Here is a 114479-nt window from a genome sequence, read left to right as displayed (position 1 = left end):
CAGGCCAGCACCACCAGCAGCGACAGCAGCAGGCCGATGGTCGCCGTGGATTGAATCCAGCTGGTATGGAAGCCGCGCTTGCCGGCCGGTGCGTGCTCGGCCACGTAGGTTGCGGCGCCGCCGTATTCGCCGCCCAGCGCCAGGCCCTGCAGCATGCGCAGTACGATCAGGATGATCGGCGCTGCGATGCCGATGCTGGCGTAGGTTGGCAGCAACCCGACACAGAAGGTCGCCACGCCCATCAGAATGATGGTGACCAAAAAGGTGTACTTGCGCCCGATCATGTCGCCCAACCGTCCAAACACCAGCGCACCGAAGGGCCGCACTACAAAGCCGGCCGCAAAGGCCATCAGGGCAAAGATGAATGCCGTGGTGTCGTTGACCCCGGCGAAGAACTGCTTGCTGATCACCGCCGCCAGGGCGCCGTAGAGGAAAAAGTCATACCACTCGAACACCGTCCCCAGGGACGAGGCGAAGATGACTTTCTTTGAGTCGTTGCTGGTGCTCGCGTCGACCGGCGAGCCCAGGGTTTGAGCATGTTCTGACATCGGGTAGCCCTCACAGTGATTATTTATTGTTGTTCCACTGTCGGCGCCAGGTTCGGCGCCGCTATTCAGATTGCATGAACCAGTTCTTTCTCCGGGGCGAGACTCCTTGTATTCGGCGAAAGGATCAGCTGCGCGGCCTTCTCCGCGATCATCAGCGTGGGTGAACAGGTATTGCCAGAGGTGATGCGCGGCATGATCGAAGCGTCGGCGATGCGCAAGCCGGGCACGCCGTGCACCCGCAGTTGGGCGTCGACCACTGCGTCTTTATCGTTGCCCATGCGGCAGGTGCCGACCGGGTGGAAGATCGTCGTTCCGATGCGTGCGGCGGCTTCGTGCAATTGCGCTTCGGTCTGCAGCGAATCGCCCGGCAGATACTCCACCGGTTTGAACTGGCTCAGGGCCGGTGCGGCGACGATGCGGCGCGTCAGGCGGATCGCATCGGCGGCCACGCGCAGGTCTTCCGGATGGCTGAGGTAGTTGGGGCGGATCAGCGGTGCGTCCGCCGGGTTGGCCGAGCGGATGTCGATACGGCCCCGGCTCTGCGGACGCAAGTCGCAGACCGAAGCGGTAAACGCCGGGAACCCGTGCAACGGTTCGCCGAAACGCTCCAGGGACAGCGGCTGCACGTGGTATTCCAGGTTGGCCGAGGTCTGTTCCGGACCCGAGCGCGCAAACGCACCCAGTTGACTGGGCGCCATCGACAGCGGGCCGCTGCGGTCGTAGAGGTAGCGCAGGCCCATGCCCATCTTGCCCCACAGGGTGCCGGCGATCTGGTTGAGGGTGCGGGCGTTTTCCAGTTTGTAGATCAGCCGCAGTTGCAGGTGGTCCTGGAGGTTGCCGCCGACGCCGGGCAGTTCATGCAGCACTTCGATGCCCAGTGGCTCCAGCACGTTGGCGGGACCGATCCCTGACCGTTGCAGGATGCCCGGCGAACCCACTGCACCGGCGCACAGCACAATCTCCTGGCGCGCTTTCCAGCTCACTTGTTGGCCCTGTTGACGCCCGACCACTTGGCAGGCACGGCCGTTTTCCAGGAGCACGCGGTCCACTTCCACTTCGGTCAGCACGGTGAGGTTGGGGCGCTGGCGTACCGGCTTGAGAAACGCCTTGGCCGCATTCCAGCGAACGCCAGCCTTCTGGTTGACCTGGAAGTAGCCGCAGCCTTCGTTATCGCCCTGGTTGAAATCGTTGATGTTGGCGATGCCGCTCTGCGCCGCCGCATCGCGGAATGCATCGAGGATCGGCCAGTGCAGACGCTGCTGCTCGACCCGCCATTCACCGCCGTCGCTGTGAAATTCCGAGCCGCCGGCAAAGTGGTTTTCGCTCTGCTTGAACAGCGGCAGCACGTCCTTCCACGCCCAACCTTCATTACCTGCGGCCGCCCAGCCGTCGTAGTCCTGGGCCTGGCCACGCATGTAGATCATGCCGTTGATGGAGGAGCAGCCGCCCAGCACCTTGCCCCGTGGATAACTCAGCGCACGGCCTTGCAGGCCTTCCTGGGCTTCGGTCTTGAAGCACCAGTCGGTGCGTGGGTTGCCGATGCAGAACAGGTAGCCGACGGGGATATGGATCCAGGGGTAATTGTCGCGGCCACCGGCTTCGAGCAGCAGCACGCGGTGGGCGGGGTTGGCGGACAGTCGATTGGCCAGCAGGCAGCCCGCTGGGCCGGCGCCTACGACGATATAATCGTATTCAGCAGTTGCAATGGGCATCTGAAGGTCTCGCTTGTTTTTCTTATTGGCCCCATCCTAGTTGTTAGTTTTCGTCTTAAAAATGTTAGTTTTTACCCAGCTGCTGTGCGTTTTTAAACAGCGTAGCCCAGGGATAGGCAATGGAGGCGTCATGTTCGACTGGAATGACCTGCGGTACTTTCTCGAGTTGCAGCGCAGCGGTCGCTTGCTCACCGCCGCGCAACGCCTGAAAACCACCCATGCCACTGTGGCCCGGCATATCGAGGCGATCGAGAAAAGTCTCGGCACCGCGCTATTCGTGCAGCATGCCCAGGGCTACGAACTGACCCCCGCCGGCGAGGCCCTGCTAAAACATGCCGAGGCCATGGAAAACGTCGCACTGCTGGCCGAAGACGAGCTGACTCATGCTGCCGCGCCCCTGGGCAAGATCCGCCTGGGTGTGGCCGAAGGCCTGGGCGTGATGTTCCTGGCCAGCCGCATGGGCGGGCTGTTCGAGCGCTACCCCGGGTTGGAAGTGGAGCTGGTGGCGGTGCCGCGCTTTGTCAGCATCCTCAACCGCGAAGCGGAAATCAGCATCCACCTCGAGCGGCCGAGCGTCGATCAACTGGTCACGCGCAAACTTACTGACTACCGCCTGGCCCTCTATGCCAGCCGCGCCTACCTGGCGCGCAACCCGCCGATTGAAAAGCGCGAAGACCTTGCGGCACACGCCTGGATCGATTATGTCGACGACCTGCTGTTCAGCCAGGAACTCAAATTCCTCAGCAGCTTCTGCCGCAACCCCAAGGTGGTGTTCCACAGCACCAGCGTGATCGCCCAGCATCAGGCGGCGCGCTCCGGTTTGGGGATTGCGGTATTACCGTGCTTCATGGCCGCCGGCGACCCGGACCTGGTGCCGTTGCTGCCGGGGGAGGGGATCCAGCGCAGCTACTGGATCAGCTCGCGCCGGGAATTGCACAAGTCAGTGCGGCTGCGGGTGTTGTGGGATTACGTGGTGGAGTTGTGCGCGCGTGAGCAAGGCTTGTTGCTGGGCGAAGCCAACTGAAGAAACCGGATCGATACCGTGGAGTCATTGAACCCCGTCAGGCACGCAACTCAAACTCGGCACTGCCCAGCCTTTCCCCATTCACCCACACATGCACCACATGCCGCCCAGGGTAATGCTTGCGGGTTGTCATGTCGCGAATGTGCTGTTCGCGCCGAATGTGCTGCTGTTCCCCGGCACCCAGGCTGAACGCCTTGAGTTTGAATACCTTGTTTGCACTGTGGCCGGCGCTTTTCACATAGTCGATGGCGTAGTCCACCACCAGCTTCTGTGGGGCTGTGGCGGTGGATTCCAGGGTGAAGGACAGATTGATCCGCTCTCCCAGGTTGATCACCGCCGGCGTCACTTGCAGATGGTGGATCTTCACGTCGGCTCTGGCCCCGGCCCCCATGATCGTCAGCGCACGCGTGTTCCCTTGCTTGATCAGGCTGCGCAGCGCGTGGCGGGCGATCCAGGCGGTGTGAGGGTTATCCAGATTCCAACCTTCGATCAGGCTGAGCACCCACTCCGGGTGGTCCTTGGTGATGTCGTTGAGGTGGTTGGCCACCGACTTGCGCACGTACAGGCTGGTGTCTGCCTTGAGGTTGTCGAGGATCGACGCACACAGTTCGGGGTTGGCCTGTACTTCGGCCAGGCGGAACGACCAGGGCAAGCGCGGCCGCGAACCTTCGCTGGCCAGGCGGCGCACGTGTTCGTTGGTATCCAGCGACCATTCGTGCATCACCGCCAACGTGCGCGGGAAGTCGTGCAGTAGAAAATGGCGGATCGCGAATTCGGCGGAGCCAAACGTCGTGAAGTACTTGAGCGCGGCCATTGAACGCTTGAAATCATCCCGCCCGTAGCTCGCCACGAAGTGCGGCAGGAACAGGCTGACAAACGAACTGTTCAGGCGCGGGGCCAGGGCGTAGAGCAGCTTCAGCGTTTGCGGGTAATCCAGCGGGATCACCGCATGCAGGCTCTCGCTGACCCGCGCCATGCGCTGCATCACCGACAATTCGGCCAGCCCGGCCTTGGCGTGCTTGAGGAACCCCTTGGCGTCGAACGCCGGGTACACCGCCGTCATCTCGCTGGCGATGTGTTGCAGGCGTTCGACGTTGAAGATTTCCTTGAGGGCCGGGGCGCTTTGGTCGGTCATCGATGATTCCGTGAGTGATATTAAAGAAACCAGCGATATTCCCGCGCATTGATCTCTTGCTGGAAGGCCAAGTGATCCTGACGCTTGTTTTCGCAGTACACGTCGACAAATTCGGCGCCCAGCTTATCGCGCAATACCGCGTGATGCTGCATGGCACGCACGGCGTCGAGCATTTCCAGGGGGAAGTCGCTGCCGCTGCTGCGGTCTTCATTCAGCGGGGCGATGGGTTCGCGCCTGGCTTCAAGACCGTGTTCCAGGCCGACTAGGATCGCCGCCAGCACCAGGTACGGGTTGGCGTCGGCACTGGCCAGGCGATGTTCGATACGCAGGTTGCGCGGGTCGGATTCGGGGATGCGCACGCACGCGTCGCGGTCTTCAAAGCCCCAGCTGGCGCGGGTGGCGGCGTTGACCGTACCGCCCAGGCGGCGGAAGGCATTGTGGTTGGGTGAGAAGATCGGCATGCAGTGCGGCAGCAATTCCAGGCAGCCGGCCACGGCATGACGCAGTGGTTGCTGCTGGTGTGCCGCCAGCAAATTGTTACCCGCGCCATCATAGAGGCTGACATGCACGTGCATGCCACTGCCGGGGAATTGCAGGTAGGGCTTGGCCATGAAGCTGGCGCGGTAGCCGTGTTTCAATGCCACGCCACGGGTACTGCGGCAGAACAGGGCGGCCCAGTCGGCAGCGCGCATCCCATCGTCGAGGTGGCCGAAGTTGATTTCGAACTGGCCGGGGCCGATCTCGGCGGTGATCACGGTGATATCGATGCCCTGGTCCTTGGCGGTTTGCGCCATGTCATCCAGTACTTCGCTGAAGCGCGACAGCCGTTCGATATGCAGGTTGGGCTGGTCGTCGGCATCATCGCTCAGCGGGTCGCGGGCAAATTGCGGCAGGCCGTTGTCGAGTTTCTTGTCGAACAGGTAGAACTCCAGTTCAAACGCCACCACCGGGTGAATGCCCTTGTGTTGCAGGCGTTCCAGCACCTTGGCCAGCACTTCGCGCGGTTCGAACTCGATGGGCGCCTCGGTGCCGTCCGAGGTGATCAGCATCTGGCCCAGCGGCTGCGACTCCCAGCTCACCGGCTTGAGCGTGCCCGGCACCAGGCGGCGGTTGGCATCCGGGTCGCCGTCGTTGAAGCAGTAGTCGCCAATCTTGAACAATCCGCCCTGAACCCCCAGCAACACGGCGTTCTGTGGCAGCTTCAACGGGCTGCCGGCGGCGACTTTCTCCAGCATCTCGATAGGGTAGCGCTTGCCGTAGAAGTGCCCGGGAATGTCCAGGGCGATCAGGTCGACATAACGCACGTCCGGATAGTTCTGGCGAAAGGTCCGTACTTCGGCCAGTAACGTGGTGGCATGGCTTTTCACGGGTGTTGCTCCTAGTTGTAAACCCACAACACGCGGGCGGGCAGATCGGTGAGGTTGGCGTAACGGCAGTGAGCGAAGCTGGCCAGGTGAAAGCTGTCGCCAGGACCGAGGGTGACTGAGCCGGCTTCACCTTCCACCCACAACGTCAACTCGCCCTCCAGCACAAACCCGGCTTGTTCGGCGCGGTCGCTCATGGTCTGTTCACCGCTGTTGGCACCGGGGGCCAGCAGGCTGTCGAGCATCGAGAAGGCGCCGTTCATGCTTGGCGAAACGAGGATGTCGGTGATGCCGTTGGCGTAATACACCGTGCGCCGCTCGTTCGGGCGGGTGATCCAGTCCACGGCCTTGGGTCTGGGCTGGCTGTAGAAGTACGTGGTAGGTACCCCGAGGGCGTGGCTGATGGCGGTCAAGTCGGCCACGGTCGGGCGTGACAGGCCGCGCTCGACCTGGGACAGGAAGCCCACCGAACGCTCGATTTTCTGTGCGAGTTGGGCGAGGGTGAGCTTCTTGTGCTTGCGCAGGTCATGGATCAGCGCGGCAAGGGTTGCAAGTTCTTCTTGAGGCGTCATGAAATTAATTTCAAATAATTTCATGAAAAATTACAGGAATTATTTCACGCAGACAAGCCGCTTTGTCTCCATCCACTCGCGGTGCTCAGGGTCGGAAGATGAAAGGTGATACCTGCGCCTGGCCGCTGCGTTGCACACCACCGATCAGCAGCTGCAGGTTGCCTGTGTTGCGTGCCTGGACAAGCATATCGCTCATCGGCGCCTGCTGTTTGCGCAGGTTGGCGGAAGTGGGAACCTCAGGGTTGTATTTGCGCGATGAAAGGACCCGGGCGTCCGTGTTGCGCAGCGTCATCCAATACACGGTCGGTTGGCCGGGTCGACGGAAGACCAGCTCGGTGTTGAACGCAGAGTCGAAGACTTCATAGTGACTGCCCACCAGCAGCTCTTTCATCAGCATCTTGGTGTTGGTGTTGGTAGTGCGTTCCAGCAGGTTGGCCATCAAGGTGGGTCGCAGGCCCTCGGTGTTGAACCGTATCAGTTCGAATTGATTGGAAACGTCCAATGACCATTCGAACGGGCTCAGTCCCCTGGACAACGTGGGCATCAGCGCCAGCGGGTCGCTCGCCAACACCGCGCTTTGCTCAGTCAGTGCCGCACCAACGCCCTTCGTCCAGGCCCTCCAGTCATGCACGTTCTTGATCAAGTGAGCGAAGCCATTCGCGTTCAACCCCAATGGGTTGGCCCGGTCGAACAGGCGCTGGCTCAGTTGCCCCAGCGTGTGCGGGGTGAAAAGAGGGAACATCTGGCTCATATGCCGGGTAAGGGGGCGGGGAAAGGGTACTTGGGGCACCACGAGCCAGTTATCCAGTTGGGCGTTGTATTCCACGACTCTGGGTTGTTCCAGGTTGGCATTCGCGAGGACATCTTCGAACTGCGCGAACGTCGAGTGCGGTCGGTTTGTCGGTGTAATGACGGTCTTGGCGCCTTGTACGGCGACGACGGTATCGCCGGGCAGAATCGCGTAGTAATGCTCGCCGATCTTGATGTAGTCCCGTAACGCCTGGCTGGGGGTGGCGTTGCTCCGCCGCCAGATGCCCGGGCGTCCCGGTACGGCGGTCATTGCCTGGTGTTCAAAGGCTTGCCCCCACTCCAGGAAGCGCTCGGCGGCCGGGCGTTGGGTGACCGTGGGCGGCGCGGGCGGCCGGTGCGGGCCGGGCGCGGGGTCGATTGTGCCGGCCGCGTGTGAGCCCGGCAGGTCTGTGCCTCTCAAACGTGCCCAGAAGCGCTCCTGGGAAATGCGCAGGTAGGTGAAGCTTGTATCGAGCTGGTCTGGCGCCAGCCTGAGGTGCAGCACCGTTTGCATTTGATGTTCCAGCACGCGGTTCACGGGAAAATCGAATGACTCGAATACCCGTCGGGCCTGCTGCTGATCCAAATGCGGGAAGAGGTCTATCAAGGCTCTTTCGGGCTGGGTCGGGTAAGAGTTTCCACCGCGCAAGCCCAGGTACGGAGAGCGTATTTCCCACACACCTTGTGCGGTGCGGTAAAGCGGGTCGCCTTTATAAGCGCTGGGCGCCCGCCGTGGGTCCCTCAGCCGCCAGACTTGCGCATCGTTATCCCGGCGGATCGAATACCAACGCTTGTTCTCCAGCAGAAAATGCCGGGGCGCCTCATAGGTGCCCGGCGTCACAGTGTCTTGCACGTAAATCTGCTGACCCGCCCAGCCCGCCAGGGGGGAGATGCCTTCCGGCTTCTTCCTTAATGCCAGCATTGGGTTGATCGCACGGCCGCGACCTATGGCAGTACCTGTGGGCGTGACGCGCGCAGCCCCCATGACGCCATCCAGCACGGCCCCGACCATCTCACCCAAGGCACGCACGACGTACCCAGCGGCGGCCGCACGGTCGCCGAGCTGTGCGGCTTCCACGGCATTGATGATCGACAGCAGACTTCTGGACAGACCGACAGGCAACATCACCTTCACCGGGAAAAACAGGGTCGCGAAGTCCAGGGCCGCGGTGAGGACGGTCGTCGCGCTCTCGAGATTGGTCTCCTGGGTGCTGGTCGACTGTGCATTCGCGTCATTGATCACCGCCGACGCTTCTGCCTGGTAGGCCTCTTCAAGAAAATGATCGGCGATGCGGCTCAAGGCGATCACTGTCTCGTTGGCGCCGCCTTTGAGCAGGCGCTGGATACGCGGGCGTGCGCTGAGTTCTACGCGGGCGGTCAAGTAGTCACGCCACGCCGCATGATTGATGAAGTCGCGGTGCATGGCCGATGCGTCGGCGTACTCGTGAAACAACCGCCCATTGGCGGCACCAGGGGTATACACCACTAGTGACGCGACACTCTGCGTCGCAGTGGAAAACACCAGGACGCCACGAACGCGTTCACCGCGCAGCTTCAGGCGGCTGACCATGATCCGGTGTTCTTCGACGGTAGGGCGCTTGTCGTCATCGACAGGCCCGGCGAGGGCGCTCATCACCCACTTGTAGCCGCGGTCCAGGCGGTCCGGCAGGAAGTCACCGGCGATTTTCGCTTCGATGGCGTCCACCCGCAGTTGCAGGGCCATGCACCGGACGTAACGATCTTGCTCGGCTTGCGCTTCGTCGGAACTGATCAGGCGCTTTTTCAGGAATTGCTCGTAGCTGTTGCCAATGTTGACGCTGCGCACCAGGTCTTTGATTTGCTGCATCGTCAAGGCGGAGTAAGGTTTCTGTTCGGTGTCCGTCAGCCGCGAAAAGTGGGTGAAGTTGAGATCCAGCCATTCGACGTTTTCAAGCGCCAACTCCGTCAGGCTGAGTGCGCGCTGCGTGTAGACCGGCGTGCCTGGCTCAGATGGATGCGGCTTGCCGCCGGGCACATAACTGCCGGTAGGCCGAAGCGCATAGGTTTTGGTGTGGATGATGAGGGTGTCGGGGTCGACCGCCAGGCTGTGGTCGTCGATAAGTCGCTGGCGCAGTTGTTCATTGCTGTAGGACAGCAATACGGAGGGATCACTGAATTGGGACAACGAAGGCAGCCCTTCCGACACGGTCAGGCCTTGTAATTCATCGGTGTAGTCCTTCACCGCATGCGCCCAGGTCTGCTGGTCGTCACGGCTTGCTTCCTTGAGAAACTGCTGGAGTTGGCGCCGCAGTTTCTTGGTGTGCCGGGCTATCAATACCCCACCGACGTCGAATGCGCGGGTGAAATCGGTCACCCTGTCGAGACTTGCCGGCAAGAGCCAGGCATCCAGCGTTGCGGCCTGACGCTGGTAGTGAGCGACCATCCAGGTGAAGTCCGCTTGCGTCCGTTCATGCAGTGAGTCCTGGCTATAGAGGAAGATCGATTCCAGCCGCTCGATGTAGCGAAATTGACCGCTGGCGATCTGTTGTTGATGAAACGCCAGGCCGCTCGCCCGGTCGTTTTCGCCCATCAGGCCCAGAATATCGGTGAACGCTTGGGGGTCGTTGAGTCGACGATGCAATTCGCGATCGAGGCTTGCCAGCGAATCGAAGGCTTCGAAGCCGCTGTTCGGCAGAAACAGCAAGACGCTGCCGACATTGGCCTGAGGTGTGATGTCACGCACCTGCGGTGGCGGCTCCTCACCCGCGCGGTGTACCTGGTCATCGTCCTGGTCACGGGCCGTGAGCACGAATGCGCCATACAGCGGGATATCCCGGGACAATTTGTCCTTGATCGCCAGCCCGTAGGCACAGGGACGATAGCCGTTCAAGGCACGACGGGATGCGGCATCCGGGTAGCCCATGACGCGCAGGAGCAGCAACTCGCTCGCTACATCGAGCACGCCATCAAGCTTCAACAGTTCCGCTTCGGCCCTCATTACGTCCAGGCGTTTCTCGGCCAGCCATTGCTTGCAGGTCCGCGTATCGTGGGGGCCGATGGGGGCATTCCAGAAGTGCTCCACATAGGTCTTGAAGCCCACGGCCAGGGTGCTGGTGAAGGTGTCGAGAAAACGGTCGAATGCTTGCGGGGTAAGACCCTGTACGGCACCGTCGTCACGGCCGTCGCTGGTCAGGTGGAAATGGGTCGGTTGCCCGGCATAGTGGGCGGCCTGTCGGGTGACCAGGCGTTCCACGACCGCATCCATGAGGGTGGGTAGTAACGGGGTGGATGCGTCCTGCCGTGCGGTGGTGGTCGTGTTTGCTCCATGAGCTGTGGGCGCGGGGTCGATCCTGAGGAATGTCTTGGTCAGGTCGAGGGGCGTGGCCAGTGTGTTGAACGATTGATTGAACGCGTCCTGCACAAAGCTGCGGAAGGTGGGTTGTCGTTGGAACTGCTCGTTGATTTGGGCATTCAGCGTCTGGATTTTTTCGGTCAGGCGCGTTTTCCGGCGGCTGTCGCGTGTGTGCAAAGTGGTGAGCATCGGGCTGGATAGGGCGTTGCTGTATCCCATGGCAATTACCTGCAAAGAAAGGTGAGCGGCCATGGTGGTGCTGGCGCGGGCACGCCGTGCGCTACTCAGGTAACACGTCAAGGCGGCACCTGGGAGGCGTCTGTCGCGGCGACGGAATGTTTGCGTGGCGCAGCGGTCCCAGCCTGGTAAGCCCCCATCATTGAAGGAGCACCCATGAAATCCAGATCCCTCGCTGCCTGCCTGCTGGTCGCCACCAGCCTGTCCACCGCCAGCTTTATCGTGCAGGCCGGTGACACCCCACAGGAAACCGTACAACCTTCGAACATCAATACCCGTGACTTGAAAGAAGGTGACCGTGCCCCGGATATCCTGATGCGCAAGGAGTCGGCCGTCAGCGACTGGAAAAAGCGCGGTCTCAAACAGCCTGAAGAAGACAGCCAGTGGGCGCGGGTAGGCGATAAGTTCGTGCTGCTCAAAACCACCAACGGCACCATTCTCGAGATCACCCCTGTCAAGAAATGACCTTGCATTTGTGCCCTGTTCCTGAGTTAAGGTAGCCGGCTGAAACGGCCGTGTTACCTTCAAGGAAAGAGAGCAGGATGCTTGCGACAATAAGAAACTACCCCCGCACTGTTAACCTGTTGCTGTCCGCCACATTGCTGCTCACGCTGGCCAAGGCAATCACGTTTCCCTACCTGGTGATCTACCTCACCCACCATTTTTCCCTCGACATCACCCAGGTTGGCCTGGTGATCGGCAGTTCGTTGATCGTCGGCTCGCTGCTCAGTGTGTATGGCGGTTTCCTGGTCGACCGTATCAACAGTTATCGGTTGTTGCTGACCTTCAGCGTGCTATTTGTGCTGGGCTTTGTCGGTACTGTTCTGGCCCAGAACATCTGGGCGTTCTACAGCTGCCTGATCCTGATCAACCTGGCTTATGCGGTGATCGATATCGCGGTCAAGGCCGGTTTTGCCAGCCTGTTGCCCGAAGACGCCCGCAGCGAAGTGTTTTCCATCAAGTACACCCTGACCAACATCGGTTATGCGGTTGGGCCCGCTTTCGGGGCGGTGCTGGCCAAGCTGGATATCAGCGTGCCGTTTATCCTTTCGGCGCTGTTGGGGGTAGGGTTTTTCCTGCTGTATTGGCGCTGGGGCGACCGTACCCTGGCCACCGTTGATGCCACGCAAAAGCCGGTGCCATTCCTTGCCGTCGGGCGAGTACTTTTAAGGGATCATCGTCTCGTGTGCTTCACTCTCGGCGGTGTACTCAGTGCCGTGGTGTTCGGCCAGTTCACCGCGTGGCTGTCGCAATACCTGGTGACCACCACCACCGCCGAATACACCTACACCGTGGTCAGCGCCGTGCTGACCACCAACGCGGTGTTGGTGATTGCCCTGCAATACCTGATCGGGCGGCGTATATCGCACCGTTACCTCGGCCAGTGGCTGGTCGCGGGCCTGGGCATGTTCATGCTGGGGATCATCGGGTTTGCGCTGTCCACCAGCGTACTGTGGTGGGTGCTGGCGATGGCGGTGTTCACCGTGGGGGAGATCATTGTGTTCCCGGCCGAGTACATGTTCATCGACCGGATCGCTCCGGACCACTTGCGCGGCATGTACTACGGGGCACAGAACCTGTCCAACCTGGGCGCCGCGCTGGGGCCGGTGTTGTGCGGGCTGGTGCTGGCCAGCCTGCCGGCCCATTACATGTTCTGGATGCTGGGAGCGTTTATCGTCGGGGGCGGGGTGTTCTACTTTATTGGGGCGTCGTTGAAGGCAAGTCATCCAGCGTGAGCTTGCCCATGGTGTTGCTCTGCAGTTCGTAACGCAGCTCTTCCACCATCTTTTCCACTTCTTGCGGGGTCTGCAGGCGGTTGGTGCTGATCCCGGTGACGACCAGGTCGACCCGGCCGGTTTCGGCGTCATAGACCTTGAGGGTCAGGGACGCATCCCGGCACAGGGTGAACTCGCACGTCAGCGGCGACAGGCCTTCTTCGATGCAGTTTCGCAGTTGAGAGAGGGTAAACATGCGGGTTCCTTCAGGCATTCAGTTTGATACCTTGAAGGTTATTGACTAGCCGTCGCCGCAATAAGGCGAATTCGCACTAGGTGCACTAGTGCATTTGCACTGTCACGGCTTGTTTTTGACCCGCAATTCCCCGGCGAACAGCCCGCGTTCACGGGCCCAGACGATGGCAGCGCTGCGGCTGTGCACCCCCAGTTTGGAGTACACCGTGGCCACATGATTACGCACGGTGTTGGGCGCCAGTTTCAGGCGCGAGGCGATCTCCTTGTCGGCCAGCCCCTCACAGATCAGGCCCAGTACATCGCGCTCGCGGGCGGTAAGGTCGGTAAAGGCCACGTTCGTTTGGCTGGCGCTGTTGACGCTCTTGGCGTTGGCCAGTTTTTCGATCAGCGTCTGGCTGAACCACGAGGCGTCCTGCATCACTTCCTCGATGGCCGCCACCAGCTCCAGCTCCGAGCGTTTGCGTTCGGTGATGTTCATCATCACCATCAGGTAGCAGGGCACGTCCTGGATGATCACGGTGTCGGCGGAGACCACGCAGTCGATCACCTCGTTGCCTTTCTTGCGCACCTTGAGGTCCTGGCCGTCGAGGTTGCCGGCTTTTTCCAGGCTGGCGAACAACTGTGCGGCAGCCTGGGGGCTGTCGATAAAGTCGATGTCCTCGATCGATTTGCCGATCAGCTCTTCACTGATGTAGCCGGTGATGCTCATGAAGGCTTCGTTGATATCCACCACCTGGCGGTTACCGGCGCTGCACACCAGGGTCGGCACCGGAGTCAGGCGGAAGGATTTGGCGAAGCGCTCCTCACTCTGACGCAGGGCAATTTCCGCTTTGCGCCGTGGCTCCAGGTCCATGAAGGAAAACAGCATGCAGTCCTCTTCGTTCATGTCCAATGGCTGGCCAGCAACGATTACCAGCTTGCTGCCGCCTCCGGGCAGCCGTAGCTCCGCCTGCATCTGCGGGATGGTCGCGCCTTCGCCCAGGCGCTGGATGGCCAGGTCCTTGCGTTCGGCCTGTTCCAGTACATCCAGTTCATACACCGATTTGCCGATGACCTGGTCGCGGTTGTAGCCGGTCATCTCCAGGAAACCCTGGTTGACCTTGATATAGCGCAGGTCGCTGAGGCGACAGATCACCGCCGGCGCCGGGTTGGCATTGAAGGTTTTTTCGAAGCGCTGCTCGGCGCTGGCCCACTCGGTGGCGTCGCTGAGTATCAGCACCAGCAGTTCCGGTTCACCGTGGGAGTCGGTGATCACCAGGCTGCGCAGGCGGTGCACCCAGGTTTTTTCTTCGTCGGCGGTGGGCGTGACTTCCACCACCACGTCGCTGAACTCATCGCCCGCCGCGGCCCGGGCCAGCGGGTAGTTGTCTGCCTGCACCGGGTGGTTGTTGCGGTAGCGCAGGGCAAAGCGTTCGGCGTATTGCTGCCCGTTGGCCCCCAGCCCCATCACGTCACCCACGCCATGCATGGTCAGCGCGGCCTCATTGGCCCACAGGATGGTCTGGTCGACCTCGGCCAGAATCACCCCGTCGGACAGGCCGGAGATGATCTGCTGCAACTGGCGGCGGTTGGTTTCCTTGGCAAGCACATCCTGGGTCATAGGTCTTCCTGAGAGTGGGCGCATGGAATTACGACACCTGGGGCTCAGGATAGTGCAGGTGCACCAGGCGCAGACCTGCGTAAAATGCCCGTTTCATACGTATCAGGCACAGGTGCATTTTGAGCGCAGGCAAAGCCGTCGGACTGTTGTTACTCACCTCACTGCTGACGGCGTGCGGCACCTCGCCGCCACGTACGCCAAATGATCTGTGCGGCATCTTCCGCGAAAAAGACGACTGGTACGACGCTGCCAAAGTCACGCAAAAACGCTGGGGCGTACCGATCCAGGTGCCGTTCGCGATCATGTATCAGGAGTCCGGCTTCCATCAGGACGCCTTGGCCCCGCGTAAATACCTGCTGTGGATCATTCCCTGGGGCCGCGTCTCCACCGCCGCCGGCTACGCCCAGGCCAAGGACGAGGTGTGGAACGACTACCGCAAGAGCACCGGCCGCAGCGGCGCCAGCCGCCAGGACTTCGACGACGCCATCGACTTTGTCGGCTGGTACATGGACAAGACCTACACCATCAACGGCGTCTACAAATACGACGCCTACGGCCAGTACCTGAACTACCACGAAGGCTGGGGCGGCTATCGCCAGCGCACCTACGCCGCCAAGGCCTGGCTGCCACCGGTAGCCAGCAAGGTACAGGCGCGGTCGCAGATGTATGCGGCGCAATATGCGCGGTGCAAGGATGACTTGGGGCGGGGGTTCTGGAGTCGGTTCTGGCATTGGTTTTAAGGGGCAGCCCTTTCAAGGTCTTAAGGTCACAGGCGGTAAGTACCCTGTGGCGAGCGGGCTTGCCCCGCGTTGGGTCGCGAAGCGACCCTGGAGGAAGGAATGCGGTGAATCAGGCACTCCTCGGCCGCTGGTTTTGGGGCCGCTTCGCAGCCCAACGCGGGGCAAGCCCGCTCGCCACAGTTGCAGTGACCGCCCTATTGGGAGGGTATCGTGAAGAGCACAGCGTGGGGATGAGCTACATCTGAATCAACCAACCCACCAAAGGCACTATCATCAGCGTACTCAACGCCATTGAGGTGACATTGCCAATGTACGGGTGAAAGTGTGCGGGCAAGCGACCTGCAATTGCACAGGCCAGTGGCGGCGCGATCAAAGCCCCGAGCAGTGCACTTGAACCGATGACGGTCCAACTGCCACCGTGGGTCAATACAGCCGCCGGGACCACTGAGACCAGTGGAACGTAGGTCGGATACCATCCGCGTTTCTTCCACTGTTTTCGCCAGATCGCGACACCCAGTGCCGATGTCAGCGCCTGGGCCGCTATCAGGGGCAACACCAGGCCTGATCCATACGCCGGGCTGATCGGGTTCAGCGCATAGGCTACCAGTACACCTGCCAGCAACCCGAGACTGGCAAGTTCGTTCCCGAAAAAAGGCGCTTCGGAAAAATCTGCGAGCACCCGACGCAGACTCCAGGCAATACCATAAGTGGGGGGCGGGGCGGGGGCCGGTTTGGCGAGGGCTATGTAATCAGAACTCACCAACGACGGCACTCGGCGACAAAGTACAAACGCAATGACGCTGCCGAGTGCCATGCCCACCACGTTGCCGATCACCACTGGAAGACCCAGTGGAACGCATACGAAGTTCACGATCAGCAGACAAAGGGGGGTCACCAGCAATGCGCCGAATACCGCACCGTTTACGGCAACTTTCCAGCCGCCGCCGAACATCAGCACCATGGCTGCCGGTAACGAGACGAATGCCGCAAACGTGGGTTGCCACGTTTGTGCGGTGACGCTCCAACCCCACAGAAGATTGCTCAACATCAGCCCCAGCAGTGAACTTGTCACCAACCAAGGCCATAGCCCTGTTCCGTAGGAAATAGAAAACCCTTGCCAGGCTTTACCGTGCTTGCTCGCCCACCATGCAAGGTAGGCGCCGCCCAACAAACCGAGCGATGCCAGTTCGTGCTTGTAGAAGGCTACTTCACTGATATCCCCGACTATCCACCGCAGCCAGGCAACGGGATGGGGCAGGCTTGTGATCATCTCGGTATAGCCCGGCCAGGACCACTGGTTGCTAAGTGCAACCCACAGCATCAATAGCACGCTGGCTAATCCCAACATCAGGACGGTTATATCGGCCATGGACCGGCGGGGCCTCGTTTCTGTAATGAGTGTTTTCATACAGAGCCCTCCGATCAGCGTGGAAGGGCAGGGTGGCGGGAGTAGCCAAGCATTTGATCGTAGAGATCATTGCGTCGATCACGCTGCAGGTCATTAAGGCTGTTCCAGATCGGAGCACTGCGGGCGCTGGTGATATCAATGTCGGCGAACAGGATTTCCTGGCGATTGGCTGAAGCTACCGGGCCTATAGGCCAGCCGTTGGTTCCGGCAATCAACGAGCATCCGAGGTAGCGCGCTTCCCGCTCTTCGCCAATGCGGCTGGCGGCAGCGATAAACACGTTATTGACGTGGGCGGCGGTCATCGTCAGGTACGACGCCATGCATTTGCCTGCCTCATCGAACAGGGGCGGAGGCGTCCACACCCAGTTGTTCAGGCTGCAAATGATATCGGCGCCCTGCTGGCTGAGAATACGTGGCACCTCCGGGAACCAGATATCCCAGCAAATCAGCAAGCCAATGCGGCCTATCGGCGTTTCAAATACTGGAAATCCGCTATCACCAGGCGTGAACCAGAGCTTTTCCAGGTTCCATAGATGTGCCTTGCGGTATTTGCCGATGAACCCATCGGGACCTAGCAGCACAGCCGTATTGAATAACTGCATACCGTCTATTTCGCACAGGCCCGCCACCAGGTACACCTGGTGCTTGCAGGCAAAATCTGCCCACGCCCGCACACTATCGCCGCCTGGTATCAGCTCTGCATGATCAAAGGCGTCCTGGCGGCTGCTGAAGAAATACCCGCAATTGGTAAGTTCGGGCAGTACGATCAGATTCGCTCCACCGTTTGCCGCCTCGGTCGCCAGTGCAAGACTTTGACGCAGGTTGTTGGTTCGGTTGTTCATGCCAACCTGAGGGTCCAGTTGGATGACGGCTACGCGGGCGGGGCTTGCTGGTTCGCTCATGGCGGTGACCTCTTATTGTTATGCAACCGGGAGTCGGTTGGGCGTTTATAAGAGGCGAACAAATGTTTAATTAAAAGTCAGGTGATTCCCGTTGCGTTGTAGTCTCTTTCTTTTACGGTTCAGCTTTGTAGAGTGGGTAGTCATGCATCGTAAAGTCGCCATTGAAATCGGCTTGGGTTTTACTGCAAATGTTTATCACGGTATCAATTGCTCCCCTGAAGCAAGGTTCCGTCCAACCCGCATCTACGGAGAAAGATTCACCGCAGAGATACAAACCTGAGGTGTGAGAAAAATCTCGATTGTATTTCAGTAGCTTCATGGCATCGTAATAAGTACCTGCACGATAAAGTTTTGCACAGCCAAGGGAGTTTTTATCATTCATCCACCGTTGAACCACCGCGTTATCGCGTCCGATATACGGTGATATTCTTTCCTTTATATTGGCAGATTTCAAAAGAATTCTGTCGAGGTCTTCGATGCACCGGTCAACCAGTTCTTTGTCAGTAAATATCGATAGTTTGGTAGCGTCGTCTTCCCATGTGTAGCTGAGAAGGATGCAATCGTAGGTATTGGTAGCGTTGTAGCGGTAAGTGTATACGTCATGAATCAAGCTATCTGTGACGATGGCTTGAGGGATTTTTTTATTTTGAGAGAGAAACGACTTTTTGAGAGGTGCGTACACCTTGCAGCTGGTTTCCCAGTGGGCTGACTTATAGGCTTCTATGACTTCAAATGGAAGCATTTCCTGGGTGAAGTTTTCAATTGATATGTGTGTTTCGATCAGCCACGAAGGCAGTGTCATTACCACAGAGTCGTAATCGATGAACTCTTTCTTTGCCTGTTCTTTTTGTGTGATGTTCCAGTCGAAATAGACCCGTATTTTCCCGTTCTTTAGTTTCTTGAGCTTTGTCACTGCACTGCTGGTCATGAAACCTGAATGACTTTTTATGAGGTGCTCGTATAGAGACTCATGTGTTTCTTGGGATTTGATGAAAAGGAGTGATTCGGCCAGTGAACCAAGGCCGATGTAGGTGGGTTTGTTGAATGCAAGGCCTCTTGAATCCAAGGTCTCTGGATGATTCAAGTAAGGCGATGCTATCGGTTTACCGTCCACGTCTACGCGCCCGTGGATTAATTGCAGATGACTGCTGAATCCAAATATCGCCGTGCGAAGTGGGTAAAGCGAGCATACGTCATAGAATGCCCCCCAACTGCCGTCACCAATGCCGATGGCGTAGAAAACAGCGGATTCCTGTGCGGTCATACCCAAACCACCGAAGTTTCCAGGGTCGCTGTGGTGCCAGCCATCAAGGCTTGGCATTTTTACCAATTCGCGGAAGGAAACACTTTCATATTTTTTGACGATTGAATTCCACATGTGCTCCCAGCCTTCACAACCGTAATGCTCGGAGACAATCAGCGTCATTCGCTCGGCGAAGGTTTTCCATTTTGCGAAAACACTAGCCAGTGTTTGACCGGGAGGCGGTGTTTTGCCATCAGTATTTTTCCAGATAAGCATTGTGGGTTCGGTGCTGTCATCTATGCTCCCTTCACGTAGAAATATACCCGTGGACCGGACTGCAGGGCTGCCTGGGTTGGGAAAGTCTGTATGGCGCAATTCGAAATCGTTGGCGTAATAGGCCATGAGTGAACGCCCATCTTTAGGCAGTTCGTTTGATTTATTGAAGAACGGCATTCTCATTGCGCCCATTTCGAAAGGTGGTCTTCCAACGGTATCGGTATTGTTATTTCCAAGGGCCGTAAGGTGCCTGCCGCCTATACGTTGTGACTTTTCAATTAACGTTATGTTTGTGAAACCACATCGGTAAAGTTCACGTGCAGTTGTCAGTCCAGTAATGCCAGCGCCAATGATGCAAATTTTATGATGTGGCTCAGTGGCTTGGGCAATGCCATTGAATTGTTCCACCAAGGTGCGGTAGTCAAAACATAAGTCTGGTGGGTTTGGAAAGCTGGCCGCCCATTTGCTCTTGCTGGAGCGCTTTTTTCGATGAGCGTGTTGGGCTGTATCTGCGGGGTAATTAAAGGTGGAACCGATGGTCATTCTGATATTTCCTGTTCAGAGTTAACGGACTCTGAAAGGATGGATGTGAGCGCTGCTGGCCAGAAATAGGTTGCAGTTGGGTTTTGATGAGGGAAGTTCGTATTTTTTTGTAGGGGCGGTGCAAAAAATTTAGAGTGGGAGAGCATGCTTCACCCTTAACGACAGAGTATTACGAGCGAGGCTGCATGCACTCCAGTGAACGAGAATGGGCAGTGACCGACGAAGACTAGCCACGTAATTTGAGCGGCGCAAGCGGTTGGGATTCTTTCGGAAACGTTCTGCGAGATAAAGGGAAATGTCACTGACTTGAGGTGTGTCATCTCTCCAATATTCCGTATGGCGCCATAAGATCAAGGCGCAAAAACTGACATTAGTTCTCTGGCGCAAAGGTTTCGTACATCGTCATCATTACGGCACGCAAGCTTGCTTGAGGGGTAGCGGGCTTTTTTCATTGGTGTGTCATGTGTGTACAAAAAACGCATTGCCATTTAGCGGTGTGTAATATGCACACCTAAAGGTGGGCGATGAGAAGTCGAGAGGTGATTGACCTGTTGGTTGCAGATGGTTGGGTGGCGGTGAAGGGGAGTCATCACCAGTTCAAACACCCTGTGAAGCGGGGAGAGTAACTGTCCCTCATCCCAAGTCGGAGATTGCAGTATTTTCAAGTCAGTGCGGTTTAATGCCTCTTTGCCGGAACACCTGTTGCAACGCATTGATGAGTGTGTGCAGAAGGACCATCGCTATGCATCGCGGTCAGGGTTCTTGGCGACTGCCGCACTGCGCGAGCTTTCAGCGTAAACCAACTCAAGCAAACACTATCTATCCAACGGATTCCCCATGAGCCCCGAAGAACTCCAAATCACCGACATCCGCCCCGGCACCGGTAAAGCCGTGGTCAAGGGCGCGCTGATCACCACCCAATACACCGGCACCCTGGAAGATGGCACGGTGTTCGATTCGTCCTGGGAACGCGGCAAGCCGTTCCAGTGTGTGATCGGCACCGGGCGTGTGATCAAGGGCTGGGACCAGGGCTTGATGGGCATGCAGGTCGGCGGTGTGCGGACCTTGTTCGTGCCGGCGCATCTGGCCTATGGCGAGCGGTCGATGGGCGCGCATATCAAGCCCAACAGTAACCTGCGTTTTGAGATTGAGTTGCTGGAAGTACTGACGCGGGATGATTGAGACCTCCTGGATAAACACTTCCTGAACCCTCCCTGAAGAATCTTCTTATTCACCATACGGAAACTTTCCTACGGTTTACTCTCCCATCATCGGGGCGTAAGCTTCGCGCGTTTTCATCAATAGCGGAGACCCTCAGTGGGTACTTGTTCGAGTGACAGTAGTCGGCCGGTATCAGTAACCGGCACAGGCTTGGCAAGGTAACGCGCATTTTTCCGATGCCGTTGTCTCGCCACTAAAAGCGAGAAGCGGCATCCCGGCAGCGGCCAGTCCTGGCACCTGCCCGAATCCCTCTCATCGACGCTGACCAGCACCCGGTTCACCTCGGGATGCTACGGACGCGCCTGTCCTTTGCGGCAGGCGGGCCAAAGTGGCTGTGCCTGTAAACAGGGCGCGGCGCACAGGGCAGTACCTGCACGACGGTTTTTTCCTCGCGCAGGAGTAACACCATGAACCTCACTCTGCTCAAAGAGTTCTTTGCCGGCTTCCTGCGGACCCGGCACATCGCCCGGCATTTCCGCCGCCTGGCGATGCTCGAAACCGTGACCGACGCCAGCGTCAGCCGCGAAGTGCCGCCGACCCTGGCGCAAACCCTGGTGGTCTCGGCCAACAGCAGTGCCGTGCAATTGCTCGGTACCCTGGGCAGTCACGCCGAGGGGTTGAATACCCAGGAAGCCGACGCCCTGCGCGTGCAATACGGCCTCAACGAAGTCGAGCATGAGCAGCCGCTGCCTTGGTGGGTGCACCTGTGGCACTGCTACAAGAACCCGTTCAACCTGCTGCTGACGTTGCTGGCGGTGATCTCGTGGCTGACCGAAGACATGAAGGCCGCCACGGTGATTTTCTCCATGGTGGTGCTGTCGACGCTGCTGCGTTTCTGGCAGGAGGCCAAGTCCAACAAGGCTGCCGATGCCCTCAAGGCGATGGTGAGCAACACCGCCACCGTGCTGCGTCGCGATGAAGCCAAGCGCATCGAACTGCCGATCAAGCAATTGGTGCCGGGCGACCTGATCGTGCTGTCCGCCGGTGACATGATCCCCGCCGATTGCCGCGTGCTCAGTGCCAAGGACCTGTTCGTCAGCCAAGCGGCGATGACCGGCGAATCGATGCCGGTGGAAAAGTTCGCCCAGCAGCAGGACGCCAAGACCCGCAACCCGCTGGACCTGGAGAACATCCTGTTCATGGGCACCAACGTGGTGTCCGGCGCGGCGACGGCGGTGATCCTGACCACCGGCAACAGCACCTATTTCGGGGCGCTGGCCCAACGTGTAACCGCCACCGACCGTGCAACCACCTCGTTCCAGCACGGCGTCAACAAGGTCAGCTGGTTGCTGATCCGCTTCATGTTCGTGATGGCGCCGCTGGTGCTGTTCATCAACGGCTTCACCAAGGGTGACTGGACCGAAGCGCTGTTGTTTGCGCTGTCGATTGCCGTGGGCCTGACCCCGGAAATGCTGCCGATGATCGTGACCTCCACCCTGGCCAAAGGCGCGGTGTTCCTGTCGCGCAAAAAAGTCATCGTCAAGCGCCTGGACGCGATCCAGAACTTCGGCGCCATGGACGTGCTGTGCACCGACAAGACCGGCACCCTGACCCAGGACAAGATCTTCCTGGCGCGCCATGTGGACGTGTGGGGCGAAGAGTCCGATGACGTGCTGGAAATGGCCTACCTCAACAGCTACTACCAGACCGGCCTGAAAAACCTGTTGGATGTAGCGGTGCTGGAGCACGTGGAGGTGCATCGCGAGTTGAAGGTCGGCACCGCGTTCCAGAAAATTGATGAGATCCCGTTCGACTTCAACCGCCGCCGCATGTCGGTGGTGGTCGCCGAACAGGGTCAACCGCACCTGCTGATCTGCAAGGGCGCCGTGGAGGAAATCCTCTCGGTGTGCAACAACGTGCGCCATGGTGAAACCAATGAGGCGCTGACTGAAGAGTTGCTGGCGCGCATTCGTCAGGTGACGGCAGCGTTCAACGAAGAAGGCCTGCGCGTGGTCGCCGTGGCCGCACAGCCGATGGCACCAGGGCGCGATACCTACAGCCTGGCGGATGAGAAAAACCTCACGCTGATCGGCTACGTTGCCTTCCTCGATCCACCGAAGGAAAGCACCGCGCCCGCGCTCAAGGCGCTGAAAGCCCACGGCGTCGCCGTGAAAGTGCTGACCGGTGACAACGAACTGGTCACCGCCAAGATCTGCCGCGAAGTGGGCCTGGAGCAACAAGGCCTGCTGATGGGCAACGACATCGAGGACATGACTGACGCCGAACTGGCCAAGGCCGTGGAAACCACCAATGTGTTCGCCAAGCTGACGCCAAGCCACAAGGAGCGCATCGTGCGCCTGCTCAAGGCCAATGGGCATGTGGTGGGCTTCATGGGGGATGGCATCAATGATGCGCCGGCACTGCGTACTGCCGACATCGGTATTTCGGTGGACAGTGCGGTGGACATCGCCAAGGAAGCAGCCGACATCATCCTGTTGGAAAAGAGCCTGATGATCCTGGAGGAGGGCGTGCTGGAAGGCCGGCGCACCTTCGCCAACATGCTCAAGTACATCAAGATGACCGCCAGTTCCAACTTCGGCAATGTGTTTTCGGTGCTGGTGGCCAGTGCGTTCATCCCGTTCCTGCCGATGCTGCCGATGCATTTGCTGGTGCAGAACCTGCTGTATGACATTTCGCAGATTGCGATCCCGTTCGATAACGTCGATGACGAGATGCTGAGCAAACCTCAACGCTGGCAACCGGGAGATGTCGGCCGTTTCATGCTGTTTTTCGGGCCGATCAGTTCAATCTTTGACATCACCACGTTCGCACTCATGTGGTATGTCTTCGATGCCAACACCCCCGACCACCAGACCCTGTTCCAGTCCGGCTGGTTCGTGGTGGGGCTGCTGACCCAGACGCTGATCGTGCACATGATTCGCACCCCGAAGATTCCGTTCCTGCAAAGCCGCGCGGCGATGCCGTTGATGGCGATGACCGGCGTGATCATGGCGGTGGGGATTTTCCTGCCGATGGGGCCACTGGCGCACTACTTCAAATTGCAGGCGCTGCCGTCGCTGTACTTCGTGTTCCTGCCGGTGATCCTGCTGGCATACATGGCGCTGACCCAGGCGGTGAAGGGGTACTACATCCGTAAGTTTGGCTGGCAATGAACAGGGAAGATTTCCTATGCAAGCAATCAACAACATCAACCTCGAATCCCTGGTCGACACCCTGGTCAGCCTCACCGCAGCCTTCATCCTGGGTGGCCTGATCGGTTTTGAGCGTCAGTACCGCCAGCGCACGGCGGGCCTGCGCACCAACGTGCTGGTGGCGGTGGGCGCGGCGATTTTTGTCGACATGGCCAGCCGGCTCGGCGGTGCGGAAGGTGCGGTGCGGGTGGTGGCCTATGTGGTGTCGGGCATCGGCTTTCTAGGTGCCGGCGTGATCATGCGCGAAGAAGGCAATGTGCGCGGGCTCAACACGGCGGCCACCCTCTGGGCGTCGGCGGCGGTGGGCGCTTGCGCGGGTGCCGACCTGGTCCTCGAAGCGCTGCTGGGCACGCTGTTTGTGCTGGCGGCCAACACCTTGCTGCGTCCCATCGTCAATAACATCAACCGTCAGCCACTGGACGTGGTGTCGGCGGAAGTCACCAACATCTTGTACGTGGTTGCCCGGCGTACCCAGCAAAAGGCCGTTCTGGCTTTGCTGGAGGCCGAGCTGGCGCGCTGTAACTACCCGGCCAGCGATGTGGATGTGCGGCCTTTTGGCACGGAAGAAGTGGAAATCGAAGCCACCCTGGCCGTGACCTCGGTAGACGGTGATGAGCTGGACGCCCTGGTGGCGCGAATCTCGATGTCGACCCTGGTGGTGCAAGCGTTCTGGAGCCCCAGTACCACCGAGTAGTCCCCGCCTGTCAGGCCTTGCCCCGCGCTCAGCTGGTCATGCTATGACTAGGAAAAGTCCTACAAGCATTGGAGACTATCCCTTCATTTGAGCGGACACGCCGTTGTTAAGGTTGCGCGCTTGCGTCTTCCCAGGAGGCAGGGCGCAGCTCTACGTGTTTAGCGTGTTCTATCAAAAGGAGGGGTCTGTACTGCCTGAAGTGTCATGCAGAGTAATCAGTACCGTTTGTCGGAACTGTTACTTTTCACAGGTAGATAGGTCCCGTGTGATATGTAAGCGTACTGATCCCTCGGGGAGTCTTATGAGCAAAGCTTTAATTGTGGACGATCACCCTTTTATCCGCGCCACCGTGAAGTACCTGTTGAAGCAGGAGGGCTTCGATACCATCTTTGAAGCGGGCAACGGCGCCGACGCCATGCAGATTGCTCGGGAGGAGCGCCCGGATCTGGTTATCCTCGATCTGGCAATGCCAAAGCTTGGTGGGCTGGAGGTGATCAGCCGGATAAAGGCGCTGGGACTGCCCTGCAAGATCCTGGTGCTCACGTCCTACCTGGCGGTATTTTTCTCAACTCGCTGCATGCGTGCCGGGGCCATGGGCTTTGTTGCCAAGACCGGTGAACTGGACGAATTGCAAAAGGCGATCAGGGCCATCAGGGCCGGTTACAGTTGCTTCCCGAGCACGGCCACCAGTTCAGTTCGCCGCGACGATTTGCAGACCACCGAACAGGAGTTGGTGGAGGCGCTGTCCGACCGCGAATTGACGGTACTGCAAAAACTGGCGCTGGGCCTGGGCAACAAGGAAATCGCCGAGGATATGCTGTTGAGCCACAAGACCATCAGCACCTACAAGACCCGCCTCAAAGAGAAGCTGCGCATGTCCTCGGTGGTGCACCTGTCCAAGTTTGCCCAGCGCAATCATCTGATCTGAAATGACCACCTCCCGGCTGGTGACATTCACGGCCATCCTGCTGATGGGGCTGTTGCCCTGTGCAGCGATGGCCCTGGACGAACCGCATGCCCTTCGACTGCTCGGCCATTCCACCCTGGAGCACCCAACAGTAGCGCTGGATGACAGCGACTGGCAGTGGTTGCGCGAGCGCCGCAGGTTGGTGATGGGCGTGTCGGCACCCGACTACGCACCGTTCGACCTGAGCAACGACAACGATTTTGAAGGCATCACGGCTGACTACACGTGGCTGATCAGCCTGATCTTGAATGTACCTATCGAGGTTCGGCGCTACGACACCCGTGATGAAGTGATCGAGGCGCTCAAGCTGGGCGAGGTGGATCTGGTGGGGTCGGCCAATGGTTATGAGGCGGCCGACAAGGCGTTGGTACTGTCGCGTTCCTACGCCAATGATCAACCGGTGCTGGTGACCCGCACGGGTGAAAGCCATTCCTTGAGCGCCGACCTGGCCGGCAAGCGCGTGGCGATGCTCTACCACTATATGCAACCCGAAGCTGTCCAGGCCTTTTACCCCCAGGCGCAACTGTTGTTGTACGGTTCGACTCATCAGGCTATCGGCGCCGTGGCTTTCGGCCAGGCGGATGTCTACCTGGGCGATGCCATCAGCGCCCGCTATCTGATCAACAAGAACCACCTTAATAACGTGCGCATGGCAGACTTTTCCGCGCTGGAGGTCAACCCGTTCGGGTTCGCGTTTACTGCCGACAACCAGCGTCTGTTGACGATCATCAATGCCGCGCTGGCTGTTATCCCGGCCAGCCAGCAGATGGAAATCCTGCGTCGCTGGAGTGCCGGCGGCAGTGGGTTCCTGGAGGCTGACCGATTACGCTTGAGTGACAGCGAGCAGCGTTGGCTGGAGAAGCATCCCCGGGTGAGAGTGGCAGTACTGGATAAGTTCGTGCCGCTGTCATTTTTCAATGAGCAAGGGCAGTTCATGGGGTTGAGTGAGGAGGTATTGTCGCGGATCAGCTTACGCACGGGCTTGAAGTTCGAAGTGGTGCAGGGCAGTTCGCTGCCTCGGCAAGTCGACGAGGTCAGCGCCGGCCAGATGGACATGCTGGCGGTGATTACGCCCAGTGTCGAGCGTTCCGAAAAGGTGCGCTTTACCCGGCCCTACCTGTCCAATCCCTATGTGCTGGTGGTGCGCGCCGGCGACGAGCGTCTGCTGACTCTGGAGGACATGCCTGGCAAACGCCTGGCGTTCATTGGCGGCAACAGCCTCGCCGCGCAGATCGCCCGGGACTATCCAGGGATCGAGTTTGTCGACGTCGAGAACCCGGAGCAGGCCATGGAATGGGTGGCCAAGGGGAGTGCCGACGCGACAGTCATTTCATTGATCAGCGCACGCTACATGATCACGCGCAACTATCGCGATCGGCTGCGTATCACCAGCACGGTGGGTACGGAACCGGCGCGGATTGCCTTCGGCGTCAACCGCAGCCAGTTGGAGTTGTATTCGATCCTCGAGAAGGCGTTGTTGAGCATTACGCCGGAAGAGATGGACGAACTGACCAATCATTGGCGCAGTGAAATCATTATTGAAGACAGCTACTGGGTCAGTCATCGCAACGTGATTATCCAGGGGTTTGGCCTGGCCGCGCTGTTGTTGCTGATCACCCTGGGCTGGGTGTTCTACCTGCGCAACCTGATTCACAAGCGTGCCCAGGCCGAACGCGCCTTGAGCGACCAGATGCGCTTTATGAGCGTTCTGATCGACGGCACGCCTCACCCGATTTATGTGCGCGACCGCCAGGGGCGCTTGATGGCGTGCAACAACGCGTACCTTGACGTGTTCGGCTTCAAGCTGGAGGACGTGATCGGCAAGACTGTTGTGGAGACCGATACGGGCAACCCGCCCCAGGCCCAGTCGTTCCATGCGGACTACCTGGACTTGATGGAGCGCGGTGAGCCACAGATTCATGACCGAGTGCTGAAGGTGCCCGGTGGCGGTGTGCTGACGATTTACCAGTGGATGCTGCCGTACCGTGATAGCAACGGCAACGTGGTGGGCATGATTGCCGGCTGGGTGGACGTGAGCGAGCGCCAGCGCCTGTTGGGTCAGTTGCGGGAGGCGAAGGAAGACGCGGACGCCGCCAACCGTGCCAAGACCACGTTCCTGGCGACGATGAGTCATGAGATCCGAACGCCGATGAACGCAGTGATCGGCATGATCGAACTGGCGCAGAAAAATGCTGAGCAGGGGCACGTCGATCGAGATGCGCTGGAAGTGGCATCGATGGCCTCGCGCAGTTTGCTGGAGTTGATCGGCGATATCCTGGACATTGCGCGAATCGAAACCGGTCACTTGTCCCTGACTCTGGAGCCGGCCAACCTGCACGAGCTGTTGGCCTCTGTGGCGCGGGTGTTCGAAGGGCTGGCGCGGGATAAAGGCCTGTCGCTGAACGTAGAGCTCGACCCGATGATCGACCGACTGGTACTGATCGATCCGTTGCGCTTCAAGCAAGTGGTGTCGAACCTGTTAGGCAATGCGATCAAATTTACCTACTCTGGCCAGATACGCCTGTGTGCCCAAGCCGCATCGGTGTTGGCCGGTGAGCATTTGAACCTGCGGCTCTGCGTGGAAGATGCGGGGATTGGCATCAGTGCCGAAGATCAGCAGCGTTTGTTCAACCCGTTTATCCAAGGCAGCAATAACGAGCAATCGGCACGCAGCGGCTCGGGCCTGGGGCTGGTGATCAGCCGTAACCTGTGCGAGATGATGGGCGGCCAACTGCACCTGAGCAGCGTGCTGGGCAAGGGGACGCGGGTGGATGTGACACTGGCACTGGCGTTGACCACGGCAGCACCGGTTGGCTCACCGGTCCCCTGTGTTCCTGCCACGCAGGCATTGCAGCTTCTGGTGGTCGATGATTATCCGGCCAACCGCTTGCTTCTGGCTCGACAGTTGACCTTCCTGGGGCATCAGATCGTTACAGCCGAGGATGGCGCCGAAGGCTTTGCACGTTGGCAAACCGGGCATTTTGATGGGGTGATCACCGACTGCAATATGCCTGTCATGGACGGCTACACGTTGGCGCGTGATATTCGTGCCCAGGAACGGCAACGTGGCCTTGTGCCCTGCCTTCTGCTGGGATTCACCGCCAATGCCCAGCCGGAGGAGGTCGAGCGCTGTCGACAGGCCGGTATGGACGGTTGCCTGTTCAAGCCGACGGGGCTTGACGATCTACGTGCGGCCTTGGCGTCGCGCACGGCCAGCGCTGTAACGGGAGAAGCCAAAGCGCAATTTGATTTGAGCTCGCTGGTGATGCTGACAGGCGACGACGCGGCCGTGCTCAACGAGTTGCTGGCACCCTTGCTCATTAGCCTTGCAGAGGACCTCCGAATGCTGTCGACCCTGCAGGACCGGGCCGATTTCGCCAAGTTGTATGACCTGGCCCATCGTGTCAAAGGCGGTGCGCGCATGGTCAAGGCCCAGGCGCTGATCACCTGTTGCGAGGCTTTGGAGGATGCGTGCGAAAGGCGCGACGGCGATGCGGTGGCGGTGGCGGTTGCGGCATTGAGCGTGGCTATCGATGGTTTGCATCATGACCTGAGCCAGTACTGCAAGCAGGCTTGACCGAAGCGGGCAACCGTTCGGCGAATTTGGGAGAACTCCTACATGGAACGGGAACAAGCCTGATTTTGTCGTCGGTATATGTCTGGAGAATGGGCCTCGCTCACTGACGAGCACTGCCTGCCCAGGGGTTCGCCATGCCAAACAAAGCACTGACCATCCTGATTGCCGATGAGCAACACCTGCAACGCCTGTACATCGAAAAAATGCTCAACCAGTTGGGTTATCACCGCATCGTACCGGTGCAGACCTTCGAAGAGGTCCAACTGCTCACCGTCATTCCGGCACAGCCTTTCGATGTGCTGATCATCAACGCGGGGCTGGCGATCCACACTTGCGGTCCTCAACCCCAGGTGCATCATGTGCTGGTCTATGACCACCTGGACCTGGGCCTGTCTGCCGACGCAACGCCGGCGGTGCTGGTACGCCTGCCCGGTGTGCCGGACAACGTCAATCTCGAACACTTCATGGACATCATCGACCCACCCGCAGCCGCTACGGGCCTGCGCGTACTGCCGTGGCTGCGGGAATTATCCCGCACGCCTGTGGCCGGGGTTTAGTCCCACTGGGGGGCGATACCCTTGGGGCTGGTGAGGCGATGGCCGCGTTCCAGCTCGGCCATCTGCGCCATGTCGGCAGGGCTCAAGGTCAGTTGCAGGGCCTTGAGGTTGCTTTCCAGGTTGGCGCGTTTGGTCGACGAAGGGATGACTGCATAACCCAGTTGCATCGCCCAGGCCAGTGTCACTTGCGCCGGGGTCGCCTGATGGCGCTCGGCGATTTGTCGGATCACCGGGTCCTTGAGCACTTCGCCGTAGGCCAGGGTCATGTAGGACGTGATCTGGATACCGTTGGCGGTGGCGAAGTCCACGACCTTGCGGTTTTGCAGGTAGGGGTGCAGCTCGATCTGGTTGGTGGCGATATTCTCCGAACCTACTGCCGCAATCGCTTGTTTCATCAGGTCGACGGTAAAGTTGGAAATGCCGATCCGGCGGGTCAGGCCCAGGCGCTTGGCCTCCAGCAACTGGCCCATGAATTCGGCGACAGGCACCTGGTCTTCCGGCGAGGGCCAGTGGATCAGGGTGAGGTCAAGGTAATCGGTTTTCAGTTTGCGCAGGCTCTCGCGCAGGCTGGGAATCAACTGGCCTTCGGCGAAGTTGGCGATCCAGATCTTGCTGGTGATGAACAGCTCATCGCGCGGGATGCCACTGTCGGCAATGGCCTGGCCAACATCGGCTTCGTTCTCATAGATTTGCGCGGTGTCGATGACGCGGTAGCCCAGCTCGAGGCCGGTGCTGACGGAATCGATCACCACCTGGCCTTGCAGACGGAAGGTGCCGAGGCCAAAGGCCGGAACGTTTTGCGTAGTGGACATCAGTAACTCCTGAAGGGGGGTGAACAATGGAGTCGAGTATCCGCCTGTCGTTCCTTCGGAAAAACCGTCGAATCCGAAAAGGACTCTTTACCGCAGATCACGAATTTACTGGGGGGGATGGGTGTCGCCGGGCTACCGAGACTGATGTAGAGTCGTGCTGCCGACTCAACCCAAGGAAATCGCCGCATGACCCAGGAATCCAGTTTCTCCCGGATGGACCCGGAAGTGCGCAAGGCCCATCTGGTCCAGGCCACGCTCACCTGTCTCAAGCGCGATGGTTTCCAGGGTGCGTCGATTCGCAAGATCAGTGCCGAGGCCGGGGTGTCGGTGGGGCTGATCAGCCATCACTATTCGGGCAAGGATGAGCTGGTGGCCGAGGCCTATCGCACCATCACCGACCAGGTCATGGGCCTGTTGCGCGCGACCATGGCCAAGGCGCCGCCGAACCCTCGGGAGCGCCTGTCGGCGTTGTTCCAGGGCTCGTTTTCCGCCGAACTGCTCGACCCGCACCTGCTGGACGCGTGGCTGGTGTTCTGGGGCGCGGTAAAGACCGCACCGGCGATCAACCTGGCGCACGAGCATTCCTACGGCGAGTACCGCACCATCATGCGCTCCGCCCTGACCGACATGGCCAGGGAGGAGGGCTGGAAGCACTTCGACGCCGACCTCGCCGCCATCGGCCTGAGCGCATTGCTCGATGGGTTGTGGCTGGAGTCGGGGCTCAACCCCGGTACGTTTACGCCCGAACAGGGCATCCAAATCTGCGAAGCCTGGGTGGATGGCCTGCAGGCTGGCGGTCGCCAGCGTTACCAGCTCAAACCCTGAGCCTTCTCCAGCCACCTGAACGCCAGGTTCAGGCAGGCCGTTTCCCTCCTGAAAAAATTTGCTGTTGGCTGATTGCCTTCTTGCTGAACACTTGTTTAGTATCGCCTCATGTCGCACCCCTCAGGTCAAATAAAACAATTCGAGGACGCCATGACTGCCGAATCGCCCGTGCTCACTCATGTAGAAGCTGGTGTTGCCTGGATCACCCTCAACCGTGGTCCGCAGCGCAACGCTCTGGACATCCCCACCCTCAAGCACCTGCATGCCTTGCTCGATGCCTTCAATACAGACGTCGCTGCGCGCGCGGTGGTATTGACCGGTAATGGGCGAAGCTTCTGCGCCGGTGCCGACCTGGCCGAGTGGGCGGATGCCGAAGCTCGCGGTGCCCTCGAAACCTACGGCTGGACCGAAACCGCCCACGCGCTGATGACGCGCCTGCACACTCTCGATAAACCCACGATTGCCGCGATCAACGGCACCGCCGTCGGTGCGGGCATGGACCTGACCTTATGCTGCGACCTGCGCATAGCGGCCCAATCGGCGCGCTTCAAGGCTGGTTACACCCGCATGGCCTACTCGCCGGACGCGGGCGCCAGTTGGCACTTGCCGCGCCTGATTGGCAGCGAACAGGCCAAGCGCCTGTTGTTTCTCGACGAGCTGTGGAGTGCCGAGCGTGCCTTGGCCGCGGGCCTGGTCGGTGAAGTCGTCGCCGATGACCAGCTCAATGCCTACACCACCGAACTCGCCACACGCCTGGCCAACGGCCCGACCTTCGCCTTCGCCCAGACCAAGACCCTGCTGCGTGAAGGTGCCGGGCGCAGCCTGCCCGAACAGTTGCAGGCCGAACGGGCGGCCGGCCTGTTGTGCGGGCGCAGTGCCGATGGCGCCGAGGCCTTGCGCGCGTCCGTGGAAAAACGCCTGCCGACTTTTTACGGCCAATAACACCACCACCTCCGAGCAGGTAGCGCCATGCATTTCCAACTCAGCCAAGAACAAGACATGTTGGTGGACGCGGTACGCAGTTTTGTAGCCAAGGAATTGTTGCCCCATGAGGCGGCGGTGGACCGTGCCGATGAGGTCTCTCCCGAGCTGGCCGCGCAGATCCGCGACAAGGCCATCGCTGCTGGCTTCTACGCTTTCAACATACCGGAGGCGGTGGGGGGCGGTGGCCTGGACTATCTGTCCCAGGCCCTGATCGAGCGGGAATTGTCCAAGGTGTCGTGGGCGCTGCATGTGTTTGTTGCGCGGCCGTCCAAGATCCTCATGGCGTGTACGGGAGCACAGATTGGCGACTACCTGCTGCCGTGTGTGCAGGGCAAGAAAATCGACTGTTTCGCCCTCACCGAACCCGGCGCCGGCTCCGACGCCAATGCCATCAAGACCCGCGCCGTACAACGTGGCGATGAGTTCGTGATCAACGGCAGCAAGCACTTTATCAGCCATGCCGGGCACGCCGATTTCGCCATCGTGTTTGCGGTCACCGACACCTATGAACACAACGGTCGACAGCGCAACGCCGTGACCGCGCTCCTGGTGGATCGCGGCACGCCCGGCATGACCATCCGCCGTGGCCCCAAGTGCGTGAGCAACCGGGGTTATCACACCTATGAACTGTTCTTCGACGACTGCCGCGTACCGGCTTCCAAGGTACTGGGCGAAGTGGGCAAGGGCTGGGACGTGGCCAACGCCTGGCTCACCGCCGGCCGTGTGATGGTGGCCGCCAACTGCGTCGGCCAGGCCCAGCGCGCGCTGGATGTGTCGCTGCAATGGGCGGCGGACCGCAAGCAGTTCGGCCAGCCCATCGGCACTTATCAAGGCGTGAGCTTCAAGCTGGCGGACATGGCCACACAGATCCGCGCAGCAGAACTGCTGACCCTGCACACCGCCTGGAAGATGGACCAGGGCAGCATGACCGATGGTGAGGCCGGCATGGCCAAGCTGTTTGCCAGTGAAACCCTGGGCAAGGTCGCCGACGAGGCGGTGCAGATTTTCGGCGGCATGGGCCTGATGGAGGAAGGGCCGGTGGAGCGCATCTGGCGCAACGCACGGATCGAGCGGATCTGGGAAGGCACCTCGGAAATCCAGCGCCATATCATCGCCCGTGAACTGTTGCGGCCGCTGTTGCGCTGATCGGCGCGGAGAACGCTTATGTCTCAGGCTATTCGCGACAACCTCAAGCGCCTGCTGGCGCCCCGGCACCTGGCATTCGTCGGCGGCCGCAGCATGGCCCGTGCGCTCAAGCGCTGCGCCGAAGGTGGTTTTAACGGGCCGATGTGGCTGGTCAACCCGCAGCATGACCGCCTCGACGGCATCCCTTGTGTACGCCGTGTGGCGGATTTACCGTGCGGGCCGGACGCGGTGTTTATCGCCACCAACCGCGAACTCACGTTGGCCTGCGTCGCCGAACTCGCGGCCATCGGCACGGGTGGCGCGATTTGCTACGCCTCAGGGTTTGCCGAGACCGGGGCCGACGGTGCCGTCCTGCAACAGCAGCTATTAAAGGCGGCGGGTGAGATGGCCTTGCTTGGCCCCAACTGCTACGGCCTGCTGGATTACCTGCACGGCGCAGCGCTGTGGCCGGTGGCCCATGGCGGCAAGGCGGTGGAGAAGGGCGTGGCGGTGCTGACCCAGAGCGGCAACTTCGCCTACAACCTGTCGATGAGCGACCGTTCGCTGCCGGTAGCCTACATGGCGTCGGTGGGTAACCAGGCGCAATTGGGTGTTGCCGAATTGATGGAGGTGCTGCTCGATGAACCGCGCGTCACCGCCATCGGCCTGCACCTGGAAGGGTTGAAAAATGTGCCGGGGTTTGCCCGTGCCGCCCACAAGGCCCTGGAAAAAGGCATTCCGATCATTGCGCTGAAAACCGGCGTGTCGCAGATCGGCGCCGAGCTGGCCTTGAGTCACACCAGTTCGCTGTCCGGCTCCGATGCGCTGTACGACAGCCTGTTTGCACGCTTGGGCGTGATTCGCGTGAGCGGGCCGGTGAGTTTTGTCGAAACCCTCAAAGCTGCGGCATGCGGCAACCTTCCTGCGGGTAACCGCCTGATCGCGCTGGCCTGTTCCGGGGGCGATGCGGGGCTGATTGCCGACTATGCCGAACGCAATCACCTGGCCTTGCCAACGCTCGACGCAGGCCAGCGCCGTGAACTGGCGCAGGTGCTGCCCAGCTACGCCAACCTGGTCAATCCGCTGGATTTCACCACGGCCATCTGGGGCAACCGTGCGGCCCTCGATGCCATGCTCGACACCGCCCTGCGCACCGAAGCCGATGCCGCCCTGTTGGTGCTGGATTACCCGGCCGAGTCCACGGGTGAGCGCAAGGAGTGTGACCTGCTGCTGGAGTTGTTCTGCAACGCGCTTGGCCGGCATGGCAAGACGGGGTTTGTCACCTCGGCCTTTCCCGAGTTGCTGCCGGCCCATGCCCGCGAGCGCCTGCATGCTCAAGGCATCGCAGCGCTGCAAGGCGTGGAAGACGCATTGGCGGCGTGGGGACGGATTGCCGGTTACCCGGGCAATCGCCGCGTGCTGCTGGAGCGCGGCGAATCGATCCTCGAACCGCTGTGCCCGAAGGCCCTGCAAGGCAGCGGCGAGGCCCTCGACGAATGGGCTTCCAAACAAGCCTTGCGCGCGTTCGGCCTGGCCACGCCAACCGGGGTATTGAGTACTCCGGCCAGGGCGATCAGCGATGCCGCGGTGGTTGGCTATCCCCTGGTGCTCAAAGCGGTCAGCGCGCAGTTGCCGCATAAAACCGAAGCCGGTGCAGTGGTGCTGAACCTGAAAAACGGTATGGCGCTGACCACTGCACTTGAGCAGATGCGCGAGCACATCGCCGCTTATGCGCCGGATGTCGCGTTCGATCAACTGCTGCTGGAGGCCATGGCTGCGCCGCCTTTGGCGGAGTTGATCGTGGGCATCAAGCGAGAAAACGAGTTTGGCCTGGCACTGGTCATCGGTACCGGTGGCATCCTGGTAGAGCTGCTCAAGGACAGTCGCAGCCTGCTGCTGCCCACCACCGACAGCGCCATTTGCAATGCTCTGCTCAGCCTGCGCAGCGCCCCGTTGCTGCAAGGTTATCGCGGCCGTGACGCGGCGGATATGCATGTATTGGTCGCGGCCATTCGGGCGGTGGCCGACTACGCCTGCGCCAACGCCGGGCAGTTGCTGGAGCTGGATGTGAACCCATTGTTGGTCAGTGCCCAGGGCGCTACGGCGGTCGATGCATTGATACGTCTAGGAGATGAGCATGCACGATAAGGTGATGACCGGCGGCCAGGCCCTGGTGCGGTTGCTGGCCCATTATGGGGTGGACACCGTGTTCGGCATTCCCGGTGTGCATACGCTGGAGCTGTATCGCGGCCTGCCCGGCAGCGGCATTCGCCATGTGCTTACGCGCCACGAGCAAGGCGCCGGTTTCATGGCCGACGGGTATGCGCGGGTCAGCGGCAAGCCAGGGGTGTGCTTTGTGATCACCGGGCCGGGAGTGACCAATGCCGCCACCGCGATCGGCCAGGCGTATGCCGACTCGATTCCGCTGCTGGTGATCTCCAGCGTCAACAGCACCGCCAGCCTTGGCAAGGGCTGGGGCAGCCTGCACGAGACCCAGGACCAGCGGGCCATCACCGCACCGATTACGGCGTTTTCGGCGGTCGCACTCAGTGCCGAGGATTTGCCCGAACTGATCGCCCGCGCCTATGCGGTGTTCGACAGCGAGCGGCCTCGGCCGGTGCATATCTCGGTGCCGCTGGATGTGTTGGCGGCACCGATCAAGCGCGACTGGAGCGATGACGTGGTGCGCCGCCCGGGTCGCGGCGTGCCGTCGGCTGACGTCTTGGGCCAGGCGGTGGCCAAGCTCGCAGCGGCCCAACGGCCCATGATTATCGCCGGGGGCGGTGCACTGGCGGCAGGCGAGGCGTTGCAGCGTTTGAGCACGCAGTTGGCCGCGCCGTTTTTCACCAGCGTGGCCGGCAAGGGGTTGCTGCCGATCGATCACCCGTTGAATGCCGGTTCCACCCTGTGCGTCGAGCCCGGCTGGCAACTGATCAGCGAGGCCGATGTGGTGCTGGCGGTGGGCACGGAAATGGCCGACACCGACTATTGGTGCGAGCGTCTGCCCCTCAACGGTGAGCTGCTGCGGGTGGATATCGACCCGCGCAAATTCAATGATTTCTACCCCAGTGCCGTGGCGCTGCGTGGCGATGCCAATCAGACGGTGCTGGCGTTGCTGGAGCGTTTGCCAACCGTGTCGGCTGACGCGGAAACGGCAGCCAAGCGTGTTGCGGCATTACACCAGGCCGTCGAGCGGGGACACGGCCCGTTGCAGTCCATCCACCGTGCCATTCTTGACCGCATCGAAGCCGAACTGCCCGCCAATGCATTCATCAGCAGCGACATGACCCAACTGGCCTACACCGGCAATTACGCCTATCGCAGTCGCGCCCCGCGCAGTTGGCTGCACCCCACCGGCTACGGCACCTTGGGTTACGGCCTGCCGGCGGCCATCGGTGCCAAGTTCGGCGCACCGCAGCGGCCAGGCCTGGTGCTGGTCGGTGACGGTGGTTTTCTCTACACCGCCCAGGAACTGGCCACCGCCGTGGAGGAATTGGACAGCCCGCTGGTGGTGCTGTTGTGGAACAACGACGCACTTGGCCAGATCCGCGACGACATGCTCAACCTCGACATCGAACCCGTCGGCGTGCTGCCGCGCAACCCCGACTTTGGGCTGTTCGCCCAGGCGTTCGGCTGCACCGTGAACCAGCCCCACAACCTGGATGAATTGCAGACGCACCTGCGCAACGCTTTCCAACGCAATGGCGTAACCCTGATCGAACTGAAACAGGCCTGCGCTGTTTGAGGAACTCACATGAAGGTTTTGATTGTTCACGCCCATCCCGAGCCACGGTCGTTCACAGCGGCACTGCGTGACCAGGCGCTCGTCACGCTGCAAGGCCGGGGACACACCGTCAAGGTCAGTGATTTGTACGCCATGCAGTGGAACCCGGTGGCGTCGGCGGCGGATTTTTCCATGCGGGAAAACCCCGATTACCTGGTGTATGCGCTGGAGCAACGCCTGGGAGTGAGGAAACAGTCGATAGCGGCGGATATTCAGGCTGAGTTGGACAAGCTGCTGTGGGCCGATCTGTTGGTCCTCAACTTTCCGATCTTCTGGTTCTCGGCGCCGGCCATACTCAAGGGCTGGATTGACCGGGTGCTGGTGTCGGGCGTGTGTTACGGCGGCAAGCGCTTTTACGATCAGGGTGGGTTGGCGGGGAAGCGGGCGCTGGTCACCGTGACCCTGGGCGGGCGCGAGCATATGTTCGGCGAGGGCGCGATTCATGGGCCGCTGGAGGATATGTTGCGCCCGATCCTGCGCGGCACGCTGGCGTATGTGGGCTATGAGGTGCTGGCGCCGTTTGTGGCGTGGCATGTGCCGTATATCAGTGCTGAGGCGCGGCAGGATTTCCTGGTGGAGTATGAGCAACGGCTGCAAGGGCTGGCGGATGAGCAGCCCTTGGTATTTCCGAAACTTGAGCAATTTGATGAGGCGCTGTACCCGCTGTAGCAGCGCCTTGGTCGTTCAGCCTTGTGCGCGCAAGCGCTCGGCGGCGCTACGCAACAACTGCTCGGTGGCATCCCAGCCCAGGCAGCCATCGGTCACCGACACGCCGTACTTCATCGATGTGCTCAACGGCTGGCAGCCTTCGAACAGGTGGCTTTCGAGCATCATGCCGATCAGCGACGTGTCGCCCTGCAAGCGCTGCTCCAGCACGTCGTTGAACACCGCCGGTTGACGCAGCGGGTCTTTGCCGCTGTTGGCATGGCTGCAATCGACCATGATCCGCGCCGCCACCTTGGACTTGGCCAGGTCGTGTTTCACCTGCGCCACGCTTTGCGCATCGTAGTTCGGCCCACGGTGGCCGCCGCGCAGCACCAGGTGGGTGTCGGGGTTGCCCGGGGTCTGGATGATCGCCGGGTGCCCCTGGCTGTCGACGCCGAAGTGACGGTGCGGGTGGGACGCCGAGCGCATCGCGTCGCAGGCAATCGCCACGCCGCCGTCGGTGCCGTTCTTGAAGCCCACGGGCATGCCCAGGCCGCTGGCCATTTCGCGGTGGATCTGCGATTCGGTGGTGCGTGCGCCAATCGCGACCCAACTGAGCAGGTCATCGAAGTAGCCGGCGGCCATCGGTTGCAGCAGCTCAGTGGCGACCGGCAGGCCCAGGCGCAGCATTTCGCGCATCAGTTCGCGGGACAGGCTGAGGCCGGCGGCCATATCGTCGCTGCCGTCCAGGTGCGGGTCGTAGGCCAGGCCTTTCCAGCCGATGGTGGTGCGCGGTTTTTCGACGTAGGCGCGGATCACCAGCAGCATCTGGTCGCTCACTTCGAGTGCGAGTTTCCTCAGGTTGCGTGCGTATTCCATGGCCGACTCCGGGTCGTGGATCGAGCACGGGCCGACGATCACCAGCAAACGTGAATCCTGGCCATTGAGGATGGCGCGCACGGCGTGGCGATGGGCGTGGACTTGTTCATTGAGGAACGGGCTGAGCGGCAGCTTGAGCTTTAAATCAAGCGCGCTGGGCAAGCGCTGGGTCAGGGCTTCATTGGCGCTGGTCAGGGCAGAAACGGGCAGAGCGGCGGTGGCAGAGTTCATATTCAAGGCTTCCTGGGCAAGCGGCGGGCTGTTCCCGCGCGCCTGGCCCTACTGGGGTGTTCGACAGTGGGCCGTACTGGCTGTGTGTGTTGGCTTGCCACCCATAGGTGACCGATCGGAGGCGGCAGGCTGTCCCGAGCGGAGCTGGCTAAATCGCCATGCAGTGGAAGTGTCGTAGCGGTAATAGGTGGCGTAGTTCATGTCGTGTGTCCTTTAAGTGTTCATCAAAAAATATTGGGGCCTGAAAAAACAAAACCCCCGGTCGGGGAGCCGACCGGGGGTTTGGATTTCTCTGGTAGGCGACCCCTTGAGTAGTGGGCGCCGATTTCAGGTATCAGGCGCGCCAGTGGCTAAACCAATACCCAAAATAAAAGCTGACCAGTGCGCTCGAACCGTTCACACGGGTAGCCGATACCGAGCGCGGGGCGCTGGCAACAGGGCAGACCTGAGGGGTGGTGAGTTGCAACATGGTGTGTCTCCAAATGATGGGGGGAGCTTACTAGAGGCACGCAGGTGGATTCAATCAGTAATTTCTATTGCGCGGGGGTACTGACCGCTATCGACCGCGATATGCTTGTCACACCTTGGATGATTGCCTGGACGCGACCATGACTGCCCTGACCCTTGCTGCTGCTCAATCTGTTTCCATCGCGGGCGACGTGCCGGCCAATATCGAACGGCACTTGGCCCTCATGCACGCGGCGGCCGAACATGGCGTGCACGTGCTGGTGTTTCCGGAACTGTCGTTGACCGGCTATGAGCCGTCACTGGCGGCCGCATTGGCGATTGCTCCCGAAGACGCGCTGCTGGCACCGCTGCGCGAAATGGCACGGGAGTGGGGCTTGACGGCGGTGGTCGGCATGCCGATTCGCCTGGCACCTGGGGCAGGTGTGCTGATCGGCGCGCTGGTGTTGGGGGCAGACGGTTCTCTTGCGGTGTACACCAAGCAGCATCTGCATCCAGGCGAAGAAGCGGTGTTTGCCCCAGGGCAGGGGGGAGCGGCGCTTGACATCGGCGATGAGCGGATTGCGCTGGCGGTGTGCGCGGATTTCTCCCGCGCCAGTCACCCGCGCCAGGCGGCCCAGATGGGCGCCACTGTCTATGCCGCCGGTGTGTTGATCAGCGAAGGCGGCTACGCAGCGGACAGCGCGTTGCTCCAGGGGTATGCGGCCGAGCATGGCCTGGTGGTGCTGGTAGCCAACCATGGCGGGCCATCGGGTGGCTATGTGTGTGCCGGTAGCAGCGCCATTTGGGCCGCAGATGGCCGTTTACTGGCTGCTGCGTCAGGCCTGGGTGATGCGCTGGTAATCGCCCGTCGTGATGGCGCCGTGTGGGCTGGCCAAGTGGTAGCGCTGTAAATGGCGTTTCACCTGCGCGCTGCGACGGACCAGGACTTGCCGTTCGCCCGAACCCTGACCTTTGAGGCCATGAGTCGCTATTACCTGCAATACGATCTGGTGTGGTCCAACGACGGCTTCGATGTGGCTTGGGCGGGCCGCGAAAACTGGCTGATCTGCAACGACGAGACCGTGTTGGGCTTTATCAGTTTGAGCCGCGACAGCCGCGCACTCTATATCCGTGAGCTGCATATGCTTGCGGCATGTCGTGGGCAGGGCGCGGGCAGTTGGGTCTTGGAGCAGATGGCGCTCAAGGCTCAGGCCCTGGGGTTGCTGCGTCTGACCGTGTTCAAGACCAATCCGGCCCGAAGGCTCTATCAGCGCATGGGGCTGAGTATCGTCGGTGAAGAAAACTGCTTCTGGCGCATGGAACGTCTCTGTCCATCAAGCTAAACCACGCACCCAATTCTAATAAGCGCATACTGGCTTCAGGAAATGACCTCCTGATCGTTTTTTTGAGCATCAGCCTCAGAATGGATGATCCCTTCTTTCATGCCCAAGAGGACCGCTACCTTATGGGCCTCTCCACGTCGTCCCTTTTTGCGCCCAGCGAGCACTTGATAGGTGGTTGCCGGATCAACGCCATGTTCACGGGCGAACGCTTGAACTGACTTTCCTTGATGTTCCAGCCAGGCCTTGGCTTGTGCGGCAGTACGGATTCCGGGCATAGTTCAAAACCGTTCAAGTTTGTTCAGCAAAGTGATGAGTGTGTCACCCCTTGGGGTGTCCCAACCAGGATCATACATCCAAATGAGTGGAATCGGTTCGCGTTTGAGGCAAGAAAGGGAGCGACTTGGCTTGTCGCAAAAAGTTTTTGGTGAAATAGGCGGCGTTGAAGCCAACGCACAAGGTAAATACGAAAGTGGAGGACGGGCGCCTAAAGCGGACTACCTGTCGCGTGTCGCCGAGAAAGGTGTGGATGTGCTGTACGTGTTGACCGGTACGCCTACCCCGATTCAACTGGACAACCTGAGCCAGGTTGAAGAAAAAGTATTGGGTGACTACCGTGCGATGTTCAAGGAAGACCAGGCTGCAATCCGTCGCTTGACGTCAAGCCTGGCCGAGCACTCCGTGTCACTGAATGGAAAAAGCAGACCGCAGCCCCAGGAATCCTGACCTGCTGCCCAACAAATAGAGCCGTCCACCGCAGGGTGGACGGCTGCTGTGTATTCAAACTCTATATATATGACGCTTGCAGCTAGGTCTGCGCCTTGGTTTTTTGCTAAGGTGTTCAGCAACCTATAAGACCATATCGCGAGGTGTCTGCTTGATTAGGGTGCTAGTAGTCGATGACCATGATCTCGTTCGTACAGGCATTACACGAATGCTGGCTGACATCGATGGCCTGCAAGTAGTCGGTCAGGCCGAGTCCGGGGAAGAGTCCCTGATCAAGGCCCGGGAGTTGAAACCCGATGTGGTACTGATGGACGTCAAGATGCCCGGTATCGGTGGTCTTGGCGCCACGACCAAATTGTTGCGCAGCCACCCGGACATCAAGGTCGTGGTGGTGACCGTGTGTGAAGAAGACCCGTTCTCGACGCGCCTGTTGCAGGCCGGCGCGGCCGGTTACCTGACCAAGGGTGCCGGTCTGGCCGAGATGGTGCAAGCCATTCGCCTGGTGTTTGCCGGGCAGCGTTACATCAGCCCGCAGATCGCCCAGCAACTGGCCATCAAATCTTTCCAGCCCACCAGCGACTCGCCGTTCGATGCGCTGTCGGAGCGGGAAATCCAGATCGCCCTGATGATCGTCGGCTGCCAGAAGGTGCAGACGATCTCCGACAAGTTGTGCCTGTCGCCCAAGACCGTCAACACCTACCGTTATCGCATTTTCGAGAAGCTCGCCATCAGCAGTGATGTTGAATTGACCCTGCTCGCGGTGCGCCACGGCATGGTGGACGCCAGCGCCTGACATGACCACACCGTTTGATCCCAGTGCCTTCCTCTCGACCTGCAGTGGCCGCCCCGGCGTGTACCGCATGTTCGACAGCGAGGCGCGCCTGCTGTATGTCGGCAAAGCCAAGAACCTGAAGAACCGCCTGGCGAGCTACTTTCGCAAGAGCGGTCTCGCGCCGAAAACCGCCGCGCTGGTGGCGCGCATCGCCCAGGTCGAAACCACCATCACCGCCAATGAAACCGAAGCACTGCTGCTTGAGCAGACGCTGATCAAGGAATGGCGGCCGCCTTACAACATTCTGCTGCGCGATGATAAGTCCTACCCCTACGTGTTTTTATCCGACGGCAACTTCCCACGCCTGAGCATTCACCGGGGCGCGAAGAAGCAGAAGGGCAAGTATTTCGGGCCCTATCCCAGCGCCGGCGCGATCCGCGAAAGCCTGAGCCTGCTGCAAAAGACCTTTTTTGTGCGCCAGTGCGAAGACAGCTTCTACAAGAACCGCACCCGGCCGTGCCTGCAATACCAGATCAAGCGCTGCAAGGCACCCTGTGTGGGCCTGGTGGAGCCGGCCGAGTACGCCGAGGATGTGCGTCACTCGGTGATGTTTCTCGAAGGGCGCAGCAATGCCCTCACCGACGAACTCTCCGGCGCCATGGAGCAGGCGGCCAGCACCCTGGATTTCGAAAAGGCCGCCGAACTGCGCGACCAGATCTCCCTGCTGCGCCGCGTGCAGGACCAGCAGAGCATGGAAGGCGGTACCGGTGACGTCGATGTGATCGCCGCCTTCGTCAACCCGGGCGGTGCCTGCGTGCACCTTATCAGCGTGCGGGGCGGGCGGGTGTTGGGCAGCAAGAACTTCTTCCCGCAGACCGGTATCGACGAAGACGTGGCTGAGGTCATGGCGGCCTTCCTGGGCCAGTACTACGTGAGCAGCCCGGAGCGCGATTTGCCATCGGAGCTGATCGTCAACGTGGTGCACGAAGACTTCCCCACGCTGATCGAGGCGATCCACGAATTGCGCGGCCGCGAGCTGGACATCAGCCATCGCGTACGCGGCACGCGAGCCCGTTGGCAGCAACTGGCCGTGACCAATGCCGAGCAGGCCCTGGGCGCACGCCTGGCCAATCGACAGCACGTCGCCGCACGCTTCGACGCCCTGGCCGAAGTCCTCAACCTGGACGAGCCGCCGCAACGCCTGGAGTGTTACGACATCAGCCACTCCAGTGGCGAAGCCACGGTGGCGTCCTGCGTAGTGTTCGGGCCGGAAGGGCCGATCAAAGCCGATTACCGTCGCTACAACATCGAAGGCGTCACCGCCGGCGATGACTATGCGGCCATGCACCAGGCCCTGACCCGGCGTTTCAGCAAGTTGAAGGACGGCGAGGGCAAACTGCCGGATATACTCCTGGTGGACGGTGGCAAGGGCCAGCTGTCCATGGCCCGCGACGTGCTCAACGAACTGGCGGTGCCCGACCTGATCCTGCTCGGCGTAGCCAAGGGCGCTACGCGCAAGGCCGGTTTCGAGACGTTGTACTTGAATGATGCCGCCCATGAGTTCACTTTGAAGGGCGACTCACCGGCGTTGCACCTGATCCAGCAGATCCGCGATGAGGCGCACCGTTTCGCCATTACCGGTCACCGCGCCCGACGCGGCAAAACCCGTCGAACCTCAACCCTGGAGGGGGTGGCGGGCGTCGGGCCGACACGGCGACGCGACTTGCTTAAACATTTTGGTGGCTTGCAGGAGCTATCCCGTGCCAGCATTGACGAAATAGCCAAAGCTCCCGGTATCAGTAAAAAGCTCGCTGAGTTGATTTATGCGAATCTGCACAGCGAATAGAATGCCTTTCCACCTCGTAGCCAGTTGTGCCGATGAATATCCCTAATCTGATCACCGTTCTACGCGTCCTGCTTATTCCTATTTTCATCCTGTTGTTTTATTTGCCGTACGAATGGAGCTATGCGGCCTCCAGCTCCGTCTTTGCCTTCGCGGCTGCCACCGACTGGCTCGACGGCTACCTGGCCCGTCGCCTGGAACAGAGCACGCCGTTCGGCGCGTTCCTCGACCCGGTAGCGGACAAACTCATGGTGGCCGTCGCCCTGGTCCTGCTGGTGCAGGAACACGGCAACCTGTGGCTGACCCTGCCGGCCGCCGTGATCATCGGTCGCGAAATCGTGGTGTCCGCACTGCGCGAATGGATGGCCGAAATCGGTGCCCGCGCCCATGTCGCTGTCTCCAACATGGGCAAATGGAAAACCGCCGCTCAGATGCTCGCGCTGGTGATCCTGCTGGCCAACCCGTCGGACTTCTCCTTTTGGGTGTTGACCGGCTACGCCCTGCTGCTCATCGCCGCCGGCCTGACCTTGTGGTCCATGCTCCAGTACCTGCGCGCTGCCTGGCCGCATCTGCGCACCACCGTTGAAAAGAAATAAAACATTTTCGAATCAAGGGGTTGACCGGTTCTGATAATTCTATAGAATGCGCATCACCAAGACGCGGGAATAGCTCAGTTGGTAGAGCACGACCTTGCCAAGGTCGGGGTCGCGAGTTCGAGTCTCGTTTCCCGCTCCAAACACAAAAAAAGCCACTCTAACGAGTGGCTTTTTTTTGCCTGCAATTTACTGGGTGGGCGCTTCGTCCTCTTTTTTCGTGACTTTGATTTTTATCGACGTGCACGGGCAAATGGACTCATTTGGTGCAGAGTTGTGTCCGCCATTCGGCCAGTCTCGATTGCCGATTGTTAGCACAGCTCAACGGTCAACGCCTGAAAGCATGCCTCTTGGCCACCGAGACCATCATCAGCGCCGGCAGCAACAACGCCAGCGCTACCCAGGGAATAGCGCTTGCCCCCCAGGTTTCCAAGAGAACGCCACCGATCACACCGCTGCCTGCAAACGCCAGGTTGAAGACGGTGACCAGCATCGATTGCGCAATGTCAGCGCCGTCTCCGGCAACTTCAGCCAAGGCGGTTTGCAGTAAGGTTGGCGCGCCACCGAAGCTCATCCCCCACAAGACCATGCTGATGTAGATCGCACTGGCGGGCAGGTCACCCAGCCCAAGGACAAACGACACCAGGGTGAATGCTGTCAGGCTGAGCAGTACCAGGCTACGAAGCCTGCCATGAATCAGCGTGCCGATCATCCATAGACCGAACAAGGCCGCAATACCGAATGCAAGGAGGCCCTGATCAACCTGATCGGCCAAGCCAACAGAAGCCAGGAACGCAGCAATATAGGTATAGAAGGTGTAATGGGCCAGGATCCAGACCATGACCACCGCCAGTACCGGCCGCACCCCCGGGGTTTGCAAGACCCTGCGCAGCGGCAGGCGTTGATCGGCGCGTTGTCCGGGGTAATCAGGCACTTTCAGATAGATCCAGGCCATCAGCAAAAGGCTGAGTCCTGAGAGCGTCCCGAACACGCATCGCCATCCCAGCAGTTTGCCGAGCCAGGCACCCAGCGGTACGCCCAGGGCAAGTGCCAGAGGGATGCCGAGCATGGCCAGCGCCATAGCGCGACCTTGCAGTGGTGGGGTGACCAACCGTCTGGCGTAGCCGGCCAGCAGGCTCCAGGCCAGACCGGTTGCAATACCCACCATGAAGCGAGCCGCCAGCGTCAATGCAAACCAGGGCGACAGGGCGGTCACCGCATTGCAGGCGCAAAACACCCCGACCGCCAGTAACAGCACCCCGCGCCGACGCCAACCCTGCAACGCGAGCGTCAAAGGAATAGCCGCCAACCCTGAGCCCAGTGCACACAGCGTCACCATCTGACCGGCCCATGCTTGCGACACACCAAATGCTTCGGCGATTTGCGGCAAAAGTCCTGCCGGCACCGTTTCGTTGGCGGTGGCGATAAAGCTACCCAATGTCAGCGCCAACAGGGCCGTCAGTGGGAGACCCTCGGTAGTGAGGTGTTCGATATTGCTCGATGTTGTGAAAGAGCCATTTTCAACCTGTGATTTGCCGGTCATGACTTGTGCTCAATGGGAGAGGAGGCATGAGTGTGATGAATTGCCTACGATTTGATAATTGGCTTAACATTTGATGAGCTATCAAATTTGAATTGAATATGGCCACTGACCGATTGGGTGATATGCGTTTGTTTGTCGAGGCGGCAGCACTCGGCAGCCTGTCTGCCGCAGGGCGCAAACTGGCGCTGTCGCCAGCCGCGGCCAGCGCGCGCCTTATCAAGCTTGAGGCGGCGCTGCGCACCAAATTGTTTGATCGCACAACGCGTCAGTTGCGCCTTACGGAAGAAGGTCGGTTTTACTTGCAGCAGTGCTGGGTCGCATTGCGGGCTATTGATGAGGCGGAAGCGGGGCTTCAAGCCAGTCAAACTGAGGTGCGTGGCAAGGTACGGATATCCGCGTCTGCCGATTTTGGCCGCAATCTTTTGAATGACTGGCTTGAGGCATTCAGTAAGTTGCACCCGGAACTGTCCGTTGCGCTGACGTTGTCGGATTCGGTGTCGAATCTGCTGCAGGACGATATTGATCTGGCAATCCGGTTTGGGCAGCCACATGAAAGCTCGATGATCGCCAGGCAGTTGGCGCCCAACTGGCGAGTACTGTGCGCTTCGCCTGACTATCTGGCGCGATACGGCGAACCGCAGACCCCTGCTGACCTGGTTAACCACAAGTTCATCGTGCTGGTGACTGGCGCAGGGCCCTTGAACACCTTTCACTTTGTGGTGGACGGTCAGGCATGGAACTACACCGTACCTATGAGCCAGGCATGGGAAACCAATGATGGCGCACTCGCGCGTGCATGGGCGTTGGCCGGGCATGGCATTGCACGCAAGACCATCTGGGATGCGGCAGCCGATATCTGTGCTGGACGACTGAACGTCCTGTTGCCTGACTTTTGTGTCCCAGAGGCCGGCGTCTACGCGGTGCTACATGGCAACCGTTACCGGGTTCCCCGCGTGCGTGTATTGCTGGACTTCCTTATCGAACAGTTCGATTGCGCAACCGATCAGTTGTTGTCAGGCCTTGAAATGCCTGATGCCAGGAGGCTGTAAGCCACGCGATCTTACGAGGAGGGATTGAGGGGGAGAACAGGGAGTTGATGTGCGGATAACTGATTGATGTACCACCGGGTGTCTACCCTTGCTTTTTGCTCTTGTTCCGAATTTTTGCACGGACTGCTTATTTTTCAAGGTGACCGGATTGTTTATAAAACTATTCCTTGGTGCCTCTTCACATGACGCACACAACAAGGCGCTAAATTAAATTCAGTTGAAGTTTTTCTTAGGCTGACTTCGCATTTTTTAACGCATGTTCAGCGAATGTTCAGAATGCCACGGCGAGTTGCCGGGTTGAATGAATACAGTGTGCGGCCTTTACAACTCTTCACTTTTCCAATCTGGAACGCCTGAAAAGCAAAGTGCTAGTCTGCGCTTTTTTCAGGGACGGCAAGGTCGCATGAATAAGCTAAAGGAAGTGGCTGTAAAAAAGCCCTGTTCATTTATTTTTGTGGTCGCGTTTATTGTATTGGCTGTCCTGCAATACAAGCCCGCCGTGCTCAATTACACCACGCGCTTTGTCGACTTTGCCCAATATATGCTTGCGCACGGCGTCACGCTGTTTCCAATCGCCGAAGATCTGCAGCCTTACCCCGATTACACGGTGATCAATACACTCCTGGTTTATCTGGTGTCCTTGCCGTTTGGCCGTGTCTCCATTCTGTCGATGGGCGTGCCTTTTTGCGTCGCTGCCGCGTTGATGTTGGTGTTCATTTATAAATTGGGGGCTTTGCATGAGAAGAAGTGGGGCGCCTACGGGGTGGTGTTTGCGCTGTTCACCTGGTCATTTCTGGACGGCGTGAACTCCCTGGCGCTGGATGTGTACCCGGCACTTTTTACGGTGGTGTGCTTTTACCTGGCCTACGCGGGCGAGGTGCACCAACAGCGTTATCGGTTGCCGCTGGTACTCGCGGGCCTGGCACTGGGCTTTGCGTTTCGTGGCCCGATCGGCCTGATCGGACCTGCCAGTGTCGTCGCCTCTTATTACCTGTTGAGCCGGCAGTGGCGCATGCTGGTGGTGTTCTCATTATTGGCGGGCCTGGTCCTGGCCACGGGTATCGCGGTGCTGACCTGGGCGGCCTATGTGCAGGGCGGCGTTGCTTTTCTGCAAGAGGTTTTGATCATGCAAGGACTCGGGCGGTTCGGCAGTGATCACGCGCCCCGTTATTACTTCTACTTTTCGGCAGGCTTGCTGACCTACGGTGTCACCGCCTTGATTGCAGTGAGTGTGATCATCAGGAAGGGCAAACACTTTTTCGACAGTACGCCTCATGCCGCCACGAACATGCTCCTGTACCTCACCGGCTGGCTCCTTGTGATCATTGTGCTGTTCACGATTCCAAGTTCGAAAAAGGCGCGTTACATACTGTCGATCACGCCAGCTATTTCGTTGTTGGCGGCCTATGTCTTCGTGGACCGCAGTGAAATGTTTGCAAACACCCGGAAAAAACTGCTTGGGTTCTGCCTGGAGTTGCCGCTGATAGGCCTCGTGATGCTGTTACTTGCCTATGGGTACAGTTTGTATGCGGTGACCCCGCTGCAGCCCAACTACCTCGGTGCCTGCCTGGGTCTGATTACGCTAGTCGCCGTGCGGCCCTGGTTGGAATCACGTTTTCACGGGCATCCCCATCGTGAGTTCGTCATCTTTTCTTTCGGGGCTGTCACCTTTCTCATACTGGATATGTTTTTCTTCAATTGCGTTACTTACCATCTGGAGTTGGCCCATGAGCCGACGCCTAAATTCCTGCCTTATTGGTTCTGGTGAACAGTGGGCATGCAAAACATCGGCAACCGCTCCAGCATCCACGTCAACAATTCCTGAGCGGGCGCCGCAAGCGGTCTTGAGGCCTTCACCAACAGCTTGGCCTCCACCCCCAGCAACAGCGGATGGTCGATCAGCACCGACGCCAGCTCGCCGTTTTCAATTTCTCGATAGGCCGCGAACTCCCCGGCCAGCGAGGCAAAGCCGCCAGTGGCAACCAGGCGCTTGAGTGCCGCCAGGGAGTTGCTGACCAGGGTCGGGCGTACTTCGATCTTCTCGGCGTATTCCAGCAGGGTGATGGCATGGCCAATACCAAATGTGGTCGGCGTCAGCACCAATGGGCATTCCAACACCTCCGTCACGGTCGCCATGGTGCCACGCACCGCCAGTGGATGGTCCGGGCGCACCAGCAACATCACCGGCTGCAGCGAGGCGGCGCGGTAGTCGATGTGTGGATGGGGCGGCGGGTTATAGGCCAGGCCGATATGCGCACGGTTTTCGGCGACTTCGTTGAGCACATCGTCCACCGGCAGGATGTCCAGGGTGACTTCAAGCCTGGGGTATTGCTTGCTGAAAGGCGCGAGCACGTTGTCGACCAGCGCATCCACATAGCCTTCGCTGATCACCACCCGCACATGGCCTTGCTGCAGGCCCTTGATGGCTTGCAACTGGTCTTCGAGTTTTTCCTGGTGCGAGCGATAGCCGCGCCAGAACTCCAGCAGATGCGCCGCCGCCTCGGTGGGCTGAACGCCACGGGCCTGGCGCTCGAACAGCTTGGCGCCCAATTCCTCTTCCAGCAGCTTGATCTGGCGGGTGATCACCGAGGGCGAGGTGTTGATGCTGTCCGCCGCCCCCCTGATCGAACCGTGCACCAGCACTTCGTGGAAGTAGCGAAGACGTTGTTGATTGATCTCACGCATGAAGGATGACCCGCTCCAGAAGTTGTGTTGCCTGCAGAGCAACGCTAAGTGAACTTAGTTGCTCTTGCTGCTTATCGTGGGCCGGCGCACCCTGAATTGGCAAGTACGCAGACCCACAAAAACAACTGGAGACTCGTATGCCAACCTCCCTGGCACCGGCAGAAAGTGCAGCCATTTCTGCCCTCTACCACAAGCTCAACTGGCGGCTGTTGCCGCTGTTGTTCATCGGCTATGTCTTTGCGTACCTGGACCGCATCAACGTGGGCTTTGCCAAGCTGCAGATGCAAAGCGACCTGGGCTTGTCCGATGCTGCCTACGGCGCCGGCGCGGGGATTTTCTTTATCGGCTACGTGCTGTTCGAACTGCCCAGCACCCTGATGCTGCCCCGCATCGGTGCGCGTAAAACCTTTAGCAGGATCCTTGTGCTGTGGGGCATTACCTCGGCGTGCATGTTGTTTGTACGGGACGTGCCGACGTTCTATGCGATGCGTTTTCTGCTCGGCGTATTCGAAGCCGGGTTCGCTCCCGGCATGATCTATTACCTGTCGCGTTGGTACGGCCCGAACCGCATGGCGCGGGCGATTGCCATTGTGTTTATCGCCGGTCCCATGGGCGGCATTCTGGGCGGACCCTTGTCGGCCTGGCTCATCACCACGCTTGCCGGTGTCAGCGGTCTGGCCGGCTGGCAATGGATGTTTTTGATTGAAGGCTTGCCCTGTGTATTGCTCGGCGTGCTCATGTACGTCGTGCTGTCCGACCGGCCCGCCGATGCGCCTTGGCTGAATGAGGCGGAAAAACAGCTGTTGGAAACCGAACTGGGCACGGCGAATGCCCGCAGCCATTCGTTCCGTGCGGTACTGCGCGACCCTAAGCTGTATGTCCTGGCCTCGGCATACTTCTGCATCATCTTCTCGATCTACGCCATGAGTTTCTGGCTGCCGGCGATCATCAAGACCCTGGGCCTGCAAGACACCCAGCAAGTGGGCTGGTATGCCGCCATGCCCTATGTCGGGGCGGCACTGGGCATGTACTGGATCGGGCGCCGCTCGGACCGCCTGGGCGAGCGCCGGCTGCACTGCGCCGTCCCGGCGGCCACCGGTGCGCTCCTGCTGATGCTCTATCCCCTGGCGGGCGGCCACCTGGTGGGGTCGATGATCGTGCTGACCCTGTCGATCAGCATGATGTTCATGGCCTACACCGTGTTGTGGGCGATGCCCTCCGAGCACATCAAGGGCGACGCGGCCGCAGGCGGCATTGCCTTGATCAACACCATCGGCCTGTCCGGTGGTTTCTGGGGCCCGGCCATGATCGGCTGGGCCAAAACCGCCACGGGCAGCTTGAACACGGGGGTCGTTGCCGTGGGCTGCGTGTTCCTGTGCGCGGCGTTCGTGATCATCGCGACCAAACCGCGAACGCGCACCGGCTCGGCGGGCATATACAGCGCGGGTCGAGTGGCCCGCCATCATTGAAAACCCTGAGGAACCCAAGATGCTTCTATACCTGTCGACCTGGGCCGAGATCGGCCACTTTCTCGAGCGCAGCCGCACCATCGTCATCCCCATCGGCTCCAACGAACAGCACGGGCCGACCGGGCTGCTCGGCACCGACTGGATGTGCCCCGAGATCATTGCGTGCCAGGCGCAAAAAAGCGCCGATATCCTGATCGCGCCGACCTTCAATATCGGCATGGCCCAGCACCATATCGGCTTCCCCGGCACGATCTCATTGCGGCCCTCGACGTTCATTGCCGCGATCAGCGATTGGGTGCATTCGCTGGCGGCCCATGGCTTTGAAAAGATCCTGTTTCTCAATGGCCATGGCGGCAACGTCGCGTCCATTGAAGCGGCGTTTTCCGAGCTGTATGCCGAAGCCAGCTTTGCCCGTCGCCCGGCGGGGTTCGCCCTGAAGTTATGCAACTGGTGGGACCTGGAAGGCGTGGGCGAACTGGCCAAGGCGCAGTTCCCCACCGGCCACGGCATCCATGCCACGCCGTCCGAGATCGCCGTGACCCAATGGGCCTACCCGGACTCGATCAAAACCGCCGACTACTCACCCCGGATCGCGCCGTGGGGGCCGATCCGCGAGGCCTTCGACTTCCGCGCCCGCCACGTCGACGGGCGCATGGGCTCGGACCCGGCGCAGGCCTCGCCGGAGAAAGGGCGAGACCTGGTGATGATGGCGGCACAGGGCTTGATTCGCGAAGTCGAGGCGTTCAGTTGCGAGCCAATAGCTCAATGAGCGATACCTGAGTCCTTGCCGGGCACCATGTCCCTGGCCTGCACCCACAACACCGCATCCTGCGACAGCGGCTTGCCCTTGTGGGTCTTGGTCGCGCCGATGTCGAGCGCGGCAATGCCCCACCAACCGGCGCGGGGCAGGCCCAGGGTCACGATGCCCTGGGCGTCCGCGTAGGTGCTCTGAGCGTTGAATGAAGCTTGCGGCGCGGTGACGTAGGCTGCCTGGCCGAAGCTATTCTGCTCGATATCGACGGCATGGTTGAGGTATTCGATTTCGACTTCGGCGAACGGCACCGGTTTTCCATCGGCCAGTACCACGGCGCGGAACACGCCACCCGTCCAGTTTGCGTAGGGTTTGCTCAGCGGCTGGATCTCCACCGGCAAGCCCTGCGGCTCGGCCCAGTCGCCGGGGACGCCGCCGACGTTGACGATCAGCTTGGTGAACTGTTGGATGTACAGGCCTTCCTCGGCTTCCAGGTAAGGTTCGGGTTCGAGGACGAAAATATGGTCGCCCAGCGAGCGCATCAACTCCCGCGGGATTGAAGCACGATAGGCCGTCGCCTGGTTGTCGCGGCTCTGCCACTGCACCGGCCGCAGGTATTGGCGCAGGTCGATGGTCTTGCTGCCGTGGGCGCTCACCTGGCTGAACGCCCGGGGCTTGTCCATCACCAGGGTGGGACCACCGGAAAAGGGGTGGGTGAACACCAGCGCAAACTCCAGCTTATCGCCGCGCTGTGGCGCCGTGTCTTCGACGTAGAGCATCTGGAAGTGGGCCTGGGCGGCACAGGCCACGCAGCCGAAAGTGGCGCCGGCGAGGGTTTGGAACAGTCGTCGTGTGAAGGTCATGGTCTGTTTCACCTGGAAATGTCGGCGGACTGGATCGTCGCGTCATGGTTGTCGCCACCCAGGAACAACACGGTGTAGTCGCCTGCGGGGGCCTGGAACGTATAGGTGTTGTCCGCGCCGATGCTGCCTTCGAGCAGCAGCTTGTTGCGGGCATCCTGGACACGGATTTTTCTCCCGACGGCGGAGCTGCCGTCGGTGTAGCCGGCCTCGCATTTCACCTGGTCATCGTGTTCGAGGTAGCAGTCGAACACCGGGCCATGGGCGAAGGCCGCCTGGCAGCACGACAGGGCTGCTGTCATCAGTATCAAACGGGTTGGACCCAAGGGTTTCATGAGCGCTCCACAGTCAAGGGTGTTGCAGGGGGGCGAAGGCCGCCAGCAGGGCGTCCAGGTTCGAACTCAGCAGGGCCTCGTAGCCGTTGCTTGCATCGGCGCCGGTGTCCAGGAGCACCAGGTGTGCGCCACCGTCTTCGATGGCCTTGGCGATCCTGGTGTCCGGCGCCCACTTGTGCACGACGACGCGAATGTCACGCTCGCGCAGGTAGCGGGTCAGCGCAGCACAGTCAGCGTCGCTCCAATCGATGTCCTGCCGCACGAACCAGCCGTCGACATAAATGCCGAACTCGCCGAACAGGTAGATGAATTCGTCGGCCAACGACAGCACGCGCAGGTCCGGCACCGCCAGCAGCCGGGCGCCGTAGTCGGCCTTCAGTCGGCGCAAGCGGCTGTCGAGTGCGGTGAGGTTGCGCTCTATGCGTGGCGCGTCTACGGGAGACAAGCGTTCCAGGTCGGCCGCGATCAGCGCCGACATGCGCATGGCGTTGACGGGGCCGAGCCAGGCATAGGGTGACAGGCCGTCGTCGGCCACTTGCGCGCCCGCCCAGGGCACGTCGTTTGGCGGCACGCGGGCCACGGCCACGCCGGGCTTGATGGCGTCCCAGGAATGTGACGCGTCGATCTCGACGATCCGCAGGTTGTGGCGACGGGCCGCAGCATACAAAGGATCGGCACGCCACAGGCTGCTCAAGGTGACCACCGCCGTCGCCTGCTCGAACACACTGGCGTCCAGGCGTGACAGCGCATTGGCCTGGCTTTGCAGGGACACCGCCGCATCGGGCGGCACACGCACCACCTCAAAGCGAGTGCCGTCGCCGAGTGCCGAGGTGAGTGCATACAGCGCCGGCAACGCCACCAGCACCTGGTCCGCCTGGGCCAGCAACGGGCTGCCCAGCAGTACCGCCAACAGCGCCAGTCTTGGGCGGCACGTAGCATTCAGCCATTTCATACGCTGGCCCCTCTGAACCGGGCCGTGGTCGCCCGAATGACGGTGGTGACGACGAACACCAGTGCCGCAACGATCACGATGGCGCCGCCCGTGGGCACGGGAATGTGGAACTGCATCGGCGCCAGGATGCCGACCACGCAGGAAAACGTCGCGATCAACACGGCGCGGGTTACCAGTGCCGGCAGTGAATGGCTGATGTTGCGGGCCGCCGCTGCCGGTATCAGCAACAGCGCTTCGACGAGCACGGCGCCGATGATTTTCAGGCAGGCCACTGTGACCAGGGTGACCAGCACCACGAACAGGTAGTCGACACTGCGCACCCGCACGCCGCGCGCATGGGCCAGGCTTGGGTTGAGGCTGGCCAGCAGCATGCCGTTGTACAGCGGCAGCCCGATCAGCGCGCAGATCGCGGTGACTACCAGCAACACGTTCATGTCGGTGTGGTCCACCGCCAGGATGGAGCCGAACAGCACGCTCTCCATCACATGGGTGTTGATCTTCGCCGACACGAACAGCAGCAGCGAGGCGCCCATTGCCAGCGAGATCGACAGGAACACGCCGATCAGCGTGTCATTGGCCAGCGTGGTGCGATGCTGGGTGTACTTGAGCGTCAGGGCGAACAGCAGGCAGAAGCCGAACATCGAAAAGTAAGGCGAGGTGTAGGACTCGCCGATCAGCACGCCAATGGCCACGCCGGTCATCGCTGCGTTGCCCACCGATTGGCTGAAGAACGCCATGCGCTTGATCATTACCATCGAGCCGAGCACGCCCAGCAGCGGCCCGATCAGCACCGCGCAGAGCAATGCGTTGATCACGAACTCGTACTCGAAGGGTTGCGGCAGCACGCCCGTCGCAGCGAGCGCCTGGAGGTGCTCGCGAATGAAGTCGTACAGCGCGTTCATCGCACGTTCTCCCATTGGGCGGGGCTGCCATGGAACGACACCCGTTGATTGATCACCGTGACCGATTGCGCAACGCGCCTCACTTGTTCCAGGTCGTGGTTGATCCACAGGATGGTGACGCCTCGGTCGTGCAGTTCGGCGACCAACGCCTCCACCAGGCGCACGCCGGGTTCATCGATGCCGGCGGTCGGCTCGTCGAGGATCAAGAGCCAAGGCACCGGGCTGATCGCCTGGGCCAGCAACACACGCTGGCGCTGGCCTCCGGACAGACTGCCGAAGGGCTTCGCGCCCATCGCCGCCACGCCGGTACGCGCGAGGGCCGCAGCCCTGAGTGCCTTGGCTGCGCGGCTGGAACCCAGGAAGGCCGGTCGGCGTTGGCCGAGCATGGCCATCACGTCGTTGACGGTCATCGGCACATTGCGGTCGAAGTCCAGCAGCTGCGGGACATAGCCCAGTGGCGTCGTGATCTCGCCCTCCAGCCGTACCGACCCCGAATGCGGCATCTGGCCCAGCAGTGTGCGCACCAGTGAAGTCTTGCCGCCGCCGTTGGGGCCGACCAGGCAATGCAGGGCGCCGGCCTCGACCCGGAAACTCACGGCATCGAGCACCCGGGTGCCGCCCAGTTGCAGGGACACGTTGTCAAACACGATGGCAGGTCCACGCATCACGGGGTGCTCCTGGCTGGCTGGGTGAACTCAATGGCCTGGGCCAGGGTTTCGAGGTTCTCGGCCATGGCCACCTCGAACTCGTCCGCGCTATAGGCGTTGCCGGTGATGTGCGACAGCGCGAAGACCTTCACGCCGGTGGCGGCTTCGATCGGCTTGGCCAGGTCGAGGGAGAAGTTCTTCTCGGCAAACAGTACGCGCACGTTGGCGCGCTTGATGGCCTCGATGGTGTTGGCCAACTGGCGTGCCGTCGGGGCCACGCCATGGCGTGGTTCAATCACCGCGCTGACGAACAGGCCGAACTCCTGCATCAGGTAGTCGTAGCCGGCATGGGTGGTCGCGCAACGGAACGCCGAGAGGTCCAGCGCGGCGAAGCGGGTCATGAAGCGCGCGCGCAACTCGCGGATCCGCGCGGCATACGCCAGGGCATTGTGGCGGTACGTCGCTGCGTTGTCCGGGTCCAGTTCGCCCAGCCGGCGGGCGATCTCGAACACCTGCTGGATCGCCGCGGTGGTGGACACGAACGTGTGTGGGTTGACCACCTTGACCCCGCTCTGGTCGCCCGCGATGGGAATCAGGGCCACCGATGCATTGGCCTGGATGATCGGCAACGTCGCCGTGCGCCCGGCGGCCTTTACGATCTGGAAAGCCCATTCATCGTGGCCGATGCCGTTGACCACCAGCACATCCAGGTTCATCGCCCGGGTGATGTCGTCGGGTTGCGGCTGGTAGTTGTGCGGGTTCGCCTCGGGCGGGATCAGCGCAATGACCTGCGCCCGGTCACCGACGATGTTCGCCACGAAACTGTAGTAGGGGTGGAGCGTGACGCCGATCCTGAGCGGTTTGCCCGAGGCGGTCGCGGTGCCTGCGAGTGCAACCACAGGCATCAGCATCAACAGCGCAAGGCATCTGCGCCACCGTGACGGGCGTTGGGTAGCGTTAGTCATGGCTGGGTTCCTTTGACACGTTCGACTTCGCTGGTGCCGTCGTATGGAATGACCTGTCGCCAGCCATCGCCGACCAGTGACTCGGGCTTGACGATGCCAGGGTAGGGCGCGTTCGGGTCGGGATGGACCCAGATCGTCGCTTGGTTGGCCCACATCACACCGGCGTGGGCGTGACCGATGACCAGCAGGTAGGCGCTCTGGCCCGTGGCGCGGCCGCCAGCGCCGTAGTACACCGTGGCACCCTGGCCCTGGGTGGCTTGCGACACCTGGTTGGCGCTCGGGTCCGCCGGTGCATGGGCGTCGCCGGAAAGCCCGTGGGCCTGGTGGGTACCCGGCAAAATCAACTGCCATTGCACCTCGCCATGGGTCTTCCAGAAACCATCGCGGTAGAAGGGCGGCAACAGCAGCTTTTGCGCATGCTCCAAGGTGATCCAGCCGCCCGTGTCGTTGTTGAACCAGATGATTTCCTCGCCGGCCGGCAACAGCGCGCTATGGATCGCCTGGTCGACTGCGCCCAGACCGTCGAAGGAGCGCACCTGCCAGCTCAAGGGGATGGGCGGGCCGGCTTTCTGCGGGCGCAGGGTCACATAGCCGGCCACGCCGGCGATCACGGCCAGGGTCGCCAACAGCAGCGCCAGCGACTCCCAGCGCCCGGAGCGCGGGCGCACCACCGTGATTGCATCGCTCAGGCTGGCCATCAGAGAAACGCAATCCAGCGGCCGAGGAAAATCACCCCTGCCCACAGCGCCAGTGAACTGAAACCCGCCACGCGTGCCTGGCTGGGCGGCGGTAGCGTGGTGTCCCATTCGCCGATGCGGCGAAAGGCGCCCAGGTGGAACACCCCCATGTTCAGCCCGGCCAGCACCAGCAGGCCCATCTTCCACAGGAACGCGGTGTTCTGCACATAGGTCGTGCCATTGGCGCAGAACATCAGCAGGCCGGTCATCACGCACACCACGAACGCGACCCAGGTGTAGGGCAGCAGATCCTGGATCAGCTTCAGCGCACTGCGCCGATGGGAGGCCACGCCCAGCAGGCGCAGGTCCACCACGGCGATGGTGCCGTAGACGATGGCGATGCCGATCACATGCACCGATTCAAGCAATGGGAAGACCGAGCCCGACTCACGGATGAACGCGGCGACGGGAGTGTCCTGGAGGGTTTGCAGCAGCGGTTGGATGTCCATGGCGAGTACCTCAAGGCTTGGGTTGAAAACGCTTAGATCGTGTAGGCGATCCAGCGACCGCAAATGATCACCGCGCACCACAGGCCGATCGACAGCCAGGCCAGTGCCTTGATGGGGCGCGTTTCGCGTTCATCGGGGGCTCGCAGCAGTGGGCGCCGCAGGAGTAACGTCAGGGTGAACGCCGTCACCACCAGGACCATCTTCAGCCAGAACGTGGTGTTGACGAGTACCCGGTCGGGCTCGGCGATGATCATGATCAGCCCGGTGAAGAGCAGGACCATGAGGGCGTTGCGCATCCACGGGTAGTAGCGGCGCACCACACCCCGCAAGGGCTCGTCCGTGGCGAGCACCCCGGCCAGGCGCAGGTCGCTGACCAGCGCCGAGCCGAACAGCACGGTGATGGCGATGATATGAATGCTCTGGACCGTGGGGATGACCCAGAGGACGTCACGGATGGCGGTGCTCAAGGGCGTCGCATAGAGCCAGGCAATGATGAGTGACGATGACATCGGCGTACCTTCCTCGTGGGGTTAGAAGTCTTGGGGCGTGGCGATCGGGCGCAGGCCCGCCGCATCGTCTGGAAGCAGGTAGCCTTCCTTGACCGACTGGGCCTTGGCCTCTTCGAATTTCTGGGCGTAGCGGTTGAAGTTTCCATAGCGCCGGCCAAGCACGTCCTTCGCATAAGGCACCTTGGTGTCGTAGATCAGCCCGCAGCCGGTCTCCTGGTCGGTGAGGTAAGTCGCGCTGGGCACCTGCACCCACGGCGGGCGCACGCCGCCCAGCAGGTTGCCGGTGGAGGGCGCGCGCGCAGCGGCTTTGCCGTCACGCACCACCCGGGACGCACGGGGCATGGGGGTGCCCTCGCGCACCCATTGATCCATGCGCTCGAACAGCGCCGACACCACCAGTTCCACCGGTTCGTCGTACAGCGTCTGGCAACGTGGGTCGTCGCCCTTGCCGACATCGGCGGCGAACCGTTCGGTATGCTGCGTGCCGAGGTCGGCCAGGCGCAGGTGGGGCATGCCGGTGACTTCGTAGTAGCGCACCTGCGGGCTGTCGGTGTCCGGCGGCAGGGGGATGCCTTCGAGCACGTCATGCATCAGTTCGGACTGGCTGTAGACGGTCACGAACGGCACGCCCTCGGGCATCCGGCGTGGCAGCCGGATCACGTCGCCACCGACTTCGCCATAGGCCATGCGGCCGGTCATGTAGGCATCGATCAGTGGTGTGTCGTCGGGCATGCGCCATTGCTGGTGGCGGCCCTGGTCGAGGTAGTCCATCCAGACCTGGGCGGTCACCGCCCAGCTGTTCACATACACGCGCTGTACGGCGAAGCCGGCCAGTGGACCTTGTGTCGCCGGGGTCTTGAGCAGCAACGCGAGTTGCGCGCCGATGCCCTGGGATTGCGGCACGAACGGGTCGGGCGCGTTGCCCCGGGTGAAACGTTGCGGGTCGTAATAGGTACCCAGCGGTGCGTACCGTGCGAAGTCGAAGCGGCGCATGAACTCGAAGTTCACGATCCGCCCGTACTGGGTAATCCCATCGGCCTCGGCCGCCGGGGTGTCCGCGATGAACTTCGGATCAACGGCCGGCTGGTTGAGGTTCAGGGTGTACCCGACAAACGCATAGCCGCGCCGCAGCAGGTAGTCACGGGTCAGGATCCAGCCGGCACCGCGCTCGCCGAACCAACTGAACGGCTCGATCACCACGGTGCCGTTGAACCGCGCCGGGTCCGTTGGCTTACGCACCAGGATGCGCGTGGTGTAAGGCGCCTCCAGCAGGGTTTGACCCGCTGCGGTAATGGCCGGGGCGACGCCTTGCAGGTAAAACTCTTCCTCGGTGTAGCCGTACCTGTCGAGGTCGCTGTATTCGGTGCCGGGACGCCTGGCCGACGACAGCGGCAACTGGCCCGACGGCGGGATGGCAATCGCCGTGGGCATGCGTGGCACTTCTGCCCACGCGTTTGCCGTGAGGGCCAGCGATAGCAGCATGCCGCCGAGGATTATCGAGCGTTCCATGCGGTCAACCTCACTCAAGGCTGAGGGACGCCTTGCCCTCGCTGTCGATCACGATCTGGTTGTTTTCGCAGACGTACTCCTGGATGGCGTAGCTGGAGCGTTTGTACTCGAAGGTGAAGCGATAGGGCGTGGCAAGCACCTGCGGGTCTTCGATCAGCACCTGGTCTTCCAGGCGGTCCGGCCCGCGCAGGCGGATGCGTTCGGTGATCTTCATGTCCGGGCCGTGGGGCACGTCATAGAACCGCACATCCGTACGCACCCGCTGGGTCTCCACCACCAGGGTGTCGCCTTCCCAGTGCCCACGGGAATGGCCCTGGTAGAGCGGGTCGAGCTTTTCCTTGGGCGGCATGGCCTGGTTCAAGCGGATGCGGCGGACCTGTTGCAGGTACTCGCCGAGCACGATCACGTCCTGGTCGTCGTGGATGATCTGGATCGGGAACAGCGCCGCCATCAGTGTCGGCATGCCCTCGGGCAGGCACCGCGAGCTGGTGGTGGCCAGCGGCGTCCCGGCTTCGTTGGCCGCCGCCTGTTTCTTCTTGAGTGCGGCGTATTCGGCGGCGTAGGGCGCCTTGAGGTCCATCGGCCCGCCCGGGTGCACAGGGTCGTCCGGGTTCTCGCCGAACCAGTCGTCCGGGGTTCTTTCCCAGGTGCCGCTGATGTCGGGGCGGTGTTTATTCGGTGTTGTCGCGGCGTTGCCGATGCCGGCGCAGGTCACAAGGACCACGGCCAGGGCGAGCAAGGTTCGTGTCGGTTTCATGGGGTGTCTCCACGCGGCGGATCGATGCAGTTCGGATGTCGTGGCGCAGGGCAGGGGCGATCTATCCGCCGCCCGAGAGCACCACGTCGCCGATCTTGATCTCGACAAGGAGCCCGCCGGGTTCACCGTTTTTCAGGGGCTTGAAGGACACCTCGGCAATGTCGCCGGCCTTGATCGAGTCCGCGCTCCAGCCGGTGCGTTGCAAGGCGTTGACGCTGCCGGTCTCGATCTTGTAGCGCTGGGGCGGTGGCCCGTCGGCATCGAGGTAAAGGGTGATGTGGGGGTTGGTCCAGGCGAAGCGCTCCACCACGCCCTTGACCGTGACCGTGCGGGTCTGGTCGAACAAGGCGAACGAATGGTGGGCGGTGGCGACCGACGACAGCACGCTGCAGGCAGTGAGAGTCAGCAGACACAGCGCCTGACGGAACAGCGGGGAGGGGGATGAAACGCTCATGACGGGTGCCTCGGTTTTTTTATGGTTCTTATGGGCCCAGCATAGGGGGATGGCGTTCTCGGGCCGTAGCCCAAAACGGCAACCAATGAGGGAGGAGGGGGGAATGTTTTGAGCAGCCTCGCACATGCTGATTTGGGTTACCGCCTGCACGCCGCAATCGGAACACTCGTGTCTCGCCTCATAAATATAAAAACAGGAGAGACGTCATGCGCACACCCCCCTATGCCCCCCTGCTTTCGCTGGTTGCACTCTGTGCCTTCGAGCCGCAGGCCCACGCCTACACGCTCTATAACGAAGACGACGGCGGCACGCTGTTGAACGCGGAACTGGGCGCCGGCTTTGGCTGGTTCGGCAGCACCCGCAACTACCTCGGCGACCCGCAGAAGGCGCCCGGCAGCATGCGTTGGCAGGAAGGCTATGCCAAATATGGCCTCAACGGCTCGACGGACAAGCTCATCGCCGGGTCGGTCTACGGCGGGTTCAGCCTGCTCAGCTCCGGCACCTGGGGCGATGGCGACACCGGTGCGATCACTGCCGGCAACGAGCGCCGCACCGCGGTGGAAGATGCCTTCCTGGGCTGGCGCTCAGGTGACCTGGTGCCCGCCCTGGGCCAGGACGGCGTCGACTTTTCCTTCGGCCGCCAGCTGGTGACGGTGGACGGTTTCCTGATCACCGACGATGGCTTCAACCCCGGCAATGCCTTCAGTCCCATCGAGGGGGTGCGTGACGGGCGCTTCAACCGTGGCGGCGCGTTCTACCTGGGCCAGCGCCTGGCGTTCGGCAACACGGCGGTGCTCAAGTTGGGTGGCAAGGATGGCCTTCACGGCAGCCTGATCTGGCTGAAATCGGATAACCCCGGACAGTCCAAGACCGAAGTGGCGGCCGCCACGGTTGACTACACCACACCCCTCGGCTCCATCGGCTCTACCTACGTTCGCGGCCTGGATGTGGAGGAGCGCTACGCCTTCGGTGATCGGCTCGAGCGCAAGGGCATGAACATCTACAGCCTGCGCGGGCAGGGTAATGCCGGGATCGAGAATGCCGACTTCGCCTTCGAAGTGGCGCGCCAGGAAAAACGTTCCGGCTCGCAGCGGGCGATGTTCTTCGACGCGGGCTATACCTTCGCCGACGTCAAATGGCAGCCGACCGTGAGTTATCGCTATTCGCGTTATTCCGAAGGCTGGGATTTCCTGTTCCAGGGTGGCTACCGCAAACGCTACCAAGGTGAGATAGCGACGAATTACGCCGGTTCCGTGACCTCGAACATGCGGATCAACGATGTGCTGCTCTCCGTCCGGCCCACCGATAAATTGACCCTCAATGCGATGGCCTTCGATTACCACCAGCTTTCCCGCAAGCAGGACCAGGATTTCAGCGCCCGCGAGGTCGACCTGTTCCTGGACTGGATGGTGACGGATAACATCACGCTGTCACCGCTGATCGGCTTCTACAAACCCGAGAAGTGGTTGGGCAATGGCGGTCTGCAAAGTGGCAGTGCGTCGACCAACACCTACATGCAGTTCATTGTCTGGGTGACGTTCTAGAAGGGAAGGGCGTCGGCGCCTGGCGCCGACGCCTGGTTGTTTCAGAGCATGCGGCGCAGCACGTCGTTGCGCGGGTCTTTGTCGTAGAAGCGGTGCTTGAGCGCCCCTGCGATGTGCAACACGATCAGCACCAGCAGGGTATAGGCGAGTGTTTTGTGCAGCCATTGGAACACCACGAACCAGTCGTCATTCTTCGGCAACAACTCGGGCAGGTTGACCCCGAAAAAGAACACACCGTCGCTCATGGTGAAGGTGCTCGACATGGAGTAGCCCATCAGCGGCACGATCACCAGCAGCGCATACATCGCACGTTGGGTCAGCCGGGATAACACCTGTTCGTAGCGTTCCAGGGTTTGCAGCGGTTGCGGAATATTCGGAGTGCGCAAGCGCACGGCGATCTGGGTCAACACCAGCAGGAACGCCAGCACCCCAAAGGATTTGTGCCAGGGGTAATAGAGCTCGAATTTGCTCGCCACTTCATCATTCATACCGGTCATGTGCCAGCCGGCCCACAGCAGGCCGACGACGAGCACAGCGCGCACCCAGTGCAGCAGGCGCAGGGATGTTGGATAACGATCGATTATGGTTGGGTTTTCTGGGTTCATCGCGGTCTCTCCAACGATCATCAAAAATGCACCTTTGAGTGAGCCACCCTGGCGATATCGAGGGTGGCTCGCTCAGTGCGCTGGCTCAGCCGGGCATCAGTACGGTGATCACCTTCTCTTCGGTGTAGGCCAGCGCGCCACTGAAGCCGCCTTCACGTCCGATCCCGCTGGTCTTGACGCCGCCCCAGGGCAGGTTGGCGTCCAGCGGGCTCCAGCAGTTGATGCCCACCGCGCCGGCTTTCACCGCTGCGGCGACACGGTGCGCACGCACCAGGTCGGTGGTCCACACCGTGGCGGCGAGGCCATAGGTGGAGTCGTTGGCCAGCGCGATGGCCTCGTCTTCCGTGTCGAAGGGGATCAGCGTGCCCACCGGGCCGAAGATCTCGTCCTGGGCAATCGCCATGTCGTTGCGGGCGTTGGCGAAGATCGTCGGGCGCACGAACCAGCCGCGTGCAGGGGTGGACACGCCGCCGGCCAGCAGCGTAGCACCCTGGTCGATGCCCAGCTGGATGTAGCGGTTGACGCGATCGAACTGCGCTTTCTTGGCCACCGGCCCCATCTGTACGCCGGGCTGGCGCGGGTCGCCCACGTTGACCGCCTGGGCCGCTTCGGCCAGCGCCGCGCCGAAGCGCTCGGCGAGGCTGCGCTGGACGAGGATGCGCGAACCGGCCGCACACACCTGGCCCTGGTTGGCGAACAGGCCAAGGGCACAACCGCGCAAGGCGTCATCGAAGGAGGCGTCGTCGAAGACAATCTGCGGGCTCTTGCCGCCCAGTTCCAGGGCCACGCGCTTGAACAGCACGCCGGCAGTGCGCTGGATCTCGCGGCCGGCCTCGGGGCTGCCGGTGAAGCTGATCTTGGCGACGTGTGGGTGTTCGCACAGGGCGCGGCCCACTTCGGCGCCGTAGCCTGTGACCACGTTGATCACACCGTCCGGGAAACCCGCTTCCTGCGCCAGCGCCGCCAGGTGCAGGGCCGACTGCGGGGTCTCTTCCGATGGCTTGACCACCACGGTGCAGCCTGCCGCCAGCAACGCGGCGAGCTTCCAGACCGTGATCATCAATGGCGAGTTCCACGGCACGATAGCGCCGACCACCCCCACCGGCTCGCGTACGGTGTACGAGAGGGTGCGGGTGCCGAAGTAGCCGCCGGTGGGGATGGTGCGTCCTTCGAGCTGGTTGGCCCAGCCGGCAGCGGCGCGCAGGTGGGCGATCGCATTGGGCAGGTCCATGCGGCGCGGCTCGATGGGGGAGCGGCCGATGGCGTTGGCGTCCAGGTCGGCGAGCCGTTCGCTGTCGCGCTCTACCAGATCCGCCAGTTTCGACAGCAGCCGGCCACGCTGGGCGCCGTCGAGTTGGCTCCAGGCGCCCCGTTCGAGTTGCTCGAGCGCAGCACCCACGGCGCGGTTGACGTCGTCGGCCGTGCCGCGTGCCGAACGGGCGTAGACCTGTTCCGTAACCGGATCGATAAGGTCGATGCGGCGTCCATCGGAGGCTTCAAGCGACGCGCCGGCGATGAAGTGATTCAAGTGTTCAGTCATGTTGCGCTCCATGAGTCATGCCTTGAGGGCGGCCAGGGCGTCGCCGAAGATGTCCAGTGCCTTGAAGAACAGCGAACGGGAGATGGTCAGCGACGGCATCACGCGCATCACGTTGCTGTAGCGACCGCAGGGAATCATCAGCACGCCGTGGTTGAGCAGGTAGCCCATGAGCTGGCCGATCTTTTCACCCGCCAGGGGCGCCTTGGTGACTGGGTCTTCGACCAATTCGATACCGATCATCAGGCCGCGCCCGCGCACTTCGCCGACCAGTGGGTTGTTGAAGCCGCGAATATAGGCCTGGGCTTCCAGGCCCAGCGCGTGGGCACGGTTGAGCAGGTCCAGTTCCGGGTCCTGCAGGATGCTGATGTTGGTCAGCGCCACGGCCGCCGACAGCGAGTTGGCGGCGAACGTGTTGGGCATCGAGCCATCGGGAATCTTTGCCGCCAGGTCCGAGCGCATGATCAGGCCGGCCATCGGCAGATCGCTGCCGATGCCTTTGCCGAAGGTGAGCATGTCCGGTTTCACGCCCGAGTGTTCCACCGCCCACATCTTGCCGGTGCGCCCGGCGCCGGATTGCACTTCATCGACGATCAGCAAGGTGCCGCTGCGGTCGCAGGCCTTGCGCAGCAGTTGCAGGAACTCCGGCGAAGGCGGCACGTAGCCGCCTTCGCCCTGTACCGGTTCCACGATCACTGCGGCCACATCATCGGCGGCGGTGTAGGGCGTGTTCAGCAGGTAGTCCACGTAGTCGCCGGCGATCTGCTCGGCGCTCTTGTGGGTGGTGTCGAACGGGAAGCGGTAGGCATACGGGTAGGGCGCGTGAATCACACCGCCCATCTGCGCGCCGTAGCCTTTGCGGTAGGCAGTGCCGGTGGTCAGCGCGCCCGACGCGTTCCACACGCCGTGGTAGCCGCCGTGGAAAGCAATGATCTGGTGCCGCCCGGTGATGCGCTTGGCGAACTTGATCGCGGCTTCCAGTGCATCGCTGCCGCTTTGGGTGAAAAAGGTGATGCAGTCGCCACGCAAGCCGTCCGGCGCGATCTCGGACATCTTGGCGGCCAGCTCGGTGCGCCGGGTGCTGTTGATTTCCAGGGCATGCATCAGCACTTCGGACTGTTCGCGGATGGCCTGCACCACTTTGGGGTGGCAACGGCCCACGCTGCTGACGCCGACACCGGCGGACAGGTCAATGTAGGTATTGCCGTCCGGGTCCTTGAAGGTTGCGCCGAACGCACGGTCCATGGCCACCGGCATGCGCCCGCCGCCACGGGCCATCGACTCGGTGCGCGCCGACAACGCCAGGGCTTCGCTGGCCTTGGGGCCGGGCAGGGCGCTGGAGAGGATGCGCGGGGCATCCGCGAAGTGCAGGGATTCTAGTGTGGCTTCACTCATGACGGTCTCTCTGACAGGTCGATTTACGTGTGCCGATCATCTCCGGTGCGCGTTCCAGACCGGTATCCCGAATCGGCACCTATACACGTGCCTGCTCCAGCCCGCCGGCTGTCCCATAAACGATTTGCAGGACGTGTGCTATGTGCGACTATCGAGCGCAGCGGCGATCAAAAAACAAGAATTTCTGGCAGAGGCTTGCGACTCCATGAAAAATCAGACGATCAGCCATTTTCGCGATATCCATGTGCATGCAGCCACCGTCCAGCAGTGGAGCCAGGACTACAGCCAGCTGACCGCCGGCTCCGCCGAAAGCACACTGATGCAGCTGACGACCGCCGGCTGCCACTTGTTCCTCGAACAGATCAACCAGCGTGTGGTGCAGAACGGCGTGGCCCCTCGGGGCAAGATGTGCTTCGCGGTGCCGATCAACGTGCCCGGTTCGATCCGCATGCAGGGGCGCGACGTGGACGACAGCAGCCTGTTCTTCCTGCACGGTGGCGAGGAGTTCATGTTCCACATGCCGATGGGCATGGAGCTGCTGTCCATCACCTTCGAGCGTGAGCTGTTCGAGCAGGCGCTGGAGCAGACCGCGTCGGCGAAGGAACTCAACCTGCTGCTGCGCCAGCCGGTGATCAAGGTGTCGCCCCAGCGTTTCGCCCAGGCTCGCCGCCGATTGCTCGCGTTGTTCTCCCAGGCCCTGGCCGACGATGACCTCGACAGCACGCGCGATCGGGAGCGAGAGATGGTGCTGGAACAGGCGATGCTCGGTGAGCTGCTGCAACTGATGACCGACCCGGCCTGTGACAAGCAGCAGCGCAGCCCCAGCTCTACGCGCAGTTTCATTGTCGAGAAATGCCACCGCCTGACCACCACGGAAATGATCAACGTGCCCAGCGTGATCGAGTTGTGCCAGCGGCTCCAGGTGAGTCGGCGCACCGTGCAGAACAGCTTCCGTGCGGTGGCCGAGACCACGCCGCTGAACTACCTGCGCTCGGTGCGGCTCAACGGCGTGCGCCGGGCCTTGATGTCGACCCGTGCCTGCGACCTCTCCATCGGCGATGCCGCTGCCCAGTGGGGTTTTTACCACCTGAGCCATTTTGCCGCGGAGTACCAGGAACTGTTCGCCGAGCTGCCGTCCCAGACGGCCCGCGCCGCCATCAGCGGTTTTGCGCGCGGCTGAACCTTCACCGATTTTGAACGACCTGAGAGCACCTTCGCTGCTTGCGCAAGGTGAGGACGTGCGTGACCGATTTGGGCTACCGCGACGTTCGTTGGCAGGCATAGGATCGATTCCAGCGTGCAACAACAACGATAAGCGACTCGGTGACGGTGAGCGGTTGACTGCGCCGATCCAACAGCGACTGCCTCATACAATAAGGTCAACAACATGAGCGTATCTCTCCCGGTCACCCCCTCCACGGAGCTCAAGCGTGGCGCCCTGGGCGTGGGCTTCATCATTTTCTTTGTGGTTTCGGCGGCGAGCCCGTTGAGCGTGATCGCCGGTGGCTTCCCGATTGGCATCATGCTCGGCAACGGCGCCGGTACCCCGGCATTGCTGATCCTGGCCCTGCTGGTGCTGCTGGCGTTCTCGGTGGGTTACACCACCATGTCCAAGCACCTGACCAATGCAGGCGGCTTTTATGCCTTTACCTCCCGTGGCCTGGGTGGCTTGGCCGGCGGGGCGGCGGGGGTGCTGGCGATGTTTGCCTACAACATCTTGCAGGTCGGCTTGTATGGCATGTTCGGCGGGGTGGTCAGCGGCACCATGGCCAGTGTGTTCGGCCTGGAGTTGCCGTGGTGGGCGTACTCGCTGCTGGCGATGGCCAGCGTGGCGATATTGGGCTATCGCAAGATCGACCTGTCGGCGCGGGTGTTGTCGGTGGTGGTGATTGCCGAGTACCTGGCGATCCTGATCCTGGATTTCGCGATCCTCAGGTCAGGCGGAGACAGTGGCGTCAACCTGGCGTCGTTCAGCAGCCATCACGTATTCAGCGGCACGCCGTCCATTGGCCTGCTGTTCTGCTTCGCGGCGTTCATCGGCTTCGAGGCCACGACCATCTACGGCGAAGAGGCGAAGAACCCGCAACGCACCATTCCGATTGCCACCTACTGTTCGGTGCTGCTGATCGGCGGGTTCTACGCGTTGTCGGTATGGTCGATGGTGGTGGGCGTCGGCGCGGACAAGATCGTGCCGCTGTTGCAGTCCTTGCAGGATCCGACGACCTTTATCTACGGCATGTCCGACCATTTTGTCGGCCCGCACCTGACCCAGGTCATCCGCGTGCTGTTCATGGTGAGTATCTATGCCGGACTGCTGGCGTTCCACAACGCCGCCGCGCGTTACTTCTATGCGATTGGCCGCGATGGGTTGCTGCACAGCCTGCTGGGCACCACCCATCGCGTACACCAGAGCCCGCACATGGGCTCGGCCTTGCAGAGCCTGATCGCAGCAGTGGTGGTGCTGATTTTTGCCGCCATGGATGCCGATCCGATCCTGCAACTGTTCGCCTGGCTGTCCAACCTGGCGACGCTGTGCGTCATCCTGCTGATGGCGCTGACGTCGGTGGCGGTGTGCGTGTACTTCCAGCGTCATCCCGAACTGAACGTCGGGCTCTGGCGTGGGCGTATCCTCCCCGTTTTCTCCAGCCTGGCCCTGGTGTCGGTGCTGGTGCTGGCGGTGGTGCACTTCGACGTGCTGACCGGGGCCAGCAAGCTCCTGTCCTATGGCCTGTGCGCGATCATCCCCGTGGCCCTGATCATCGGGGTTTACCTCGCCGCACGCTTGCGCAAACTCTCGCCGCAGCGCTTCCACGCGTTGGGCAGCCACAAGCTCTGAGCCACACCCGATCATCCAGATAAAACCGGCCTGCCGTCCTTCGGCCAGGCCCGCCAGCGTGTGAAAGGAAGGTTGCAAATGCACAACTACAAGATGCTTATCAACGGGGCCCTGGTGGCCGGTGAGCAGGGGCGGTTCGAAGTGGTCAACCCGGCCACCGGGGCGGTGTTCGCCCACTGCCCGGCAGGTTCTTTGGGGCAACTCGACCAGGCGGTGGAGGCCGCGCAGGTGGCGTTCAAAAGCTGGCGCCACAGCAGCCACGCCGACCGCAGCGCACGCCTGCTGGCGATTGCGGCGGATATCGAACGGGAGGCCGATGCACTGGCCCGGCTGATCGTGCAGGAACAAGGCAAACCGCTGGAACTGGCGTTTTCCGAAGTCATGGGCGCGGCCGCCTGGACCCGCTACGCGGCGGGGCAAGACATTGCCGTGGAGCTGGTGGAAGACACCCCCACCCAACGCATCGAGTTGCACCGCAAACCCTTGGGCATAGTGGCCTCGATCACGCCGTGGAACTGGCCGTTCATGATCGCCGTGTGGCACATCATGCCGGCATTGCGGGCCGGTAATTGCGTGATCAGCAAACCGTCGAGCCTGACGCCGCTGAGCACCCTGGGCCTGGTCGACATCATCGCCCGCCATGTGCCCCACGGCGTGATCAATTGCGTGACGGGCGAGCAAGGCTTCGGCAGCGCGATCACGGCGCATCCAGGCATCCAGAAGATTGTCTTCACCGGCTCCACTGCCACCGGGCAAAGCGTGATGCGCGGCGCTGCCAGTAACCTCAAGCGCCTGACCCTGGAGCTGGGCGGCAACGACGCGGCGATCATCCTGCCGGGCACGCCGGTGCAAGAGGTGGCCGAGGCGATCTTCCAGGCGGCGTTTCTCAACATGGGGCAGACCTGCGCCGCCCTCAAGCGCCTGTATATCCACGAGTCGCAATACCAGGCCTTCGCCGAGGCGCTGACGCAGATCGCGGCGCGCCAGGTGGTGGGGGATGGCCTGGAGGCCGGGGTCACCTTCGGTCCGGTGCAGAACCTGGAACAGCTGGCGCTGGTGGAAGCCCTGGTCGACGACGCACGGGCCAACGGCGGGCGGGTGCTGTGCGGCGGCGCACGCCTGGATCACTCCGGTTTTTTCTACCCGCCCACCCTGGTGGCCGACGTCACCGACGGTCAGCGCCTGGTCGACGAAGAGCAGTTCGGCCCCGTGCTGCCGCTGATCGCCTACCGCGACGTGGAAGACGTGCTGCGGCGCGCCAATGCCGGTGACATGGGCCTGGGCGGCTCGGTGTGGGGGCCGGATGTCGAACAGGCCCAGCTCCTGGCCAGCCGCCTGGAGAGTGGGGTGGCGTGGGTCAACTGTCATGCGCAGATCCAGCCGAACACGCCGTTTGGCGGCAGCAAGATGTCCGGGTTTGGCGTCGAGTTCGGCCTGGAAGGCCTGCTGGAGTTCACCGGTCAGCAATTGCTGTTTGTTCGCAAGCCAGCACAAGGAGCCTGAGCCATGCACCCTCCACTTATCGGCCCCGCGCTGGCGTGCACCCTGGTGCTTTGCGCCTTCCCGTCCGCGCATGCCTATGAGCTGTACAGCGATGACAGTCGTCACCTCAACGCCGACATGACCGCGGTGTTCGGGCAATTCAACAGCCGCAAGAACTACGACGGCACTCCCGGCGGTTCTACCTGGCGCGAGGGTTTTATCAAGTATGGCTTGAGTGGCGACCAGGCCCTCGCCGGCAACGGCACCGCGTACGGTGCCTTTGCACTGCTCAGTTCCGCTACCTGGGGCGATGGCGACCCGGCAGGCAACACCCTGGGCACCGAGCGCACCACCAAGATTGAAGACGCGTACCTCGGCTGGCGGTCCGACGATCTATTCCCGGCGCTGGGCAAGAACGGCGTGGATATTTCCGCTGGGCGCCAGGTGGTCAAGCTGGGTCGTGGGTTCCTGATCAACGATGACGGGCCGAACCTGGGCAAGGGCCCCGCCGATGGCAAGCTGAACCGCGGGGGGGCGTTCTACCTGGCGGCGCGGCATGCGTTCGACCAGACCGCGTATGTGCGCCTGGGTGGGCAGGACGGCCTGCATGGCAGCCTGCTGTGGTTGAAGTCCGACAACCGCGCCCAGGCCGAAACCGAACTGGCCGCCGGTACGCTGGACTACACCGCCCAGCCGGGGACGATCGGGCTGACCTGGATCCACGGCATCAACGTGAACGATCAATGGGCCAGTGACTTCCAGCGCCAGCGCAAGGGCATGAATGTCTACAGCGTGCGCGGTGAGGGCGATGCGGGCGTCAAGAACGTCAGCCTGGCATTCGAGTACGCCTGGCAGGACAAGGACGCCGGCCCGCAAAACGCCTGGTACGGCGAGGCAGGCTACACTTTTGCCGATAGCGCCTGGTCGCCCAAACTCACGTACCGTTATGCGCGCTACTCACAGAAGTGGGACTCGTTGTTCACCGGCCAGAGCCTGGGGTACGGCACCTGGCTGCAAGGCGAAGTCGCCAGCAACTACTCGGGGCCGTTCAACAGCAATACACGGGTCCAGCATGTCGGGTTGAAGGCGACCCCGCTGGAAACCCTGACCCTGGGCGCGCTGTTCTTCGATTTCGACACCGTGCGCAAGCGCGATGCAATCAACCTCACTGCCCGGGAACTGGACCTGTATGCCGAATGGGCGGTCAACCCGCACCTGATCGTCACCCCGCTGGTTGGCCTGTACAAGCCCGAGAAGGACGCGACCACGGGCGGTAATCAGGTGGGGGGCAATGGCACCAATGTGTACAGCCAGGTGACCGTGGCCGTGCCGTTCTGAGCATGGCTGGGTACGGCGTTGGGATACCTATGCCGTTCTGGTGGTAGGCGGGTTGCGCATGTTGTCGGCGATCCGTCGCGTGGTGTCCATGACCATCTCTATCACGGTTTCCTGGCGCAGCAGCTTGAAGCTTTGCGTGCTGCCGACGGCCGACAGGCTGCCGACCACTTCGTCCAGGTCGGTCTGGATGATGGGCGCGGCGATACCGGTCAGGCCCAGGTTGAGCTCATCGTGGGTCAGGCAGTAGCCGTCCTTGCGGATCTTTTTCGCGGCCTTGTTGAACCCCGCCCAGTCGTAGGGGCTGGCGGGGTCGTTGGCCAGGTGCTCGTCGAACAGGCGTTGCAGGCGACGGCCTTTCTGGTAGGCGATCAACACCTTCGACTGCGCGCCGCGAAAGAACGGCAACGGTTGCCCACGCCCGAACGCAAAGTGATAGGTGTCGGTGGGCTCGGCGATGTAGGTGTTGATGATGCGCCCGTCATAAAACACGCTGGCAAACACCGCCAGGCCCGTTTGCGCGGACAACTCGTGCATCAGCTCGCGCCCGGCGAGCAGGATCGGGTCGTACTGGCGCATCTTCCAGTCCAGCTCGATCACCCGTGGGCCCAGGCCGTAGCTGCCGGCATCCACGCGGGTCAGCAGGCCGGCATCGCACAAGTCCTTGACGTAGCGGTACACGGTGGCCCGTGACAGGCCCATGCGCTCGGCGATGGTGTCGGGGTCGATCTTCAATGTCTGTGGGCCGAACAGGTCCAGGACGCTCAGCAATTTGCTCAGGCTGCTCATTTCGTTCCTAAAAAGGGGAGGGGCACGTGCTGCGTTCCGCTGGCGCAACACTACCGCAGTGAAAGAAAAACGCAATCTTTTGTGCTTTTGAGGTCGCAAAAAAATCACATAAATCTCACTAAATGAGACAAATCAAAATAAAATGCTTGTTGATTGAATTTTTGTGTGTGATAAATCTCATCACTGCAAACGCTCAAGCAAGAGGGCTGAAAATGAATGGTGCGCAACTGATAGTGAATGCGGCTGCGGCAAGCGGTATCGAGTACTGCTTCGCCAATCCCGGAACCACCGAAATTCCATTGGTGGCGGCGATGGCCAGCGCACCTGCACTCAAGCCGGTGTTGTCGTTGTTTGAAGGGGTCTGCACCGGCGCGGCGGACGGCTATGGCCGGATTGCCGGCAAACCGGCCATGACCCTGACCCATCTGGGGCCCGGGTTCGCCAACGGCATCGCCAACCTGCACAACGCACGGCGCGCCAACACTCCCATCGTCAACGTGATCGGCGATCACGCCTCCTGGCACGTCAACTACGACCCGCCGCTGGCCAGTGACATCCAGGCCCTGGCAGGCGCGGTCTCCGGCTGGGTGCGCACCTCGCGCACGGCGTCGGGGGTGGGCGAGGATCTGCAGGAAGCCATGCGCGCGGCCTGGCAGGCCAAGGGGCAGATCGCCAGTTTGATCCTGCCCATGGACCTGCAAGCCCATGCCGTGACCCACAGCGGTGTATTCGCCCCGATCCGCCCGCCGGTCCGGCGCTTTGCCGGCGACCGCATCGAGAACGTGGCCAAGGCCCTGCGTGACGGCCTGCGCCTGGTGTTTATCGTCGGCGACGAAGGCTTGTCGGTTGCCGGCCTGGAAGCGGCGGGGCGCCTGGCGCAACTGCCGGGCGTGCGTCTGTTCGCCGAGACCTTTCCACGCCTGAGCTACCGTGGCGGTGGCCTGCCGGACCTGGACCGCCTGCCGTACTTCCCGGAAGTGGCGATTGAAATCCTCGAACAATACGACCTGGTGGTGTGCGCCGGCGTGCCGGAGCCCATCAGCTACTTCGGCTACGAAGGCATCCCGTCGCGCCTGGCCGAACGTGAGCGCCTGCTGGCGTTGGCCGATGTCGGTGACGATGTGGCCGGCGCGCTGACGGCATTGGCCGACGCCCTGGATGCACCCGCTTATGTGCCGACGCCCCAGGGCATCGAACTGCCGCCCGGTCACGCCGAGCTGACCCCACAGTCGGTGGGCCAGTTGCTGGCTGCCGCCCTGCCGGACGACAGCATTGTCTCCGTCGAAGGCGGCACCTGCGGCTATCCGTTCTTCACCGCTTCGGCCCGCGCCGCTCGGCACCGGGTACTGACCAACACCGGTGGCGCGATCGGCCAGGGTATCCCGGTGGGCTTCGGCGCCGCCCTGGCCGAGCGCGGCAACCGCGTGTACTGCCTGCAATCGGACGGCAGTGCCCAGTACACCATTCAAACCCTGTGGAGCATTGCCCGCGAGCAACTGCCAGTGGTGATCCTGATTGCCGCCAACCACCGCTACGCGATTCTGCAGAACGAGTTGCGTCGTTTCGGCATGACCGAACTGGGACCCGAAGCCCTGAAGCTGACGGTGCTCGACAGCCCGCGCATTGACTGGAAAGCCCTGGCCAAAGGCTACGGCGTGCCAGCCAGCACGGTGCACACCAATGCCGAACTGCAACGGGCGCTGGCCAATGCAAATGCCGACGGCGGGCCTTGCCTGATCGAAATGGCGCTGTGAAGGAGTCGACCATGAAGCTGTTTGAAGTACTACCCGCCGTCCAGGCTTTTCTGTCCCAGCCGGGGCGCCTGTTTATCGGTGGCAGTTGGCAGGATGCTGCCGATGGCCGCCGTTTTGCGGTGGAAAACCCGGCCACCGAAGACACCCTGACCGAAGTGGCCCAGGGCGGTGCACGGGACGTGGACGCCGCCGTTGCCGCCGCGCGTTCGGCGTTCAACGGCGCCTGGTCGTTGCAGTCACCGGCCCAGCGCGGCCTCCTGCTGTTCCGCCTGGCGGACCTGTTGGACCAGCACCGCGAAGAACTGGCGCAGCTGATCACCCTGGAAAACGGCAAGCCGATTGCTGCAGCGCGCGGTGAAGCGGCCAGCGCCGCCACCATCCTGCGTTACTTCGCCGGCTGGCCGACCAAGATCGAAGGCAGCACCTTGCCCGTTTCACCGGCCAGCGGCGCGCCGATGCTCAACTACACCCTGCGTGAACCGGTGGGGGTCTGCGCGCTGATCGTGCCGTGGAACTTCCCGCTGAACATGTGCGTGTGGAAGCTCGGCCCGGCGCTGGCCACCGGTTGCGTCGCGGTGCTCAAGCCTGCCGAACAAACGCCGCTGGTTGCGATCCGCCTGGTGCAGTTGATCGAGGCGGCGGGGTTCCCGGCCGGCGTGGTCAACCTGGTCACCGGCCTTGGCGCCGAAACCGGTGCGCCGCTGGCGGAGCATCCCGATGTGGACAAGATCGCCTTTACCGGCTCGACCCAGGTCGGCCGGCTGATCGCGCAAGCGGCCACGCGCAACATGAAAAAGGTCTCGCTGGAACTGGGCGGCAAGTCGCCGAACATCATCCTGCCCGACGCCGATATCGTGCGCGCCGCCAAAGGCGCCGCCGATGGCATTTTCTACAACCAGGGCCAGGTGTGCACCGCCGCTTCGCGGTTGTACGTGCACGCCAGCGTGCTGGACCAGGTCCTCGAAGAACTCGAACGGCACGCCGCCGCCCATGTCCTCGGCAATGGCCTGGACCCGGCCAGCAGCATGGGCCCGCTGGTTTCCGGGCGCCAGCTGGCGACGGTCAAGGGCTACCTGCAACGCGGCCAGGAAGAGGGCGCCGAACTGATCTGCGGTGGCGGGCGTCCGGCCCACCTGGAGCGTGGCCACTTCATTGCGCCCAGTGTGTTCCTGGATCGCGCCGAGGCGGCCTGCGTCGCCCGCGAAGAAATCTTCGGCCCGGTGCTGACGGTAATGAGCTGGACCGAAATCGATGACCTGGTGCTGCGCGCCAACGATTCGCCCTATGGCCTTGCGGCCGGCCTGTGGACCCGCGACCTGCGCTCGGCACACCGCGTGGCGGCGCAACTCAAGGCGGGCTCGGTGTGGGTCAACTGCTGGAACGTGGTCGATGCGGCCTCGCCATTCGGCGGCTACAAGCAATCCGGCTGGGGCCGGGAAATGGGTAAGAACGTGATCGATGCCTACACCGAGACCAAAAGCGTGTTTGTCGATCTGGCCTGAACTGAATAATCACACGAGGTAATTGTTATGGATCTGGAATTGAAAGGCCGCGTGGCCATCGTTACCGGTGGCGGCATGGGCATCGGCAAGGAAGTCGCACGTTTTCTCTCCGAAGAAGGCTGCAAGGTGGTGATCTGCGCGCGCCGCATGGCGTTCCTGCAACTGGCCGCCGAAGAGATCAGCGCCCAGACCGGCAACGAAGTGCTGCCGCTGTTCTGCGACACCAATGAGATGTCCGCCGTGTCGGAAATGGTCGAAGCCGCCTACAAGCACTTCGGCCGCATCGACATCCTGGTCAACGGTGCCGCTGCGCCGTCTGGCGTAGTGCGCAATGACATCGAACACGCCGGTGACGATGAGCTGCTGTCGGACCTCAACACCAAAGTGATCGGCTACTTCCGTTGCGCCAAGGCCGTGACCCCGCACATGAAGGCCGCCGGCTTCGGTCGCATCATCAACATCGGTGGCCTCACCGGACGCAGTAGCAAGGTGCTGTCGGGCATGCGCAACCTGGCCATCGCCCACATGACCAAGACTCTGTCCGACCAGCTTGGCCCCTCGGGCATCACGGTCAACCTGATTCACCCAGGCGTTGTGGATACCCCGCATATCCAGGAGCTGTATGACCGCGAAGCAGTCAAGCAAGGCAAGACCGCGGAGCAGGTCGAGCAGGCTTACATCGACGCGACGCCGATTCGCCGCACCCTCGCCCCGATTGAAATGGGCTGGCTGATTGGTTTCCTGGCGTCGCCCAAGGCCGGCGCGGTGACCGGCGAGTCCATCGGCATCGACGGCGGTTTGACCCGTGGTATCTATATCTGAGGAGCATCTGTGATGAGTAACGGAACCCTTTTGGTGGCCACCGTCGGGCAAGCGGTGATCCGCAGTGCCGACGATGGCCGTACCTGGCATCGCCTGGGCCTGGGGCAGGACCTGGAATTCGATGCGATCACTCGCTCACTGAGCCTGCACCCCGACGCGCCCGAGGTGATTTATGCCGGCACCGACGTGGGCTTGTGCGTCAGCCGTGACACCGGCGGCCATTGGCAGCGCGTCGATTCGCCGTTCAACGGGCAGACCGTGTGGAAAGTCGCGGTGGACCCACGGAACGCACAACGGATTTTCGTCGGCACCGGTGCACCTTCCCGCGCTGTGTTGTGGCGCACCCTGGACGGTGGGCTGAGCTGGGATCGGGCACCGGTGGAAATTCCGGAGTTTTGCGACGGCGTCAGTCGCCCACGCCTGCTGGCGTTTGCCTACGACCCGACCGACCCCGACCAGCTGTGGTTCGGCCTTGAAGAGGGTGGGTTGTTCCACTCCCGCGACGGCGGCGACAGCTGGACCCGCGTCGATGACCGCCTGTTGTGGGAGTTCAACTCGGACGTGCACAACATCCTGGTACTGCCCAACCATGGCCAGAAAGTCATCGTGGTGGTCTGCGTCAACGCGGTCTACCGCAGCCTGGACGAAGGGCTGACCTGGACTGGCATCATCGGCCGCGAAGCCTTCGGCCTGTATTACATCCGCGCCATGAACGCGCCGTTGGGCTCGCAAAGCGACCTGTACCTGAGCATTTCCGATGGCACGCCGGGCACCACCAGCAAGATCCTGGTGTCCCGCGATGCGGCGCTCAGCTGGGAAGTGCTGCCGCTTTCCCAGCAGCCCAATTCCTGCGTGTGGGCGATTGCCTTCAACCCGGCCAACCCCCGGCAGATCGTGGCGGGCACCAAGTACGGGCATCTGTTCACCTCCGACAACGGCGGTGACGGCTGGCAGAAACAGTGGCGCGACTTCAGCGAGATCGCCGATGTGCTGTGGACGCCGGCCGTGGCGCAGATCAAGGCCGGGCATCAATCCATCGTCAAGAAGCACTGAGGTATATCGCCATGAAAGTCGAGATCCTGCGTACTCACTTATCGCTCTGGGTCAGTGACCCGGACGTGTCGGCGCGCTGGTACGCCGACATTCTGGGCATGCACGAAAGTGCCCGGGGCGAGAGCTGGGTCATGATGGCGTTTGGCGGCAAGCACCACGACATCGCCTTGATCCGCGCCGACCCTGGCGCCCATCAGGGTGGGCTGGGGTTGCAACACTACGGCCTGGAAATCGACGGAGACATGACCACCCTGCGCCAGCTCTACGGCATGTTGCTGGGCAAGGGTGTCGAGGTGGTCAAGATCACCGACCACGAAATCGGCCATGGCGTGTACTTCAACGACCCCGACGGCAACCGCATGGAATTCTTCCTCGAGACCGAGCATGACGATGCGCGCGGCAAGGCCCGGTTCAAGGCCGCTGGCGCACCGAGCCGACATTTCAACCTGGACCCACTGGACCCACTTTGAGGCAACCCCGATGAAAACCGCGAATTTTGCTAGCTATCACATCCGCAAATGGTACAGCTTTGTCGAAGAAACCCTGGCCAACGAAACCGGCCAACTGGCCGATGGCGAGCCACTGTTCAAATATGCGATTGCCGCCGTGATCGCCAACCCTTATGCCGGTCGCTACAGCGAGTCGCTCGCCGAACTGGTCGACCCTTCGCCGCTGCTGGGCGAAGAGTTTGGCCGGCGCATCCAGGCATTGGCCGGCGCCCGTGAGATTGTCAGCTATGGCAAGGCGATCCTGGTGGGCAGCGAGGGCGAGTACGAGCACGGTAACGCATTCCTGACCAACCCGGCAGCCGACCCGATCCGCGTCGCGCTGGGCGGCGGCAAATCCTGGGTACCGTCCACCGGCAAGCGTGGCGGGCCGGGGTCGACCATCGACGTACCGCTGGCGCACAAGGATGCCCTGTACGTCCGTTCCCACTACGACAGCATATCGCTGATGTTTGGCGACGGGCCGGCGCCCGACGAGGTCGTGATCATCTGGGCCTTCGCCACGCGTGGACGCTTGCATGCGCGCCTGGGCGGCCTGCAGGCTAAAGACGTCAAAGGCCTGGATGGGCTGCACTGACAGCAGGCGTGCGCCTTGAGCTGTACCGGATTACAACCACAACAAGAAAGCGGTGATGAGCGATGAAGCAGGAGAAGACCCAAGTTGTCATTGTCGGCGGCGGTCCCAATGGGATCACGGCCGCACACTATATGGGGATGTACGGTGTCGACTGCGTCGTCCTTGAACTGGCTGATTGCATCCTGCCTTACCCGCGTGCGGTGGGCATGGACGATGAAGCGCTGCGGGTGTTGCAGGGCATCGGCGTTGCCGAACTGGCCGCGCGGGACATGATCTGCGACGTGCCGTTGCGCTATTACAACGCACGTGGCGTGTGTTTCGCCGAGGTCAAGCCGAGCACCGCCCACTACGGCTGGCCGATGCGCAACATCTTCATGCAGCAGTTGCTCGAAGGCACGCTGCGCGAAACCCTCGGCCGGCATGCCGGCGTCGAGTTGCGCCAAGGCCACGAAATGCTCGAATTGGAGCAGGACGGCGAGGGCGTGACCTTGCAGGTGCGCGATGCCCGGGGCGAGGTCTATGAATTGCGCGCCGATTATGTGATCGGTGCCGACGGCGGCCGCTCCACCGTGCGTAAAAAACTCGGGGTCGAGTTGCTGGGGCTGACCCATGCGCGCAAGTGGGTGGTGGTCGACACCGCCAATGACACGCTGGACGCGCCTTACACTGCCTTGCATGCCGACCCGCAGCGACCGTTCGTGTGCATCTATTTGCCTTACCAGCAGCGGCGTTGGGAGTTCATGCTGATGGAGGGCGAGGACGAGGCGAAGATGTGCGACGAAAGCACCATCCGCGACCTGATCCGTGGGCATATCGGCGATGCGGTCGACCAGTTGGACATCATCCGTATCCGCGCCTACACCCACCATTCACGGGTCGCGGCGCGCTTTGTCCAGGGCCGCGTGGCGCTGGTGGGCGATGCGGCGCACATCTCGCCGCCCTGGGCCGGGCAAGGGCTCAACTCCGGACTGCGCGACGTGGCCAACGTGGCCTGGAAACTCGCGGCGATCATCCAGGGGCGTGCCGCCCATGGGATTCTCGTGAGCTACGACCAAGAGCGTCGCGGGCACGCCACCGAGCTGGTGGCGCTGGCCGACAACATGGGCGCGGTATTGGGCTTGACCAACCCCTTGATGGCCGGCGTGCGCGACTGGTTGTTCCAGGCAGTGAACAGCGTCGACAACCTGCGCTCGCACCTGTTGGAGTTCAAGTTCAAACCCAAGGCCACCATCACCAAGGGTCTGGTCTATCACGAACGTGCCGAACTGCGTGAGGACGACCTGGTCGGCCAGCTGTTTGTGCAGCCCTATATCGAAGACGCCAAGGGTCAGCGTCGGCGCCTGGATGACGTGTTGGGGCATTCCTATGCGGTGTTGGGTTACCGGGTCAACCCGCGCGAGCAACTCAGTGACGAGATGGCGACATTCTGGGCGCGCTGGGACACACGCTTCATCCAGGTCAATCGTTCGCGCAGCGGCCTGGGCCGTCACCAGCCGTTGACGGCGATGGACGCCATCAGCGTGGAAGACGTGGATAACCGTCTGGGCGAGTGGTTCTCCAAGGTGCGCGATTGCATCGTAGTGGTGCGGCCGGACCGTTTTGTCGCCGCGATCACCACGCCCGAGCGACTGGATGGGGTACTGCGCAAACTGGCGGAGCAACTGTCATGAGCCACAACAACGAACTGCTCAACCGCTTGCACCAGGCCACCCTGACCCGGCAGGCCCTGCCGCCGCTGCCCGCCGAGACGCTGGATCCGTATTCCGGTTACGCGCTGCAACGCCTGGGGCTGGACGCCCGCCTGGCGGCCGGCGAGCGCCTGAGCGGGTGGAAGATCGCCTTCGCCGGCAGCGCCGCGCAACAGCGTTTTGGCCTCGATCAGCCGGTGTACGGCGCGTTGACCGAGAACATGAGCGTCAAGCCGGGCACGACGGTGGCCCTGTCACGGTTGATCCAGCCCAAGCTGGAGATTGAAGTGGCGGTGGTCATCGGGCGCACCCTGGCGCCCGGTGACTACAGCGACGAGGACATCCTGGCGGCCATCCGTGACGTCGCGCCTGCCTTCGAAATCGCCGACTGCCGCTGGCAAGCCTGGACCTTTGGCGCCGGCGCGTTCCTGGCCGACAACGCCGCGGCGGGGCTTTATTGCATCGGGCCACGGACGCCGTTTGATCCAGCCCTGCACCTCAATGCAACCTACCGCCTGGAGTGCGCCGGTGCGCTGTACGGCGACGGCAATACCCTGGAGCGCGAAGACACACCGCTGGCCAACCTGTGCTGGCTGATCCGGCGCCTGCTGGCCGACGGTCAACCGGTGGAGGCGGGACAGGTCGTGCTGTCCGGGGCGTTGCTGGCGCCCATGAGCATCCAGCCGACCACCTATCGCCTGCAGATGTTTGGCACGGAACTGGCTTTGGTTTTCACCGCTGACACCGTGCCGGTGTAAACCCACGTGCGGTCAAGGATGACAGCGTCCCTTTCAGGTCGATGAAGACACCAGGCCACCGAGGAACGACAACCATGCTCGCTGAAGCGCGAACCTTCAATGACCCTCAACAACACGCCGGGTCTATCCACGGCTGGCGCCAAGTGTATGACCAGCTTGGCCGTGGTTGCCTGACGAGTGAGCTGCGGCAATTGTCCGCCGATCGCTTCCAGGTGTTCCAGGAGGTGTTGGACAAACGCGTGGTCCAGCGCGGTTACGCCCCGAAAGGGCGGCTGTGCGCAGCCATGTCGCTGGGCCCCGCGCCGGTGGTGCAAGGCCAACAGGTGGGCACCCACAGCGTGGTGCTGTTGCGCGATGGCGAGGAGTTTGTGTTGCATGCGCCCGAGGGCACGCACTTTTTTGCGTTCAATATCGACGCGGTGCGCTTCGCCAAACTGGCGGCCTTCGAATTGTCCAACGAGCAGCTCAAGCGGCTGAAGACCACTTCTCAGTTGAGCGTGGACGATGCGTTACTCTTGCGCATTCGCCAGCGTATCCATCCCCTGTTCTGTCACCTGGTGGAACAGTCCGAGGCGGTCAGCCCAGCGGCTGAAAAAATGCTTGAAGACGAATTGCTCAACGCCTTCCTCGATCTGTTCAGCAACGCCACCGATGAGGTGCGTTGCCGGCGTGGCAATGTCACTGTCAGTGCTTACCTGGTCAAGCGTTGCCAGGAGTTGATCGACGCCAGTGGCGACACGCCCCTGAGCATTCTTGATCTGTGCGAACACCTGCGGGTCAGTCGGCGCACCCTGCAGAACAGTTTCCAGGCCGTGACCGGCATGCGCCCGGTCGAATACTTGCGCAACCTGCGTCTGAATGCCGTGCGCCGCCGCTTGAACAGCACCTCTGCCTGCTCCCAGAACGTTGGCGAAATTGCCGTGGCGATGGGCTTTTTTCATCTGAGCCATTTTGCCGGGCATTACCGGGAACTGTTTGGCGAGTCACCCTCCGAAACCCTCAGGGCGACCCGCTAGGGCGCCCATTCTCAGGCGTAGCTGATCCGCTCGGCGTAGGCGTTCTGCAGCATTTTGCGCTGGTAGTCGCAGGGCGTGGTGCTGACCAGTTGCTTGAAGTCGCGCAGGAAGTGCGACTGGTCGGCAAAACCCAGGTCGAGCGCCAACGCCGAGAACGACACGTCCCGGCAGGTATTGAGGGTGTCCAGGGCGGCCTGGCAGCGGATGATCCGGCAAAAGGCCTTGGGCGACATGCCGGTATCCTGGCTGAACTGGCGGTGCAGCGTGCGGCTGGTGTAGCCGCTGAGGTCTTCAAGCTGGTGGATGCGAATAGACCCGCGATGTCGCATGGCTTGTTGAATGACCAGGGCGGTCAGCGGTGATGCCTTGCCCATCAGGCGGGGTGCAAGATAATCATTGAACAGGCGCATTTGCTCGCTCAACTGCGGCGCCTGCACGATGTTGTCGAAGATGCGCCGGGCAAACGTCGAAACCTCCAGCAAGTCGAGCTCCCGCTCGGTCAATTCTTCCGCCAGCACATTGATGAAACCGGGAATGACGCCGGGTGAAAAACGCACGCCGAAGTAATGGTGGTTCGGGTTCAATTCGACCGCCTTGGCGGCGAGCGGCGTCCCGCAGATCTTGGCGCTCGGACGCACGGCATCACAGTCGAAGACGATGTCCACGCACCCATCCGGAACGGCCAGTACCTGAGTCGATTGAGCCGCATCGAACGCATAGAAGTGCGAGATCGCCGGGTGGTCGGAGGGCATGACCGAATACCGTGACGAATTGAGAACGAACCAGGGTTGTTCGTTTGCCGTGTGGTGCCGTGGAGTCGAGATCATAGGTGCACTGTCGAGAGGCTCAGAGGCGCGATTTTTCACGCAGGATTCGCGCCAACTCTGGCGGTAACACAAGGCCTGGCGTGTCCGAAAACTACAATACGACCCGGCCCCGCGCCCTCGATACTCGACCTCGACAGCGTGGCGCTGCGCCTACCGCAGCGGTATCACCTTCGACCCGAGAATAACTATGTCTACGACTACAAAAATCGACTTTATCTACCTCTCCGAGCCGGACATGATCCGCGCGGGCGTGACCGACATGCTGGCGTGCGTGAATACCATGGAAGAGATGTTCAGCCTGCTGTACGCCGGCGACTACCGCATGGCCGGGCCGAACAATGATTCCCATGGTGCGATGGTGATTTTCCCCAAGGATTCGCCGTTCCCGAACATGCCCAAGCCCACGGCCGACCGGCGCATGATGGCCATGCCGGCCTACCTGGGCGGCAGCTTCTGCACCGCTGGCGTGAAGTGGTACGGCTCCAATATCGCCAACCGCGAAAAGGGTCTGCCGCGCTCGATCCTGATGTTCACCCTGAATGATCCCGACACCGGTGCGCCGTTGGCACACATGTCGGCCAACCTGCTGTCGGCGTATCGCACCGGGGCCATTCCCGGTGTGGGCGCACGCCACCTGGCGCGCAAGGACTCGAAAGTCGTGGGCCTGCTGGGGCCGGGCGTGATGGGCAAGACCACCTTGGCGGCGTTCATCGCGGTCTGCCCGCACATCGATACGCTGAAAATCAAAGGCCGTGGCCAGAAGAGCCTGACCGATTTTATTGCGTGGGTTGAAGCGACCTATCCGCAAATCACCACGATAAAGGTGGTGGACACCCTGGAAGAGGTGGTCCGCGATTCGGACCTTGTTACTTATTGTAGCTCCGGCGAAACGGGCGACCCCTCGAACTACCCAATTGTGCGGCGTGAATGGGTCAAGCCGGGCGCATTTCTGGCGATGCCGGCGGCCTGCTCGCTCGATGAAGGCATGGAGCAGGCGGACGTGCGCAAGGTGCTGGATAACACCGGTCTTTACCAGGCCTGGTTTGAAGAGTTGCCCAAGCCTGCGCATCACTGCGTGCCGGTGATTGGCGTGCGCTTCATGGACATGATTGCCGAAGGCACCTTGCGCCTGGAAGACGTCGAGGACATCGGCAAGATCATCGCCGGCGCCGCCCCTGGCCGCAGGACCGATGAGGAAATCATCATCATGTCGGTCGGCGGCATGCCCGTGGAAGACGTGGCCTGGGGCACGGTGGTGTACCGCAATGCGATCAGGCGAGGCATCGGCGTCAGCCTGAACCTGTGGGAAACCCCGGTACTGCGTTAAGTCACTCAACCCCTATTCTGACGAGGCATTCGACATGACAAACATCATCAAGCTCAAGACCGGCTCGCCGTTCGAAGACCAGGCCAGCTATTCGCGCCTGGTGGTCGTCGACAACTGGATCTACGTGTCCAACACCGCAGGTCGCAACCCACAGACCAAACTGATCCCGGAAGACGTCCTGGAGCAGGCCCACCAGGTCTTCGCCAACATCGAAACCGCCCTGGCGGCGGTGGATGCAAGCCTGGCCGATGTGGTGTGTTCGCGGGTGTTCATCCAGGACCCCAAGGACGTGCCGGCGGTGATGGGCCTGATCGGCGAGAAGTTTCGCGGCGTCGACCCGGCCAGCACCGTCACGTGCCCGCCACTGGGGTCGACGGTCTACAAGGTGGAGCTGGAAGTGACGGCCTATCGCAACGCATCCAAGGCGCAGGTCGAAGTCATTCGTCTGTCGCAGTGACCGCCAGCGGTTGCTCCTATTTGCCCATCAGCGAGTCTTGATCATGGCACCGACTATTGCGCCCGTGAACACATCCGCCGCGTTTCCTGCCGCCACCAGCGTTGTCATCATTGGTGGCGGGATTATTGGCTTGACGGCGGCATTGACCCTGGCCGAACGCAACATCGCGGTGGTGGTGCTGGAAAAAGGCCGCATCGCCGCCGAGCAGTCGTCGCGCAACCTGGGCTGGGTACGCAAGACCAGCCGCCACGCCGCCGATATTCCCCTGGCCCTCGCGGCCGACCGGTTATGGGCCAAGATGCCCGAGCGGGTTGGCGCGGATGTCGGCTATCGCCAGGAAGGCATTATGTTTGTCGGCCGCACCCCGGCGCAGATGGCGATGCATGAAGGCTGGCTCAAGTCCGTGGAGCATCTGTCCCTGGATTCACGGCTGCTCAGCAAGCGTGAGATCGATGGGTTGGTGCCCGGCGGCGTGGGCGATTGGGCGGGTGGCATCTTCACGCCGTCTGACGCACGTGCCGAACCGACCCTGGCCAGCAGCGCCATCGCCAAGGCGGCCATGGCGCTGGGCGTGGTGATTGTCGAGCAGTGTGCGGTGCGTACGCTGCAAATGTCTGCCGGGGCCGTGAGTGGCGTGGTCACCGAGCGAGGTGAAATCCGCTGCGACCACGTATTGCTGGCGGGAGGCATGTGGTCGCGGCGCTTCCTGGGTAACCTGGGGGTGTCGTTGCCGACCCTGCCGTTGACCTGCTCGGTACTGCGCACCCACCCCATGGAAGGGCCGACGCAGATTGCCGTCGGCGCACCGGACTTTTCGTTCCGCAAGCACAAGGACGGCGGTTTCATCGTCACCCAGCGCGGCAAGCTGGACGCCTTCCTGACCCTTGATCACCTGTTGCTCGCCAAGCAGTACATGCCGCAGTTCCGGGCGCAGCGTCATGTGCTCGATGTATCGCTGGGCAAGCCGTTCCTGCACGACCTGAAGCTTGCACGGCGTTGGCACTCCAGCAGTGTGAGCCCGTTCGAGCGCGTCCGGGTGCAGGACCCTCCGGCCAACCCACGGCTGAACGGCGATGCGATGAACAACCTCATCGCCGCCTGGCCGGTGTTCGAGCAGGCGCGCATCGCCCAGGCCTGGGCCGGTACGATTGATGTCACGCCGGATTCGAACCCGGTGATCGGGCCGGTTGCGCAGATCCCCGGGCTGACCGTGGCCACGGGTTTCTCCGGGCATGGCTTCGGTACGTCGCCCGCAGCGGGTCATCTCGCGGCAGACCTGGTCAGCGGGCATACACCGATCATCGACCCAAGCCCTTATCGCTTCGATCGTTTCTAGAGGAACACACCGATGCTTGCTGACAGTTGTTTCTTCACCAACCGTTGCGGCCTGCGCCTGCATTTTTTGCGCTGGGGCAAGCCGGGTGGCGTGCCGCTGGTGCTGCTGCATGGTTTGCGCGCTTATGCGCAAACCTGGGATTCGCTGGTGCAGTCCCTGGGCGCAGGCTATTGCATCTATGCCCTGGACCAACGCGGGCGGGGCCTGAGTGATTGGGCCGCGCCCGACACCTACCACACGCAGTCCTATGTCGAAGACCTCGCTGACTTCGTCGCCCATGTGGGCTTGCAGCGGTTTGTCTTGCTGGGGCATTCATTGGGCGGTGCCAACGCCCTTGAATATGCGCGGCAGCACCCGGGGCGGCTGATGGGGCTGATGATTGAAGACATCGGCCCCGGTTCTTCAAGCCAGGGCGATGGCGCTGCGCGTATCCGTCGCGAGATGAGCCAGACACCGTTGCAGTTCGAGAACTGGGAGCTGGCCCGTGCCTTCTGGCAGGCGTCACGCCCCGGTCTGTCGGAGCAGGGCCTGAACTCCAGGCTGGCGCATTCGATGAAAGAAAACGACGCAGGGATCACCTGGCGCCATGATCAGCAGGGGATTGCCCAGGCGCGCCTGAGCATCGAGCCGACGGATTTGTGGCCGGCGGTGCGTGCATTGGATTGCCCGACCCTGTTTATTCGCGGCGGCCGCTCGGACTTCCTGCCGGCAGCAACGTTGGAAGCAATGACCGCGAGCAACCCGCATATTCGGACCGTGGAGGTGGCCGACGCGAGTCACTATGTGCATGACGACCAGGGCGAGGTGTTCAACGCATTGGTTTGGGCATTCCTCAGGGAACTTGCGCCTGAGTGTTCCTAGGGAACTCGTTGGCCGCGTTGATCTTCAAGGCTGCTTGCTGCCGAATGCCCGGGGCCTGGCCTGCTACCTCAGGCTGCCGGCCTCACCCGGAAGGCCAGGAACACCGGGCCGCCTGGAAACGTGCTGAGTTCCAGCTCATCCAGGGGGCTCAGCGTGCGTGTACGGCTTCCCGCATTACTGTAGAGCGTGTGGTTGCCCAATGCGACGATGTTGATCTTGCCTGCCGCCGCCTGGATCAACGTGGCCCTGAACCCTTCCGTCACATCATCACCCAGCGTCAGGGTCACGTCCGTGTTGCTCAGGACCAGAATCGACTTGCCTGAATCCGCCATGCTCAGGGCCCTGCTGCCGGTGATCGAGATATTGGTGTGTACATGGCCCCCGGCGTGATAACTGACCATCCTGGGGTCGGCGAAGACACGGGCGAAGGCCCCGACGTAGTTGACGCTGGCACGCATGTCATCGAACTGTTCCACGACGTAGGTGCCGATGCTGCCGGTATTCGCTGTGTCGGCGTCCATTGCCCATTTGCGTCCTACCATCAGCCCTATCTGGGTATTGGCGCCTACGCCCGCACGCACCTCTTCGAGAAACAGCGTGCCGATCTGGCCACCCCCATTCCCCTGGACGTAGGTCAGCCGTGCAATGGAGTGGCTGTCACCGGTGGGGCTGCCCCGGGAGGTATCGACCCGATAGTCGACACAATCCGCCGAGACGATGGTGTTCGTCGTGTTGGCGTCAGGCGCCCAGGTGAAATCCAGTGCTCGACCGGTCTTAGCCTGCTCGAATGAGGTGGTCGGCTGTGCGGTGGAGGTAGAACCTGCCTGCTTCAAATCGTCATTCATGGTGCTCATCCTCAACTACGTTTCTGTATGTATGTACAGTAGTCTGGATTTTTTCTTTGTGCGGTTTTACCGACGAACTGCACGCAGGGAAGGGGGCGTGTAAAGTGACCGGCATTTCCCAGGCAAAGGTGACCCCCCCGATGGCTCAATCGGCAAAACCGCGAGGCAAGAACCAGGACACGGGCTGGCGAGGCTCGGTCGATGTGTGGCTGGACGCCGCCTACGCGGCGTTGAAAGAGTCCGGCATCGACGCCGTGCGCGTGATGCCACTGGCCAAGCAGCTGGGCTTGTCGCGTACCAGTTTCTATTGGTTTTTCGAGGACCGCGAGCAACTGCTCGCCGCCTTGCTGGCCCGCTGGCGCGACAAGAACACCGGCAACCTGGTGTTCCAGTGCGAGCGTTACGCCGAAAGCATTTCCGAGGCGATTCTGAACGTCTTTGAATGCTGGCTGAACCCGGAGCTGTTCGACTCGCAGTTCGAATTTGCCGTGCGCAGTTGGGCCATGCAGTCGGCAGAAGTCAGCGCGGAAATCGCCCTGGCCGATGATACCCGTATCAACGCCCTGACCGGCATGTTCCGGCGCTTTGGCTACGATGAGGAGGCTGCCGATGTGCGCGCGCGGACCATCTACCTGACGCAGATCGGCTACATCTCGATGAACACCAGCGAGGACGTGGTGGTGCGCTTCCGGCGCATTCCTCAGTACGTCAGCGTGTTCACCGGCAAGGCCTTGAAGCGGCGCGAACTGGACCGCTTCTTTGGGGCGTTTGGCTACGCCGAGACCGCACCGGGGGTGTTCGAGCCGCTTTAGAGATCCTTGACCAACCGCAGCGCGTCGTAGATCGCCGCATGGGTGTTGCGTGCGGCCACCGCATCGCCGATGCGGAACAGTTGGAAGCGGCCCTCGGGGTTGGTCACCAGGTGCTGCGCGTTGCCGGCGATCAAGTCGTGCTGCTCGACCGCGCCGCCGTTGCTGGAATGCCCCCGCAGGTCGAAGTACAGGTCATCCAGGGGCAGGGTGCCGTGGTTGACCACCACCTGGTCCACCACCCGCTGCTTGTGCACCGCGCCGTAGTCACTGCCGAAAGTGACCAGCAGCCGACCGTCGCGTTTCTCCACCGTTTCGACCCGATAGGTCACGGTAAAGGTCACGTCCAGGTCCTGCAGGCTGCGCATGTAGGGCACCAGGTTCATGGCCATGACTTCCGGCGCGAACGAGCGGTCCGGCGTGACGATTTCCACGCTGGCACCACTCTGCGCAATCACCTCGGCCGCTTGCAGGGCGGCGTGGTCACCGGCGTCGTCGAAGATCAGCACATGGCGCCCCGGCTTGACGTCGCCGGAAATGATGTCCCAGGTCGACACCACCAACTCATTGCCCTGGGCCAGCACCTCGGTATGCGGCAGGCCGCCAGTCGCCACGATCACCACATCCGGCTCCAGCGCCAGCACGGCCTCGGCCTCGGCCCAGGTGTTGAAGTGGAACTTGACACCCAGGCGTTCGCACTGGCTCATGCGCCAATCGATGATGCCGATCATTTCGCGGCGCCGCTCGCTCAGGGCGGTCAGGCGGATCTGCCCACCGGGCCGGCCCGCCGCTTCCAGCACCGTCACATCATGCCCGCGCTCACCGGCGACCCGCGCCGCTTCCAGCCCGGCAGGTCCCGTGCCGACAATCAGCACTTTGCGCGGCACCGCTGCCTTGGGAATGTCATGGGGCATGCTGGTTTCGCGACCGGTGGCGGGGTTGTGGATGCAGTACGCCGCACCGCCCTGGTAGATGCGGTCCAGGCAGTAATTGGCGCCGACGCAGGGCCGAATGTCTTCTTCACGCCGCTCGATGATCTTGCGCACGATATGCGGGTCGGTCATATGTGCGCGGGTCATGCCGACCATGTCCACCTTGCCTGATGCGATGGCGTAGCGCGCCGTGGCGACATCGGGGATTTTTGCCGCATGGAAGGTGGGGAACCCGGTAGACGCACGGATCTCACCGGCAAACTCCAGGTGCGGCGAGTTGCGCATGCCCTGGATCGGGATCACATCGGTGAGGCCCGCATCCGTATCGATATGCCCGCGCACCACGTTGAGGAAGTCCACCAGGCCGCTGTCCTTGAGCAGGTGCGACACCTGCAAACCTTCGCTGGCATTGAACCCGCCCGGCAGCGCCTCGTCGCCGGTGTAGCGCACGCCCAGCAGGAAGTCTTCACCGACCCGCTGGCGAATGCCGCGCAGGACATCGAAGGTAAAGCGCATGCGGTTTTCCAGCGGGCCGCCGTACGGGCCATCCAACGCGTTGGTGAGCGGCGACCAGAATTGGTCCATCAAATGCCCGTAGGCTTGCAGCTCCAGGCCATCCAGCCCGGCGGCCTGCATGCGCTCGGCCGCGTCGACGTAGTCTTTGATGATTCGCTCGATGTCCCAGTCTTCCAGCTTCTTCGGGAAGGAGCGGTGCGAGGCCTCGCGCCGGTGCGAAGGCGACACCACCGGCAGCCAGTCGGCCTTGTCCCAGCGTGTGCGACGGCCCAGGTGCGTCAACTGGATCATCACCGCCGCGCCATGTTCGTGGCACTCGTCGGTCAAATCCTTCAGCCAGCCGACCACTTCATCCTTGTACGCCAGCACATTGTTGAACACCGGCGGGCTGTCCCGCGACACCGCGGCGGAGCCTGCGGTCATGGTCAAGGCCACACCAGCCTTGGCGCGTTCGACGTGGTAGGCGCGGTACAGCGCCTGCGGCATGCCGTCCACCGGGTAGGCCGGTTCGTGGGCCGTGGTCATGATCCGATTGCGCAGGGTCAGGTGCTTGATCTTATAGGGCTGCAGCAGGGGATCGTTGGACATCAGAGTGTGCTCCCTCGTGGGCATCATCAGGCTTGGCGATTTGAAATTAGGATAAATGTACATGTGCGTCAATAAATCTCGACATGCATGTACATTTTAATTTCGACCTGCCGATGCTCTCCAAATGATGCAGGCGCGCGGGAGCACGGTGGACAACACGCGGTTTGAGGGAATGTTCAGGTTGTAGTGAGCGGGCTTGTGGTGCTGAGTGGACGTGCTGTGGTGAGCAGGCTCAGCAGCAGCGACCACGGGCTGTATTCAATAAATCGCGCACGGCATCGGTGCGCAACAGCAGGGTCATCTGCGCCTCGTCGATCACGATTTCCGCGATGATCAACGCGCAGATCAGCGGCGCGGTCACGAACCAATGGCACCAGCATTGAGTCGCCAGCGACACGGCTACGCCGATGATCCACAGCGCCAATACCCATTTGGGCGCGCGCTGTTGCAACGGCACCCAGTAACGCTGCAGCCGTTTCAGCCGGGCAGTGTGCAGTTTCAACGACTCTTCAAGGGGTGATAAGGACGAATTCATTTCTCACGCTCGCTGAGCTATCCGGGCGCGGCTGGGAAAGGGGTTGCCCAGCCACGACAAGTTGATGCATTCAACTTCGATCCAGTGCCCGTTTCCGGGCAGTGCTGCACAGCTTTTGAATGCAACGCACGTACCCTCGGCGTCCAATAAGACAAAGCATCGATAGCGCCGGGTTGTTCTGAACATCATGGAAAAGATGCGCATGGTGGGGCCTGGGTTACTCAAAGATTCCAACTGAGTTCAAACAGCGTTCCGCCGTTTTCCATTTTCCGGCACGTCACCGCACCGCCGTGGGCGAGGGCAATCGCGCGCACCACCGCCAGGCCCAGGCCGCTGCCGCCCTGGGCGCGGGAACGTGAGTTTTCGCCGCGCTGGAAGGCATCGAACAGGTGCGTGGCCAGGTCCTCATCGATGCCGGGGCCGTCGTCGCGTACCCTCAGGTAATGCATGCCATCGCGGGTGCTCAGGTGCACGTTGACGTTGCCGGGCGTGGCGTGCCGACGCACGTTGTCGAGCAGGGCCAGCAGGGCCTGGCGTATCCGGGCGGGGTCGCAGCGCAGGGTCCGGCGTTGCAGGTCCAGTTGCAGGGTAAAACCGGCGGCGACCAGGCTCGGTTCGAACAGCCGCACATCCTCTTCAATGCCGGCGGCCAGGTCGGCGTCCTGCACATTGAGTTCGAGGTAGCCGCTGTCGCCCAGGCCGACTACCCGCAGGTCCTCGATCATCCGCGCCAGCCCTTCGACCTGACCGAGCAGGCTGTAGAACTGCGCCGTGTCCGGTTCGAATACACCCTCGGCCAAGCCTTGCAGGCGGCCGCGCAGGATGGTCAGCGGCGTGCGCAGTTCATGGGCAATCGCCGCATTCCAGAATGCCTGCTCCTGTGCCATGCGCTTCAAGCGCTGGGCCATGCTGTTGAAATCATCCACCAGGATCGCCGCTTCGCCGATGGACTGGTCACCGGCGACGGCTTGCACATCGAGGTCGCCATCCGCCAGTTTGCGCAGGTTCTCGGCCACCGAGTTCAGCGGCATCAGGATCCGCCGCGACAGCCGCGTGGCCACGAAGGCACCCACCGCCAGGCTGACGCAGGTGGTCAAGGCCATCCACGCCCACTCGACATTGGCCGGCAGCCAGGCATCGGCCTGCTCGTCCGAGAGCGGCCAATAGGTCCATAACAGCGCATAAAACACGTAGGAGCCGATCACGGCCAGGGCGATCACGCAGAGCACCACCGCCGACATGGCGGCAATGATCTGGCGGCTCAAGCCATTGAGCTTCTTCACACGCCACTCCCGAACCGGTAGCCCACGCCGCGAATGCTTGCCGGCACGCCTTGCAGCCCCAGGTCTTCGATCTTGCGGCGCAACTTGCTGATATGGCTGTCGACCGTGCGTTCCAGGCTGTCGCTTTCCGGTGAGCACAGCGCCAGCAATTCGGCGCGGCTGAACACGCGTTTCGGAGCCCGGGCCAATTGCGCGAGCAGTTTGAATTCGGTGACGGTCAGCAGCAGCGGCAGGACCTTGCCCTCGATATTCACCGTGACCTGATGGCTTTCGATGTCGATTTCAAAACCATCGACCCGCAACACATTGGCGCCGGCGGCATATTTGTAGGCGATGGAGCGTCGCAGCACGGCCTGGGTACGCGCCACCACCTCGGCCGGGTTGAACGGCTTGACGATATAGTCGTCGGCACCGATGCGCAGGCCCATCAGCTTGTCCATGTCCTGGTCCTGGGCGGTCAGCATGATCACCGGCGTATTGCCGCGATGACGCACCTCGGCCAGGACCTTCCAGCCATCGACCTGGGGCATCAGTACATCCAGCAGCATCAGATCGGGCTTGAGGGCCTGGTGCAATTCCAGGGCGCGCCGGCCGTCGAGGGCGTGGGCGGTACGAAAGCCGCTGCGCTTGAGATAGGCAATCAGGATGTCGGCGATCTCGGGCTCGTCTTCGGCGATCAGGATCAGCGCCTGGGTGTCTCGGACGCTGTTCGGAAGGGGCGAGGATGCAACGGGAAAATCGTTCATAGTCTGCTCGGTGAATAAGCCTTGTCGTGTTTGCCGCTCCCTGGCCACGCTTGCAAGTGTTGATCATAGCTTCTGGGTGAGGGCGCCCAACATCTGGTTGGCGGTGGAAATCACTTTGGAGTTCATTTCATAGGCCCGTTGTGTGGTGATCATGTTGACCATCTCTTCAACGGTGCTCACGTTGGAGGTCTCCAGAGACCGTTGCAGTGTGGTGCCAAACCCGTTGAGCCCCGGCGTGCCGACCTGGGGCGCGCCGCTGGAGGCGGTCTCCAGGAACAGGTTGTTGCCGATTGCCTGCAAGCCGGCGGGGTTGATGAAGTCGGCGGTTTGCAGGTTGCCGATCACTTGCGCAGCGGGGTTGCCGGCCACGGTGATCGACACCACGCCATCCTGGCCCACGGTAAAGGTCTTGGCGTTATCCGGCACCACGATGGCCGGTTCCAGTGCAAAGCCGCTGGCCGTCACCACCTGGCCATTGGCGTTCAGGTGAAAGGTGCCGTCGCGGGTATAGCCGGTGGTGCCGTCCGGCTGCAACACCTGGAAAAAACCGCGCCCGTTCACCGCCAGGTCCAGCGGTTGCCCGGTGGTTTGCAGGTTGCCGGCGCTGAAGTTTTTCTGGGTGCCGACGATCTGTACGCCGGTGCCCAGTTGCAACCCCGACGGCAACGCACTGTCCTGTGTCGACTGCGCGCCCGGCTGGCGCTTGATCTGGTAGAGCAAGTCCTGGAACTCGGCGCGATCACGTTTGAAACCGGTGGTCGAGACGTTCGCCAGGTTGTTGGAAATTGTCGTCAGCTGCGTGTCCTGCGCCGACAAGCCGGTTTTTGCGACGTACAGGGCTGGAATCATGCCGTTCTCCGTGTGAACCCGGTCGACCGGGCACTCTGATGAAAGCCATTGTGCGCAACGAACGTGCGCATTCATGGGAGGTTTTGTGGAGGAATGATGGAGAGCGGCATTTTTTGTTGGCCCTGATCACTTCAATCCGGGTTCGATCAGGCCGGCTACGCCACGTCCGATGACTTCCGGGTAGCTGTGTTCGGCATCCAGGTTGGTTAGCACCACCACCGTCAACCGGTCGTCGAGGTAGCGCGAGATGGACGAGGTAAAGCCTTGCCAGGAGCCGCCGTGCTCGATCACGGGGTGGCCGTTGACTGTGCGGATTTCCCAGCCGAACCCGTAGCCTTGCGCCCGCTGTTTGCCGGCGTAGGGGTAGGGCGTCCACATCCGTTGCAGCGAGGCTTGTGTCAGCAGGGTTTCATCGTAGAGGGCGCGGTCCCAGCGCTCCAGGTCGCGGACGCTGAAATAGAGCGTGCCGTCGGCCGTGGCATTGAAGGTCGGCGACACCCATTCCTGGTTCCTCAGCTCACCGTCGACCCTTTCGTAGCCCGACGCCCGGTTGGGCACAATCGCGAGGTCCGAGATGACCCGTGTCGAGCGCATGCCCAACGGTGTGAAGATACGCTGCTGGAGAAACTCGCCATAAGGTATCCCGCTGACACGCTGGATCAGGATGCCGAGCAGCACGAAATTGGTGTTTTCGTAGGCCCAGTTCTGCCCGGCCTTGAAGTCCAGCGGCAGCTTGGCAATCGCCTTGGCCAGCTGCGCTTCGGTGAAGTCGCGGCGTATATCCAATGGGCCACCAGGCTTTTGCAGCGCTGGCGTGTCGTAGGCCGACAAGCCAGACGTGTGGGACAACAGATGGGCGACCGTGATCGGCGCCCAACTTGCCGGCGCCTCGGGGAAGTACTGGCGGATGCTGTCGTCCAGGCCGACCTTGCCTTGCTCCACCAGCATCATGACGGCCGTTGCGGTAAAGGATTTACCCACCGAGCCGGACTGCAACACGCTGTCGGCGCTCATGGGCACGTCGAGTTCCACATTCGCCAGGCCATAGCCCTTGGCGAGCACGGCCTGGCCGTTTCGGAAGATACCGAGGGCCAGGCCCGGCAACTGCTGACGGGTTATTTCTGCGTTGACATAGCGGTCGATGGCCGAGCGTTGTTCGTCCGTGAGCGGGGTGGCTATCGCCAGGGGCGCGGACATCAGCAGGACACTCGCCGCAAGGGTTCGGAACATGGGCACCTCTGAAGCGTTTTTGCGGTTTCAGGAGGTGCCAGTGTGCGCGAGGGGGGTGGATGTTTGTGGGAGGTTCGATGGAGGCGGCGTGGAGCTGATGAGGCCAGCACTCACAGGGGTTGGATGAATTTCACATACACCCGCTCAGGGTCGTGATCGTCAAGGTTTTCGATGTGCCCGCTCGGCACGAACCCGGCCTTTGCAAACAGCGCCTGGGCGGCGGTGTTCGACGCATTGGTTGAAGTAAACAGCTTGGGCGTCTTGCACGCTGCTTGTGCCGCCGTCAGCAACCGCAGCGCAACACCTTGGTGCTGATAAACCGGCGACACAACCACCAGTGCCACGAAGCCATGATCGAAAAAATCATGGGCCAGCACCAGGTATCCCACACACCGGCCAGCGCTATCGACGGCGACGAGGCAGTGTTGGCGAACCACCGCATCATGGATGAATACGCGGCGGTGGGTATGGGCCGTGGCGTAAGCATCCAGTTCGATCAGGGCGTGCACGTCGTCGGGCGTGGCCTGGCGGATGTTTATCGAGCGTGTAGGCAAGTGATTACCTCAGCGGAGTGGGTTTAGCCTTTGGTTTGGTCGGTTTTGGTGTGACTAATACTCGATTCAACTCTCCGGCGAGCGCGATCAGCTGCTGTTCCAGCGCTTCGACTTCGCAAAGGCTGATTCCCTCCTTGATGACTTGCAGGGTTTTGGCTTTTCTCGTCAGTGCGGATCCGAGGTTATGCGCGTCTTGGGAAACCAACACTTGGCGCAGTAGGTTGTTGATCACGGTTTGATAACCGGTACCTGCATTTTCCGCTCGCTCGCGGGCGGCTGCAATCACCGCATCATCCAGCATGATAGTGATTCGGGTTTTGCCTTTGTTGCTGGCGACTGCACCGCGCTTGCCGGAGCTGAAGTCGTATTCGTCTTTCATGGTTCAAGCCTCCAAGTACTGGCGCCGTTCATTTTTGGATGCGCGCCTGGCACTGATAATCCGTACAAAATTTGGATCGCGGTAGGTGTAGGCCACTACCAATACGCGTCCCTTTGCGTCCGTACCCATGATTATCCAACGCTCTTCGTCGTGATCATTGTCTTGTATGGTTAGAGCGGTCTCGTCGTAAAACACCGGTTCTGCATCGGCAAGGCTCACGCCCTTGTGCTTTTGCTGATTAGTGATGCTTTTTGCTTTGTCGTATTGAATCCTGAAAGTTCTCATTATGCATATTTTATATGTATATAAAAGCAATTGGACAAAGCGACAGTCAGGGCATTGGTTCAGCGTCTGCGGGTCCCGATTCGGGTACGCACATCCCTACCTATCAGTGAGGGATCGATTTTGAGGAGGGTGCCCGCGTATGTCCGTGCGTAACCGGTGATCCGTTAAGTAGTCAGATTCCGATTCCATAGCCAGATAAGGTCTTATGTCGATATCAGACCAACCCCCGCCGTTTTCAGGCTATTTTCGCGCCAGTCAGCCCGCGTAAGGTGACCCATCATTCAAAAATGACGATCGCCTGACCCTCCAGTCAGTCCTCACGCCGGTCACCGAGAACAACAAAAACAATGAATAGCCTCAATTCCAACGACTCGAACGGCCAGTTGGCGCAAGGCTTCAAGCCGCGCCATGTCACCATGCTTTCCATTGCGGGGATTATCGGCGCGGGGTTGTTTGTCGGGTCCGGGCATGCGATTGCGGCGGCGGGGCCGGCGGTGCTGCTGGCCTATCTGTTTTCCGGCCTGCTGGTGGTGCTGGTCATGCGCATGCTGGGGGAGATGGCGGTGGCCAACCCGGACACCGGCTCATTCTCGACCTACGCCGACCAAGCCATCGGCCGCTGGGCCGGCTTTACCATCGGCTGGCTGTACTGGTGGTTCTGGGTGCTGGTGATCCCCATCGAGGCCCTGGCCGCCGGGCATATCCTCAACCAGTGGTTCCCGCAGATCGACGCTTGGCTGTTTGCCTTGTTGTCGATCTTTTTGTTGGTGGTCACCAACCTGTTCAGCGTGTCCAAGTACGGCGAGTTCGAGTTCTGGTTCGCCATGGCCAAGGTGATCGCGATCATCGGTTTTATCGGCGTGGGCTTTGCGGTGCTGATGGGCTGGGTGCCGGAACGCGAGGCCAGTGGGCTTGGCCAGTTGATGCAGGACCATGGCGGGTTTGCGCCCAACGGGCTGTCGGCGGTGGTCGGCGCCTTTATCACCATCATGTTCAGTTTTATCGGCACGGAGGCCGTCACCATTGCGGCGGCCGAGTCCAGCAACCCGGCGCAGAACATCGCCCGGGCCACGCGCTCGGTGATGTGGCGCATCGGGGTGTTCTACCTGCTGTCGATCTTCGTGGTGATCTCCGTGGTGCCATGGGATGACCCGTTGCTGGCCTCGGTCGGCTCTTATCAGCGTGCACTGGAATTGATGAACATTCCCCACGCCAAGCTGCTGGTGGATGGGGTGGTACTGATCGCCGTGGCCAGTTGCATGAACTCTTCGATCTACATTGCCTCGCGCATGCTGTTTTCCCTCGGCAAGCGTGGAGATGCACCCGCACTGATGAAAAAGACCTCGGCGGCGAGTGTGCCGAGGGCGGCGGTGATCGCCAGCACCATCCTGGGCGCGGGCGTGACCCTGCTCAGCTACTTCATGCCGGCCGGGCTGTTCCAGTTCCTGCTGGCCAGTTCGGGGGCCATCGCCTTGCTGGTGTACCTGGTGATCGCGGTTTCGCAGTTGCGCATGCGCAAGACCCTGCGCCAGCGCAAGGTCACGCTGAGCTTCCAGATGTGGCTGTTTCCGTGGCTGACCTGGCTGGTCATCGCGTTCATCTGCGCGGCCTTGACGGTGATGCTGGTCACGCCCGAACACCGTTTCGAAGTCTCTTCGACCCTCGTCCTGGCCCTGATGATTTCCTTGATCGGCTTGCTCACCGCCCGGCACCCGGAACCCACGCAAAAACCGGTGGCCGCAGTTTCGCAATCATGAGTGGCCGCCCGGTCGGCAGTATTGTTTTCCTGCTGCTGGACCAGTTCACCCTGATGTCGCTGGCGGCAGCGGTCGAGCCGTTGCGCATGGCCAACCAGTTGTCGGGCCAGGAGCTTTACAAGTGGCACACGGCAAGCCTGGACGGCAACCCGGTGTGGGCCAGCGACGGTGTGCCGATCACGCCCGACGGTTCGATCCTCAGCGTGCCGCCCGCCGACATTGTGATGGTGTGCGGCGGCATCGGCATCCAGGGCACCGTGACCGGCGAACTGGTCAAGTGGCTGCGCAGCCAGGCGCGTTATGCCAAGCGACTGGGTGGGATTTGCACCGGCAGCGTTGTGTTGGCGCGGGCCGGCTTGCTCGACGGGTATGAATGCAGCGTGCATTGGGAATGGTTGGCGGCGATGCAGGAGGCGTTTCCACGGGTGACCGTCAGTTCCAGCCTGTTCACCCTCGACCGCGACCGGCTCACCAGTTCAGGCGGCACGGCGCCCCTGGACATGATGCTGCACCTGATCGGCCGTGAGCACGGGCACGAATTGTCGGCGGCCATCTCGGACATGTTTGTCTACGAGCGCATCCGCAACGAGCAGGACCACCAGCGCGTACCGCTCAAGCACATGCTCGGCACCCAGCAGCCCAAGCTGCAGGAAGTCGTGGCATTGATGGAGGCCAACCTGGAAGAGCCGATCAACCTGGATGAACTGGCGGCGTATGTCGCGCTGTCGCGTCGCCAGCTTGAGCGCATGTTCCAGAAGTACCTGCACTGTTCGCCCTCGCGCTACTACCTGCGGCTGCGGCTGATCCGCGCGCGGCAGTTGCTCAAGCAGACACCCATTTCAATCGTCGAATTGGCCGTGCTCTGCGGCTTTGTGTCCACGCCGCATTTCTCCAAATGCTATCGCGAGTACTTCGGCGTGCCCCCCAGTGACGAGCGTTCCGTCACGGACAGCGAGCGGTCCATCATGCTCAAGCCAGCGTTGCACACATTGCCGGCGCCCGCACCAATGAATGTATTGGAGCAGGCGCGGGGCGAGGCAACATTTGCCAGTGTGAAAAACCTGAAGTCCTGAACTCAGCGCATATGCAAGATGATCGGACTGCTGCTCGCCGGGTCGGTATGCCCGCGCAACTTGCCCACCGCCTCCACATCCACCGCACCGCCGTTGTTACCCCAGGTGCCGCGCACGTAGCTGAGCACCTCGGCGATTTGCTGGTCGGTCAGTTGCTCGCGGAACGCCGGCATGCGATAGGCGTCCGGCACGCCGGCGGCTACCACGCGTTGCGAACCGTTGAGGGTGATGTTGATCGCCGAGGCGCTTTCCTTGGCCAGGGCCGAGGTGGCGCCGGCCAGGGGCGGCATCCAGTCGGGCTGGCCCTTGCCGTCGAGGCCATGGCAGGAGGCGCAGCGGGTGGCGTAGGTGTGGGCGCCGGGGGCGTCCGGGTTGGTGGCGGCCGCCTGATACTGCCAGGGAGTGCCGTCGCGCTGCGGGTCGCCGGGCAGTGACTTGAGGTAGCGGGCGATGGCGGCCAGGTCGTCGTCCTGCATGAACTGCGTAGAGTTGTTGAACGCTTCGGTCATCGAGCCGTAGACCACCGCATGGGCATTGCGCCCGGTCTTGAGGAACTGCACGATCTGCGCCTCGTCCCAGCGGCCCAGCCCGGTGTTGGGGTCCTGGCGCAGGCTCGGTGCATACCAGCCGTCGAGCAGGGCCCCGGCGAGGAACGGCGCACCGGATTCGTCCAGCGCCTTCTCGTTGAAGGCCAGCCCGCGCGGCGTGTGGCAACTGCCGCAGTGGCCGGGGCCTTGGACGATGTAGGCGCCGCGGTTCCACAGCGCGTCCTGGTTGGGTTTGGCTGCATAAGTTGCAGTGGGCGCGAACACGCCGTTCCACAGCGCGATGGGCCAGCGCATATTCAGCGGCCAGGGAATATCACTGGGGATATTCGCCTGGTTGGCCGGTTGCACGCCCTGCATGAAGAACGCGTACAGCGCTTTCACGTCATCGTCGCTGAGCTTGACGTAGGACGGGTAGGGCATCGCCGGGTACAACCGTCGACCACCCGGCGCCACGCCGTGGCGTACCGCACGGTCGAAGTCGGCCAGGCTGTAGCTGCCGATCCCGGTGGTTTTGTCCGGCGTGATGTTGGTGGCATGGATTGCCCCCAACGGCGTGGCCATTTCCAGGCCACCGGCGAACGGCGCCTTGCCCGGCAGACTGTGGCAGGCCACGCAGTCGCTGAGACGCGCGACATATTCACCGCGGCTGACCAGGGCCGGCTCGAAGGTGGCGGTGGCCGGCGCTTGTGCAAACGGTGTGGCGGGCTCACGGGTGACGTACCAGGCCAGCAGGCCTGCCGCGACCAGGCAGGGCAGCGCCAGCCAGCCTGCGGTTCTTGCGAATCGACGGTTGTTCATGGGCATTTCCTGAAAGTCAGCTGAAGGTGTGTCGGCTCAAGGGCAGGCTGCGAACACGCTGGCCGGTCAATTGCGCCACCGCATTCGCCACGGCCGGTGCCACGGCAGGCAACGGCGGCTCGCCGATACCACCCATCTTTTCGCCACTCTCGACGACCCGCACATGCACCCGCGCCATCTGCGCCGGCGCCAGGATCGGGTACAGGTCGTAGTTGCGCGCCCGTGGCTTGCCGTCCACGTACACCGCTTCTTCCAGCAAGGTCTGTGACAAGCCCAGCGCCACCGCGCCATTCACCTGAGCCTCGACAATCGCCGGGTTGACGATGCTGCCCGGGTCGATGGCCTGCCAGATATCGTGCACCCTGACCTTGCCGTTCTCGATGGACACCTCGGCAATCGCCGCCGTGTGGGAACCGAACGGCGAGGCCATGGCCACGCCGCGTGCACGCCGGCTGCCGTCTTCGGCGGTGAAGGGGCCGCGCTTCCAGCCGCCGGACAGTTCAACCGCCGCTTGCAGCAAGGTGGTCAGCCGTGGGTTGTCGCGCAGCAGGTGCAGGCGCAGTTCATAGGGGTCGTGTTTGCCCTTGTCCGCCAGTTCGTCGAGGAACGACTCGTAGAAAAAGTCATTCAGCGAATTGCCCACCGAACGCCAGTAACCGAGCATGGGCGCGCCTTTGACGTAGATCTGTGCGATGCGTTTGTTGGGGATGGCGTAGGACTTGCCCGACAATCCTTCCAGTGCCGTAGGGTCGATCTTGTCGCCCTGTTTGCCGGCGAGGGCTTCGGTCGGGCCTTCGGTGGCGCTTACCGCTTCGATGGCCACCGGCAGGCCTTTGTCATCCAGTGCGGCGCGGAACTTGACCACGGCCACCGGGCGCAATACATCGCGCAGGAACTCTTCTTCTCGGCTCCAGATCAGCTTGACCGGACGACCCACCGCCTTGGCGAGCGCGATGGCCTGCGGGTAGGGGTTGGCTGAGTCATACAGGAAATGCCGGCCGAAAAAACCGCCGAGCAACGGTGAATGCAGGTTGATCTGCGCAGGGTCCAGGCCGGTGCGCTTGGCGATATCGGCGCGGAACATGTCCGGCGCCTGGTTGGGCAGCCAGATATCCAGGGTGCCATCCGGGTTGAAGCGGGCCAGGGCGGAGGGCGGCTCCAACTGGCCGTGGTTGAGGTACTGGTTGTGATACGTCGCTTCGACCTGGGTCTTGGCGCCTTTCAGCGCGGCGGCCACGTCGCCTTCGTTTTCGTCATCACGGGCCGGGCCCTGCTGGGCGGCGAGGAACTCGAAATGCTGGTCGCTGGAGAAGTCCGCCGGCATCACGCGCAGCGTCGAGTCGGCCGCCGCTTCCTGCCAGTCGACCTGGACCGCTTCCACCGCACGCTTGGCGTGCCACCAGCGTTCAGCCACCACCGCCACCGCGCCCGGCAGCACGTGTACCGAATGCACGCCCTTCATGCCTTCGACCTGCGCCTGGTTGCGCAGGCTGCCCACAGTCATGCCCAGACGTGGCGCATGCTGGACGGCGGCGTGGAGCATGTTGTCGACTTTCAGGTCGATGCTGTAGAGCGCCTTGCCGGTGGATTTGTCGTAGGCGTCCAGGCGCTTGACCGGCTTGCCGATCCAGCGGAACTGGCTCGGGTCGCGCAGGGTGATGCTGGCAGGATCGGGCACTGGCATGTCGAGGGCGCTGCTGGCCAGTTCGCCATACCCCAGCGAACGGCCGGATGCCGCGTGCACGACTCGGCCAGGTTGGGTGGTCAGTTCGCCCACCGGCACGCCCAATTGTTTGGCGCCGGCCTGCAGCAACATGGCGCGGGCGAGGGCACCGAGACGGCGCATGGTCGGGTAGCTCATGCGCACCGACATGCTGCCGCCGGTGATGCGCATACCGTTTTCCATCACCACATAGGCTTCGCCAGGCGGGGCGGCCTCGACGATGAAGGTGGCGGGGTCGGCATCCAGCTCTTCGCCGACGATCTGCGCCATGGCGGTATGGGTGCCTTGCCCGCCTTCCATGAACGGGCTGAGCAGGCGCACCGTGCCGTCCGGGCGAATCTCCAGAAACGCCGACACCTGGGTGCCGCGTTCAGCGGTAGTGGCGGCTTGTACCCGGCCCGAGCCCAATGGCAGGCCGAAACCGATGACCAGCGCACCTACGGCGGTACTCGCCAGAAAGCGGCGGCGTGACAGGTTGACCGGTGCGTCGAGCAGTTCGTCGAGGATGTTCATCACGCGCCCTCCTGCTTGGCCAGGGCGTCGACGGCCGCATGGATGGCGTTGTAGGTGCCGCAGCGGCACAGGTTGACCATGGCGGCGTCGATCTGCGCCTTGCTCGGCGCGGGGGTGTGCTTGAGCAGCGCAGTGGCCGCCATCACCTGCCCGGACTGGCAGTAGCCGCATTGCGCAACCTGTTGCTCGACCCAGGTCGCGACCACACGCTTGCCGACCTCGTCGTCTTCAATCGCCTCGATGGTGGTGATTTCACGCCCGACCACCCCAGCCACCGGCGTGACGCAGGAGCGCACCACATTGCCGTCCACCAGCACCGAACAGGCGCCGCACTGGGCCAGGCCGCAGCCGTACTTGGTGCCGGTCAGGCCCAGGTCATCGCGGATTACCCACAGCAATGGGGTGTCCGCGTCGGCATCGACCTGATAGGCCTTTTGGTTGATTCGTAATTCCATGGCTCACCTGCTGATCATCGGTAGGTGCGGCCTGTTTTAGGTGTGAACGCAGTGGCCGCTTATTGTCGAACTCTAGACCAGCGCGCAAGGGCTATCTATCCGTTAATCGATAAGTCGGAGGATCAGGCAAGTATTCAAGAGAAATGAGCCAGTCTGGTGTTATCGAAGCGGCGATTGACCCAGGTCAATACAAGCTCGAATCGGGGGCCACGAATGGGCATGGCGAGCGTAGAGCGGTGTGTAGCGGTGATATCATGGCGCCACTATTCTGGCGCGGTGCGTCATTGCGATCCATGGAAATGAGGCTTTAGGCAAATGCTCAAGAATGCACCACTGCGTCTGAAACTGTTGTTGATCCTGCTGCTGCCCATGCTCGGGTTCCTGACATTGGCCGGCGTGTTCGTGGTGGACAACTACAAGACGCTGCGCGACATGGACGCCACGGTGACGGCCAGCGCCACCGCGCAGAAGCTGAGCCGACTCATCACCACGCTACAACGTGAGCGTGGTGCCAGCGGGGTTTTCCTGGGCAGTGGTGGCCAGTCGATGGGCGACAGGATGTTGCAGATGCGCCAGGACTCCAGCGCGGCGGTCGAGGTGGTACGCGGCTTGAGGGCGTCGGGTGGTGCGAGCCTGGATGGCGTGCAGCGTGCCTTGGACCAACTGCCGGCGACCCGTGCACAGATCGACAAGCTGGGCATCAATAGCACCGAATCCGGCGCGCGCTACACCGAGATCATCCAGGCCCTGGTGGGGTATACCCATTCCCTGGAGGCCAGCGTCAACAACGCAACCCTGGTCTATGCCCTCGGCGCGTTGAACCAATTCATCGAAATGAAAGAGCGCGCCGGACGCGAGCGCGTGATACTGGGGCTGGTATTCAATCAGGATCGCTTTGATGCGACGCTGCTGTCACGCTTCAGCCGTAACCTGGGTGAGTTCAATGCCTACTACGATGCGTTCCGCCGCAAGGCACCGGTAGCCACGCTTCAACAGTTCGATGAGCAGATGCAAAACCCCGCCGCCGTGGAAGTCGGCAAACTGCAACGCCTGGCATTTGAGGTGCCGATGGGGCAGGCGCTGGGCATCAAGCCAGAGGCGTGGTTTGAAACCTCCACTCGACGCATCGACCTGATGAGCCAAGTGGAAGAAACCCTGGGCCAAAGTGTCAGCGACCTGGCGAAGCATGAACGCGATGCCGCCAGTCGTGCCCTATGGTTGACCCTGGGCGCGGTGGTGGTGGCGCTGTTGGCGGTTGTGGTGTTGTCCTGGCTGATTATCCGCATGATCGGCTCGGCGGTGCGCGACCTGAACCGGGTGCTGAACGACCTGGCGCAGCGCGACCTCACGGCACGGGCGACGTACCAGAGCCGCGACGAATTCGGCCAGATCTCACACAACCTCAACCGCATGGCGCAAGAGATCAGTGGCGTCGTGCAGGAAATCGGCAACGCCACCGCCCAAGTGGCGACGGCGGCGGAGGAGTCCTCCACGGTCACGATCCAGACCAGCCAGAGCGTCGAGCAGCAACGCCAGAGCACCGAGCTGGTGGCGACGGCGATCAACCAGATGAGTGCCACCGTGCGCGAAGTGGCGCACAGCACCAACGATGCGGCGCAGATGTCGCAACGGGTCAATACCAGCACCGCACAAGGGCGTGCCGAAATAGAAAGCACCATCGCACTGATCCGCCAGCTCTCGGGGCAGGCCGAGGAAACCGCGCTGATCATTGGCGATCTCAAGCAGGAAAGCGACGGCATTTCCACTGTGCTTGACGTTATTCGGGGCATCGCCGAGCAAACCAATCTGCTGGCCTTGAATGCGGCGATCGAAGCGGCGCGGGCCGGCGATCACGGCCGTGGGTTCGCGGTGGTGGCGTCCGAAGTCCGTGTGCTTGCGCAGAAGACCCAGGAGTCCACGGGCAGTATTCAACAGATGATCAGCAACCTGCAGACCGGCTCCGACCGTGCGGCCACGTCCATGCAAGAAACCCTGGGTAAGGCGCAGGACGGTGCGAGCAAGGTGGAACGAGCGGGTGAGTTGCTGCAAGAGATCGCCGAAGGGGTGTCGGGGATCAGTGATCGCAACATGCAGATCGCATCGGCCGCCGAAGAGCAGAGTGCGGTCTCGGAGGACATCAACCGCAACGTCAACGAGATCAATGACCTGGTGATCCAGGTCAGTGCCGGGGCTGAACAGACGGCCGCTACCAGCCAGGAGCTGGCGCGCCTGGCCGAGCAGCAGCAACGCCTGGTCAATCGTTTCAAGGTGGCCTGATCGACTGGCGTGCAGCGCGCCCCGCCGAGTGCAGCCACCTGCATCACGGGGCTTTGGTTAAGCGAAATCTTCCTCGAAGTGTTCCCGCTCGCCACGCGTATCGCCCTGGCGCCGCACCACCTCCATCTGGCGCAACTCCACGCGGCGGATCTTGCCGGAGATGGTCTTGGGCAGTTCGCTGACGAACTCGATACGCCGCACCCGTTTGTACGGCGCCAGGTGCTCGCGGGCAAAAGCCAGGATGTGCCGGGCCAGCTCGGCGTCGCCCGCAGCATCGTGGGCCAGGATCAGGAACGCCTTGGGCACCGCCAGGCGCAGCGGGTCGGGGCTGGGCACCACGGCCACTTCCATGACCGCCGGGTGTTCGATCAAGGCGCTTTCCAGCTCGAACGGGCTGATGCGGTAGTCGGAGGCCTTGAACACATCGTCGGCGCGACCGACGAAGGTGATGTAGCCGTCGGCGTCGACCTGCGCGGTGTCGCCGGTGCGGTAGTAGCCGTCACGCATGACCTCGGCGGTTTTCTCCGGGCTGTCTTCGTAGCAGAGCATCAGCCCGAGAGGGCGCACGTCCAGGGGCAGGGCGACTTCGCCTTCGCTGCCGGGATTGCCATCCGGGTCGAGCAAGGCCACCTTGTAGCCCGGAAGCGGACGGCCCATGGAACCGGGCTTGAGCACCTGACCTGGGGTATTGCCCACCAGCGCGGTGGTTTCCGATTGGCCGAAACCGTCGCGCAACGGCAGGCCCCAGGCGTGCTGGATCTGCTCGATGATTTCCGGGTTCAGCGGCTCACCGGCGCCTACCAATTCGCGCAGGCTCAGGCGCGATTTATAGCTGGCAAGATCCTCCTGGATCAGCATGCGCCATACCGTGGGCGGCGCACACAGGCTGGTCACGCCGTAGCGTTCCAAGGCACTGAGCAGGGCCGGCGCGCTGAACCGCGCGACGTTATGGATAAAGATGCACGCACCGGCATTCCAGGGGGCGAACAGGCAACTCCAGGCATGCTTGGCCCAACCGGGCGAGGAGATATTCAGGTGCAGATCGCCCGGCTGCAGGCCAATCCAGTACATGGTCGACAGGTGGCCCACCGGGTAACTCTGGTGGCTGTGCAGCACCATCTTCGGTTTGGACGTGGTGCCGGAGGTGAAATAGAGCAGCATCGGGTCGGTGGCCAGGGTGCGGCCTTCGGCCTCGAACTGATCGGGGTATTCAAAGGCGGCGTTGTGGGCGACCCAACCCTGCGGTGCCGCGCCCACACAGATGCGGTTGCAACCGTCTGCCAGCCCGTCGAATTTAGGTACGTGGGCCTCGCCGACCACCAGATGGCGCACCTGCCCGCGCTCGATGCGGTCGCGCAGGTCGTCGGGGTTCAGCAGGGCGGTGGCGGGAATGACCACGGCGCCGAGCTTGAACGCGGCGAGCATGGTGTCCCATAGCGCAACATCGTTGCCGAGCATCAATAGCACCCGGTCACCGCGACGTACACCGAGTGCGCGCAAGTGATTGGCCACCTGGTTGGAGCGCGTGGCCAGTTGCTGGAAGCTGTAGCGTTGCTCACTGCCGTCTTCCTCGACGATCCACAGCGCATGCGCCGCATTGCCCTCGGCCATCGTGTCGAAATAGTCCAAGGCCCAGTTGAATGCATCCAGTTGCGGCCAACGGAAGTCCCGGACGGCAGTGGCGTAGTCGGTGCGGTGAGCGAGCAGAAAATCCCGAGCGGCCAGGAAGGGCTGGGTCATGGTGGCTGTCCTTAATTATTGTTGTGGGGACTGACCCTCGGTTTAGCCGAGAGGCTGGACCGAGTATAGGCACGCATAAATCAGAGCAGAACGCCCAAAAACACCGGTGCGTTGTGCAAAAAAGTCATGGGTGTCGCGCCAGGCAGCGGTGAGATTGACGATTGAGACGTAAAAGTCCAAGATGGAATTATAAGTACAAAAGAGCGCGATTCATCTCTTTCTCACTCTTGCCAAACCAACAACAACTTGCGAGACCACGATCATGCAGAAACGCTCCCTCATTACCGCCCTGGCCTTGAGCCTGCTTGCATCCGGCCCCTTGGTCGCCGCCGAGAAAACCCTGCGCATCGGTATCGAGGCGGCTTACCCACCGTTCGCCTCCAAGACCCAGGAAGGCAAGATCGTCGGGTTCGACTACGACATCGGCAATGCGCTGTGCACGCAGATGAAGGTCAAGTGCGTGTGGGTCGAAGGTGAGTTCGACGGTCTGATTCCGTCCCTCAAGGTCAAGAAAATCGACATGGCGCTGTCGTCCATGACCATCAACGAAGACCGCAAGAAGTCGGTGGATTTCACCCGCAAGTACTACTTCACTTCATCGCGCCTGGTGATGAAGGAGGGGGCGGTGGTGGATGACCAGTACGCCAGCCTCAAGGGCAAGACGGTGGGGGTGCAGCGTGCGACCACCACGGATCGCTACGCCACCGAGGTGTTCGAGCCCAAGGGCATCAACGTCAAGCGCTATGGCAATAACGAAGAGATCTACATGGACCTGGCTGCCGGGCGACTGGATGCGATCTTTGCCGACACCATCCCCTTGAATGATTTCCTGCAGATGCCCCGTGGCAAGGGCTATGCCTTTGTCGGCCCGGAACTCAAGGACCCGAAATACGTGGGCGAGGGCGCGGGCATCGCGGTACGCAAGGGCAATACTGAATTGGTCAGCCAGTTGAATGCGGCCATTGACGGCATTCGCGCCAGTGGCGAGTACCAGAAGATTTCGCAGCAGTACTTCAAGGCCGATATCTACGGCGATTGAGAGGTACACGCGCGCTGTCGCGCGGCCAATTAGAACCCCTGAGGCCAACGGACTTGTTGTGGCGAGCGGGCTTGCTGTGGCGAGCGGGCTTGCCCCGCGTTGGGTTGCGAAGCGACCCCAAAGATGGGCCTGCTACGCAGTCCAACGCGGGGCAAGCCCGCTCGCCACAAAGTGCGGTCGTGCGCACCTCAGCCCTTTAGTTCCTTCAGATGCTTGTAGACCGTCGCCCGCCCCATGCCCAGCACATTGGCCACATAGTTCGACGCGCTCTTGCCCTTGAACGCACCCTCGGCGTGCAGGGCCAGCACCAGCTCACGCTTGTGGTCGCGGGTCAGGACATTCAGGCTCAACTGCCGCTCGCGCATCCAGGCATGCAAAAACGTGTTGATGCGTTCCTGCCAGTCATCACGAAACAACGAGTCCGGCTGCGGGATCAGCTTGCTCGGCGACAGGAACAGGTCCAGCGCCGCCTTGGCGTTTTCAAACAGTGAAATATTCAGGTTGATGCACAGCACCGCCAGGCGTCGGCCCTTGTGGTCGTGCAGCACGGTGCTCAGGCTGCGGATTTTCTGGCCATCCCAGTTGAGCTTTTCGTACGGGCCGATATTGACCTCGCTGACGTCGGCGTCGAGCATGTCCTCCAGCGCCGAGTCATCGCCGATGCTGCGCTTGGACAGGTTATTGGCGATGTAATCGACTTTTTGCGAGCGCAGGTCATGCAGCACCGCTTCGGCGTGGGGGAAGAACAGCGTGGCGATGGCGTCGGCCATCGCGCGGAAGTTCTGCATGACGGTGTCTTGTTCAGCGGTGTTCATCAATAGGGCTCCAGGCGGGCAGGGGAGAGCATACCAGCGTCGAGGCCGAAGCGTGTCAGCGCCTCCGGCAGCGCTGCGCCGCGCACCAGTGCGGCACTGGCCTGGCCCATGGCCGGTGAGGTCTGGATGCCATAACCGCCCTGTGCCGCGACCCAGAACAGCCCCGGTACCACCGGATCAAAACCCGCGAGCAGATCACCGTCGTGCACGAAGCTGCGCAGGCCGGCCCAGGTGCGGGTCGGGCGGCGGATGGTCAGGGTGGTGGCTTCTTCGATCTGGTAGATGCCCATGGCGATGTCCAGCTCTTCGGGCTGAATATCCTGAGGCGCCACCGGGTCGGCATTGGCAGGGGAGCCGAGGAACATGCCGGCGTCGGGTTTCATGTAGAAGGATTCGTCCAGCGCCACCAGCATCGGCCAGCGGTGGCTGTCGACGCCGTCGGGGCCGGCGAAGATGAACGCCGAACGTCGCTTGGGCTGCAAGCCGATGGACGCGGCCCCGGCGAGACCGCCGATGTGGTCGGCCCAGGCGCCGGCGGCGTTGATGATGACCGGCGCGGTGTAGGTTGTGTCCTGGGTTTGCACCTGCCAGACGCCGTCGCTGTCGCGGCTCAAGCCAAGTACGTGGCTATCGGTATGCACCTGGCCACCGTTGCGGCGGATACCGCGCAGGTAGCCCTGGTGCAGGGCGTCGGTGTCGATGTCGCTGGCGGTGGGGTCATACAGTGCACCGTGGACTTTTTCCCGGCGCAGGATCGGCAACTTCGCACAGGCCTCGTCGGCGCTGAGCAATTCGACCTCGGCCACGGTGGCCTTGGCGCTCTGGTACTGGGTGTTCAACTCGGCCGCATCGCCGATGAAGTCCACGGTCATTTCGCCCCGGGGCGTGAGCAACGGGTGTTCGCAGAAACCGGGCGGCGGGTTGTCGAAAAACGCCCGGCTGGCCAGGGTCAGCGCCCGCACCTGCGGGGTGCCGTAGGCGGCGGTAAACAGTGCCGCCGAACGTCCGGTGGAGTGATAGGCCGGGTGGCTTTCGCGCTCAAGCACTCGCACCTTGCCGTGCTGCGACAACCAGAACCCCGTGGAGGCGCCGGCAATACCGCCGCCGATGATGATGAAATCTGCGTGGTTCATAGCTGTCTCCAGAGGGCATTGGCCAGGGCGATGTCTTCCAGGCCCAGGCCGATGGAGCGGAAGAATACATGACGGTCGTAGGTCGGAGGTTGCACCCATTCGCTGAGCAGTTCGGGCAAGTCCCCCACGATGGCACGCGGGTCCCACCCGTGTTGCTCGGCGGCGATCAGCATGTCACCCGCCGCGCCCGGGGTGGTCTGGCGATAGTCGCAGAACACCTGCATCGCGTTGAGGCTGTGGGGCGGCACTTCATGGGCGCGGGGCGCATTGGTGCTGATCGAGGTAATCAGCGCCGGTTTGCTCAAGCGGGCAGGGTCGAGCACCGGCCCGGCCGACGAGGTGCACAGCAGGATCACATCGGCGTCGTCCACGGCCGCCTCGCAGCTGTCGGCGATGACCACCCGTGGGTCCAGGTTTTTGAGGTGGGCGATAGCCTCGGCGCTGGCGTTGCCCAGACTGGGGGAAAACAGGCTGATGCGCTGCCAGTCACGCAGTTGCTTGACGTAGTGCAAATGCGCCTGCGCCACCTTGCCGCTGCCAATGATCGCCAGGCGTCTTGCTGATAAAGGCGCCAATGCTTCCACCGCCAGCGCTGTGGTGGCCGCAGTGCGCGCCGTGGTCAGTTCGGCCGCATCGCACAACAGCAGGGGTTGGCCGGTCTGCATCGACATCAACAAGGTCCACGCGGTCACCAGTGGCCCTTGCTCACCCACGATATAGGGCGAGGTCTTGACCCCGTACACCCCATCCTCGGCCAGCACGCCCAGGTAGTTGATAAAGTCGCCGGCGGCGTGCGGGAACTCCACCAGTTGCTGCGCTGGCTGCACGGCTTGCCCGGCCGCCAGGTCCTGGAACAGCTTGCGCAGGATCTGCGGCACATCGACTTTTCCGAGCAATTCGCGGGCCTGGGCCTGGTGGATCACATGGGGTGTGCTGGACATGGGGATCTCCGCAAGTAAACTAATTTGTCTATTATGGACTTTTAGTTTCGTTGGGCAAGCGTAAAAGATCACCCCGTAAAGCGAAACCCTCCCGACAATTCAGTTTTCAGAAACCCCACCAACGCACTCACCGCCTTAGGCACATGGGGCGAATACGGTCGGATCAGGTAGATCTCATTGGCGAATGCGCCCTTGAGCGTCCAGCCCTTGAGCACCTGCACCAGCTTGCCGCCGGCCAGGGCGGCGTGGGCGCTGAAGTCGGGGAGCAGGGCGATGCCCAAGTGATTGAGGGCCGCATCGCGCAGGGCTTCGCTGTTGTTGGTGGCGAAGCTGCCGGCGATGGGCACGGTGAGGCGTTCGACGTTTTTAGTGCCACGCTCGAAGGTCCAGGCCGGCTGGTCGGCGCCGCGAGGGTAGAACAGGCAGTTATGGGCGCACAGGTCATTGGGTTCGCGAGGCTCGCCGTGGCGTTGCAGGTATTCCCGGGTGGCGACCAGCACCGAGCCGGTGTCGCACAGCTTCCAGGCCACATGGGTTTCCGGCACCTGGAAGCCGTGGCGCACGGCCAGGTCGTAGCCTTCGGCGGCCAGTGAACTCAGGGCGTCGGACACGTCCAGTTGAATGCGCACCTGCGGGTACTGTTGCAGGAATTCCGACAAGTGCGGCACCAATTGCTGACGGGCGAACGCCACCGGCGCGGTCAGCCGTACCAGCCCGCGAATCTCGCCAACCGAGTCGCGTACCGAGGAAAAGCTGCGGGCGATCTGCTCATAGGCGCTGCGCACTTCACGGGTCAACGACAGCCCCGCATCGGTCAGCCTGACGCTGCGCGTGGTGCGGGTGACCAGCCGCGTGCCGGTGGCTTTTTCCAGGTCGGAAATACGCTGGCTCACCGCCGACTTGCTCACGCCCAGGCGTGCGGCGGCGGCGGTGTAGGTGCCTTGTTCCTCCAGCACCGACAGCCAGTGGATATGGGTCCACAGCCCTTCGATCTCGGATTTTTCCATGGGTGGATTGTTCGCTATGCTGGACAATAAGTTCTGGATTCTGCTCTGGTTTGGAACAAATCGAAAGCCTATCGTGGTCCCCAACGCTATCCACCTGGGATCTACTGCCATGACCACCACCATCGAGCACTACATCAACGACCAGCGCGTGTCCCGCGACGATCGCTATCAGGATGTCTACAACCCGGCCACCGGCGAAAAGACCGGCCGCGTCGCCCTGGCCAGCCGCCAGACCGTGTCCGAAGCCGTCGCCGCCGCCCAGGCCGCGTTCGCCGGTTGGGCCGACACCCCGCCGATCCGCCGTGCCCGCGTGCTGTTCGAATACCTGCACCTGCTGCGTGAGCGCAAGGACGACCTGGCGCGCATCATCGTCGCCGAACACGGCAAGGTCTTCACCGACGCCCAGGGTGAAGTGGATCGTGGCATCGATATCCTGGAGTTCGCCTGCGGCATCCCCAACCTGCTCAAGGGCGAGCATTCCGACCAGGTTTCCCGTGGCATGGACAACTGGACGATGCGCCAACCGCTGGGCGTGGTGGCGGGTGTCACGCCGTTCAACTTCCCGGTGATGGTGCCGATGTGGATGTACCCGATCGCCATCGCGGCGGGCAACACCTTCATCCTCAAGCCAAGCCCCACCGACCCGAGCGCCTCGCTGTTCATGGCCGAACTGCTGCGCGAAGCCGGCCTGCCCAAAGGCGTGTTCAACGTGGTGCAGGGCGACAAGGAATCGGTGGATGCGCTGATCGAGCACCCGGACGTCAAGGCCGTGAGCTTTGTTGGCTCCACGCCGATTGCCCAGTACATCTACGAGACCGGTGCGCGCAACGGCAAGCGCGTGCAAGGCCTGGGCGGCGCAAAAAACCACATGGTAGTAATGCCCGACGCCGATCTCGACAAAACCGTCGACGCCTTGATGGGCGCCGCCTACGGCAGTGCCGGCGAACGCTGCATGGCCATCTCCGTGGCGGTGCTGGTGGGCGATGTGGGCGACAAAGTCATCGCGGCGCTGACCGAGCGCGCCAGGCACCTGCGCATCACCGACGGCCGCGACCTCAAGGCCGAGATGGGCCCGATTGTGTCCCGCGCCGCCCTGGAGCGCATCAGCGGCTACATCGAACAAGGCGTGCAGGCCGGCGCGCAGTTGCTGCTCGATGGGCGCGACTATGTGCCCACCGAGGCCGGCCTGGAAAATGGCTTCTGGCTCGGCGCGACCCTGTTCGACCACGTGACCCAAGAGATGAGCATCTACCGCGAAGAGATCTTCGGCCCGGTACTGGCGTGCGTGCGCGTGAATGACTTTGCCGAGGCGATCAAGCTGGTCAACGACCACGAATTCGGCAACGGCGTCAGCTGCTTTACCCGCGACGGCCACATCGCCCGCGAATTCGCACGGCGCATTGAAGTGGGCATGGTCGGCATCAACGTGCCGATCCCGGTGCCGATGGCCTGGCATGGCTTTGGTGGTTGGAAGAAGAGTTTGTTCGGCGACATGCACGCCTATGGCACCGAGGGCGTGCGCTTCTATACCAAGCAAAAGTCGATCATGCAGCGCTGGTCGGAAAGCATCGAGCAGGGCGCGGAGTTTGCGATGCCGGTGTCCAAATAACGGGCAAAAGAACACAGCAGGGCAAATGTGGGAGGGGCTTGTCCCCTCCCACTTTCGATTGTTTTCCACTTGAGGGTTGACGGTCGTGCGAATGCATAATACTGTATATAAACACAGTGTTTAAGCGCTGATCGACCAACACCGGCAACCTCAGTCCTGCCAGACACTGTGTGCAAGTTAACGGATTAACTTGATGCACAGGCTCGTCTTACCGAGCCATTTTTATTGATAGAGAGGGAACTCATGTCCTACCCAGAAAGCAGACTCACCGGTCTGATCGGTTTCGCCCAAGCGGCAAAAGTGACAGGTGGCTGGTCCGGCCCCGTGGTCAGTATCACCACGCTCGATCAAC

General features: G+C 61.9%; 102 protein-coding genes, 1 tRNA gene and 2 pseudogenes (2 of these 105 running past the window's edge). 54 read left to right on the top strand and 51 right to left on the bottom strand.

The annotated features are described in order from the left end of the window. Positions 1 to 548, bottom strand: partial view of an MFS transporter gene (locus BM110_RS15885; RefSeq protein WP_093513796.1) — the 5' portion only. Its footprint begins 1075 nt before the window's first position; only the first 548 of its 1623 coding nucleotides appear in the window; its start codon is at positions 546 to 548; the stop codon falls past the left edge of the window. 65 nt (positions 549 to 613) lie between these two features. After that, a complete protein-coding gene (locus BM110_RS15880) occupies positions 614 to 2260 on the bottom strand; it encodes a GMC family oxidoreductase (RefSeq protein ID WP_093513795.1) in 1647 nt (548 codons plus the stop codon). A gap of 130 nt (positions 2261 to 2390) precedes the next feature. Between BM110_RS15880 and BM110_RS15875 the strand changes: the two genes are divergently transcribed. Beyond that, positions 2391 to 3284 carry a LysR family transcriptional regulator gene (locus BM110_RS15875; protein WP_093127226.1) on the top strand — a complete coding sequence of 298 codons (894 nt, stop codon included), beginning with the start codon at positions 2391 to 2393 and terminating at the stop codon, positions 3282 to 3284. Positions 3285 to 3321: 37 nt separating this feature from the next. On the opposite strand, the gene BM110_RS15870 is transcribed toward BM110_RS15875, so the two are convergent. The 4 genes from BM110_RS15870 to BM110_RS15855 form a co-directional block, all read right to left on the bottom strand. Next, positions 3322 to 4419, bottom strand: a complete 1098-nt coding sequence (locus tag BM110_RS15870) for a DNA alkylation repair protein (protein WP_092249711.1) — start codon at positions 4417 to 4419, stop codon at positions 3322 to 3324. 20 nt (positions 4420 to 4439) lie between these two features. After that, positions 4440 to 5786: a glutamine synthetase family protein gene (locus BM110_RS15865; protein WP_093513794.1), complete on the bottom strand. Its 1347-nt coding sequence runs from the start codon at positions 5784 to 5786 to the stop codon at positions 4440 to 4442. Between the two features lie 11 nt (positions 5787 to 5797). Then, on the bottom strand, positions 5798 to 6355 hold the full coding sequence (locus BM110_RS15860; protein ID WP_093127236.1) for a helix-turn-helix domain-containing protein: 558 nt from the start codon (positions 6353 to 6355) through the stop codon (positions 5798 to 5800). 85 nt (positions 6356 to 6440) lie between these two features. Next, on the bottom strand, positions 6441 to 10775 hold the full coding sequence (locus BM110_RS15855) for a dermonecrotic toxin domain-containing protein (RefSeq protein WP_139220338.1): 4335 nt from the start codon (positions 10773 to 10775) through the stop codon (positions 6441 to 6443). 93 nt (positions 10776 to 10868) lie between these two features. On the opposite strand from BM110_RS15855, the gene BM110_RS15850 reads away from it, so the two are divergent. Beyond that, positions 10869 to 11177 (top strand): RcnB family protein, encoded by a 309-nt coding sequence (locus BM110_RS15850; RefSeq protein ID WP_092249723.1) that lies wholly within the window; start codon positions 10869 to 10871, stop codon positions 11175 to 11177. 77 nt (positions 11178 to 11254) lie between these two features. Continuing rightward, the gene (locus BM110_RS15845; protein WP_092249726.1) at positions 11255 to 12448 is read left to right on the top strand and encodes an MFS transporter; all 1194 of its coding nucleotides are present in this window, start codon (positions 11255 to 11257) and stop codon (positions 12446 to 12448) included. On the opposite strand, the gene BM110_RS15840 is transcribed toward BM110_RS15845, so the two are convergent. Together BM110_RS15840 and BM110_RS15835 are read right to left on the bottom strand one after the other, a co-directional pair. Beyond that, positions 12411 to 12683: a DUF1652 domain-containing protein gene (locus BM110_RS15840; RefSeq protein WP_071489650.1), complete on the bottom strand. Its 273-nt coding sequence runs from the start codon at positions 12681 to 12683 to the stop codon at positions 12411 to 12413. The two genes, BM110_RS15845 and BM110_RS15840, sit on opposite strands and share 38 nt — an antisense overlap. Before the next feature lie 102 nt (positions 12684 to 12785). Further along, positions 12786 to 14282 (bottom strand): PAS domain S-box protein, encoded by a 1497-nt coding sequence (locus BM110_RS15835; protein WP_071489649.1) that lies wholly within the window; start codon positions 14280 to 14282, stop codon positions 12786 to 12788. A 119-nt stretch (positions 14283 to 14401) separates the two neighbouring features. Here BM110_RS15835 and BM110_RS15830 point away from each other — a divergent pair, with 119 nt between their 5' ends. Further along, entirely contained in the window at positions 14402 to 15022 is a 621-nt protein-coding gene (locus BM110_RS15830; protein WP_093513792.1) for a transglycosylase SLT domain-containing protein, read from the top strand. A 235-nt stretch (positions 15023 to 15257) separates the two neighbouring features. Here BM110_RS15830 and BM110_RS15825 read toward each other — a convergent pair whose 3' ends face one another. From BM110_RS15825 to BM110_RS15815, 3 genes are all read right to left on the bottom strand, one after another. Then, on the bottom strand, positions 15258 to 16430 hold the full coding sequence (locus tag BM110_RS15825; protein ID WP_170856120.1) for a hypothetical protein: 1173 nt from the start codon (positions 16428 to 16430) through the stop codon (positions 15258 to 15260). A 14-nt stretch (positions 16431 to 16444) separates the two neighbouring features. Then, a complete protein-coding gene (locus BM110_RS15820; protein WP_092249731.1) occupies positions 16445 to 17332 on the bottom strand; it encodes a nitrilase family protein in 888 nt (295 codons plus the stop codon). Between the two features lie 112 nt (positions 17333 to 17444). Then, the gene (locus tag BM110_RS15815) at positions 17445 to 19394 is read right to left on the bottom strand and encodes a flavin monoamine oxidase family protein (RefSeq protein ID WP_093513791.1); all 1950 of its coding nucleotides are present in this window, start codon (positions 19392 to 19394) and stop codon (positions 17445 to 17447) included. 524 nt (positions 19395 to 19918) lie between these two features. On the opposite strand from BM110_RS15815, the pseudogene BM110_RS15810 reads away from it, so the two are divergent. From BM110_RS15810 to BM110_RS15770, 8 genes and pseudogenes are all read left to right on the top strand, one after another. Next, positions 19919 to 20046: pseudogene (locus BM110_RS15810) on the top strand (type II toxin-antitoxin system HicA family toxin); the annotation flags it as partial. Between the two features lie 11 nt (positions 20047 to 20057). Further along, positions 20058 to 20192: pseudogene (locus BM110_RS15805) on the top strand (type II toxin-antitoxin system HicB family antitoxin); the annotation flags it as partial. Positions 20193 to 20231: 39 nt separating this feature from the next. Beyond that, positions 20232 to 20576, top strand: coding sequence for an FKBP-type peptidyl-prolyl cis-trans isomerase (locus BM110_RS15800; protein WP_092249737.1), 345 nt, complete (start codon positions 20232 to 20234; stop codon positions 20574 to 20576). A gap of 446 nt (positions 20577 to 21022) precedes the next feature. Next, on the top strand, positions 21023 to 23728 hold the full coding sequence (gene mgtA, locus BM110_RS15790) for a magnesium-translocating P-type ATPase (protein ID WP_092249740.1): 2706 nt from the start codon (positions 21023 to 21025) through the stop codon (positions 23726 to 23728). A gap of 16 nt (positions 23729 to 23744) precedes the next feature. Beyond that, a complete protein-coding gene (locus BM110_RS15785) occupies positions 23745 to 24461 on the top strand; it encodes an MgtC/SapB family protein (RefSeq protein ID WP_092249743.1) in 717 nt (238 codons plus the stop codon). 301 nt (positions 24462 to 24762) lie between these two features. Next, on the top strand, positions 24763 to 25389 hold the full coding sequence (locus BM110_RS15780) for a response regulator transcription factor (protein WP_092249746.1): 627 nt from the start codon (positions 24763 to 24765) through the stop codon (positions 25387 to 25389). Position 25390: 1 nt separating this feature from the next. Continuing rightward, positions 25391 to 29005: a transporter substrate-binding domain-containing protein gene (locus BM110_RS15775; protein WP_093513789.1), complete on the top strand. Its 3615-nt coding sequence runs from the start codon at positions 25391 to 25393 to the stop codon at positions 29003 to 29005. A gap of 134 nt (positions 29006 to 29139) precedes the next feature. Further along, on the top strand, positions 29140 to 29562 hold the full coding sequence (locus BM110_RS15770; RefSeq protein WP_093513788.1) for an ANTAR domain-containing protein: 423 nt from the start codon (positions 29140 to 29142) through the stop codon (positions 29560 to 29562). Here BM110_RS15770 and dkgB read toward each other — a convergent pair. After that, positions 29559 to 30374 (bottom strand): 2,5-didehydrogluconate reductase DkgB, encoded by an 816-nt coding sequence (gene dkgB / locus BM110_RS15765; protein ID WP_093513787.1) that lies wholly within the window; start codon positions 30372 to 30374, stop codon positions 29559 to 29561. The two genes, BM110_RS15770 and dkgB, sit on opposite strands and share 4 nt — an antisense overlap. A gap of 186 nt (positions 30375 to 30560) precedes the next feature. Here dkgB and BM110_RS15760 point away from each other — a divergent pair, with 186 nt between their 5' ends. The 6 genes from BM110_RS15760 (at position 30561) to BM110_RS15735 (ending at position 37761) form a co-directional block, all read left to right on the top strand. Next, positions 30561 to 31199, top strand: coding sequence for a TetR family transcriptional regulator C-terminal domain-containing protein (locus BM110_RS15760; RefSeq protein WP_093513786.1), 639 nt, complete (start codon positions 30561 to 30563; stop codon positions 31197 to 31199). Between the two features lie 150 nt (positions 31200 to 31349). Continuing rightward, positions 31350 to 32141, top strand: a complete 792-nt coding sequence (locus BM110_RS15755; RefSeq protein ID WP_092249761.1) for an enoyl-CoA hydratase/isomerase family protein — start codon at positions 31350 to 31352, stop codon at positions 32139 to 32141. A gap of 27 nt (positions 32142 to 32168) precedes the next feature. Then, the gene (locus BM110_RS15750; protein ID WP_093513785.1) at positions 32169 to 33329 is read left to right on the top strand and encodes an acyl-CoA dehydrogenase family protein; all 1161 of its coding nucleotides are present in this window, start codon (positions 32169 to 32171) and stop codon (positions 33327 to 33329) included. 18 nt (positions 33330 to 33347) lie between these two features. Next, a complete protein-coding gene (locus BM110_RS15745; RefSeq protein ID WP_093513784.1) occupies positions 33348 to 35456 on the top strand; it encodes an acetate--CoA ligase family protein in 2109 nt (702 codons plus the stop codon). After that, entirely contained in the window at positions 35446 to 37053 is a 1608-nt protein-coding gene (locus BM110_RS15740) for a 5-guanidino-2-oxopentanoate decarboxylase (RefSeq protein ID WP_092249770.1), read from the top strand. The genes BM110_RS15745 and BM110_RS15740 overlap by 11 nt, the downstream gene beginning before the upstream one ends. Positions 37054 to 37062: 9 nt before the next feature. After that, positions 37063 to 37761 (top strand): NAD(P)H-dependent oxidoreductase, encoded by a 699-nt coding sequence (locus BM110_RS15735; RefSeq protein WP_093513783.1) that lies wholly within the window; start codon positions 37063 to 37065, stop codon positions 37759 to 37761. A gap of 15 nt (positions 37762 to 37776) precedes the next feature. Here the strand turns inward: BM110_RS15735 and BM110_RS15730 are convergent, their stop codons facing one another. Beyond that, positions 37777 to 38847, bottom strand: a complete 1071-nt coding sequence (locus BM110_RS15730; protein WP_092249776.1) for a 3-deoxy-7-phosphoheptulonate synthase — start codon at positions 38845 to 38847, stop codon at positions 37777 to 37779. 608 nt (positions 38848 to 39455) lie between these two features. Between BM110_RS15730 and BM110_RS15725 the strand changes: the two genes are divergently transcribed. After that, on the top strand, positions 39456 to 40205 hold the full coding sequence (locus BM110_RS15725; RefSeq protein WP_092249779.1) for a carbon-nitrogen hydrolase family protein: 750 nt from the start codon (positions 39456 to 39458) through the stop codon (positions 40203 to 40205). Continuing rightward, positions 40206 to 40637 (top strand): GNAT family N-acetyltransferase, encoded by a 432-nt coding sequence (locus tag BM110_RS15720; protein WP_092249782.1) that lies wholly within the window; start codon positions 40206 to 40208, stop codon positions 40635 to 40637. A 35-nt stretch (positions 40638 to 40672) separates the two neighbouring features. Here BM110_RS15720 and BM110_RS15715 read toward each other — a convergent pair whose 3' ends face one another. Further along, positions 40673 to 40912: a DNA-binding protein gene (locus tag BM110_RS15715; protein WP_071489635.1), complete on the bottom strand. Its 240-nt coding sequence runs from the start codon at positions 40910 to 40912 to the stop codon at positions 40673 to 40675. Between the two features lie 82 nt (positions 40913 to 40994). Between BM110_RS15715 and BM110_RS15710 the strand changes: the two genes are divergently transcribed. From BM110_RS15710 to BM110_RS15690, 5 genes are all read left to right on the top strand, one after another. Next, the gene (locus tag BM110_RS15710; protein ID WP_092249785.1) at positions 40995 to 41360 is read left to right on the top strand and encodes a helix-turn-helix domain-containing protein; all 366 of its coding nucleotides are present in this window, start codon (positions 40995 to 40997) and stop codon (positions 41358 to 41360) included. Between the two features lie 151 nt (positions 41361 to 41511). Next, positions 41512 to 42153, top strand: coding sequence for a response regulator transcription factor GacA (uvrY, locus tag BM110_RS15705; protein ID WP_093513782.1), 642 nt, complete (start codon positions 41512 to 41514; stop codon positions 42151 to 42153). 1 nt (position 42154) lies between these two features. Then, positions 42155 to 43978, top strand: coding sequence for an excinuclease ABC subunit UvrC (gene uvrC, locus BM110_RS15700; RefSeq protein WP_092249788.1), 1824 nt, complete (start codon positions 42155 to 42157; stop codon positions 43976 to 43978). Positions 43979 to 44010: 32 nt separating this feature from the next. Continuing rightward, a complete protein-coding gene (gene pgsA, locus BM110_RS15695) occupies positions 44011 to 44571 on the top strand; it encodes a CDP-diacylglycerol--glycerol-3-phosphate 3-phosphatidyltransferase (RefSeq protein WP_003232771.1) in 561 nt (186 codons plus the stop codon). 63 nt (positions 44572 to 44634) lie between these two features. Beyond that, positions 44635 to 44710 (top strand) — tRNA-Gly (locus tag BM110_RS15690). A 186-nt stretch (positions 44711 to 44896) separates the two neighbouring features. Here BM110_RS15690 and BM110_RS15685 read toward each other — a convergent pair. After that, positions 44897 to 46111, bottom strand: a complete 1215-nt coding sequence (locus BM110_RS15685) for an MFS transporter (protein ID WP_093513781.1) — start codon at positions 46109 to 46111, stop codon at positions 44897 to 44899. A gap of 98 nt (positions 46112 to 46209) precedes the next feature. Here BM110_RS15685 and BM110_RS15680 point away from each other — a divergent pair, with 98 nt between their 5' ends. Both BM110_RS15680 and BM110_RS15675 read left to right on the top strand, forming a co-directional pair. Then, positions 46210 to 47160: a LysR family transcriptional regulator gene (locus BM110_RS15680; protein WP_093513780.1), complete on the top strand. Its 951-nt coding sequence runs from the start codon at positions 46210 to 46212 to the stop codon at positions 47158 to 47160. A 403-nt stretch (positions 47161 to 47563) separates the two neighbouring features. Next, complete coding sequence (locus BM110_RS15675) at positions 47564 to 48928, top strand: ArnT family glycosyltransferase (RefSeq protein WP_093513779.1); 1365 nt, start codon at positions 47564 to 47566, stop codon at positions 48926 to 48928. On the opposite strand, the gene BM110_RS15670 is transcribed toward BM110_RS15675, so the two are convergent. Further along, entirely contained in the window at positions 48913 to 49845 is a 933-nt protein-coding gene (locus BM110_RS15670; protein WP_093513778.1) for a LysR family transcriptional regulator, read from the bottom strand. The genes BM110_RS15675 and BM110_RS15670 overlap by 16 nt on opposite strands. A gap of 137 nt (positions 49846 to 49982) precedes the next feature. Between BM110_RS15670 and BM110_RS15665 the strand changes: the two genes are divergently transcribed. Next, on the top strand, positions 49983 to 51314 hold the full coding sequence (locus BM110_RS15665; protein WP_093513777.1) for an MFS transporter: 1332 nt from the start codon (positions 49983 to 49985) through the stop codon (positions 51312 to 51314). A 19-nt stretch (positions 51315 to 51333) separates the two neighbouring features. Beyond that, a complete protein-coding gene (locus BM110_RS15660; protein ID WP_093513776.1) occupies positions 51334 to 52083 on the top strand; it encodes a creatininase family protein in 750 nt (249 codons plus the stop codon). On the opposite strand, the gene BM110_RS15655 is transcribed toward BM110_RS15660, so the two are convergent. The 12 genes from BM110_RS15655 to BM110_RS15600 all read right to left on the bottom strand — a co-directional run bounded on the left by BM110_RS15655 (position 52077) and on the right by BM110_RS15600 (position 61141). After that, positions 52077 to 52928, bottom strand: a complete 852-nt coding sequence (locus BM110_RS15655; protein ID WP_071489627.1) for a DUF4198 domain-containing protein — start codon at positions 52926 to 52928, stop codon at positions 52077 to 52079. The genes BM110_RS15660 and BM110_RS15655 overlap by 7 nt on opposite strands. An 8-nt stretch (positions 52929 to 52936) precedes the next feature. Further along, positions 52937 to 53260: a hypothetical protein gene (locus tag BM110_RS15650; RefSeq protein WP_071489626.1), complete on the bottom strand. Its 324-nt coding sequence runs from the start codon at positions 53258 to 53260 to the stop codon at positions 52937 to 52939. Positions 53261 to 53273: 13 nt separating this feature from the next. After that, positions 53274 to 54212: a metal ABC transporter solute-binding protein, Zn/Mn family gene (locus BM110_RS15645; protein WP_256575422.1), complete on the bottom strand. Its 939-nt coding sequence runs from the start codon at positions 54210 to 54212 to the stop codon at positions 53274 to 53276. After that, positions 54209 to 55114, bottom strand: coding sequence for a metal ABC transporter permease (locus BM110_RS15640; RefSeq protein WP_092249810.1), 906 nt, complete (start codon positions 55112 to 55114; stop codon positions 54209 to 54211). Before BM110_RS15640 ends, BM110_RS15645 begins: the two co-directional genes overlap by 4 nt. Beyond that, positions 55111 to 55779, bottom strand: a complete 669-nt coding sequence (locus BM110_RS15635; RefSeq protein ID WP_093513775.1) for a metal ABC transporter ATP-binding protein — start codon at positions 55777 to 55779, stop codon at positions 55111 to 55113. The genes BM110_RS15640 and BM110_RS15635 overlap by 4 nt, the downstream gene beginning before the upstream one ends. Next, the gene (locus tag BM110_RS15630; RefSeq protein ID WP_093513774.1) at positions 55779 to 56726 is read right to left on the bottom strand and encodes a metal ABC transporter solute-binding protein, Zn/Mn family; all 948 of its coding nucleotides are present in this window, start codon (positions 56724 to 56726) and stop codon (positions 55779 to 55781) included. Before BM110_RS15630 ends, BM110_RS15635 begins: the two co-directional genes overlap by 1 nt. Beyond that, positions 56723 to 57424: a DUF6162 family protein gene (locus tag BM110_RS15625; RefSeq protein ID WP_093513773.1), complete on the bottom strand. Its 702-nt coding sequence runs from the start codon at positions 57422 to 57424 to the stop codon at positions 56723 to 56725. Before BM110_RS15625 ends, BM110_RS15630 begins: the two co-directional genes overlap by 4 nt. Continuing rightward, entirely contained in the window at positions 57424 to 57912 is a 489-nt protein-coding gene (locus tag BM110_RS15620; RefSeq protein WP_071489621.1) for a DUF6644 family protein, read from the bottom strand. Before BM110_RS15620 ends, BM110_RS15625 begins: the two co-directional genes overlap by 1 nt. Positions 57913 to 57944: 32 nt before the next feature. Beyond that, positions 57945 to 58421: a DUF6644 family protein gene (locus tag BM110_RS15615; RefSeq protein ID WP_092249822.1), complete on the bottom strand. Its 477-nt coding sequence runs from the start codon at positions 58419 to 58421 to the stop codon at positions 57945 to 57947. Between the two features lie 21 nt (positions 58422 to 58442). Beyond that, positions 58443 to 59930: an alpha/beta hydrolase domain-containing protein gene (locus tag BM110_RS15610; RefSeq protein ID WP_092249825.1), complete on the bottom strand. Its 1488-nt coding sequence runs from the start codon at positions 59928 to 59930 to the stop codon at positions 58443 to 58445. Positions 59931 to 59940: 10 nt separating this feature from the next. Next, on the bottom strand, positions 59941 to 60687 hold the full coding sequence (locus BM110_RS15605; protein ID WP_071489619.1) for a hypothetical protein: 747 nt from the start codon (positions 60685 to 60687) through the stop codon (positions 59941 to 59943). A 61-nt stretch (positions 60688 to 60748) separates the two neighbouring features. Beyond that, the gene (locus BM110_RS15600) at positions 60749 to 61141 is read right to left on the bottom strand and encodes a DUF6152 family protein (RefSeq protein ID WP_071489618.1); all 393 of its coding nucleotides are present in this window, start codon (positions 61139 to 61141) and stop codon (positions 60749 to 60751) included. Between the two features lie 206 nt (positions 61142 to 61347). Between BM110_RS15600 and BM110_RS15595 the strand changes: the two genes are divergently transcribed. Further along, entirely contained in the window at positions 61348 to 62685 is a 1338-nt protein-coding gene (locus BM110_RS15595; RefSeq protein ID WP_093513772.1) for an alginate export family protein, read from the top strand. 41 nt (positions 62686 to 62726) lie between these two features. Here the strand turns inward: BM110_RS15595 and BM110_RS15590 are convergent, their stop codons facing one another. The 3 genes from BM110_RS15590 to BM110_RS15580 form a co-directional block, all read right to left on the bottom strand. Then, complete coding sequence (locus BM110_RS15590) at positions 62727 to 63290, bottom strand: cytochrome b (protein ID WP_092249831.1); 564 nt, start codon at positions 63288 to 63290, stop codon at positions 62727 to 62729. Positions 63291 to 63375: 85 nt separating this feature from the next. Continuing rightward, a complete protein-coding gene (locus BM110_RS15585) occupies positions 63376 to 64830 on the bottom strand; it encodes an aldehyde dehydrogenase family protein (protein WP_092249855.1) in 1455 nt (484 codons plus the stop codon). A gap of 15 nt (positions 64831 to 64845) precedes the next feature. Further along, a complete protein-coding gene (locus BM110_RS15580) occupies positions 64846 to 66222 on the bottom strand; it encodes an aspartate aminotransferase family protein (protein ID WP_092249834.1) in 1377 nt (458 codons plus the stop codon). A 205-nt stretch (positions 66223 to 66427) separates the two neighbouring features. On the opposite strand from BM110_RS15580, the gene BM110_RS15575 reads away from it, so the two are divergent. The 4 genes from BM110_RS15575 (at position 66428) to BM110_RS15560 (ending at position 71878) form a co-directional block, all read left to right on the top strand. Then, complete coding sequence (locus BM110_RS15575; RefSeq protein ID WP_071489614.1) at positions 66428 to 67402, top strand: helix-turn-helix domain-containing protein; 975 nt, start codon at positions 66428 to 66430, stop codon at positions 67400 to 67402. A 207-nt stretch (positions 67403 to 67609) separates the two neighbouring features. After that, complete coding sequence (locus tag BM110_RS15570; RefSeq protein WP_093513771.1) at positions 67610 to 69058, top strand: APC family permease; 1449 nt, start codon at positions 67610 to 67612, stop codon at positions 69056 to 69058. Between the two features lie 78 nt (positions 69059 to 69136). After that, the gene (locus tag BM110_RS15565; protein WP_093513770.1) at positions 69137 to 70561 is read left to right on the top strand and encodes an aldehyde dehydrogenase family protein; all 1425 of its coding nucleotides are present in this window, start codon (positions 69137 to 69139) and stop codon (positions 70559 to 70561) included. 3 nt (positions 70562 to 70564) lie between these two features. Continuing rightward, entirely contained in the window at positions 70565 to 71878 is a 1314-nt protein-coding gene (locus BM110_RS15560) for an alginate export family protein (RefSeq protein WP_170856090.1), read from the top strand. A gap of 27 nt (positions 71879 to 71905) precedes the next feature. Here BM110_RS15560 and BM110_RS15555 read toward each other — a convergent pair whose 3' ends face one another. Continuing rightward, positions 71906 to 72664, bottom strand: coding sequence for an IclR family transcriptional regulator (locus BM110_RS15555; RefSeq protein WP_071491536.1), 759 nt, complete (start codon positions 72662 to 72664; stop codon positions 71906 to 71908). Between the two features lie 212 nt (positions 72665 to 72876). Between BM110_RS15555 and BM110_RS15550 the strand changes: the two genes are divergently transcribed. The 9 genes from BM110_RS15550 (at position 72877) to BM110_RS15510 (ending at position 82340) form a co-directional block, all read left to right on the top strand. Further along, positions 72877 to 74418 (top strand): acetolactate synthase large subunit, encoded by a 1542-nt coding sequence (locus BM110_RS15550; RefSeq protein WP_092246169.1) that lies wholly within the window; start codon positions 72877 to 72879, stop codon positions 74416 to 74418. A gap of 11 nt (positions 74419 to 74429) precedes the next feature. Continuing rightward, positions 74430 to 75920 (top strand): aldehyde dehydrogenase family protein, encoded by a 1491-nt coding sequence (locus tag BM110_RS15545; RefSeq protein ID WP_092246166.1) that lies wholly within the window; start codon positions 74430 to 74432, stop codon positions 75918 to 75920. A gap of 27 nt (positions 75921 to 75947) precedes the next feature. Beyond that, positions 75948 to 76742 carry an SDR family NAD(P)-dependent oxidoreductase gene (locus tag BM110_RS15540; protein ID WP_071491533.1) on the top strand — a complete coding sequence of 265 codons (795 nt, stop codon included), beginning with the start codon at positions 75948 to 75950 and terminating at the stop codon, positions 76740 to 76742. Between the two features lie 12 nt (positions 76743 to 76754). After that, positions 76755 to 77795 carry a beta propeller repeat protein gene (locus BM110_RS15535; RefSeq protein ID WP_071491532.1) on the top strand — a complete coding sequence of 347 codons (1041 nt, stop codon included), beginning with the start codon at positions 76755 to 76757 and terminating at the stop codon, positions 77793 to 77795. A gap of 11 nt (positions 77796 to 77806) precedes the next feature. Continuing rightward, the gene (locus BM110_RS15530) at positions 77807 to 78265 is read left to right on the top strand and encodes a VOC family protein (protein WP_071491531.1); all 459 of its coding nucleotides are present in this window, start codon (positions 77807 to 77809) and stop codon (positions 78263 to 78265) included. Between the two features lie 10 nt (positions 78266 to 78275). Next, positions 78276 to 78878 (top strand): amino acid synthesis family protein, encoded by a 603-nt coding sequence (locus tag BM110_RS15525; RefSeq protein WP_071491530.1) that lies wholly within the window; start codon positions 78276 to 78278, stop codon positions 78876 to 78878. Positions 78879 to 78940: 62 nt separating this feature from the next. After that, on the top strand, positions 78941 to 80548 hold the full coding sequence (locus tag BM110_RS15520) for a bifunctional 3-(3-hydroxy-phenyl)propionate/3-hydroxycinnamic acid hydroxylase (RefSeq protein ID WP_093127892.1): 1608 nt from the start codon (positions 78941 to 78943) through the stop codon (positions 80546 to 80548). Beyond that, a complete protein-coding gene (locus BM110_RS15515; RefSeq protein ID WP_093127896.1) occupies positions 80545 to 81324 on the top strand; it encodes a 2-keto-4-pentenoate hydratase in 780 nt (259 codons plus the stop codon). The genes BM110_RS15520 and BM110_RS15515 overlap by 4 nt, the downstream gene beginning before the upstream one ends. A 74-nt stretch (positions 81325 to 81398) precedes the next feature. Continuing rightward, the gene (locus BM110_RS15510) at positions 81399 to 82340 is read left to right on the top strand and encodes a helix-turn-helix domain-containing protein (protein WP_071491527.1); all 942 of its coding nucleotides are present in this window, start codon (positions 81399 to 81401) and stop codon (positions 82338 to 82340) included. Between the two features lie 11 nt (positions 82341 to 82351). Here BM110_RS15510 and BM110_RS15505 read toward each other — a convergent pair whose 3' ends face one another. Beyond that, complete coding sequence (locus BM110_RS15505; protein WP_071491526.1) at positions 82352 to 83167, bottom strand: helix-turn-helix domain-containing protein; 816 nt, start codon at positions 83165 to 83167, stop codon at positions 82352 to 82354. A gap of 187 nt (positions 83168 to 83354) precedes the next feature. On the opposite strand from BM110_RS15505, the gene BM110_RS15500 reads away from it, so the two are divergent. Genes BM110_RS15500 through BM110_RS15485 form a run of 4 tightly spaced genes read left to right on the top strand, consistent with a single transcriptional unit; the run spans position 83355 to position 87148 of the window. Next, positions 83355 to 84494 carry an ornithine cyclodeaminase family protein gene (locus BM110_RS15500; protein ID WP_092246154.1) on the top strand — a complete coding sequence of 380 codons (1140 nt, stop codon included), beginning with the start codon at positions 83355 to 83357 and terminating at the stop codon, positions 84492 to 84494. Between the two features lie 34 nt (positions 84495 to 84528). Continuing rightward, positions 84529 to 84951, top strand: a complete 423-nt coding sequence (locus BM110_RS15495; protein WP_092246152.1) for a RidA family protein — start codon at positions 84529 to 84531, stop codon at positions 84949 to 84951. A gap of 43 nt (positions 84952 to 84994) precedes the next feature. Then, complete coding sequence (locus tag BM110_RS15490; RefSeq protein WP_092246149.1) at positions 84995 to 86287, top strand: NAD(P)/FAD-dependent oxidoreductase; 1293 nt, start codon at positions 84995 to 84997, stop codon at positions 86285 to 86287. Positions 86288 to 86299: 12 nt separating this feature from the next. Further along, the gene (locus BM110_RS15485) at positions 86300 to 87148 is read left to right on the top strand and encodes an alpha/beta fold hydrolase (protein ID WP_093513769.1); all 849 of its coding nucleotides are present in this window, start codon (positions 86300 to 86302) and stop codon (positions 87146 to 87148) included. Positions 87149 to 87216: 68 nt separating this feature from the next. Here the strand turns inward: BM110_RS15485 and BM110_RS15480 are convergent, their stop codons facing one another. Then, on the bottom strand, positions 87217 to 87993 hold the full coding sequence (locus BM110_RS15480; RefSeq protein WP_175538849.1) for a hypothetical protein: 777 nt from the start codon (positions 87991 to 87993) through the stop codon (positions 87217 to 87219). A gap of 140 nt (positions 87994 to 88133) precedes the next feature. On the opposite strand from BM110_RS15480, the gene BM110_RS15475 reads away from it, so the two are divergent. Beyond that, a complete protein-coding gene (locus tag BM110_RS15475) occupies positions 88134 to 88805 on the top strand; it encodes a TetR/AcrR family transcriptional regulator (protein WP_093127919.1) in 672 nt (223 codons plus the stop codon). Here BM110_RS15475 and BM110_RS15470 read toward each other — a convergent pair. The 9 genes from BM110_RS15470 to BM110_RS15425 all read right to left on the bottom strand — a co-directional run bounded on the left by BM110_RS15470 (position 88802) and on the right by BM110_RS15425 (position 96699). Beyond that, positions 88802 to 90838 carry an NADH:flavin oxidoreductase gene (locus tag BM110_RS15470; RefSeq protein WP_093513767.1) on the bottom strand — a complete coding sequence of 679 codons (2037 nt, stop codon included), beginning with the start codon at positions 90836 to 90838 and terminating at the stop codon, positions 88802 to 88804. The genes BM110_RS15475 and BM110_RS15470 overlap by 4 nt on opposite strands. A 232-nt stretch (positions 90839 to 91070) precedes the next feature. Further along, positions 91071 to 91373: a hypothetical protein gene (locus tag BM110_RS15465; RefSeq protein WP_092246136.1), complete on the bottom strand. Its 303-nt coding sequence runs from the start codon at positions 91371 to 91373 to the stop codon at positions 91071 to 91073. Between the two features lie 221 nt (positions 91374 to 91594). Further along, positions 91595 to 92656 (bottom strand): ATP-binding protein, encoded by a 1062-nt coding sequence (locus BM110_RS15455; RefSeq protein WP_092246130.1) that lies wholly within the window; start codon positions 92654 to 92656, stop codon positions 91595 to 91597. Continuing rightward, a complete protein-coding gene (locus tag BM110_RS15450) occupies positions 92653 to 93402 on the bottom strand; it encodes a response regulator (protein ID WP_092246127.1) in 750 nt (249 codons plus the stop codon). The genes BM110_RS15455 and BM110_RS15450 overlap by 4 nt, the downstream gene beginning before the upstream one ends. A 63-nt stretch (positions 93403 to 93465) precedes the next feature. Then, positions 93466 to 94251 (bottom strand): flagellar basal-body rod protein FlgG, encoded by a 786-nt coding sequence (flgG, locus tag BM110_RS15445; protein WP_093513766.1) that lies wholly within the window; start codon positions 94249 to 94251, stop codon positions 93466 to 93468. Positions 94252 to 94377: 126 nt separating this feature from the next. Then, positions 94378 to 95481 carry a serine hydrolase domain-containing protein gene (locus BM110_RS15440; RefSeq protein ID WP_093513765.1) on the bottom strand — a complete coding sequence of 368 codons (1104 nt, stop codon included), beginning with the start codon at positions 95479 to 95481 and terminating at the stop codon, positions 94378 to 94380. Between the two features lie 110 nt (positions 95482 to 95591). Further along, positions 95592 to 96035, bottom strand: a complete 444-nt coding sequence (locus tag BM110_RS15435) for a GNAT family N-acetyltransferase (protein WP_093513764.1) — start codon at positions 96033 to 96035, stop codon at positions 95592 to 95594. Positions 96036 to 96039: 4 nt separating this feature from the next. Continuing rightward, positions 96040 to 96414 (bottom strand): BrnA antitoxin family protein, encoded by a 375-nt coding sequence (locus BM110_RS15430; protein WP_058427066.1) that lies wholly within the window; start codon positions 96412 to 96414, stop codon positions 96040 to 96042. Between the two features lie 3 nt (positions 96415 to 96417). Further along, positions 96418 to 96699: a BrnT family toxin gene (locus BM110_RS15425; protein ID WP_058427065.1), complete on the bottom strand. Its 282-nt coding sequence runs from the start codon at positions 96697 to 96699 to the stop codon at positions 96418 to 96420. 347 nt (positions 96700 to 97046) lie between these two features. Between BM110_RS15425 and gabP the strand changes: the two genes are divergently transcribed. Together gabP and BM110_RS15415 are read left to right on the top strand one after the other, a co-directional pair. Next, a complete protein-coding gene (gene gabP, locus BM110_RS15420) occupies positions 97047 to 98456 on the top strand; it encodes a GABA permease (RefSeq protein WP_093513763.1) in 1410 nt (469 codons plus the stop codon). Further along, positions 98453 to 99529, top strand: coding sequence for a choline metabolism transcriptional regulator GbdR (locus BM110_RS15415; protein WP_093513762.1), 1077 nt, complete (start codon positions 98453 to 98455; stop codon positions 99527 to 99529). The genes gabP and BM110_RS15415 overlap by 4 nt, the downstream gene beginning before the upstream one ends. 2 nt (positions 99530 to 99531) lie before the next feature. Here BM110_RS15415 and BM110_RS15410 read toward each other — a convergent pair whose 3' ends face one another. Genes BM110_RS15410 through BM110_RS15400 form a run of 3 tightly spaced genes read right to left on the bottom strand, consistent with a single transcriptional unit; the run spans position 99532 to position 103566 of the window. Then, the gene (locus BM110_RS15410) at positions 99532 to 100875 is read right to left on the bottom strand and encodes a c-type cytochrome (protein ID WP_093513761.1); all 1344 of its coding nucleotides are present in this window, start codon (positions 100873 to 100875) and stop codon (positions 99532 to 99534) included. A gap of 16 nt (positions 100876 to 100891) precedes the next feature. After that, complete coding sequence (locus BM110_RS15405) at positions 100892 to 103111, bottom strand: xanthine dehydrogenase family protein molybdopterin-binding subunit (RefSeq protein WP_093513760.1); 2220 nt, start codon at positions 103109 to 103111, stop codon at positions 100892 to 100894. Further along, positions 103111 to 103566: a (2Fe-2S)-binding protein gene (locus tag BM110_RS15400; RefSeq protein ID WP_058427060.1), complete on the bottom strand. Its 456-nt coding sequence runs from the start codon at positions 103564 to 103566 to the stop codon at positions 103111 to 103113. Before BM110_RS15400 ends, BM110_RS15405 begins: the two co-directional genes overlap by 1 nt. A 315-nt stretch (positions 103567 to 103881) precedes the next feature. On the opposite strand from BM110_RS15400, the gene BM110_RS15395 reads away from it, so the two are divergent. Further along, positions 103882 to 105843, top strand: a complete 1962-nt coding sequence (locus BM110_RS15395; RefSeq protein WP_093513759.1) for a methyl-accepting chemotaxis protein — start codon at positions 103882 to 103884, stop codon at positions 105841 to 105843. 57 nt (positions 105844 to 105900) lie between these two features. Here the strand turns inward: BM110_RS15395 and BM110_RS15390 are convergent, their stop codons facing one another. Continuing rightward, positions 105901 to 107583 (bottom strand): AMP-binding protein, encoded by a 1683-nt coding sequence (locus BM110_RS15390; protein ID WP_093513758.1) that lies wholly within the window; start codon positions 107581 to 107583, stop codon positions 105901 to 105903. A gap of 262 nt (positions 107584 to 107845) precedes the next feature. Here BM110_RS15390 and BM110_RS15385 point away from each other — a divergent pair, with 262 nt between their 5' ends. After that, the gene (locus BM110_RS15385) at positions 107846 to 108622 is read left to right on the top strand and encodes an ABC transporter substrate-binding protein (RefSeq protein ID WP_093513757.1); all 777 of its coding nucleotides are present in this window, start codon (positions 107846 to 107848) and stop codon (positions 108620 to 108622) included. A gap of 188 nt (positions 108623 to 108810) precedes the next feature. Here the strand turns inward: BM110_RS15385 and BM110_RS15380 are convergent, their stop codons facing one another. The 4 genes from BM110_RS15380 to BM110_RS15365 form a co-directional block, all read right to left on the bottom strand. Next, positions 108811 to 109437 (bottom strand): helix-turn-helix transcriptional regulator, encoded by a 627-nt coding sequence (locus BM110_RS15380; RefSeq protein WP_071491497.1) that lies wholly within the window; start codon positions 109435 to 109437, stop codon positions 108811 to 108813. After that, positions 109437 to 110570, bottom strand: a complete 1134-nt coding sequence (locus BM110_RS15375) for an NAD(P)/FAD-dependent oxidoreductase (protein ID WP_093513756.1) — start codon at positions 110568 to 110570, stop codon at positions 109437 to 109439. Before BM110_RS15375 ends, BM110_RS15380 begins: the two co-directional genes overlap by 1 nt. Beyond that, positions 110567 to 111511, bottom strand: a complete 945-nt coding sequence (locus tag BM110_RS15370; RefSeq protein WP_093513755.1) for an ornithine cyclodeaminase family protein — start codon at positions 111509 to 111511, stop codon at positions 110567 to 110569. Before BM110_RS15370 ends, BM110_RS15375 begins: the two co-directional genes overlap by 4 nt. A 68-nt stretch (positions 111512 to 111579) precedes the next feature. Continuing rightward, the gene (locus BM110_RS15365) at positions 111580 to 112518 is read right to left on the bottom strand and encodes a LysR family transcriptional regulator (protein ID WP_092246090.1); all 939 of its coding nucleotides are present in this window, start codon (positions 112516 to 112518) and stop codon (positions 111580 to 111582) included. Between the two features lie 109 nt (positions 112519 to 112627). Here BM110_RS15365 and BM110_RS15360 point away from each other — a divergent pair, with 109 nt between their 5' ends. Both BM110_RS15360 and BM110_RS15355 read left to right on the top strand, forming a co-directional pair. Next, the gene (locus tag BM110_RS15360; protein ID WP_092246087.1) at positions 112628 to 114127 is read left to right on the top strand and encodes a CoA-acylating methylmalonate-semialdehyde dehydrogenase; all 1500 of its coding nucleotides are present in this window, start codon (positions 112628 to 112630) and stop codon (positions 114125 to 114127) included. Positions 114128 to 114370: 243 nt separating this feature from the next. After that, positions 114371 to 114479: the 5' end (the start) of a pectate lyase family protein gene (locus BM110_RS15355; protein ID WP_092246085.1), read on the top strand. The gene runs 830 nt beyond the window's last position; the window shows 109 of its 939 coding nt (coding positions 1–109); the start codon lies at positions 114371 to 114373; its stop codon lies off the right edge, out of view.

It is taken from the genome of Pseudomonas sp. NFPP28, assembly GCF_900115535.1.
GTDB lineage: Bacteria > Pseudomonadota > Gammaproteobacteria > Pseudomonadales > Pseudomonadaceae > Aquipseudomonas > Aquipseudomonas extremorientalis.
This window is presented reverse-complemented; position numbering and strand designations above follow the sequence as displayed.

Bases quoted from the DNA above. Each gene is read 5' to 3' on its own strand.
- BM110_RS15800 (WP_092249737.1), top strand. From the start codon at position 20,232: ATGAGCCCCGAAGAACTCCAAATCACCGACATCCGCCCCGGCACCGGT.
- BM110_RS15585 (WP_092249855.1), bottom strand. From the start codon at position 64,830: ATGACTGAACACTTGAATCACTTCATCGCCGGCGCGTCGCTTGAAGCC.
- BM110_RS15725 (WP_092249779.1), top strand. From the start codon at position 39,456: ATGACTGCCCTGACCCTTGCTGCTGCTCAATCTGTTTCCATCGCGGGC.
- BM110_RS15495 (WP_092246152.1), top strand. From the start codon at position 84,529: ATGACAAACATCATCAAGCTCAAGACCGGCTCGCCGTTCGAAGACCAG.
- BM110_RS15520 (WP_093127892.1), top strand. From the start codon at position 78,941: ATGAAGCAGGAGAAGACCCAAGTTGTCATTGTCGGCGGCGGTCCCAAT.
- BM110_RS15870 (WP_092249711.1), bottom strand. From the start codon at position 4,419: ATGACCGACCAAAGCGCCCCGGCCCTCAAGGAAATCTTCAACGTCGAA.
- BM110_RS15395 (WP_093513759.1), top strand. From the start codon at position 103,882: ATGCTCAAGAATGCACCACTGCGTCTGAAACTGTTGTTGATCCTGCTG.
- BM110_RS15730 (WP_092249776.1), bottom strand. From the start codon at position 38,847: ATGAACTCTGCCACCGCCGCTCTGCCCGTTTCTGCCCTGACCAGCGCC.
- BM110_RS15645 (WP_256575422.1), bottom strand. From the start codon at position 54,212: ATGAAATGGCTGAATGCTACGTGCCGCCCAAGACTGGCGCTGTTGGCG.
- BM110_RS15380 (WP_071491497.1), bottom strand. From the start codon at position 109,437: ATGAACACCGCTGAACAAGACACCGTCATGCAGAACTTCCGCGCGATG.
- BM110_RS15845 (WP_092249726.1), top strand. From the start codon at position 11,255: ATGCTTGCGACAATAAGAAACTACCCCCGCACTGTTAACCTGTTGCTG.
- BM110_RS15835 (WP_071489649.1), bottom strand. From the start codon at position 14,282: ATGACCCAGGATGTGCTTGCCAAGGAAACCAACCGCCGCCAGTTGCAG.
- dkgB (WP_093513787.1), bottom strand. From the start codon at position 30,374: ATGTCCACTACGCAAAACGTTCCGGCCTTTGGCCTCGGCACCTTCCGT.
- BM110_RS15770 (WP_093513788.1), top strand. From the start codon at position 29,140: ATGCCAAACAAAGCACTGACCATCCTGATTGCCGATGAGCAACACCTG.
- BM110_RS15580 (WP_092249834.1), bottom strand. From the start codon at position 66,222: ATGAGTGAAGCCACACTAGAATCCCTGCACTTCGCGGATGCCCCGCGC.
- BM110_RS15475 (WP_093127919.1), top strand. From the start codon at position 88,134: ATGGCTCAATCGGCAAAACCGCGAGGCAAGAACCAGGACACGGGCTGG.
- BM110_RS15630 (WP_093513774.1), bottom strand. From the start codon at position 56,726: ATGACTAACGCTACCCAACGCCCGTCACGGTGGCGCAGATGCCTTGCG.
- BM110_RS15410 (WP_093513761.1), bottom strand. From the start codon at position 100,875: ATGAACAACCGTCGATTCGCAAGAACCGCAGGCTGGCTGGCGCTGCCC.
- mgtA (WP_092249740.1), top strand. From the start codon at position 21,023: ATGAACCTCACTCTGCTCAAAGAGTTCTTTGCCGGCTTCCTGCGGACC.
- BM110_RS15500 (WP_092246154.1), top strand. From the start codon at position 83,355: ATGTCTACGACTACAAAAATCGACTTTATCTACCTCTCCGAGCCGGAC.
- BM110_RS15620 (WP_071489621.1), bottom strand. From the start codon at position 57,912: ATGGACATCCAACCGCTGCTGCAAACCCTCCAGGACACTCCCGTCGCC.
- BM110_RS15540 (WP_071491533.1), top strand. From the start codon at position 75,948: ATGGATCTGGAATTGAAAGGCCGCGTGGCCATCGTTACCGGTGGCGGC.
- BM110_RS15670 (WP_093513778.1), bottom strand. From the start codon at position 49,845: ATGCGTGAGATCAATCAACAACGTCTTCGCTACTTCCACGAAGTGCTG.
- BM110_RS15535 (WP_071491532.1), top strand. From the start codon at position 76,755: ATGAGTAACGGAACCCTTTTGGTGGCCACCGTCGGGCAAGCGGTGATC.
- BM110_RS15755 (WP_092249761.1), top strand. From the start codon at position 31,350: ATGACTGCCGAATCGCCCGTGCTCACTCATGTAGAAGCTGGTGTTGCC.
- BM110_RS15780 (WP_092249746.1), top strand. From the start codon at position 24,763: ATGAGCAAAGCTTTAATTGTGGACGATCACCCTTTTATCCGCGCCACC.
- BM110_RS15640 (WP_092249810.1), bottom strand. From the start codon at position 55,114: ATGAACGCGCTGTACGACTTCATTCGCGAGCACCTCCAGGCGCTCGCT.
- BM110_RS15360 (WP_092246087.1), top strand. From the start codon at position 112,628: ATGACCACCACCATCGAGCACTACATCAACGACCAGCGCGTGTCCCGC.
- BM110_RS15680 (WP_093513780.1), top strand. From the start codon at position 46,210: ATGGCCACTGACCGATTGGGTGATATGCGTTTGTTTGTCGAGGCGGCA.
- BM110_RS15840 (WP_071489650.1), bottom strand. From the start codon at position 12,683: ATGTTTACCCTCTCTCAACTGCGAAACTGCATCGAAGAAGGCCTGTCG.
- BM110_RS15815 (WP_093513791.1), bottom strand. From the start codon at position 19,394: ATGACCATCGGTTCCACCTTTAATTACCCCGCAGATACAGCCCAACAC.
- BM110_RS15600 (WP_071489618.1), bottom strand. From the start codon at position 61,141: ATGAGCGTTTCATCCCCCTCCCCGCTGTTCCGTCAGGCGCTGTGTCTG.
- BM110_RS15595 (WP_093513772.1), top strand. From the start codon at position 61,348: ATGCGCACACCCCCCTATGCCCCCCTGCTTTCGCTGGTTGCACTCTGT.
- BM110_RS15480 (WP_175538849.1), bottom strand. From the start codon at position 87,993: ATGAATGACGATTTGAAGCAGGCAGGTTCTACCTCCACCGCACAGCCG.
- BM110_RS15655 (WP_071489627.1), bottom strand. From the start codon at position 52,928: ATGACCTTCACACGACGACTGTTCCAAACCCTCGCCGGCGCCACTTTC.
- BM110_RS15530 (WP_071491531.1), top strand. From the start codon at position 77,807: ATGAAAGTCGAGATCCTGCGTACTCACTTATCGCTCTGGGTCAGTGAC.
- pgsA (WP_003232771.1), top strand. From the start codon at position 44,011: ATGAATATCCCTAATCTGATCACCGTTCTACGCGTCCTGCTTATTCCT.
- BM110_RS15785 (WP_092249743.1), top strand. From the start codon at position 23,745: ATGCAAGCAATCAACAACATCAACCTCGAATCCCTGGTCGACACCCTG.
- BM110_RS15665 (WP_093513777.1), top strand. From the start codon at position 49,983: ATGCCAACCTCCCTGGCACCGGCAGAAAGTGCAGCCATTTCTGCCCTC.
- BM110_RS15625 (WP_093513773.1), bottom strand. From the start codon at position 57,424: ATGGCCAGCCTGAGCGATGCAATCACGGTGGTGCGCCCGCGCTCCGGG.
- BM110_RS15365 (WP_092246090.1), bottom strand. From the start codon at position 112,518: ATGGAAAAATCCGAGATCGAAGGGCTGTGGACCCATATCCACTGGCTG.
- BM110_RS15525 (WP_071491530.1), top strand. From the start codon at position 78,276: ATGAAAACCGCGAATTTTGCTAGCTATCACATCCGCAAATGGTACAGC.
- BM110_RS15745 (WP_093513784.1), top strand. From the start codon at position 33,348: ATGTCTCAGGCTATTCGCGACAACCTCAAGCGCCTGCTGGCGCCCCGG.
- BM110_RS15610 (WP_092249825.1), bottom strand. From the start codon at position 59,930: ATGGAACGCTCGATAATCCTCGGCGGCATGCTGCTATCGCTGGCCCTC.
- BM110_RS15740 (WP_092249770.1), top strand. From the start codon at position 35,446: ATGCACGATAAGGTGATGACCGGCGGCCAGGCCCTGGTGCGGTTGCTG.
- BM110_RS15485 (WP_093513769.1), top strand. From the start codon at position 86,300: ATGCTTGCTGACAGTTGTTTCTTCACCAACCGTTGCGGCCTGCGCCTG.
- BM110_RS15720 (WP_092249782.1), top strand. From the start codon at position 40,206: ATGGCGTTTCACCTGCGCGCTGCGACGGACCAGGACTTGCCGTTCGCC.
- BM110_RS15710 (WP_092249785.1), top strand. From the start codon at position 40,995: ATGAGTGGAATCGGTTCGCGTTTGAGGCAAGAAAGGGAGCGACTTGGC.
- BM110_RS15750 (WP_093513785.1), top strand. From the start codon at position 32,169: ATGCATTTCCAACTCAGCCAAGAACAAGACATGTTGGTGGACGCGGTA.
- BM110_RS15425 (WP_058427065.1), bottom strand. From the start codon at position 96,699: ATGAGAACTTTCAGGATTCAATACGACAAAGCAAAAAGCATCACTAAT.
- BM110_RS15565 (WP_093513770.1), top strand. From the start codon at position 69,137: ATGCACAACTACAAGATGCTTATCAACGGGGCCCTGGTGGCCGGTGAG.
- BM110_RS15440 (WP_093513765.1), bottom strand. From the start codon at position 95,481: ATGTTCCGAACCCTTGCGGCGAGTGTCCTGCTGATGTCCGCGCCCCTG.
- BM110_RS15515 (WP_093127896.1), top strand. From the start codon at position 80,545: ATGAGCCACAACAACGAACTGCTCAACCGCTTGCACCAGGCCACCCTG.
- BM110_RS15385 (WP_093513757.1), top strand. From the start codon at position 107,846: ATGCAGAAACGCTCCCTCATTACCGCCCTGGCCTTGAGCCTGCTTGCA.
- BM110_RS15650 (WP_071489626.1), bottom strand. From the start codon at position 53,260: ATGAAACCCTTGGGTCCAACCCGTTTGATACTGATGACAGCAGCCCTG.
- BM110_RS15635 (WP_093513775.1), bottom strand. From the start codon at position 55,779: ATGCGTGGACCTGCCATCGTGTTTGACAACGTGTCCCTGCAACTGGGC.
- BM110_RS15400 (WP_058427060.1), bottom strand. From the start codon at position 103,566: ATGGAATTACGAATCAACCAAAAGGCCTATCAGGTCGATGCCGACGCG.
- BM110_RS15550 (WP_092246169.1), top strand. From the start codon at position 72,877: ATGAATGGTGCGCAACTGATAGTGAATGCGGCTGCGGCAAGCGGTATC.
- BM110_RS15370 (WP_093513755.1), bottom strand. From the start codon at position 111,511: ATGTCCAGCACACCCCATGTGATCCACCAGGCCCAGGCCCGCGAATTG.
- BM110_RS15760 (WP_093513786.1), top strand. From the start codon at position 30,561: ATGACCCAGGAATCCAGTTTCTCCCGGATGGACCCGGAAGTGCGCAAG.
- BM110_RS15590 (WP_092249831.1), bottom strand. From the start codon at position 63,290: ATGAACCCAGAAAACCCAACCATAATCGATCGTTATCCAACATCCCTG.
- gabP (WP_093513763.1), top strand. From the start codon at position 97,047: ATGAATAGCCTCAATTCCAACGACTCGAACGGCCAGTTGGCGCAAGGC.
- BM110_RS15875 (WP_093127226.1), top strand. From the start codon at position 2,391: ATGTTCGACTGGAATGACCTGCGGTACTTTCTCGAGTTGCAGCGCAGC.
- BM110_RS15735 (WP_093513783.1), top strand. From the start codon at position 37,063: ATGAAGGTTTTGATTGTTCACGCCCATCCCGAGCCACGGTCGTTCACA.
- BM110_RS15415 (WP_093513762.1), top strand. From the start codon at position 98,453: ATGAGTGGCCGCCCGGTCGGCAGTATTGTTTTCCTGCTGCTGGACCAG.
- BM110_RS15660 (WP_093513776.1), top strand. From the start codon at position 51,334: ATGCTTCTATACCTGTCGACCTGGGCCGAGATCGGCCACTTTCTCGAG.
- BM110_RS15570 (WP_093513771.1), top strand. From the start codon at position 67,610: ATGAGCGTATCTCTCCCGGTCACCCCCTCCACGGAGCTCAAGCGTGGC.
- BM110_RS15545 (WP_092246166.1), top strand. From the start codon at position 74,430: ATGAAGCTGTTTGAAGTACTACCCGCCGTCCAGGCTTTTCTGTCCCAG.
- BM110_RS15470 (WP_093513767.1), bottom strand. From the start codon at position 90,838: ATGTCCAACGATCCCCTGCTGCAGCCCTATAAGATCAAGCACCTGACC.
- BM110_RS15430 (WP_058427066.1), bottom strand. From the start codon at position 96,414: ATGAAAGACGAATACGACTTCAGCTCCGGCAAGCGCGGTGCAGTCGCC.
- BM110_RS15880 (WP_093513795.1), bottom strand. From the start codon at position 2,260: ATGCCCATTGCAACTGCTGAATACGATTATATCGTCGTAGGCGCCGGC.
- BM110_RS15825 (WP_170856120.1), bottom strand. From the start codon at position 16,430: ATGAAAACACTCATTACAGAAACGAGGCCCCGCCGGTCCATGGCCGAT.
- BM110_RS15390 (WP_093513758.1), bottom strand. From the start codon at position 107,583: ATGACCCAGCCCTTCCTGGCCGCTCGGGATTTTCTGCTCGCTCACCGC.
- BM110_RS15465 (WP_092246136.1), bottom strand. From the start codon at position 91,373: ATGAATTCGTCCTTATCACCCCTTGAAGAGTCGTTGAAACTGCACACT.
- BM110_RS15675 (WP_093513779.1), top strand. From the start codon at position 47,564: ATGAATAAGCTAAAGGAAGTGGCTGTAAAAAAGCCCTGTTCATTTATT.
- BM110_RS15685 (WP_093513781.1), bottom strand. From the start codon at position 46,111: ATGACCGGCAAATCACAGGTTGAAAATGGCTCTTTCACAACATCGAGC.
- BM110_RS15555 (WP_071491536.1), bottom strand. From the start codon at position 72,664: ATGAGCAGCCTGAGCAAATTGCTGAGCGTCCTGGACCTGTTCGGCCCA.
- BM110_RS15715 (WP_071489635.1), bottom strand. From the start codon at position 40,912: ATGCCCGGAATCCGTACTGCCGCACAAGCCAAGGCCTGGCTGGAACAT.
- BM110_RS15860 (WP_093127236.1), bottom strand. From the start codon at position 6,355: ATGACGCCTCAAGAAGAACTTGCAACCCTTGCCGCGCTGATCCATGAC.
- BM110_RS15450 (WP_092246127.1), bottom strand. From the start codon at position 93,402: ATGAACGATTTTCCCGTTGCATCCTCGCCCCTTCCGAACAGCGTCCGA.
- BM110_RS15575 (WP_071489614.1), top strand. From the start codon at position 66,428: ATGAAAAATCAGACGATCAGCCATTTTCGCGATATCCATGTGCATGCA.
- BM110_RS15820 (WP_092249731.1), bottom strand. From the start codon at position 17,332: ATGAGCGAACCAGCAAGCCCCGCCCGCGTAGCCGTCATCCAACTGGAC.
- flgG (WP_093513766.1), bottom strand. From the start codon at position 94,251: ATGATTCCAGCCCTGTACGTCGCAAAAACCGGCTTGTCGGCGCAGGAC.
- BM110_RS15605 (WP_071489619.1), bottom strand. From the start codon at position 60,687: ATGAAACCGACACGAACCTTGCTCGCCCTGGCCGTGGTCCTTGTGACC.
- uvrC (WP_092249788.1), top strand. From the start codon at position 42,155: ATGACCACACCGTTTGATCCCAGTGCCTTCCTCTCGACCTGCAGTGGC.
- BM110_RS15405 (WP_093513760.1), bottom strand. From the start codon at position 103,111: ATGAACATCCTCGACGAACTGCTCGACGCACCGGTCAACCTGTCACGC.
- BM110_RS15560 (WP_170856090.1), top strand. From the start codon at position 70,565: ATGCACCCTCCACTTATCGGCCCCGCGCTGGCGTGCACCCTGGTGCTT.
- BM110_RS15850 (WP_092249723.1), top strand. From the start codon at position 10,869: ATGAAATCCAGATCCCTCGCTGCCTGCCTGCTGGTCGCCACCAGCCTG.
- BM110_RS15510 (WP_071491527.1), top strand. From the start codon at position 81,399: ATGCTCGCTGAAGCGCGAACCTTCAATGACCCTCAACAACACGCCGGG.
- BM110_RS15375 (WP_093513756.1), bottom strand. From the start codon at position 110,570: ATGAACCACGCAGATTTCATCATCATCGGCGGCGGTATTGCCGGCGCC.
- BM110_RS15490 (WP_092246149.1), top strand. From the start codon at position 84,995: ATGGCACCGACTATTGCGCCCGTGAACACATCCGCCGCGTTTCCTGCC.
- BM110_RS15615 (WP_092249822.1), bottom strand. From the start codon at position 58,421: ATGTCATCGTCACTCATCATTGCCTGGCTCTATGCGACGCCCTTGAGC.
- BM110_RS15775 (WP_093513789.1), top strand. From the start codon at position 25,391: ATGACCACCTCCCGGCTGGTGACATTCACGGCCATCCTGCTGATGGGG.
- BM110_RS15505 (WP_071491526.1), bottom strand. From the start codon at position 83,167: ATGATCTCGACTCCACGGCACCACACGGCAAACGAACAACCCTGGTTC.